This is a genomic window from Sulfitobacter delicatus, assembly GCF_900102535.1.
Lineage (GTDB): Bacteria > Pseudomonadota > Alphaproteobacteria > Rhodobacterales > Rhodobacteraceae > Sulfitobacter > Sulfitobacter delicatus.
The window spans coordinates 1-111,470 of the sequence record NZ_FNBP01000003.1; the positions used below are offsets into that span (position 1 = coordinate 1).

109 protein-coding genes, 2 tRNA genes, 2 rRNA genes and 1 other RNA gene (1 of these 114 running past the window's edge) are annotated in these 111,470 nt (G+C 62.0%); 67 read left to right on the forward strand and 47 right to left on the reverse strand.

The genetic code is table 11. The features are described from left to right. From BLS57_RS06375 to BLS57_RS06400, 6 genes are all read left to right on the forward strand, one after another. Positions 1-421: ribosomal RNA gene (locus tag BLS57_RS06375) — 23S ribosomal RNA — on the forward strand; the annotation flags it as partial. A 179-nt stretch (positions 422-600) separates the two neighbouring features. Further along, positions 601-715 (forward strand): 5S ribosomal RNA (gene rrf / locus BLS57_RS06380). 210 nt (positions 716-925) lie between these two features. Continuing rightward, on the forward strand, positions 926-1,747 hold the full coding sequence (locus tag BLS57_RS06385; protein ID WP_093740394.1) for an SDR family oxidoreductase: 822 nt from the start codon (positions 926-928) through the stop codon (positions 1,745-1,747). A 30-nt stretch (positions 1,748-1,777) separates the two neighbouring features. After that, on the forward strand, positions 1,778-2,770 hold the full coding sequence (locus BLS57_RS06390) for an NAD(P)H-dependent flavin oxidoreductase (protein ID WP_093740396.1): 993 nt from the start codon (positions 1,778-1,780) through the stop codon (positions 2,768-2,770). Beyond that, the gene (locus tag BLS57_RS06395; protein ID WP_093740398.1) at positions 2,767-3,801 is read left to right on the forward strand and encodes a phosphotransferase family protein; all 1,035 of its coding nucleotides are present in this window, start codon (positions 2,767-2,769) and stop codon (positions 3,799-3,801) included. Before BLS57_RS06390 ends, BLS57_RS06395 begins: the two co-directional genes overlap by 4 nt. Positions 3,802-3,883: 82 nt before the next feature. Then, positions 3,884-4,759: an acyl-CoA thioesterase gene (locus tag BLS57_RS06400; RefSeq protein ID WP_093740400.1), complete on the forward strand. Its 876-nt coding sequence runs from the start codon at positions 3,884-3,886 to the stop codon at positions 4,757-4,759. Between the two features lie 148 nt (positions 4,760-4,907). Here BLS57_RS06400 and BLS57_RS06405 read toward each other — a convergent pair whose 3' ends face one another. Together BLS57_RS06405 and BLS57_RS06410 are read right to left on the reverse strand one after the other, a co-directional pair. After that, on the reverse strand, positions 4,908-5,687 hold the full coding sequence (locus BLS57_RS06405; RefSeq protein ID WP_093740402.1) for an SDR family oxidoreductase: 780 nt from the start codon (positions 5,685-5,687) through the stop codon (positions 4,908-4,910). A gap of 1 nt (position 5,688) precedes the next feature. Then, entirely contained in the window at positions 5,689-6,963 is a 1,275-nt protein-coding gene (locus tag BLS57_RS06410) for an acyl-CoA dehydrogenase family protein (RefSeq protein ID WP_425274333.1), read from the reverse strand. Between the two features lie 140 nt (positions 6,964-7,103). Here BLS57_RS06410 and BLS57_RS06415 point away from each other — a divergent pair, with 140 nt between their 5' ends. Then, entirely contained in the window at positions 7,104-7,517 is a 414-nt protein-coding gene (locus BLS57_RS06415; protein ID WP_093740404.1) for a CoA-binding protein, read from the forward strand. On the opposite strand, the gene BLS57_RS06420 is transcribed toward BLS57_RS06415, so the two are convergent. Genes BLS57_RS06420 through hisA form a run of 3 tightly spaced genes read right to left on the reverse strand, consistent with a single transcriptional unit; the run spans position 7,518 to position 9,307 of the window. After that, positions 7,518-7,826, reverse strand: a complete 309-nt coding sequence (locus BLS57_RS06420; protein ID WP_093740406.1) for a phosphoribosyl-ATP diphosphatase — start codon at positions 7,824-7,826, stop codon at positions 7,518-7,520. Next, the gene (gene hisF, locus BLS57_RS06425; RefSeq protein WP_093740408.1) at positions 7,823-8,584 is read right to left on the reverse strand and encodes an imidazole glycerol phosphate synthase subunit HisF; all 762 of its coding nucleotides are present in this window, start codon (positions 8,582-8,584) and stop codon (positions 7,823-7,825) included. The genes BLS57_RS06420 and hisF overlap by 4 nt, the downstream gene beginning before the upstream one ends. Positions 8,585-8,587: 3 nt before the next feature. Then, a complete protein-coding gene (gene hisA, locus BLS57_RS06430) occupies positions 8,588-9,307 on the reverse strand; it encodes a 1-(5-phosphoribosyl)-5-[(5-phosphoribosylamino)methylideneamino]imidazole-4-carboxamide isomerase (RefSeq protein ID WP_093740410.1) in 720 nt (239 codons plus the stop codon). A 129-nt stretch (positions 9,308-9,436) separates the two neighbouring features. Here hisA and BLS57_RS06435 point away from each other — a divergent pair, with 129 nt between their 5' ends. Then, a complete protein-coding gene (locus BLS57_RS06435; protein WP_093740412.1) occupies positions 9,437-9,811 on the forward strand; it encodes a DUF2147 domain-containing protein in 375 nt (124 codons plus the stop codon). A gap of 197 nt (positions 9,812-10,008) precedes the next feature. On the opposite strand, the gene hisH is transcribed toward BLS57_RS06435, so the two are convergent. Continuing rightward, positions 10,009-10,647, reverse strand: coding sequence for an imidazole glycerol phosphate synthase subunit HisH (gene hisH / locus BLS57_RS06440; protein ID WP_093740414.1), 639 nt, complete (start codon positions 10,645-10,647; stop codon positions 10,009-10,011). 4 nt (positions 10,648-10,651) lie between these two features. Then, positions 10,652-11,239 (reverse strand): imidazoleglycerol-phosphate dehydratase HisB, encoded by a 588-nt coding sequence (gene hisB / locus BLS57_RS06445; RefSeq protein WP_093740416.1) that lies wholly within the window; start codon positions 11,237-11,239, stop codon positions 10,652-10,654. Positions 11,240-11,400: 161 nt separating this feature from the next. Here hisB and BLS57_RS06450 point away from each other — a divergent pair, with 161 nt between their 5' ends. Continuing rightward, positions 11,401-11,640 (forward strand): Lrp/AsnC family transcriptional regulator, encoded by a 240-nt coding sequence (locus BLS57_RS06450; RefSeq protein ID WP_007120503.1) that lies wholly within the window; start codon positions 11,401-11,403, stop codon positions 11,638-11,640. Position 11,641: 1 nt separating this feature from the next. After that, positions 11,642-11,989, forward strand: a complete 348-nt coding sequence (locus tag BLS57_RS06455; RefSeq protein ID WP_244153616.1) for a hypothetical protein — start codon at positions 11,642-11,644, stop codon at positions 11,987-11,989. 34 nt (positions 11,990-12,023) lie between these two features. Here BLS57_RS06455 and BLS57_RS06460 read toward each other — a convergent pair whose 3' ends face one another. Then, positions 12,024-13,001 carry a response regulator gene (locus BLS57_RS06460; RefSeq protein ID WP_093740418.1) on the reverse strand — a complete coding sequence of 326 codons (978 nt, stop codon included), beginning with the start codon at positions 12,999-13,001 and terminating at the stop codon, positions 12,024-12,026. Positions 13,002-13,418: 417 nt separating this feature from the next. Here BLS57_RS06460 and comD point away from each other — a divergent pair, with 417 nt between their 5' ends. The 3 genes from comD to BLS57_RS06475 all read left to right on the forward strand — a co-directional run bounded on the left by comD (position 13,419) and on the right by BLS57_RS06475 (position 15,644). Next, on the forward strand, positions 13,419-13,916 hold the full coding sequence (gene comD / locus BLS57_RS06465) for a sulfopyruvate decarboxylase subunit alpha (RefSeq protein WP_093740420.1): 498 nt from the start codon (positions 13,419-13,421) through the stop codon (positions 13,914-13,916). Then, positions 13,916-14,470: a sulfopyruvate decarboxylase subunit beta gene (gene comE / locus BLS57_RS06470; protein WP_093740422.1), complete on the forward strand. Its 555-nt coding sequence runs from the start codon at positions 13,916-13,918 to the stop codon at positions 14,468-14,470. Before comD ends, comE begins: the two co-directional genes overlap by 1 nt. Before the next feature lie 76 nt (positions 14,471-14,546). Next, positions 14,547-15,644: a cupin domain-containing protein gene (locus BLS57_RS06475; RefSeq protein ID WP_093740424.1), complete on the forward strand. Its 1,098-nt coding sequence runs from the start codon at positions 14,547-14,549 to the stop codon at positions 15,642-15,644. Here BLS57_RS06475 and BLS57_RS06480 read toward each other — a convergent pair. Next, a complete protein-coding gene (locus tag BLS57_RS06480; protein WP_093740426.1) occupies positions 15,636-19,037 on the reverse strand; it encodes an indolepyruvate ferredoxin oxidoreductase family protein in 3,402 nt (1,133 codons plus the stop codon). The two genes, BLS57_RS06475 and BLS57_RS06480, sit on opposite strands and share 9 nt — an antisense overlap. A 124-nt stretch (positions 19,038-19,161) precedes the next feature. On the opposite strand from BLS57_RS06480, the gene BLS57_RS06485 reads away from it, so the two are divergent. The 7 genes from BLS57_RS06485 to BLS57_RS06515 all read left to right on the forward strand — a co-directional run bounded on the left by BLS57_RS06485 (position 19,162) and on the right by BLS57_RS06515 (position 25,456). After that, positions 19,162-19,623 (forward strand): Lrp/AsnC family transcriptional regulator, encoded by a 462-nt coding sequence (locus tag BLS57_RS06485; protein ID WP_093740428.1) that lies wholly within the window; start codon positions 19,162-19,164, stop codon positions 19,621-19,623. Between the two features lie 99 nt (positions 19,624-19,722). Continuing rightward, entirely contained in the window at positions 19,723-20,691 is a 969-nt protein-coding gene (locus BLS57_RS06490) for a Bug family tripartite tricarboxylate transporter substrate binding protein (RefSeq protein ID WP_093741176.1), read from the forward strand. Then, complete coding sequence (locus BLS57_RS06495) at positions 20,691-21,128, forward strand: tripartite tricarboxylate transporter TctB family protein (RefSeq protein WP_093740430.1); 438 nt, start codon at positions 20,691-20,693, stop codon at positions 21,126-21,128. Before BLS57_RS06490 ends, BLS57_RS06495 begins: the two co-directional genes overlap by 1 nt. A 3-nt stretch (positions 21,129-21,131) precedes the next feature. After that, a complete protein-coding gene (locus BLS57_RS06500; RefSeq protein ID WP_093740432.1) occupies positions 21,132-22,637 on the forward strand; it encodes a tripartite tricarboxylate transporter permease in 1,506 nt (501 codons plus the stop codon). Between the two features lie 3 nt (positions 22,638-22,640). Next, positions 22,641-23,996, forward strand: coding sequence for an acyclic terpene utilization AtuA family protein (locus BLS57_RS06505; RefSeq protein WP_093740434.1), 1,356 nt, complete (start codon positions 22,641-22,643; stop codon positions 23,994-23,996). Then, positions 23,993-24,292 carry a DUF4387 family protein gene (locus BLS57_RS06510; RefSeq protein WP_093740436.1) on the forward strand — a complete coding sequence of 100 codons (300 nt, stop codon included), beginning with the start codon at positions 23,993-23,995 and terminating at the stop codon, positions 24,290-24,292. The genes BLS57_RS06505 and BLS57_RS06510 overlap by 4 nt, the downstream gene beginning before the upstream one ends. Before the next feature lie 51 nt (positions 24,293-24,343). Then, entirely contained in the window at positions 24,344-25,456 is a 1,113-nt protein-coding gene (locus BLS57_RS06515) for an S-(hydroxymethyl)glutathione dehydrogenase/class III alcohol dehydrogenase (RefSeq protein WP_093741178.1), read from the forward strand. A 66-nt stretch (positions 25,457-25,522) separates the two neighbouring features. Here BLS57_RS06515 and BLS57_RS06520 read toward each other — a convergent pair whose 3' ends face one another. Together BLS57_RS06520 and BLS57_RS06525 are read right to left on the reverse strand one after the other, a co-directional pair. Beyond that, a complete protein-coding gene (locus BLS57_RS06520; protein ID WP_093740438.1) occupies positions 25,523-26,980 on the reverse strand; it encodes a cobyric acid synthase in 1,458 nt (485 codons plus the stop codon). Positions 26,981-27,122: 142 nt separating this feature from the next. Further along, complete coding sequence (locus BLS57_RS06525; protein ID WP_093740440.1) at positions 27,123-27,443, reverse strand: DUF6280 family protein; 321 nt, start codon at positions 27,441-27,443, stop codon at positions 27,123-27,125. Between the two features lie 222 nt (positions 27,444-27,665). On the opposite strand from BLS57_RS06525, the gene efp reads away from it, so the two are divergent. Next, a complete protein-coding gene (gene efp, locus BLS57_RS06530) occupies positions 27,666-28,229 on the forward strand; it encodes an elongation factor P (RefSeq protein WP_093740442.1) in 564 nt (187 codons plus the stop codon). 67 nt (positions 28,230-28,296) lie between these two features. Here the strand turns inward: efp and ygfZ are convergent, their stop codons facing one another. Next, positions 28,297-29,043, reverse strand: coding sequence for a CAF17-like 4Fe-4S cluster assembly/insertion protein YgfZ (gene ygfZ / locus BLS57_RS06535; protein ID WP_093740444.1), 747 nt, complete (start codon positions 29,041-29,043; stop codon positions 28,297-28,299). A gap of 64 nt (positions 29,044-29,107) precedes the next feature. On the opposite strand from ygfZ, the gene BLS57_RS06540 reads away from it, so the two are divergent. Continuing rightward, positions 29,108-29,791: a TIGR04283 family arsenosugar biosynthesis glycosyltransferase gene (locus tag BLS57_RS06540; RefSeq protein WP_093740446.1), complete on the forward strand. Its 684-nt coding sequence runs from the start codon at positions 29,108-29,110 to the stop codon at positions 29,789-29,791. An 80-nt stretch (positions 29,792-29,871) separates the two neighbouring features. On the opposite strand, the gene BLS57_RS06545 is transcribed toward BLS57_RS06540, so the two are convergent. Beyond that, a complete protein-coding gene (locus tag BLS57_RS06545) occupies positions 29,872-31,728 on the reverse strand; it encodes an ABC transporter ATP-binding protein (RefSeq protein WP_093740448.1) in 1,857 nt (618 codons plus the stop codon). Positions 31,729-31,968: 240 nt separating this feature from the next. Between BLS57_RS06545 and BLS57_RS06550 the strand changes: the two genes are divergently transcribed. After that, complete coding sequence (locus tag BLS57_RS06550; RefSeq protein WP_093741181.1) at positions 31,969-33,180, forward strand: pyridoxal-phosphate-dependent aminotransferase family protein; 1,212 nt, start codon at positions 31,969-31,971, stop codon at positions 33,178-33,180. On the opposite strand, the gene BLS57_RS06555 is transcribed toward BLS57_RS06550, so the two are convergent. Then, complete coding sequence (locus BLS57_RS06555) at positions 33,177-34,280, reverse strand: pyridoxal phosphate-dependent aminotransferase (RefSeq protein ID WP_093740450.1); 1,104 nt, start codon at positions 34,278-34,280, stop codon at positions 33,177-33,179. The two genes, BLS57_RS06550 and BLS57_RS06555, sit on opposite strands and share 4 nt — an antisense overlap. Positions 34,281-34,396: 116 nt before the next feature. On the opposite strand from BLS57_RS06555, the gene BLS57_RS06560 reads away from it, so the two are divergent. Beyond that, on the forward strand, positions 34,397-35,188 hold the full coding sequence (locus tag BLS57_RS06560) for a crotonase/enoyl-CoA hydratase family protein (protein WP_093740452.1): 792 nt from the start codon (positions 34,397-34,399) through the stop codon (positions 35,186-35,188). Positions 35,189-35,627: 439 nt separating this feature from the next. On the opposite strand, the gene BLS57_RS06565 is transcribed toward BLS57_RS06560, so the two are convergent. Further along, complete coding sequence (locus tag BLS57_RS06565) at positions 35,628-38,561, reverse strand: valine--tRNA ligase (protein ID WP_093740454.1); 2,934 nt, start codon at positions 38,559-38,561, stop codon at positions 35,628-35,630. A gap of 91 nt (positions 38,562-38,652) precedes the next feature. After that, on the reverse strand, positions 38,653-39,093 hold the full coding sequence (locus tag BLS57_RS06570; protein ID WP_093740456.1) for an Lrp/AsnC family transcriptional regulator: 441 nt from the start codon (positions 39,091-39,093) through the stop codon (positions 38,653-38,655). 102 nt (positions 39,094-39,195) lie between these two features. On the opposite strand from BLS57_RS06570, the gene BLS57_RS06575 reads away from it, so the two are divergent. The 3 genes from BLS57_RS06575 to BLS57_RS06585 all read left to right on the forward strand — a co-directional run bounded on the left by BLS57_RS06575 (position 39,196) and on the right by BLS57_RS06585 (position 43,790). Further along, positions 39,196-40,335: a type III PLP-dependent enzyme gene (locus BLS57_RS06575; protein ID WP_093740458.1), complete on the forward strand. Its 1,140-nt coding sequence runs from the start codon at positions 39,196-39,198 to the stop codon at positions 40,333-40,335. A 91-nt stretch (positions 40,336-40,426) separates the two neighbouring features. Continuing rightward, on the forward strand, positions 40,427-42,724 hold the full coding sequence (locus BLS57_RS06580; protein WP_093740460.1) for a xanthine dehydrogenase family protein molybdopterin-binding subunit: 2,298 nt from the start codon (positions 40,427-40,429) through the stop codon (positions 42,722-42,724). A gap of 16 nt (positions 42,725-42,740) precedes the next feature. Then, the gene (locus BLS57_RS06585) at positions 42,741-43,790 is read left to right on the forward strand and encodes a DUF2235 domain-containing protein (protein ID WP_093740462.1); all 1,050 of its coding nucleotides are present in this window, start codon (positions 42,741-42,743) and stop codon (positions 43,788-43,790) included. Positions 43,791-43,793: 3 nt separating this feature from the next. Here the strand turns inward: BLS57_RS06585 and BLS57_RS06590 are convergent, their stop codons facing one another. The 4 genes from BLS57_RS06590 to putA all read right to left on the reverse strand — a co-directional run bounded on the left by BLS57_RS06590 (position 43,794) and on the right by putA (position 49,589). Next, positions 43,794-44,174 (reverse strand): GFA family protein, encoded by a 381-nt coding sequence (locus BLS57_RS06590; protein WP_093740464.1) that lies wholly within the window; start codon positions 44,172-44,174, stop codon positions 43,794-43,796. Then, a complete protein-coding gene (locus tag BLS57_RS06595) occupies positions 44,171-44,914 on the reverse strand; it encodes a rhomboid family intramembrane serine protease (protein ID WP_093740466.1) in 744 nt (247 codons plus the stop codon). The genes BLS57_RS06590 and BLS57_RS06595 overlap by 4 nt, the downstream gene beginning before the upstream one ends. Positions 44,915-44,995: 81 nt before the next feature. Further along, complete coding sequence (locus BLS57_RS06600) at positions 44,996-46,147, reverse strand: amidohydrolase (RefSeq protein WP_093740468.1); 1,152 nt, start codon at positions 46,145-46,147, stop codon at positions 44,996-44,998. Between the two features lie 25 nt (positions 46,148-46,172). Beyond that, entirely contained in the window at positions 46,173-49,589 is a 3,417-nt protein-coding gene (gene putA / locus BLS57_RS06605) for a bifunctional proline dehydrogenase/L-glutamate gamma-semialdehyde dehydrogenase PutA (protein ID WP_093740470.1), read from the reverse strand. Between the two features lie 108 nt (positions 49,590-49,697). On the opposite strand from putA, the gene BLS57_RS06610 reads away from it, so the two are divergent. From BLS57_RS06610 to BLS57_RS06620, 3 genes are all read left to right on the forward strand, one after another. Further along, positions 49,698-50,174: an Lrp/AsnC family transcriptional regulator gene (locus BLS57_RS06610; RefSeq protein ID WP_093740472.1), complete on the forward strand. Its 477-nt coding sequence runs from the start codon at positions 49,698-49,700 to the stop codon at positions 50,172-50,174. A 65-nt stretch (positions 50,175-50,239) separates the two neighbouring features. Further along, a tRNA-Leu gene (locus tag BLS57_RS06615) sits at positions 50,240-50,326 on the forward strand. 173 nt (positions 50,327-50,499) lie between these two features. Then, positions 50,500-53,076 (forward strand): methyl-accepting chemotaxis protein, encoded by a 2,577-nt coding sequence (locus BLS57_RS06620; RefSeq protein ID WP_093740474.1) that lies wholly within the window; start codon positions 50,500-50,502, stop codon positions 53,074-53,076. Between the two features lie 143 nt (positions 53,077-53,219). Here BLS57_RS06620 and metG read toward each other — a convergent pair whose 3' ends face one another. Together metG and BLS57_RS06630 are read right to left on the reverse strand one after the other, a co-directional pair. Then, a complete protein-coding gene (gene metG / locus BLS57_RS06625; protein ID WP_093740476.1) occupies positions 53,220-54,932 on the reverse strand; it encodes a methionine--tRNA ligase in 1,713 nt (570 codons plus the stop codon). A 72-nt stretch (positions 54,933-55,004) separates the two neighbouring features. Then, positions 55,005-56,228, reverse strand: coding sequence for an MFS transporter (locus BLS57_RS06630; protein WP_093740478.1), 1,224 nt, complete (start codon positions 56,226-56,228; stop codon positions 55,005-55,007). A 155-nt stretch (positions 56,229-56,383) separates the two neighbouring features. Between BLS57_RS06630 and BLS57_RS06635 the strand changes: the two genes are divergently transcribed. Genes BLS57_RS06635 through BLS57_RS06645 form a run of 3 tightly spaced genes read left to right on the forward strand, consistent with a single transcriptional unit; the run spans position 56,384 to position 58,941 of the window. Beyond that, the gene (locus BLS57_RS06635) at positions 56,384-57,427 is read left to right on the forward strand and encodes an aldo/keto reductase (RefSeq protein WP_093740480.1); all 1,044 of its coding nucleotides are present in this window, start codon (positions 56,384-56,386) and stop codon (positions 57,425-57,427) included. 8 nt (positions 57,428-57,435) lie between these two features. Then, positions 57,436-57,972 (forward strand): lipocalin family protein, encoded by a 537-nt coding sequence (locus BLS57_RS06640; protein ID WP_244153617.1) that lies wholly within the window; start codon positions 57,436-57,438, stop codon positions 57,970-57,972. 48 nt (positions 57,973-58,020) lie between these two features. Continuing rightward, on the forward strand, positions 58,021-58,941 hold the full coding sequence (locus BLS57_RS06645) for a DMT family transporter (RefSeq protein ID WP_093740484.1): 921 nt from the start codon (positions 58,021-58,023) through the stop codon (positions 58,939-58,941). On the opposite strand, the gene BLS57_RS06650 is transcribed toward BLS57_RS06645, so the two are convergent. Then, positions 58,938-59,633, reverse strand: coding sequence for an NUDIX hydrolase (locus BLS57_RS06650; protein ID WP_093740486.1), 696 nt, complete (start codon positions 59,631-59,633; stop codon positions 58,938-58,940). The genes BLS57_RS06645 and BLS57_RS06650 overlap by 4 nt on opposite strands. 41 nt (positions 59,634-59,674) lie before the next feature. Beyond that, positions 59,675-60,091 carry a DUF983 domain-containing protein gene (locus BLS57_RS06655; RefSeq protein WP_093740488.1) on the reverse strand — a complete coding sequence of 139 codons (417 nt, stop codon included), beginning with the start codon at positions 60,089-60,091 and terminating at the stop codon, positions 59,675-59,677. A gap of 219 nt (positions 60,092-60,310) precedes the next feature. On the opposite strand from BLS57_RS06655, the gene BLS57_RS06660 reads away from it, so the two are divergent. The 5 genes from BLS57_RS06660 (at position 60,311) to BLS57_RS06680 (ending at position 63,005) form a co-directional block, all read left to right on the forward strand. After that, the gene (locus tag BLS57_RS06660; protein ID WP_093740490.1) at positions 60,311-60,895 is read left to right on the forward strand and encodes an EF-hand domain-containing protein; all 585 of its coding nucleotides are present in this window, start codon (positions 60,311-60,313) and stop codon (positions 60,893-60,895) included. Positions 60,896-60,964: 69 nt separating this feature from the next. After that, positions 60,965-61,564, forward strand: coding sequence for an RNA polymerase sigma factor (locus BLS57_RS06665; protein ID WP_093741183.1), 600 nt, complete (start codon positions 60,965-60,967; stop codon positions 61,562-61,564). Beyond that, positions 61,551-61,904 (forward strand): hypothetical protein, encoded by a 354-nt coding sequence (locus tag BLS57_RS06670; RefSeq protein WP_244153618.1) that lies wholly within the window; start codon positions 61,551-61,553, stop codon positions 61,902-61,904. Before BLS57_RS06665 ends, BLS57_RS06670 begins: the two co-directional genes overlap by 14 nt. A gap of 1 nt (position 61,905) precedes the next feature. Beyond that, positions 61,906-62,412 carry a periplasmic heavy metal sensor gene (locus BLS57_RS06675; RefSeq protein WP_244153619.1) on the forward strand — a complete coding sequence of 169 codons (507 nt, stop codon included), beginning with the start codon at positions 61,906-61,908 and terminating at the stop codon, positions 62,410-62,412. A gap of 98 nt (positions 62,413-62,510) precedes the next feature. Continuing rightward, on the forward strand, positions 62,511-63,005 hold the full coding sequence (locus BLS57_RS06680) for a hypothetical protein (protein WP_093740497.1): 495 nt from the start codon (positions 62,511-62,513) through the stop codon (positions 63,003-63,005). Here BLS57_RS06680 and BLS57_RS06685 read toward each other — a convergent pair. The 3 genes from BLS57_RS06685 to BLS57_RS06695 are packed head-to-tail and all read right to left on the reverse strand — an operon-like array spanning position 63,002 to position 65,516. After that, a complete protein-coding gene (locus BLS57_RS06685) occupies positions 63,002-63,550 on the reverse strand; it encodes a TadE/TadG family type IV pilus assembly protein (protein ID WP_093740499.1) in 549 nt (182 codons plus the stop codon). The two genes, BLS57_RS06680 and BLS57_RS06685, sit on opposite strands and share 4 nt — an antisense overlap. Continuing rightward, entirely contained in the window at positions 63,550-64,089 is a 540-nt protein-coding gene (locus BLS57_RS06690; protein WP_093740501.1) for a TadE/TadG family type IV pilus assembly protein, read from the reverse strand. Before BLS57_RS06690 ends, BLS57_RS06685 begins: the two co-directional genes overlap by 1 nt. Continuing rightward, positions 64,086-65,516 (reverse strand): TadE/TadG family type IV pilus assembly protein, encoded by a 1,431-nt coding sequence (locus BLS57_RS06695; protein WP_093740503.1) that lies wholly within the window; start codon positions 65,514-65,516, stop codon positions 64,086-64,088. Before BLS57_RS06695 ends, BLS57_RS06690 begins: the two co-directional genes overlap by 4 nt. A gap of 351 nt (positions 65,517-65,867) precedes the next feature. Between BLS57_RS06695 and BLS57_RS06700 the strand changes: the two genes are divergently transcribed. The 13 genes from BLS57_RS06700 (at position 65,868) to BLS57_RS06760 (ending at position 80,279) form a co-directional block, all read left to right on the forward strand. Further along, on the forward strand, positions 65,868-67,298 hold the full coding sequence (locus BLS57_RS06700; RefSeq protein ID WP_093740505.1) for a Glu/Leu/Phe/Val family dehydrogenase: 1,431 nt from the start codon (positions 65,868-65,870) through the stop codon (positions 67,296-67,298). Positions 67,299-67,442: 144 nt separating this feature from the next. Beyond that, positions 67,443-68,516, forward strand: a complete 1,074-nt coding sequence (locus tag BLS57_RS06705) for a bifunctional transcriptional activator/DNA repair enzyme AdaA (RefSeq protein WP_093740507.1) — start codon at positions 67,443-67,445, stop codon at positions 68,514-68,516. After that, positions 68,513-69,274 (forward strand): isocitrate lyase/PEP mutase family protein, encoded by a 762-nt coding sequence (locus BLS57_RS06710; protein ID WP_093740509.1) that lies wholly within the window; start codon positions 68,513-68,515, stop codon positions 69,272-69,274. The genes BLS57_RS06705 and BLS57_RS06710 overlap by 4 nt, the downstream gene beginning before the upstream one ends. A 67-nt stretch (positions 69,275-69,341) precedes the next feature. Continuing rightward, entirely contained in the window at positions 69,342-70,595 is a 1,254-nt protein-coding gene (locus tag BLS57_RS06715; protein ID WP_093740511.1) for a sarcosine oxidase subunit beta family protein, read from the forward strand. 12 nt (positions 70,596-70,607) lie between these two features. Further along, positions 70,608-70,880 carry a sarcosine oxidase subunit delta gene (locus tag BLS57_RS06720; protein WP_093740513.1) on the forward strand — a complete coding sequence of 91 codons (273 nt, stop codon included), beginning with the start codon at positions 70,608-70,610 and terminating at the stop codon, positions 70,878-70,880. Then, positions 70,877-73,813: a sarcosine oxidase subunit alpha family protein gene (locus tag BLS57_RS06725; protein ID WP_093740515.1), complete on the forward strand. Its 2,937-nt coding sequence runs from the start codon at positions 70,877-70,879 to the stop codon at positions 73,811-73,813. The genes BLS57_RS06720 and BLS57_RS06725 overlap by 4 nt, the downstream gene beginning before the upstream one ends. Then, on the forward strand, positions 73,806-74,345 hold the full coding sequence (locus BLS57_RS06730) for a sarcosine oxidase subunit gamma (protein ID WP_093740517.1): 540 nt from the start codon (positions 73,806-73,808) through the stop codon (positions 74,343-74,345). The genes BLS57_RS06725 and BLS57_RS06730 overlap by 8 nt, the downstream gene beginning before the upstream one ends. A gap of 51 nt (positions 74,346-74,396) precedes the next feature. Continuing rightward, positions 74,397-74,705, forward strand: a complete 309-nt coding sequence (locus BLS57_RS06735; RefSeq protein ID WP_208597529.1) for a hypothetical protein — start codon at positions 74,397-74,399, stop codon at positions 74,703-74,705. Between the two features lie 112 nt (positions 74,706-74,817). Continuing rightward, positions 74,818-76,809, forward strand: coding sequence for a DNA primase (gene dnaG / locus BLS57_RS06740; protein WP_093740519.1), 1,992 nt, complete (start codon positions 74,818-74,820; stop codon positions 76,807-76,809). A gap of 148 nt (positions 76,810-76,957) precedes the next feature. Then, positions 76,958-78,940 carry an RNA polymerase sigma factor RpoD gene (gene rpoD / locus BLS57_RS06745; RefSeq protein ID WP_093741187.1) on the forward strand — a complete coding sequence of 661 codons (1,983 nt, stop codon included), beginning with the start codon at positions 76,958-76,960 and terminating at the stop codon, positions 78,938-78,940. 106 nt (positions 78,941-79,046) lie between these two features. Next, positions 79,047-79,457: a hypothetical protein gene (locus BLS57_RS06750; protein WP_093740521.1), complete on the forward strand. Its 411-nt coding sequence runs from the start codon at positions 79,047-79,049 to the stop codon at positions 79,455-79,457. Positions 79,458-79,460: 3 nt separating this feature from the next. Then, positions 79,461-79,862, forward strand: a complete 402-nt coding sequence (locus tag BLS57_RS06755; protein WP_093740523.1) for a hypothetical protein — start codon at positions 79,461-79,463, stop codon at positions 79,860-79,862. Beyond that, a complete protein-coding gene (locus tag BLS57_RS06760; RefSeq protein WP_093740525.1) occupies positions 79,863-80,279 on the forward strand; it encodes a secondary thiamine-phosphate synthase enzyme YjbQ in 417 nt (138 codons plus the stop codon). A gap of 18 nt (positions 80,280-80,297) precedes the next feature. On the opposite strand, the gene BLS57_RS06765 is transcribed toward BLS57_RS06760, so the two are convergent. Continuing rightward, the gene (locus tag BLS57_RS06765) at positions 80,298-80,969 is read right to left on the reverse strand and encodes an SDR family oxidoreductase (RefSeq protein ID WP_093740527.1); all 672 of its coding nucleotides are present in this window, start codon (positions 80,967-80,969) and stop codon (positions 80,298-80,300) included. Positions 80,970-81,154: 185 nt separating this feature from the next. Between BLS57_RS06765 and nrdR the strand changes: the two genes are divergently transcribed. Then, the gene (nrdR, locus tag BLS57_RS06770) at positions 81,155-81,622 is read left to right on the forward strand and encodes a transcriptional regulator NrdR (RefSeq protein WP_093740529.1); all 468 of its coding nucleotides are present in this window, start codon (positions 81,155-81,157) and stop codon (positions 81,620-81,622) included. Between the two features lie 8 nt (positions 81,623-81,630). Further along, positions 81,631-82,728: a bifunctional diaminohydroxyphosphoribosylaminopyrimidine deaminase/5-amino-6-(5-phosphoribosylamino)uracil reductase RibD gene (ribD, locus tag BLS57_RS06775; protein WP_093740531.1), complete on the forward strand. Its 1,098-nt coding sequence runs from the start codon at positions 81,631-81,633 to the stop codon at positions 82,726-82,728. On the opposite strand, the gene BLS57_RS06780 is transcribed toward ribD, so the two are convergent. The 3 genes from BLS57_RS06780 to BLS57_RS06790 all read right to left on the reverse strand — a co-directional run bounded on the left by BLS57_RS06780 (position 82,729) and on the right by BLS57_RS06790 (position 87,300). After that, positions 82,729-84,753 carry a capsular polysaccharide biosynthesis protein gene (locus BLS57_RS06780; RefSeq protein ID WP_093740533.1) on the reverse strand — a complete coding sequence of 675 codons (2,025 nt, stop codon included), beginning with the start codon at positions 84,751-84,753 and terminating at the stop codon, positions 82,729-82,731. A 9-nt stretch (positions 84,754-84,762) separates the two neighbouring features. Further along, entirely contained in the window at positions 84,763-85,893 is a 1,131-nt protein-coding gene (locus tag BLS57_RS06785) for a polysaccharide biosynthesis/export family protein (RefSeq protein WP_208597530.1), read from the reverse strand. A gap of 114 nt (positions 85,894-86,007) precedes the next feature. Continuing rightward, the gene (locus BLS57_RS06790; protein WP_093740535.1) at positions 86,008-87,300 is read right to left on the reverse strand and encodes a capsule biosynthesis protein; all 1,293 of its coding nucleotides are present in this window, start codon (positions 87,298-87,300) and stop codon (positions 86,008-86,010) included. 130 nt (positions 87,301-87,430) lie between these two features. On the opposite strand from BLS57_RS06790, the gene BLS57_RS06795 reads away from it, so the two are divergent. The 4 genes from BLS57_RS06795 to nusB all read left to right on the forward strand — a co-directional run bounded on the left by BLS57_RS06795 (position 87,431) and on the right by nusB (position 90,254). Beyond that, complete coding sequence (locus tag BLS57_RS06795; protein ID WP_093740537.1) at positions 87,431-88,018, forward strand: riboflavin synthase; 588 nt, start codon at positions 87,431-87,433, stop codon at positions 88,016-88,018. Between the two features lie 82 nt (positions 88,019-88,100). Further along, complete coding sequence (ribB, locus tag BLS57_RS06800; protein ID WP_093740539.1) at positions 88,101-89,225, forward strand: 3,4-dihydroxy-2-butanone-4-phosphate synthase; 1,125 nt, start codon at positions 88,101-88,103, stop codon at positions 89,223-89,225. Positions 89,226-89,229: 4 nt separating this feature from the next. Beyond that, positions 89,230-89,781, forward strand: a complete 552-nt coding sequence (locus BLS57_RS06805) for a 6,7-dimethyl-8-ribityllumazine synthase (protein WP_093740541.1) — start codon at positions 89,230-89,232, stop codon at positions 89,779-89,781. Beyond that, a complete protein-coding gene (nusB, locus tag BLS57_RS06810) occupies positions 89,778-90,254 on the forward strand; it encodes a transcription antitermination factor NusB (protein WP_093740543.1) in 477 nt (158 codons plus the stop codon). Before BLS57_RS06805 ends, nusB begins: the two co-directional genes overlap by 4 nt. Positions 90,255-90,408: 154 nt before the next feature. Here nusB and ssrS read toward each other — a convergent pair. The 5 genes from ssrS to BLS57_RS06835 form a co-directional block, all read right to left on the reverse strand. Next, positions 90,409-90,563, reverse strand: a non-coding RNA gene (ssrS, locus tag BLS57_RS06815) — 6S RNA. 42 nt (positions 90,564-90,605) lie between these two features. Continuing rightward, the gene (locus BLS57_RS06820; protein WP_093740545.1) at positions 90,606-91,028 is read right to left on the reverse strand and encodes an SRPBCC family protein; all 423 of its coding nucleotides are present in this window, start codon (positions 91,026-91,028) and stop codon (positions 90,606-90,608) included. Then, positions 91,025-91,345, reverse strand: a complete 321-nt coding sequence (locus BLS57_RS06825) for an ArsR/SmtB family transcription factor (RefSeq protein WP_093740547.1) — start codon at positions 91,343-91,345, stop codon at positions 91,025-91,027. Before BLS57_RS06825 ends, BLS57_RS06820 begins: the two co-directional genes overlap by 4 nt. A gap of 90 nt (positions 91,346-91,435) precedes the next feature. Then, positions 91,436-92,209 carry a COG3904 family protein gene (locus BLS57_RS06830; RefSeq protein WP_093740549.1) on the reverse strand — a complete coding sequence of 258 codons (774 nt, stop codon included), beginning with the start codon at positions 92,207-92,209 and terminating at the stop codon, positions 91,436-91,438. Continuing rightward, a complete protein-coding gene (locus tag BLS57_RS06835; RefSeq protein ID WP_093740551.1) occupies positions 92,206-93,528 on the reverse strand; it encodes an AAA family ATPase in 1,323 nt (440 codons plus the stop codon). The genes BLS57_RS06830 and BLS57_RS06835 overlap by 4 nt, the downstream gene beginning before the upstream one ends. A gap of 89 nt (positions 93,529-93,617) precedes the next feature. Between BLS57_RS06835 and BLS57_RS06840 the strand changes: the two genes are divergently transcribed. Continuing rightward, entirely contained in the window at positions 93,618-94,094 is a 477-nt protein-coding gene (locus tag BLS57_RS06840; RefSeq protein WP_425274334.1) for an MmcB family DNA repair protein, read from the forward strand. Here the strand turns inward: BLS57_RS06840 and BLS57_RS06845 are convergent. After that, complete coding sequence (locus tag BLS57_RS06845; protein WP_093740553.1) at positions 94,091-94,279, reverse strand: DUF6324 family protein; 189 nt, start codon at positions 94,277-94,279, stop codon at positions 94,091-94,093. The genes BLS57_RS06840 and BLS57_RS06845 overlap by 4 nt on opposite strands. A gap of 79 nt (positions 94,280-94,358) precedes the next feature. Between BLS57_RS06845 and BLS57_RS06850 the strand changes: the two genes are divergently transcribed. Together BLS57_RS06850 and BLS57_RS06855 are read left to right on the forward strand one after the other, a co-directional pair. Beyond that, positions 94,359-94,841 carry a GNAT family N-acetyltransferase gene (locus BLS57_RS06850; RefSeq protein WP_093740555.1) on the forward strand — a complete coding sequence of 161 codons (483 nt, stop codon included), beginning with the start codon at positions 94,359-94,361 and terminating at the stop codon, positions 94,839-94,841. Positions 94,842-94,906: 65 nt separating this feature from the next. Further along, positions 94,907-94,983, forward strand: a tRNA-His gene (locus BLS57_RS06855). 25 nt (positions 94,984-95,008) lie between these two features. Here BLS57_RS06855 and BLS57_RS06860 read toward each other — a convergent pair. Together BLS57_RS06860 and metF are read right to left on the reverse strand one after the other, a co-directional pair. Continuing rightward, on the reverse strand, positions 95,009-95,491 hold the full coding sequence (locus BLS57_RS06860) for a PaaI family thioesterase (protein WP_093740557.1): 483 nt from the start codon (positions 95,489-95,491) through the stop codon (positions 95,009-95,011). 82 nt (positions 95,492-95,573) lie between these two features. Continuing rightward, positions 95,574-96,440, reverse strand: a complete 867-nt coding sequence (gene metF / locus BLS57_RS06865; RefSeq protein WP_093740559.1) for a methylenetetrahydrofolate reductase [NAD(P)H] — start codon at positions 96,438-96,440, stop codon at positions 95,574-95,576. Positions 96,441-96,534: 94 nt separating this feature from the next. Here metF and BLS57_RS06870 point away from each other — a divergent pair, with 94 nt between their 5' ends. Next, on the forward strand, positions 96,535-97,440 hold the full coding sequence (locus BLS57_RS06870; protein ID WP_093740561.1) for a LysR family transcriptional regulator: 906 nt from the start codon (positions 96,535-96,537) through the stop codon (positions 97,438-97,440). Between the two features lie 222 nt (positions 97,441-97,662). Here BLS57_RS06870 and BLS57_RS06875 read toward each other — a convergent pair whose 3' ends face one another. Continuing rightward, on the reverse strand, positions 97,663-98,703 hold the full coding sequence (locus BLS57_RS06875) for an NADP-dependent oxidoreductase (RefSeq protein WP_093740563.1): 1,041 nt from the start codon (positions 98,701-98,703) through the stop codon (positions 97,663-97,665). Positions 98,704-98,871: 168 nt separating this feature from the next. Between BLS57_RS06875 and BLS57_RS06880 the strand changes: the two genes are divergently transcribed. Then, positions 98,872-99,657, forward strand: coding sequence for an inositol monophosphatase family protein (locus tag BLS57_RS06880; RefSeq protein WP_093740565.1), 786 nt, complete (start codon positions 98,872-98,874; stop codon positions 99,655-99,657). Here the strand turns inward: BLS57_RS06880 and BLS57_RS06885 are convergent, their stop codons facing one another. Then, on the reverse strand, positions 99,658-99,948 hold the full coding sequence (locus tag BLS57_RS06885) for a DUF6476 family protein (protein ID WP_093740567.1): 291 nt from the start codon (positions 99,946-99,948) through the stop codon (positions 99,658-99,660). Here BLS57_RS06885 and BLS57_RS06890 point away from each other — a divergent pair. The 3 genes from BLS57_RS06890 (at position 99,947) to BLS57_RS06900 (ending at position 102,876) form a co-directional block, all read left to right on the forward strand. Further along, a complete protein-coding gene (locus BLS57_RS06890) occupies positions 99,947-100,990 on the forward strand; it encodes an RluA family pseudouridine synthase (RefSeq protein ID WP_093740569.1) in 1,044 nt (347 codons plus the stop codon). The genes BLS57_RS06885 and BLS57_RS06890 overlap by 2 nt on opposite strands. A gap of 173 nt (positions 100,991-101,163) precedes the next feature. Further along, on the forward strand, positions 101,164-102,060 hold the full coding sequence (rpoH, locus tag BLS57_RS06895; RefSeq protein ID WP_093740571.1) for an RNA polymerase sigma factor RpoH: 897 nt from the start codon (positions 101,164-101,166) through the stop codon (positions 102,058-102,060). Between the two features lie 444 nt (positions 102,061-102,504). Further along, positions 102,505-102,876: a hypothetical protein gene (locus tag BLS57_RS06900; protein ID WP_093740573.1), complete on the forward strand. Its 372-nt coding sequence runs from the start codon at positions 102,505-102,507 to the stop codon at positions 102,874-102,876. Between the two features lie 76 nt (positions 102,877-102,952). On the opposite strand, the gene BLS57_RS06905 is transcribed toward BLS57_RS06900, so the two are convergent. Then, positions 102,953-104,131, reverse strand: coding sequence for a dipeptidase (locus tag BLS57_RS06905; protein ID WP_093740575.1), 1,179 nt, complete (start codon positions 104,129-104,131; stop codon positions 102,953-102,955). Positions 104,132-104,246: 115 nt separating this feature from the next. Between BLS57_RS06905 and BLS57_RS06910 the strand changes: the two genes are divergently transcribed. Both BLS57_RS06910 and BLS57_RS06915 read left to right on the forward strand, forming a co-directional pair. Continuing rightward, complete coding sequence (locus BLS57_RS06910; RefSeq protein ID WP_093740577.1) at positions 104,247-104,516, forward strand: DksA/TraR family C4-type zinc finger protein; 270 nt, start codon at positions 104,247-104,249, stop codon at positions 104,514-104,516. A gap of 110 nt (positions 104,517-104,626) precedes the next feature. Beyond that, complete coding sequence (locus tag BLS57_RS06915) at positions 104,627-105,181, forward strand: DsrE family protein (RefSeq protein ID WP_093740579.1); 555 nt, start codon at positions 104,627-104,629, stop codon at positions 105,179-105,181. A gap of 80 nt (positions 105,182-105,261) precedes the next feature. On the opposite strand, the gene BLS57_RS06920 is transcribed toward BLS57_RS06915, so the two are convergent. The 5 genes in view from BLS57_RS06920 to BLS57_RS06940 are tightly spaced (at most 56 nt apart) and all read right to left on the reverse strand, a layout consistent with a single transcriptional unit that may run on beyond the window. Then, positions 105,262-106,623 carry a sensor histidine kinase gene (locus tag BLS57_RS06920; protein WP_093740581.1) on the reverse strand — a complete coding sequence of 454 codons (1,362 nt, stop codon included), beginning with the start codon at positions 106,621-106,623 and terminating at the stop codon, positions 105,262-105,264. Positions 106,624-106,627: 4 nt separating this feature from the next. Beyond that, entirely contained in the window at positions 106,628-107,428 is an 801-nt protein-coding gene (locus BLS57_RS06925; RefSeq protein ID WP_093740583.1) for an alpha/beta fold hydrolase, read from the reverse strand. A 47-nt stretch (positions 107,429-107,475) separates the two neighbouring features. Beyond that, positions 107,476-109,293, reverse strand: a complete 1,818-nt coding sequence (locus BLS57_RS06930; protein ID WP_093740585.1) for a M3 family oligoendopeptidase — start codon at positions 109,291-109,293, stop codon at positions 107,476-107,478. Positions 109,294-109,349: 56 nt separating this feature from the next. Beyond that, on the reverse strand, positions 109,350-110,948 hold the full coding sequence (locus BLS57_RS06935) for an ATP-dependent DNA ligase (RefSeq protein WP_093740587.1): 1,599 nt from the start codon (positions 110,946-110,948) through the stop codon (positions 109,350-109,352). Beyond that, positions 110,945-111,470, reverse strand: partial view of a ligase-associated DNA damage response exonuclease gene (locus BLS57_RS06940; RefSeq protein ID WP_093740589.1) — the 3' portion only. Its footprint extends 479 nt past the window's final position; the window shows 526 of its 1,005 coding nt (coding positions 480-1,005); its start codon lies beyond the right edge, outside the window — the gene reads right to left on this strand; its stop codon occupies positions 110,945-110,947. Before BLS57_RS06940 ends, BLS57_RS06935 begins: the two co-directional genes overlap by 4 nt.

The following is a 111,470-nucleotide window of genomic DNA, read 5'->3' on the forward strand; positions in this document are numbered from 1 at the left end:
CCAAGAGTCCATATCGACGGCAGTGTTTGGCACCTCGATGTCGGCTCATCTCATCCTGGGGCTGGAGCAGGTCCCAAGGGTACGGCTGTTCGCCGTTTAAAGAGGTACGTGAGCTGGGTTTAGAACGTCGTGAGACAGTTCGGTCCCTATCTTCCGTGGGTGTAGGATACTTGAGAGGAGTTGCCCCTAGTACGAGAGGACCGGGGTGAACGATCCACTGGTGGACCAGTTGTTATGCCAATAGCAGTGCTGGGTAGCTATGATCGGACAGGATAACCGCTGAAGGCATCTAAGCGGGAAGCCCCCCTCAAAACAAGGTATCCCTGAGAGCCGAGATAGACCACCTCGTCGATAGGCCAGAGATGTAAGCGTAGTAACACGTTCAGTTGACTGGTACTAATTGCTCGATAGGCTTGATTTGATCCAGTAGAAGCAAGACTTCGACTTATCTATCAAAAGCATACACATACAATCAGTTGTACATGACTTGGAAATAACAACGCTTTGCGCTTCAGTGGTGACGGAGCGGGAACGGGCATCCTTCGGATACCCTGCCTCCCGCCGTCACTCTGCAGAGCGCTTTATCAGGAATTTATTTGGTTTGGTGATCATAGCGCGAGCAAAACACCTGGTCCCATCCCGAACCCAGCCGTTAAGTGCCGTAGCGCCGATGGTACTGCGTCTTAAGACGTGGGAGAGTAGGTCATCGCCAAACCTAATAAGTTCCTGATGTAAAGTATCTCTCGATACGATGACCAATAACAAAACCGCCGCAGCAAATAAGCTGCGGCGGTTTTGCTTTGTGAAACATCTACTTCCTACGCACCGAATGACGTCCGGTCACAGCCGGTGCCCCGAGCCGGTCGCTTGACCTCGCTTATCTGCCTGTCACACTGCGCAAAAGACGCGGGCTGGGAGGCACATCATGGACATCGAAACGCTATTTGGGCTGGAGGGCAAAACCGCCCTGATCACCGGCGGGGCGACAGGAATTGGCCGTATGGCGGCGGAAGCCTTGGTGCGGGCCGGGGCGCGGGTGTTGATTGCCAGCCGCACGGGCGAGGCCTGTGTCGCGGTGGCCGAGGAATTGAACGCGCTCGGGGCCAAAGGCAGCGTCGAGGGTTTTGCTGGGGACGTGGGCAGCGAAGCTGGGGTGGATGCGCTGGTGGCCGAGGTAGAGGCGCGCAGCGATCAGTTGCATATCCTGATGAACAACGCAGGCGTCACATGGGGCGCCCCGCTTGGCGATTTCCCCTTCAAGGCTTGGGACAAGGTCATGGGCGTCAATGTCGCCGGCCTGTTCGATCTGACGCAAAAGCTGCTGCCGCTCCTGCGGGCCGGTGCCACAGCTGATGATCCCGCGCGTGTGGTGAATGTCGGCTCGGTGATGGGCGAGCGTGAGATGGGCGATGGGGCCTATAGCTATGCGGCGTCGAAGGCGGCGGTCATTCATCTAAGCAAGATCCTTGCGAAAGAGCTGGCCGGTGACGCGATCACCGTGAATGCGCTGGCGCCCGGGCCTTTCGTGTCGCGCATGACGGCTTTCGCCACGCAAGATGAGACCACGCGTGCCGCTGTCGGGCAGGATGTGCCGCTCGGACGCGTGGGGCGGGATGAGGATATCGCGGGCTCTATGCTGTTCCTTTGCGGGAAGGGCGGGTCTTATGTCACCGGCGCCGTGATCCCAGTGAGTGGCGGCATCAACGTTATGTCCGGGCCGAATATCTTTGAAAGGGCATTGCCATGACATCCTACACCAAACCTCGCGAGGCCGCCCATGCGTGACGACAGCCATCTGCCCGCCGCATTGCAGGGCCTGCGCTTGCCGCTCGTCGCCTCGCCGATGTTCATCCTCTCGGGGCCGGAATTGGTCATCGCGCAGTGCAAGGCGGGGATCGTCGGCTCTTTCCCGGCGCTGAACGCGCGCGAGGCCGAGGGTGAACCACCGTTGCTTGAGGCCTGGCTGACCCAGATCACCGAGGCGTTGGACAAGCACAATCAGGAGAACCCAGACCGCCCCGCCGCGCCCTTTGCTGTGAACCAGATCGTACACCGCTCGAACAGTCGGTTGGAGCGGGATCTTGAAATTTGCGTGAAGCATAAGGTGCCGATCTGGATCACCTCGCTCGGGGCGCGGGTCGAGGTCAATGAGGCGGCGCATTCCTGTGGCGGTATCGTCTTGCACGACATCATCAACAACCGCTTTGCGCGCAAAGCGATTGAAAAGGGCGCCGACGGGTTGATCGCGGTGGCCGCAGGGGCAGGGGGGCATGCCGGGCCGCAGTCGCCCTTCGCGTTGGTGCGCGAAATCCGTGAGTGGTTCGACGGGCCGCTCTTGCTATCCGGCGCGCTGGCCACGGGCGAGGGGCTTTTGGCAGCGCGGGCAATGGGGGCAGATCTGGGCTATATGGGCTCGGCCTTTATCGCCACGCGTGAGGCCAATGCGGTGGCAAATTACAAGGACATGATCGTGAGCGGGGGGGCGGATGACATCGTGACGTCGTCGCTCTTTACCGGGGTGTCGGGCAATTACCTGCGGCCGTCGATTGAGGCCGCGGGGCTTGATCCTGACGACCTGCCTTCGGCGGATGCGTCGGCGATGAATTTTGGGTCCGGATCGTCTAAGCCCAAGGCGTGGAAAGAGATTTGGGGCGCAGGGCAGGGCATTGGTGCTGTGAAACAGATCACGGGGGCCGCGGAGCTGGTCGACCGGATCGAGGCTGAATACCGCGCTGCGGGCAGGTGGTTGGCGGCGGAGTTCAGGACATGAGCGCAGATACACAGACTCTCGACACGGATGCGGTTGGCGCTTGGTTGGAGGAGAACCTGCCAGGCTTCGCCGGGCCGCTGGAGGTGACGAAGTTTCAGGCAGGTCAGTCCAATCCGACCTTTCTGCTGAAGACGCCCGGCCACAACTACGTGCTCAGGCGCAAACCGCCCGGCGTGCTGCTGAAATCCGCCCATGCGGTGGATCGCGAATTTCGCGTGCAAAAGGCGTTGGCGGGCAGCGAGGTGCCCGTCGCCAAGATGCATCTGCTTTGTGAAGACGAAAGCGTCATTGGCTCAATGTTCTATGTCATGGACCATGTGCCGGGGCGCAACTTCAATGATCCAACCTTACCGGAACTGGAACCTGAAGAGCGCGGCGCGGTAGTTGACGAGATGAACCGCGTTCTCGCTGCACTTCATGACGTGGATATTGATGCCGTTGGCCTCGCGGACTACGGCCCGCCGGGGAATTACTTCGAGCGGCAGGTGGGACGATGGTCGAAACAGTACCGCGCGTCTGAGACGGAGCCGCAGCCTGATATGGACCGGCTGATGCAGCGGTTGGCCGACAATGTCCCAGCCGAGGACGGCCAGCGCACGCTCGTGCATGGCGACTACCGCATCGACAATATGATCTTTGACGCCACCGGGACGCAGTGTCGTGCCGTGCTGGATTGGGAGCTATCGACCATAGGCCACCCTTTCGCTGATCTTGCTGCGGTGATCATGCAGTGGCAGATGCCTGTGGGGGCCGAGGGTCGGGGCCTCGCCGGGGTTGACCGTGGGGCGCACGGTTTGCCGACGGATGCGGAATTCATTGCCGCCTATTGCGCCCGGCGCGGGCTCAGCAGAATCGACAATTTCGGCTACTACCTCGCCTTCTGCTTTTTCCGTATGGCGGCGATTATCCAAGGGGTGCTCAAGCGGGCATTGGATGGCAATGCCTCCAACCCAGAGTATGGCCTGAAATTAGGGCAGTATGTCCCGATTTTTGCGCGTCATGGGTTAGAGGCGCTTGATCGCGACGCATGAGGGCGGGCACCGGCGTTTGCCGCTTGAGCTTTGCCGCGAAAACCTGTTGCTAGGGCCGGAACACGGCCCGAAAGGAAGACCCATGACTGACGCCGCCCGCCAATTGCTTGATCTGTTGGACATCGAACAGCTCGAGGTCGACCTCTTTCGTGGCACCGGTGCGGGGGGCGAGACCACCATGCGCATCTTTGGCGGCCATGTCATCGCGCAGGCGCTGATGGCGGCCTACCGCACGGTGCCGGACCGGGCGTGCCACTCGCTGCACGCCTATTTCATTCGGCCCGGAGACCCGAAAATCCCGGTGATCTATCAGGTCGACCGCGCCCGCGATGGCGGCAGTTTCACCACGCGGCGGGTGGTGGCGATCCAGCACGGCAAGCAGATCCTGAACCTCTCGGCCTCGTTTCAGGTCGAAGAAGAGGGCTTTGACTGGCAGCACGAGATGCCGCAGGTCTCTGGCCCCGACAACTGGCCCGACCGGCCCGAGTTGCGCGCAGCCTTTGCCGAGAAGCTGCCCGAGAAATACCGCAGTGATTTTCTGCGCGAGCGGCCTATTGAAATCCGCGAGGTCGAACCGCGCGATTTCATGACGCCGGAAAAAGAGGGGGACCGCAACTATCTGTGGTTTCGCATGGGCGCCGCGGCGGGCCAGAACCCAGTGATGCAGCATGCGCTTCTGGCCTATGCCTCTGATATGAACCTGCTCGGCTCGTCGCTGCGGCCGCATGGGCTGACATGGTTTCAGGGCAAGGTGATGACCGCGAGCCTTGACCATGCGATGTGGTTTCACGCGCCGATCCGTTTTGATGAATGGCATTTGTACGCTCTGGACGCGCCTTTCACCGGGGGCGCCCGGGGGTTTAACCGTGGGATGATTTACAACCAAAGCGGCGAACTAGTTGCCAGCGTGGCGCAGGAAGGCCTGTTGCGTCCGATCAAACCCAAAGGGGAAAGCTAAGGGCAGCGCCCTCCCTGGGGGGCGATCCGATACTAAGCTTTGATTAAGGCCGTCGCCAAGACCGCTGGCCCAGTGACATAGGCAGGCGGTGCAAAATCGCCCTCCGGGGGGAGGGAGGGCGATGCCCGGTGTGCCACCGGGCGTGTGCTTACTGGCTGTCGTTCGACGTCCCAAACCGCCGGTTCAGCTTGCGCATGCCGCCGATCCAGCGGTCGTAGTCCTGCGCCTTGCCCTGCATATAGTCGCGCACCTGCGGATGCGGCAGGACCAGAAACACCTCATCCCGGATCGCCTGCACACAGGCCTCGGCCACCGGCTCTGGCTCCAGCATCCCATCAATTGCGGCGACATGGTCCTCCAGCCCCCGCATCATCTCTGTTCGCACCGCTTGAGGGCAAAGCACCGAAACCTTGATCCCATCATCGCCATAAGTCATCGCCAGCCATTCCGCGAGGCCCACGGCCGCGTGTTTCGTCACGCCATAAGGCGCGGCGCCGACCTGATTGAGCAGTCCTGCCGCCGAGGCGGTATTGAGCAAATACCCACCCCCCCGCGCTTTCATCAGCGACACCAGATGGCGCGCCGCGCGGACATGGCTCATCACGTTGATCTCCCAGATGCGCTGCCAGTCCGCATCCGGCACCTCGACCCCGCCTTCGACGGAAATCCCGGCGTTGGAGCAGAACAGATCGATCGGCCCGATGTCACGCTCCACATCCGCGATCAGCCCTGCGATCTCAGCCTCGCTTGCCACATCCACCCGGAATGCCGTGCCGCCAACCTCAGCCGCCGTCGCCTCGGCCCCCGCGCCATCGATGTCCACACAGACCAGATGCGCCGGGGCCTCTTGGGCAAAGCGCAACGCCATGGCGCGGCCAATGCCGCTGGCGGCCCCGGTGATGACGATGACGCGGCCTTTGAGTTCCATGTCAGCTGTCGCCCTTGGATCCACGGGTGTTGGACGCCTGAAACGCCTTCACCTCTGCCCGGGCAATCACCTGATGGTGCACCTCGTCTGGCCCATCTGCAAAGCGCAGCGCGCGCTGCCATGTGTACATGCCCGACAGCGGGCTCCACTGGCTCATCCCCGTCGCCCCATGCACCTGCATCGAGGCATCAATGATCTCGCAAGCCTTTTCTGGCACCAGCGCCTTGATCATGCTGACCCAGATCCGCGCCTCCTTGTTGCCCAGCACATCCATCGCCCTAGCGGCCTTCAGTACCATCAGGCGCATCGCTTCAATATCGATCCGCGCCCGGCTGATGGTTTCCATGTTCTTGCCCAGATCGATGATCTTCTTGCCAAAGGCCTCGCGCCCCAAGCCCCGTTCAATCATCAAATCCAAAGCCTTTTCCGCCGAGCCGATGGAACGCATACAGTGGTGAATGCGCCCCGGTCCCAGCCGTACCTGACTGATCTCAAAGCCACGCCCTTCGCCCCAGAGCACGTTTTCACGCGGCACCCGCACATCTGTGAAGCGGATATGCATATGCCCATGCGGCGCGTCGTCATGGCCAAAGACATGCATGGGGCCGAGAATCTCTACCCCCGGCGTGTCCATCGGGACAAGGATCTGGCTCTGCTGGCGGAAAGTCTCAGCCTCGGGCGAGGTTTTCACCATCACAATCATGATCTTACAGCGCGGATCGCCTGCGCCAGAGATATAGAATTTCTCGCCGTTAATCACCCAATCATCCCCGTCCAGCACCGCGCTGGTCGAAATATTGCGCGCATCCGACGAGGCCACATCCGGCTCCGTCATCGCAAAGGCCGAGCGGATTTCACCCGCCAGCAGCGGCTTCAGCCAACGCTCCTTTTGCTCTGGCGTGCCGACGCGTTCCAACACTTCCATATTGCCCGTATCCGGCGCCGAGCAATTCAGCGTCTCGGGGGCCAGCGGGCTCTTGCCCAGTTCGGCGGCGATATAGGCGTAATCGAGGTTCGCAAGGCCCTCGCCGGTCTCGGCATTGGGCAGAAAGAAATTCCACAACCCCGCCTCGCGCGCCTTTTGCTTGGCCCCGTCGAGCAGTTCCAACTGACCCGGCGCATAAGACCAGCGATCAGTGCGGCCTTCGCCCAAACGGTAGAACTCTTCGGTGATCGGATCGACATTCTCGCGGATATGTTTGGTGACGGCGGCCAAAAGCGGCTTGGCCTTCTCCGACATCTCGAGGTTGTTCATGTCCAAAGTCTGATCGCTCATCCTGCTCTCCCGCGCTGATTTGCCCCGAGCCTAGGCAATCGCCGCAGACTTGCCAATCGCGGGCAGGGGGGTGCTGCGCTGTTAACGCAGCGTCACCTTTCGGGCGTTGAAACGGCGAGCAGAGGGCTTAGGTTCAGCCCATGACAGATACATTGATCAAAGACGTTCTAACCCGCACCCGCCGCATCGCGGTGGTCGGTGTCTCCCCCAACCCCGCGCGGCCCAGCCACTATGTCGCCGAATACCTGGCGCAAAAGGGCTATGAGGTCGTGCCGGTGAACCCTGTGCATGCAGGCAAGGAGGTGTTTGGCCATACCATTGTCGCGACATTGGCCGAGATCGACCCGCCGGTGCAGATGGTCGACATCTTCCGCCGATCCGAGGATGTGCCCGCGGTGGTCGACGAGGCACTTGCCGCTTTTCCCAATTTAGAAACCATCTGGATGCAGATGGGCATCACCAATGCCGAAGCCGCCGCCAAGGCCAAAGCGCGCGGCGTGGATGTGATCCAAGACCGCTGCCCCAAGGTCGAAATCCCTCGGCTTATGAGCTGATTATTTGCGTGCGGCCTTTTCGGCGATGCCGGATTTGGCCTGCCGCCGCGCCAGTTCCTCTAGCACATCGCTCAGCGGCACATCGCGTGCTGCGAGCATGACCAAAAGGTGATAGAGCACATCGGCGGCCTCGGCGGTCAACCCGGCGCGGTCATCCTTAACCGCTTCGATGATCGCCTCGACAGCCTCTTCACCAAATTTCTCGGCGCATTTTTCCGGACCCTTGGCCAAGAGCTGCGCGGTCCAACTGCTGCTCGGATCGGCGTCTTTGCGGGCCAGAATGGTGGCGTAGAGATCATCAAGCGTCATGTCAGCCTCATCGGAATGCCAGCCGCGGCCATATGCTGCTTGGCCTCATGCACGGTATATTCGCCAAAGTGAAAGATCGAGGCCGCGAGCACTGCCGAAGCACCGCCTTCGATCACCCCGTCAACCAAATGATCCAGATTGCCGACCCCGCCCGAGGCGATCACCGGGACCGAGACTGCGTCCGAGATCGCGCGGGTCAGGGGCAGGTTGAACCCCTGTTTGGTGCCGTCGCGGTCCATAGAGGTGAGCAGGATTTCCCCCGCGCCCTTCTCGGCCACGGTGCGGGCAAATTCGACCGCATCGATCCCGGTGGGCTTGCGCCCGCCATGGGTGAAGATTTCCCATTTGCCGGGGCTCACGGTCTTGGCGTCAATGGCGCAGACGATGCATTGGCTGCCAAAGTGATCCGCCGCCTCGGCGATCACATCCGGGTTGGCCACGGCGGCAGAGTTAAAGCTCACCTTGTCCGCCCCCGCCAGTAGCAGCGCCCGCACATCTGCGACGGTCCGCACGCCGCCGCCCACGGTGAGCGGGATGTAGCAATGCTCAGCAGTGCGGGTGACCAAATCAAACATGGTGCCGCGGTTTTCATGGGTGGCGTGAATGTCGAGGAAACAAAGCTCATCGGCACCAGCGGCATCATAAGCAATTGCGGCATCCACCGGATCGCCGGCATCGCGCAGGCCAACAAAGTTCACGCCCTTGACGACGCGCCCATCGGCCACGTCCAGACAGGGGATGATGCGGGTCTTCAGCATGGCTCAGCCCTTCAGCATCTGCATCGCGGCGGCCAGATCAATGGCGCCGTCATAAAGCGCCCGCCCCGAGATCGCGCCCTCGATTACCCCGGTGTCGCGCAGCGCGGAGAGGTCTTCCAGCGAGGACACCCCGCCCGAGGCAATCACCGGGATCGACACGGCGCGCGCCAGATCAGCGGTGGCCTCAATGTTCGGTCCGCCCATAGCGCCGTCGCGCATGATGTCGGTATAGATGATCGCCGCCACGCCCGCGTCTTCAAAAGATTTGGCCAAATCGGTCGCCATGACGTCAGTCTCAGTCGCCCAACCCTTGGTTGCCACCCGCCCGTTGCGCGCGTCGATGCCTACAGCCACTTGGCCCGGAAAGGCTTTGGCGGCTTCGCGCACCAGATCAGGGTCTTCCACTGCGACAGTGCCCAAGATCACCCGCGCCAACCCCTTGTCGAGCCAGCTTTCAATCGTCGCCATATCGCGGATGCCGCCGCCCAGCTGCGCAGGCACCTTACAGGCTTTAAGGATTGCCTCTACCGGCGCGGCATTGACCGGGGACCCTGCAAAAGCGCCGTTCAGATCAACCAAATGCAGCCACTCACAGCCTGCCTCGACAAAGCTCAGCGCTTGGGCCGCCGGGTCGTCGTTAAACACCGTGGCGCGGTCCATATCACCATGCACGAGGCGCACGGCCTGACCGTCTTTAAGATCGATAGCGGGATAAAGGATCATGGCCGGGCCCTTGTTTTGTAAGTTGGTTTCCTTTTGCACGTCGCCACGGATTTTGCAACGCGACCCTAGGTCAGTCTTGCCCGAAAGAAAGTGATGGATAACAGTGAGGTCAGATCGGGAGGAGAGATCATGAAACAGTTTATTGCAGCGGCCCTTCTGGGCCTCGGCCTAACCGGCGCGGCCCATGCGGCAGACCCGGCAGTCGGTACTTGGCAAACGCAAGTCGATGACGGCGCCTATGCGCATGTGAAGATGGCCCCCTGCGGCGGCGCGATCTGCGGCACCATCGCGCGGACTTTTAACGACAGCGGCGAGTATAAGTCACCGAACATCGGCAAAACGCTCGTGATCGATATGAAACCGCAGGGCGGAGGCAAATACGCAGGCAAAGTCTGGCGCCCGTCAAACGGTAAGATTTATATCGGTAAGATGGATGTAGCGGGTAATTCGCTGAAGCTCTCGGGCTGCGTTGCTGGCGGACTGATCTGTTCCAAACAGACCTAGGCTCGCGTTAAATAAGAGCGCCTGGCGGAGATTGCAAAAGGCGCGGGGGGAGACCTCCGCGCCTTTCTTATATGCTGTGCCTAGAGCATCCGTTGCGCAGCGGTATTTGTAAAAGGATGAAGTCGAAAAGGACGCGCTCCTTCCCCCCTTCATCCTTTCTTAAATACCGTCCGGCGCTTCAACGGGCGCGCGGCTGGCTAGGGTTTCCAGTTCAGAAAATTTGAGATCAAGCGCAGGCCGGTGGTCTGGCTTTTCTCGGGATGGAATTGCATCCCCAACATCGTGTCACGCCCGATAATCGCAGTCACCTCACCGCCGTAGTCTACATAGGCCAAGCGCTCGGCTGGATCGGCCACAGCCATGTGATAGCTGTGTACGAAATAAGTGTGATCTCCGGTGTGCAAACCGTCAAAGACCGGGTGGTCATGGTCAATTACCAGATCGTTCCAGCCCATATGAGGCACTTTGAGCTTCGGGTCTGAGGGGGTGATCTCGGTCACTTCGCCTTTGATCCAACCCAACCCGGCGGTGTCTTTGTATTCCCGGCCCACGCTGGCCATAAGCTGCATGCCCACGCAGATGCCCAGAAAGGGACGGCCCTTTTCCTCGACCGCTTCGACCATGGCATCGTATAGGCCACCCGCGCCTTTAAGCGCGGCCATACAGGCCGGGAAGGCGCCATCACCGGGCAGCACAAGACGGTCGGCGCGGGCCACGACGTCGGCGTCAGCGGTGACGATGACGTCGCCGGCTCCAGTTTCGCGGGCCATGCGTTCGAACGCTTTATGGGCCGAGTGCAGATTGCCGGATTCGTAGTCGATAATCGCGGTCAGCATCAGGTCACAACGCGCCTTTGGTCGAAGGAATGGCGTCGGCCTTGCGTGGATCGGTCTCGACCGCTTCACGCAGCGCGCGGGCAACGGACTTGAAAGCCGCTTCGGCAATGTGGTGGCTGTTGAACCCGTGCAGTGCGTCGACGTGCAGGGTGATGCCGCCGTGGGTGCTGAGCGCTTGGAAAAACTCGCGCACCAGTTCGGTGTCAAACTTGCCAATACTGCTGGTTGGGAAGTCCACGTTCCAGATCAGGAAAGGCCGCGCCGACAGGTCGAGCGCGCAGCGGACCTGCGCATCGTCCATCGCCAGCAGGCAAGAGCCATAGCGACGGATGCCGCGTTTGTCGCCGAGCGCTTGGGTCAAGGCTTGGCCCAGCGTGATGCCCACATCTTCGACCGTGTGGTGGTCATCGATGTGCAAATCACCTTTAGCGCGCACCTTGATGTCGATCAGCGAGTGGCGCGACAGTTGATCGAGCATGTGGTCGAAGAAGCCGACGCCGGTTTCATTGTCATAGCTGCCGGTGCCGTCGAGATTGATCTCAACCGTGATGTCGGTCTCGGCGGTGGTGCGGGTCAGGGTGCTGCGGCGCATGGGGCGTCTCCGAAGGCAATTGCTGCGCCCTTATAGCAGGGCAGGCCGCCGCGCCAAGCCCAAGCGAGGGGCTGCCGGAAGACCGTGGCGTGCATACATCGGGGATTGCGGGCGCAGGGCCCATATGTCAGCTTGGCCCAAACCCCAAAAAGAGGCGCGACATGACCACCTGCGTATTCATCCAGATCCGCTGCCGTCCCGGCACGACTTACCGTGTGGCCGAAGAGATTGCCCTGCGCGAAATTCATTCCGAGCTCTATTCCACCTCTGGCGAATATGACCTGTTAATGAAGCTTTATATCCCCAAGGGGGAAGATGTCGGCGTTTATATCAACGACAATCTGCTGGATATCGAAGGCATTGAACGTTCGCTGACCACCATGACCTTTAAGGTCTTTTGAGGTGCGCCGCGCTGTGGGCAAGTTCATTTTGGCGGCAGCGCTGACGTTACCGGTTTCAGCTTGGGGGGAACCCCGGACCTATGAAGGTTCGGAGGCCGCAGCCCTGCGTTGCGCCAATACGCTGGCTTTGACGGCGGTGGCGCTTTCGGCGGCGGAACTGATCGGTGAGGCGGAAAAGCAGGTGATGCTGGGCGTGACCGTACGTATCCTCGACCGGCATGTCTCGGGCACATGGCCGCAGAAACGTGCGGCGATGGAAGTCATGCGAGACCGCCGTTCTGTGCCGGACACGTTAGAGGATTACCGCAAGAACGCGGTGCGCTGTCTGGCGCAGTTTCCCATCAACTGAAGCGGTCGGGCGCGGCCTATGCCGCGCCGCGGGCTCAATGTGCGGCGGAAACCGAGGGTTTCTGAAGTGGCGCTGTGTCAGGCTTGGACTTCTGCCGCGTCGTCACACGGCGGATTGCACGGTCAAAGGTCTTGCGTACCCGTTGCGTGCGGCTGGCATTGGGCTGGATCGGCCCGCCAACTGAGAGCGTTACCCGCAATGGGTCACCTTGGTCATCCCGAAGGTCCAGTTCATCCAACTCATGCTGGATCATACCTTCGATCTCGGGCCAGCCGGGCAGGCTGTCTCCTGTCACGATGCATAGAATTGTGCCGCAGCCGTTGTGAGTCATCAGCAGTTGCGGGCAGTCGATCACCTTGGCAATGCTTGTGGCCGCCCCGGCAATCGCACGGGCAAACTCGCTGCTGGTGCAATTGGCATATAGGTCTTCAACTCCTTCAACCCGTGCCGCAAAGACCTGACAGATATCGAGGTGTTGGCGGGACAACTGGCTGAGGTAGTTGCCGAGCGAGAAGGGCAGTACCAGTTGGTCGACGCCATAGATATGAACCGGGTCTTCCAGCGCAAAACCATGCACCCCGGCAATGCCGCTTGTTGGAAGATGGCTAAGGTCAAGCCGCGGTGCCTTTTCGGTATTCTCGAGCATCCGCTCGGCGATATGCACCCGGGTTGCGATGTCCTTCACGTCGAAGGGTTTGGTGACATAGTCATTCGCACCCGCGGCAAAGGCGCGCTCAATGGCCGCCGCGTCAGAGCGCAGGGTCACCATGAGGATGGGCGTGTCGCGATAATCTTTCAGCGCGCGTACTTCGCGGCAGAGGGTGATCCCGTCCATCTCGGGCATTTCGATGTCCAGCAGCAGGCAATCAAAATGCTCTTCGGTTTCGGCCAAAAGGGTCAGGGCGGTGGCGCCGGAGTCCGCGATGGTGAGATGCGGGTAGTCAGCCTCGCGGAAGACGACGGGCAGCAGCTCGCGGATAAAAGGATCGTCATCGACAGCAAGGATTTTCATATGCGGCACCTCTTTCGTGGGGCAGACGGGCAGTCCGGGGCGTGTTTACTTGGTGTTAACATTTACGCGGATAAACCCGGCGAAATTGTGACGTTCGTGCAGCTTTCAAATGCGCTGTTTTCAATTTTCTTACCTTGGTTCCCAACGGTCCTAAAAAAATCCGCTGCAAAGATTTAGGGGCATTTGCCCGTGATATGCTTTGTTAAAGCGCAACAGTTTCATCACCGTCTGCCAAGGATGACGTGAGGTCAATGGGGGGAGGGGACTTCAATTTAGGCGGGAAAGTGCTCTTCCCGTGTCAGCTTTGTACTAACGGCGTTTATGCTTCGCCTCGGAAGGGCCTCTTGCCAAAGAACCTTCGGGTGGCGAAGCTGCCTCTAGTGCGCTGAACCCTGCGTGCATGAGGGAGGACGAGATTTGAGCATTTCGAAACAGATCGTCGCGGATTTCATTGCGAATGACGTGCGCTTTGTCACCACTGTTCCCTGCAAGCAGTTGGGGGGCGTGATCGACGAAGTTGAGGCGCGGCCCGAGATTCACCATGTGCCCGCGAATAAGGAAGACGAGGGCATGGGGCTCTGCGCCGGGGCCTATATGGGTGGCAAACGGTCGGCGATTATCATGCAGAACACGGCGCTGGGCGTGACGATCAATACGCTTGTCACGCTCACGCAGTTCTACCGCATGCCGCTGCCGATGCTGATCTCTTACCGCGGGGAGTTGAAAGAGCCAGTGGCCTGTCAGGTAGAGATGGCGGTGCACACGAAGGCCCTACTGAACCAGCTGAACATCCCGACCTATCACTTCCACCGGCAGGAGGACGGGGCAGAGTTGGATGCGATCCTGAAGTACACATTCATGTGTAACAAGCCGGTTGCGATCCTGACCGATGCGACATTTTGGGGAGGCTACTGATGATCCGTTCCGAGGTTCTGCGCGAAATCGCACCCGTGCTGCGCGAGGCGCTGGTGGTTTGCAACATTGGCCTGCCCAGCCAGGAATTGCACATGATCGACGACCAGCCGAGCAATTTTTATATGCTGGGCACGATGGGTTTGGCGTCTTCGATTGGCTTGGGACTGGCCTTGTCGCAACCCAAGCCGGTCGTGGCGATTGACGGGGATGGCTCGGTACTGACCAATTTCGGCACGTTGCCAACAATCGCCAACAATGTGGCCGATAATTTCGTGCTGCTGATCATCGACAACGGCAGCTATGGCTCAACCGGCGATCAGCCGACCTATGCGGGCAAGAAGACCTCGCTGGCCAAGGTCGCGAGCGCTTGTGGCTGCGAGAATGTGGTGGAGGTTCAGGGGGCAGAGGCCGCCGAAGCGCTGCGAACTGCCTTGGACTCGGGCAAGATGACCGTCTTGGTGGTGAAATGCGAAAGCGGCAATATCAAGGTGCCGGTAATCACCATGGACCCAGTGGTGATCCGAGACCGCTTTATGAAGGCCGTGCGCAGCTAAGCGCCTCTTTGTGCGGTTGACGGCGCGGCACCCTCCCGCTCAAGTAACGCGCGACATGCGTTTGAGGGAGTGGAAGATGCAATTGCCGGAAGATGTCTTGGCCGAGATCCTGTTGCCAACGCAGGAGTTGCGGGCGGATTTGCCGTTTTACACCAAGACTTTAGGTATGCGCCTAGAGACCATCTTTCCCGCTGACGACCCATCGGTTGCCAGCTTTTCCGGCCATGGCATTCGGCTGCGGATTGAGCGCGGTGCCGATGTGGCGCCGGGGCATCTGCGGATACTGACCGATGATCCGGATAGTTTTGCGAATGGCCAGCGACATTTGACTGCGCCCAATGGGACAAAGATTGAAATCGTACCGCGCAGCCCGCAGGTGGATCAACCTGTCACACAGCATGAGTTCGCCGTGCGGCGTCTGGCGGATGAAGCGCCTTGGGTGATCGGTCGCGCAGGCATGCACTACCGCGATCTGATCCCTTCGCGTCTGGGCGGGTCGATCATCGCCAGCCACATCCGCATTCCCGACGGTGGCCCGGTGCCGGATATGGTGCATTATCACACCGTGGGGTTTCAGCTGATCTATTGCTACCGGGGCTGGGTGGACGTGCTCTATGAGGATCAGGGCGATGTGATCCGCCTGCAGGCGGGCGACTGCGTGACCCAGCCGCCGGGCATCCGGCACCGCGTGGTGGAGGCTTCGCCCGCCATCGAAGTGATCGAGATCGGTGTACCAGCGGAACATGTCACCACCATTGACCATGAGATGACCCTGCCCAATGGCCGCGGCGACCCGGCCCGTGAATGGGAGGGGCAGAAATTTGTGCATCATGTGAAAAAGGAGGCCGCGTGGCAGCCATTTCGTATTCCGGGCTTTGTCGCGCGCGATACCGGGATCACGGCGGGCACCAAGGGCGTGGCGGGCATTCAGGTGGTACGCTTTGATGGTGGCACGCCGCCGCCCTCGAAACATGACGCTGACATCCATTTTAGCTTTGTCATGGAAGGCAGCATGGTGCTGAGCGCCGAGGGGCAGGCGGACCGTAAACTGCAAGCAGGTGATGCCTTTGTCATCCCACCCGGCATGGTGGCGCAGTATCGTGACTGCTCGCCCGACCTCGAGTTGCTCGAAGCCGGGCTGCGCGGCGATTTCGCGACGACGCTCTTAGCCTAAACGCGCCGCGACCTCGGCCTGCACCTTCTCGGCGGCGGCCTCTTTCACCGGGCCGTAGCCGCGGATTTCCATCGGGGCGCTGAGCACCGCGAGGGCGTCGTCATGGGGCAGGGCAGTGGCCTCCTGCATGACCTCCTCGTACCAGTCGATCAGTGCCACTTCGAGCTTGCGATCTGCACCGTAGCTGAACGGGTCGGCCCATGTGCCGCGCAGGGGTTTCATCACCGCTAGCAGGTCAAAGGCGCGCCCCATCCAAGGGCCGAACTTGCGCTTGTTGGGACGGCCGCGGCCATCCGTGCCGGTGGGCCATGCGGGCGGGGCGAGGTGGTAGTGGACCTTGTAATCGCCCTCAAAGGTATCCGCGATGCGTTCCTCAAAGCCGCTTTGACGGTGTAGGCGCGCGACCTCGTATTCGTCCTTATAAGCCATCAATTTGAACAGCGATTTCGCCGCAGCGCGCATGAGATCATCCGAGCCCTCGGGCAGCTTGCTTGCCAACGCGTCGAGTTTGGCCTTGTAGCGCTGGGCGTAGGCGGCGTTTTGGTAGTCGGTCAGGAAGTCCATCCGCCGTGCAATCAGCGCCTCGACAGTGTCGTCTGGCGCTGGGGCCGGGGCGAAGTGGGCCTCAATCGCTTGTGGATTGCCCGCCATGACCCGGCCAAAGCCGAAGGCGGCGCGGTTTTTGTCGGGCACGACGCCGTTCAGTTCAATCGCCTGTTCAAGGGCGGTGAGCGAGACCGGCACCAGACCTTTTTGCCATGCAAAGCCCAGCATCATGACATTGGCAAAGACCGCATCGCCCATCAGTTTTTCGGCCATGGCATTGGCGTCGAAGGCCGAGAGGTTCTCAGCCCCCACCGCCTGTGCGATCACCGCTTCGCGGTCGTCGATGCGCAGGTCGGCGTCGCGGTTCAGCACCAGATCACCGGTGGGCATTTCGGCACGGTTCAGCACCATGCGGGTGCCGCGGCGGTAGTGGGCCGAGGCCTTTGGCGCGGAGCTTACGACCATGTCGCAGCCGATCACCGCGTCAGCGCCTGCTTGGTCGATGCGCACTTGGTGCACGTCTTCGGGGCGTTGGGCGAGGCGGACATAGCCGAGCACGGTGCCGAACTTCTGGGCAAAACCGGTGAAGTCGAGCACACTTGAGCCCAACCCTTCGAGATGCGCCGCCATGGTGATCAGCGCGCCCACGGTGACCACGCCGGTGCCGCCGACGCCGGTGACCAGTAGGTTGAAGGGTTGGTCAAGCTTGGGCAACTCGGGCATCGGCAGTTGCGCCGAAAGCCCCGCCACATCCAGCCCCGCGCCCGAGCGTTTGCGGCGGGTGCCGCCTTCGACGGTGACGAAGGAGGGGCAGAAACCGTTGAGGCAGGAGTAGTCTTTGTTGCAGGTCGATTGGTTAATCTGCCGCTTGGTGCCGAACTCGGTTTTCTTGGGCTCGACGCTCAAGCAGTTGGATTCCAAGGAACAATCACCACAGCCCTCGCAGACCAGATCGTTGATCATCACGAATTTCTTCGGGTCGTCCATCAGCCCGCGTTTGCGTTTGCGGCGTTTTTCGGTGGCGCAGGTTTGCTCGTAGATCAGGACGGTGACGCCGGGAATCTCGCGCAGTTCGCGCTGTACGCGGTCGAGGTCGCGGCGGTGGTCGAAGGAGGTTTCAGCCGGGAAATCAGACTTCTGCAACAACTCGGGCCGGTCCGAGACCAGCGCGATCCGCTCGACGCCCTCAGCACGGCAGGCTTGTGCGATGGCAGCAACGGAAACGGGGCCGTCCACCGGCTGCCCGCCGGTCATGGCGACCGCGTCGTTGTAGAGGATTTTATAGGTGATATTGGCCATGGCCGCGACGGCTTGGCGAATGGCGAGCGAGCCGGAGTGGTACCATGTGCCTTCGCCCAAGTTCTGGAAGACGTGTTTGCCGCCGTTGAACAGCGAGGTGGCGATCCAGGGCACACCTTCGCCGCCCATCTGGGCAAAGCCCGCCGTCTCGCGGTCCATCCATGACGCCATGACGTGACAGCCGATGCCGGAATTCGCCTTGGAGCCTTCGGGCAGTTTGGTCGAGGAATTGTGCGGGCAGCCGGAGCAGAAATAGGGGGTGCGGGTGGCGCCTTCGACGTTCAGCAGCATGGGGGGCTGGTCGGTCAGCGCGCGGGCCTTTTCGACGAGGTTTTCGTGGGGAAAGAAAGCATTCAGACGCGCGGCGATGATCGGCACCAGTTTCAGCGGCGACAGCTCGCCCGTCCAAGGCACCAGTTCTTCGAGGTTCTCGTCGTGTTTGCCGACCATGCGCGCAGGCTTGGAGCCGGGCCAGTCGTAAAACGCCTCTTTGAACTGGCTCTCGATGATGCCGCGTTTCTCTTCGATCACAAGCACTTCGCGCTTGCCCTTCACAAAATCCAGCGCGTCGTCCAGCGCCAAGGGCCAGACCATGCCGATCTTGTAAATGTCTATGCCCAAACGGCGGCAGGCGGCCTCGTCCAGCCCCAAAAGCCGCAGCGCCTCCATGGTGTCGAGATGGCCCTTGCCGGTGGTGACGATGCCGAAGGACGCGTCAGGCGTGTCATAGATATGCCGGTCAATCGGGTTGGCGCGCATGAAGGCCTGCACGGCGTCGAGCTTGTGGTGCAGCCGTGTCTCAATCTCGGGCGAAGGCAGGTCGCCCAAGCGCACATGCAGCCCGCCCGCCGGGGCGGTGTAGTCGGGCTGGTTAAACATGCGGTCCGGGGTCAGATCGACCGAAGCGCCGCTTTCCACGGTTTCCGAAATCGCCTTGAAGCCGACCCAAGTGCCCGAGTACCGCGACAGCGCGATGCCGTATTCGCCGAAGGCTTGGTATTCCGCGACCGAAGCCGGGTTCAGCGTCGGCATGAACCACGACATGAACCCCACGTCGGATTGGTGCGGCATGGACGAGGACACACAGCCGTGGTCGTCGCCCGCCACCACTAATACGCCGCCCTTGGGCGCGGAGCCATAGGCGTTGCCGTGTTTCAGCGCGTCGCCGGAACGGTCCACGCCCGGTCCCTTGCCGTACCACATGGAGAAAACGCCCTCGACTTCGCAATGTGGGTCAAGATGCGCCTGCTGCGCGCCTAATACGGCAGTGGCGCCGAGGTCTTCGTTGACGGCGGGTAGGAACTTGACCCCGGCCCCGGCCACACGATCCTTGATGCGCCAATATTCGAGGTCCAGCCCGCCCAACGGCGAGCCACGGTAGCCCGAGACAAAACCGGCGGTGTTCAGCCCGGCATCGCGGTCGCGGCGGGCTTGGTCGAGCATGATCCGCACCAAGGCCTGCGTGCCGGTTAGAAAGACGCGGCCCTCGGTCCGGTCATAGCGGTCGTCGAGCCTATAGGTGGTGAAATCGCGCGGTTGTTCTGTCATGGGGTTCTCCTCAGCCGAAATTATAGCGCATCGGGCGCGAATTATTGCACCCCTTTTGCTGGCGGTTTGAGGGAATGGTGAATATATTTGCCGGAGATTTCGACACTGGCGAAAGAATTTACCGATGAGCGAACTGGATGCGACCGACCTTCATCTGGTCACATTGCTGCAACAGGATTCGCGCCTGCCCAACGCGCAACTGGCCGAAAAGCTGAATATTTCCGCCTCTGCCTGCTGGCGGCGGGTGAAGGCTTTGGAGCAATCGGGCGTGATCAAACGTTACGCTGCGATCGTCGACCCCAAGGCGATGGGGCTGGGGTTCGAGGCCATGGTGCATGTGCATCTGACCCGACATGACGCCTCCGCGCTGGCCAGTTTCATCAGCGCAATCCAGACCCGCAAAGAGGTGACGGAGTGTTTTGCTACCACAGGACAGGCCGATTACCACCTGCGCATCCTGTGCCGCGATATTGAGGCCTATAACGCCTTTCTGGAAAGCTTCCTCTTCCTGCATCCGGCGGTAAATTCGGCGACAACCAACGTGATCCTGCGGCAGATCAAATCAAACGCGCCAATCACGGGCTAGGCCGCGGGCCCGCGCTTAATAACTCTATAGTTGCAACGTGATCCAACGCGGGGCATGGTTTTGTTCTGTTTTGAACAAAAACAAGTCTGGGAGGACACTATGAAATTTCGCCTTATCAAGGCACTGGTTGCCGGTGCCGTACTGACAGCGGGGGCTGGGGGAGCGGCCACTGCAGCCGAATGTATCGCGCCAGCAAACCCCGGCGGCGGCTGGGATTTCACCTGCCGCCAGATTGGCAAAATCATGCATGATATCGGCGTGGTGGATAAGCCCGTGCAGGTAACCAACATGGCCGGCGCGGGCGGCGGGCTTGCGTTCAACCACGTGGTGACCGAGCAGAATGAGAACGAAGACCTGATCGTTGCGGCGTCTTCGGCCACAACCACCCGTCTGGCGCAGAATGCCTATGCCGGGATGACCGCCGATCAGGTGCGTTTCGTGGGCGCTATTGGGGCCGATCCGGGGGTGATCGTCGTCGGCAAAGACAGCGAGATCGACGATCTGGATAAAATGGTCGAAATGATCAAAGCCGACCCGTCGTCGGTGGCCTTTGCGGGCGGCTCAGCCGTGGGCGGCTTTGACCATATGAAGCCCCTGATGATCCTGAAAGAAGCCGGGTTCACCGACATTAAGAAGATCAAATACATCGGCGTCGACGGTGGCGCGGATGCAATCACCCAGACCGTGGGTGGCTTTACCCAAGCCATGACAGGTGACATGTCCGAGGTGGTGGGGTTCCTCAAATCCGGCGATGTGCGGGTGATCGCGGTGCTGACCGACGAGCGCGTGCCGGGCTTTGACGACATCCCGACAGCCAAAGAGCAGGGCTATGACGTAGTCGCGGTGAACTGGCGTGGCCTTTATGTGCCCAAGGGCATCTCGGACGAGGCCTTTAACAACTGGGCCGATAAGCTCCAGCAGGTTGCCGACAGCGAAGAGTGGAAGACCGCGATGGAGGCCAATGGCCTTGCCCCTTTCACCAAAGTGGGCGGCGATTTCCAGTCTTACGTTGACGGTCTGATCGAAGACATCAACGGCATGTCCAAGGAACTGGGGGTCATTCAGTAATGGCCTCTGACCGGATTTTCGGTCTGGTCATGTTGTTTCTCGCGCTGGCCTATATGGCCAGCGCAACTCAGATACAGACCAGTTTCCTTGCCGATCCCGTAGGCCCGCGCGCCTTTCCGCTGCTAGTGGGCGGTGTGGCGGCGCTTTCAAGCCTTGTGATCATGTTGCGCCCTGACCCAGACCCGGATTGGCCTGTCGCGCGCACGTTTTTGTCGCTCGGCCTCGCTGTCGTGGTGCTGGTGGCATACGCCTATGCTCTCAAACCGCTGGGGTTTGTCATTCCCACCGCGATTGCCGCCGGTATTCTGAGCTACCAGATTTCGCCGCGCCCTCTGGCTGCTGCGCTTGCCGGTATCGGTCTTTCGCTGGGGCTTTTCGTTCTGTTCAAATTCGCATTGGGGCTGAGCCTGATTGGCCTGCCCAAGGGGTGGTTCTGAGCTATGGATATTCTGAGCAACCTCGCGATGGGGTTCGGCATCGCACTTTCGCCTTTCACCCTCATGCTCGCCGTGGCGGGCTGTTTTCTGGGCACGATCATCGGCGCTCTGCCGGGGCTGGGGCCGTCCAATGGCGTGGCAATTCTCATCCCGCTGACCTTTACCATGGGGCTGGATGCCACCAGTGCCTTGGTGCTGATGACGGCGGTCTATTATGGCGCGATGTATGGCGGGCGGATTTCGTCGATCCTGCTTAACATCCCCGGTGACGAGCCGGCGCTGATGACCACGCTTGATGGCTACCCCATGGCCAAAGAGGGCCGCGCAGGCGATGCGCTGGTGCTTTCGGGTGTGGCCTCTTTCGTGGGGGCTTTTCTGGCCACCATCGGACTTATGCTCTTGGCGCCGATGCTGGCGCGGGTGGCATTCTATTTCGGTCCGGCAGAGTATTTCGCGCTCTATCTGCTGGCCTTTTGCACGCTGGGCGGCATGGCCTCGAACAATCAGGCCAAGGCGGCACTGGCGTCTTGTATTGGTCTCGCGATTGCGATGATCGGGGTCGACAACAACTCCGGCATGCCGCGTCTGACCTATGGCAATATGCACCTGATGGATGGGGTCGATTTCCTTGTCGCCATCGTCGGGCTCTTTGCCATTGCCGAGGTGTTTTTCTTTATCGAAAGCCACGGCAAGGGCTCGTCCATCGGGGTGAAGCTCGACAAGGTCGGCATCCCTTGGAAGGATATCATGGCGACCAAATGGACCATGCTGCGCGCCTCGGGCGTGGGCTTTGTCGCTGGGATCCTGCCCGGTGCGGGGGCGTCGTTGGGCTCGTTTCTTGCCTATATGTCTGAGAAGTCACTGGCAGGGGATAAGGGCGGCTTTGGCACCGGTGTGCCAAAGGGTGTCGCAGCACCGGAAGCTGGCAACAACGCCGCTGCGGGCGGTGCGCTGGTGCCGATGCTGACGTTGGGGGTGCCCGGCTCTGGCACCACGGCGGTGCTGCTGGCACTGCTGATGACGCTGAACATCACGCCGGGGCCGACGCTCTTCACCGACCGGCCAGAGGTCGTCTGGGGGCTGATCGCCTCGCTGCTGATTGCCAATATCGTGCTCTTGCTGATGAACGTGCCGATGGTGAAGATTTTTGTCAAAATCCTCATGGTGCCTGCATGGGTGCTGCTGCCGGGGGTGACGATGATTTCTTTCGTGGGCATCTATTCCCTGTCGGGCAGCTATTTCGATCTGCTGCTGATGGTGGGCTTTGGCGTGCTGGGCTATGTGCTGCGCAAGCTGGATGTGCCGACGGTGCCGGTGATCCTTGGCATCCTCTTGGGCGGCAATATGGAGAACGCCCTGCGCCGTGCCATGGTGCTGTCGGACGGGGATGCGCTGTTTTTGTGGTCCTCGCCGATCGCCATTGGTCTATGGATATTCGCCATCGCGGGCTTTGTCGCGCCGATGTTCATGCGCGGGTTGCTGAGAAAACCGCAGAGGATTACGGATTGAGCCATGGTGAAAGTCTTGATCCCCTCCGGCGCGCTTGGGTTGAACTACGATGCGCAGGCCCTGCAACGCGGCATAGATGCGCGGCCCGATATTATTGCAATTGACGGCGGCTCGACCGACAGCGGGCCGTCTTATCTGGGGCGCGGCGTGTCGAAATATGCCCGCGCGTCGATCAAGCTGGAATGGGCCGGGTTGATGGCTGCCGCGGCTGAGGCGGGCTGCCCGCTGGTGATCGGCACCGCAGGCACCTGCGGCGCGGACAGTGCGGTGGATTGGATGCTCGACATCACCCGCGAGATTGCCGCCGAGCAGGGCACGCATCCGCGCATCGCTGTGATGCGCTCGGGCCAAGACCCGGCGCAGATCGCGCAGGCCTGGCAAGAGGACCGCATCACCCCGCTGTCCGGCGCGCCTGAGATCGACGCCGCGGGCATCCGCGCCTGCACCAATATCGTGGCGCTCGCGGGGGCCGAGCAGGTTGCGGCGGCGCTGGACACCGGGGCCGATATCATCCTCTGCGGGCGCACCACCGACACGGCGATCATCGCGGCCTTGCCGCTGCAGCACGGCGTGGACGCAGGCGCCGCTTGGCACGCGGCCAAGATCGGCGAATGCGGCGCGCTTTGTGCCAGCAATCCGCAGTCGGGCGTGTTGATGGTGGAATTCGACGAGGCAGGCGGCTTTGTCATCCACCCGCTGGCCGAGGGGGCCCACGCCACGCCCCATACTGTCTCGGCGCATATGCTCTACGAAAACTCCGACCCCTTCATCCTCTATGAGCCAGGCGGGCATCTGGATGTGACGGAGGCCCGCTACCGCGCCTTGGACGCGACCCGCGTGCATGTGTCAGGCGCGCGTTGGGTGCCGTCGGACCGCTATACCGTCAAGCTCGAAGGGGCGCGGGTGGCGGGCTATCAGACTGTGCTGATGGTGCTCTTGCGCGATGCGCGTTATGTGGCCAACGCGCAGGCTTGGGCCGATGACATCACGGCGAAATGTCTGGAAAAAGCGGGCCAGAGGCTTGATGCGCCGCCGGACAGCTATTCGATCGAGTTGCGCTTGATCGGACAGAACGCGAGTTTCGGCGATCTGGAGGCGCGCGAGGCGGCGCCGGTGGAAGTGGGGGTCATGGCCATCGTGACCGCGCAGACCGCCGCATTGGCCGATGAACTGGGCAAGATGCTCAACCCCTATCTGCTGCACCACCCGCTGACCCGCGAGGAGGAACAGCCGACCTTTGCCTTTCCCTTTTCCCCCGCCGAAATGCCGCGCGGAGCGGTCTATGAGTTCGCGCTGCATCATGTGATGACGCTCGACGATCCGATGCAGGCTTTCGCGCTGGAGGTGGTGGAGACATGAGCTCACTTGGTGAAATGGTGCAAAAGGTCCGCTCGAAAAACGCCGGGCCGTTCTGGCTGACCATCGACATTTTCTGCGGCACGGATGCGGCGTTTGAGGATGTCAGGCAACGGCTCGACACCGGCAAAGTTGCGGCGCGGCTGGGGGCCAATAGCCAGGATTTAAAGCGGTTCGATATCGCGTCGCTCAACGTCATCAAGATCAGCCTGCCGCGTCCCACTGTGCAAGGCGCGGTGGATGACCGCGACATGCATGGGGCGTCTTGGGCGGCCTTGATTTCAGAAATGGACATTTGAGCCGCGCGCGCTCCATATAGGCCAAACCAAGCCTTAAAGGAGAGACCCATGATGAAAACCCGTGCCGCCGTGGCCGTTGAAGCCGGCAAACCGCTTGAAATCATGGAGGTGAACCTCGAAGGGCCGAAACGCGGCGAGGTGTTGGTCGAGATCAAGGCGACGGGCCTGTGCCACACCGACGAATTCACCCGTTCGGGCGATGATCCCGAAGGCATCTTCCCTGCGATCCTTGGCCATGAAGGCGCGGGCGTGGTGCTGGAAGTGGGCGAGGGCGTCACGACGCTGGAGCCGGGCGATCATGTGATCCCGCTCTACACGCCCGAGTGCCGAGAGTGTGAGTATTGTCTGAGCGGCAAAACCAACCTCTGCCAGAAAATTCGCGTGACCCAAGGCCAGGGCCTGCTGCCCGACGGCACGACGCGGTTCTCCATGCTCGATGGCACGCCGATCCATCACTACATGGGCTGTTCGACCTTCGCCAATCACACCGTGGTGCCGGAGATCGCGCTGGCCAAGGTGCGCAAGGATGCGCCGTTTGATAAGATTTGCTACATCGGCTGTGGTGTCACCACGGGCATTGGCGCGGTTATTAACACAGCTAAGGTCGAACTTGGCGCGCGCTGTGTGGTCTTTGGCCTGGGCGGTATCGGTCTGAACGTCATTCAAGGTCTGCGCCTTGCAGGGGCGGACCAGATCGTTGGTGTCGATCTGAACGACGATAAGGCCGAAGCGGGCAAGTATTTCGGCATGACCGATTTCGTGAACCCGTCCAAGGTCGACGGCGATCTGGTGGCGCATCTCGTCGAGTTGACCAAGGGCGGCGCTGACTATTCCTTTGACGCCACCGGCAATACCAAGGTGATGCGTGACGCGCTGGAATGCGCCCATAAGGGCTGGGGCGAAAGCATCATCATCGGTGTGGCGCCTGCGGGGGCCGAGATTTCGACGCGGCCGTTCCAACTGGTCACCGGTCGGGTCTGGCGCGGCACGGCCTTTGGCGGGGCCAAGGGGCGGACGGATGTGCCCAAGATCGTCGATTGGTACATGAGTGGTAAAATCGAGATCGATCCGATGATCACGCATAAGCTGACGCTGGACCAGATCAACGAAGGCTTTGATTTGATGCACAAGGGTGAATCGATCCGGGCGGTTGTCGAGTTTTGAATGTGACGCTGGGGGGCTGTCTGCCCCCCAGACCCCCCGAAAGTATTTTTGGCCAAAAAGAGTGGGTCAGAGGGGCGCGGCAAGGTTTAGGAACAGATTGACGTCCAAATAGGCCTCGACATGGTCCGCTAGGGCATCGAGTGTTTCTTCTACGCCGCTTTCGAAATCCAATGATGATGTGACGCCGAACTGTGCAAGATAGGCGCGGCGGAAGGCGTCTGAACTGAAAATCCCATGCATGTAGCAGCCCTGCACCCGACCCGAGGGAGAGGCCGCGCCTTCGGCTTTGCCGTCGAAGCTGAGCCAGGCGCGGGCGCAGTCGGGGCCTGTGGTCTCGCCGATGTGTATTTCGTAGCCGGTGAGGGGGGTGCCGCTGGCGGGGTGTTGGCCGTGTTTCTGTGAGAGGCGTTTCAGTGGAGCCATTGTTGTCTCGACCGCGAGGTGACCAAGACCTGAGACATGCGCGGGCGGGCCTTCTAGGCCCGCAGCATCTGTGATCGTTTGGCCCAGCATCTGGTAGCCGCCGCAGAGGCCAAGAACATGACCTCCGCGTCGGATGTGGGCGGCAAGGTCGATGTCCCAGCCCTCGGCGCGGAAAGCCGCCAGATCGGCGATGGTGGATTTCGAGCCGACCAGCAGCACCAGATCAGCCTCGGCGGGCAGGGGGCTGCCGGGGGAAATCATGCGCAGGTCGACGCCGGGCTCGGCGGCGAGCGGGTCGAGATCATCGAAATTGGCGATACGCGGCAGGCGCGGCACGGCGATGACGCAGCCGGTGCCGCCAGAGCGGGCGCGGGCGGGCAGGTCCATCACGTCTTCGGCAGGCAGGCGGTGGGCTGCGTCGAACCATGGGATCACGCCAAGGCAGGGCCAGCCGGTGCGGGCGGCGATGTCGTCTCTCCCTGCGTCAAACAGGCTGCGGTCGCCGCGGAATTTATTGACGACGAAGCCGCGGATGAGGGCGTTGTCCTCGGGGTCCAGGACCGCCTGTGTGCCAACGATTTGCGCGATCACACCGCCGCGGTCGATGTCGCCCATCAGGATGACTGGCACGCCGGCGGCGCGGGCAAAGCCCATGTTCGCAATGTCACCCGCCCGCAGGTTGGTTTCCGCCGGAGAGCCTGCGCCTTCGATCACGATCAGGTCGCAGCCTTCGGCCAATCGATGAAACGACTGCAGCACGGCGGGCATAAGGCTGGCTTTCTTGCGGCCAAAGTCATGCGCCTCTTGTTGGCCGACAACCTGCCCCTGCACGACAACCTGCGCGCCGGTGTTGCTCTGCGGCTTCAGCAGCACGGGGTTCATGTCAGTATGGGGCGGCACGCCAGCGGCGCGGGCTTGCAGCGCCTGCGCCCGGCCAATTTCACCACCGTCTTCGGTCACCGCGGCGTTGTTCGACATGTTCTGCGGCTTGAAGGGGCGCACGCTGAGGCCCCGGCGGGCGCAGGCGCGGATCAGACCGGCAACGATCATCGACTTGCCGACATTGCTGCCGGTGCCTTGGATCATAATGGCTTTGTTCATGCGCGGTCCGCCTCTAGTTTGGCGCAAACTGGCGCAAATCTCGGGCAGGGGGAAGGGCGGCACGGCCCTTTGCCGCCCCTCACAAGACACAAAAAAACGCAGCCCGAAGGCTGCGTCAATCAGTCCGCGTCGCGGATATGTTTCAGGCGGCTTCGGCCTGAAGCGCGGCATTGCGGCGCTCGGATTCTTCGCGCGACAGGGCGACGGAGGTCCGCACACCTTTGCCGACAAAATCCATCAGACCTTCGACAACCCGCTCGTTGGGGTCGATCCCGGCGCAGCTCAGCACTTCGCGGCCATCCCGCGAGCGGGCCCAGCGGGCGATCTGTTCTGGGCCGTTGCCATATTTCTTGTCGTCGGCAATAGCGTCATCCAAAGCAGCGAGAACCACAGCAGCAAAGAGCTTGCGTGCGCGGTTGCCTTGCTCATTGTTGAAAGCGGTGCCATCAACGAAATCTTTCATCTCGTCGTCCTTTCGATTATTCTTGCTCTTGTCATTCGGGCTTGAGGCTCCTTATGACGGATATCGCGCGATTCGGATACCACTATTTAGCATACCACCCATGCAAAATGCGCATATCTAGTTGTCGCAGCGACGTCCGGATATCGCCTGCTTGCAGGGGACCATCCCTCCCGATATAGAGCCGGACATCTTATCATCAACCTTATGTCGTGGTTTTGTCACATGCCCAAGATTAACGGAAACGAGATCCGCCCCGGAAACGTCCTTGAACACAACGGTGGCCTCTGGGCGGCGGTGAAGGTCGATCACGTGAAGCCTGGCAAGGGCGGTGCCTTTGCACAAGTCGAGATGCGCAACCTGCGCAATGGCTCCAAATTGAACGAACGCTTCCGCTCTGCGGATAAGGTTGAGCGGGTGCGTCTGGAGCAAAAAGATCAACAATTTCTGTATGAAGACGACGGTATGCTGGTCGTGATGGATACCGAGACCTATGAGCAGGTGCAGCTGGACGCCGAGCTTCTGGGCGACACCCGTCCCTTTTTGCAAGACGGCATGATGATCGTTGTGGAGTACCATGAGGCCGAGGCGCTGAACGCCCGCCTGCCGCAGAAAGTGGTCTGCAATATTGCCGAGACCGAGCCGGTAGTAAAAGGCCAGACGGCGGCAAATTCTTTCAAGCCTGCCATCTTGGAAAACGGTGTAAAGATCTCCGTCCCCCCCTTCGTTGGGCAGGACGAAGCGATCGTGGTGAACACCGAAACCATGGAATATGTCGAACGCGCCTGACGCGACGTCATTCTGCGATGCATGGATCAGCCCCGGTTTTGCCGGGGCTTTTTCGTGTTTGGGGGGCTTATTCGCTCGGGCCGGGCCAGGTGACCTCAGCCTCATCGGCCTGCATCGGTCCTTTGGCGCGGTCAAAGCGCAGGTGCGCCAGCGCCTGGCCGCCCGACTGGGTGAAAAGCGTGCCCGCAGGTTTGCCGTCCGCCGTGATCGCCGTGCCGGGGTCCGCAGCGCCAGAGATATCGACCCGCGTCAGCCCTTTGCGCAACTCGGTCTTGTGCTTCATCCGCGCCGTGACCTCTTGGCCGACATAGCAGCCTTTGCGGAAGTCGAGGCCGTTTATCTGGTCCAGACCTGCTTCGAGGATGAATGTATCTGGCGTCAATTCAACACCAGTCTCGGGGATCAGGTGTTTTACCCGCAGCGCGTCCCAGTCCACATCATCGCCGGTTTGCGGGGCCTCGCGATAGGCGCGCCAGCCCATCTCCGGGTGCCGAGGGTCGGCCACAGCATCCTTAGGCGCTTCGCCGAGCCCGCGGTGGAGGTGCAGGTCCGCCTGCTCAATCGTCACCTTGGCCCGCAGCTTATACATCGACAGCCGCTGGGTCAGCATGTCGCCCAAACTCTCATCCACGTCCAACAGCACGGCGTCGCCCTCCGTGATAAGAACGAAATCCGCCATATATTTCCCCTGCGGCGTCAGCAGGGCGGCATAGACCGGGCCTTGGTCCAGCTTGCTCACGTCATTGGTCACGATTCCTTGCAGGAAGTCGCGGGTGTCGGGGCCTGTCAGGCGCAGAATGCGGCGCTTGGTCATGCGGGTATCCTTTGATTGCTGGCCATGACATATAACCTGCCGAAGCCATCCAAAAGGGGCAACCATGCGCGCGCCGATCTCTGTCGTCATTCCTACGCTTGAGGCGGCCAACGCGCTGCCCACCTGTTTGGCCGCATTGGTCGAAGGCCTGCAAGCCGGGCTGATCCGCGAGGTCATCATCAGCGACGGCGGCTCTCAGGACGGCACTCAAGCAATGGCCGAAGGCTGGGGCGCGGAACTGGTCACAGGCACCCCCTCGCGCGGCGGGCAACTCAGGCGCGGCTGTGCCAAGGCACAAGGCGATTGGCTGCTTGTGCTACACGCAGACACTATGCTCGCCCCCGGTTGGACTGACGCGGCCCAAGATCACATGGCGCAGCACAGCACGGCGGCGGGCTGGTTCCACCTGCGCTTCGATCAGGGCGGCATAGCGGCACGCATTGTCGCAGGTTGGGCCAATCTGCGCAGCCGTCTCGGCCTGCCATATGGCGATCAAGGGCTCCTGCTGCCCCGAAAGCTGTACGAATCCGTAAGCGGCTACCCAGATCAGCCGTTAATGGAGGATGTAGCCCTAGCCCACGCGCTCCGAGGGCAACTGCGCCCCCTCGATGCTGTCGCAATCACCAGTGCCGATAAATACCGCCGACAAGGCTGGCTGCGCCGCGGGTCTCGCAATCTCTGGACCCTGATCCGCTACCTACGCGGCACCAGCCCCGAGATCCTGGCCAAAGCCTACCGACGCCCCTGATCCCAACTCTTTTTGGCCAAAAATACTTGGAGGGGGCCCGGGGGAGGAAATCCCCCGGGGGCCAGCCTCAAAACGCCCAGCTACCCAAAGAGCGCCGAACCAAGCCGTTGCAGCAGATTAGGCTGCATCCGCTTTTCATGACGCGCCCGGGCATTCCGAGCACTCATCCCACGCGCATCCGTGACTGTTTTCCCATCGCGGAATTGCAGGCGGTACAGGTCCGCATAGATGCCGCCACGCGCCATCAACTCGTCATGGGTGCCTTCGTCCGTCACCTGACCCCGGTCCATCACCACGATCTTATCCGCGCTGCGAATGGTGGAAAGCCGGTGCGCGATGACAATCGTCGTCCGGCCCTTGGCAAGCCGGTCCAGCGCATCCTGCACGACCTGTTCGGATTGCGCATCAAGCGCACTGGTCGCTTCGTCCAACAGCAAAATGGGCGTATCGCGCAGCAGGGCGCGGGCGATAACCACACGCTGACGCTGCCCACCCGAAAGAGCCGAGCCACGCGGGCCGACGCGGGTGTCCAGCCCCTGTTCCAACTGCGGCAGGAAGTCGGCTACATGGGCATCTTTCAACACTTGTTCGAGGTCCTTGTCCGTGAGGTCCGTGCGCCCCAACACAATGTTTTCGCGCAGGGTTTCGTCAAATAGCAACGCCTCCTGCGTCACGACGGAGAACATGCCACGCAGATCATCCAGTGCCATGGCGTTCGTATCTGTCCCGCCGATCTGCACTTGCCCGGATTGCGGATCAATGAGCCGTGTGAGCAGATTGAAGATCGTCGATTTGCCAGCACCTGAGGCCCCGACCAGTGCCGTGGTCTCCCCCGCCTTGGCGGTCAGGTTCAGCGCATCGAGCACTTTGGCATCGCCATAAGACAGCGACACATCCTTCAACATCACGTCAGGCGGCCCGTCGGGGGCAGCCACCGGCTTGGCCGGGCTGCGCAAGCGCAAGGGCGCGTCGAGCAGTTCCTTGATCCGCTCCAGCGCCGCCGCCGCCATTTGCCACAACCCGCTGATCGCCCCCAAACGGCGCAGCGGCGAGAACATAAAGCCAAGCGCGGTGAAGAAGGTCATGAACTCACCGATGGTCTTGTTGCCCGCGATAATTTCCGAGCCGCCATAGACGATGACGGCCATGAACCCGATGCCCGACATGATGTCGATCATCGCTGGGATCGCAGAGTTGCCAAAGGCGGCGCGGACTTCGGTGCGGATAAAGGTGCGGGTCAGATCGCGGTATTGCCGGGCCTGATAGGCTTCCAGCGCGTTCAGCTTGATCTGAACGATGCCGTGAAAGACTTCATCCAGCCGTGTCGAAAGGCTCGCCCCCAGATCACGTGCCTCGCGCGAACGGGCGCGGACAAAGCGCTGTGCCACGGCGGCGGGCAGGATCATCAGCGGCACCCCGATCATCGCCAAGAGTGCCCAGATCGGATCAATCGCGATGGCCACGCCCATGAGGATCACGAGCCCGACCAAATCACGCCCCGCGCCGGTGATCACCGCACGCCAGACATCGCTGACCGCGTTCACATCCGATTGCACGCGTTGCACCAGAAACCCGGGCGGGTGGCTTTGGTGAAAGGCCCCATCTTGCCGCATCATGCGGTCCAGCAGATCGATCCGCATATCTGCAGCGGTCCGCTGCGCCACGCGGGTCAGCAGCACCTTTTGCACCACCGTCGCCAGCGCCCGCAGGGCAAAGATACCCACCAGCACAAGCCCGACCCAGACCAGCGCGCCGCGGTCGCCGCCGACAAAAACCCGATCAAACATCGGCTCCATCAGCTTGGCCAAAACACCTAGCGTAGAGCCTTCAATGATCATGAAAAACACCGCGACCAACATGATCTTGGTGTGCTTTTTCAGGTAGTCCCGCCAAAGCCAGCGCATTAGCTCGGCAGAGGTGTAGCTTTCATCGTTCATCCAGCTTTGATCCTTTTGGGCAATCGGGTCAGGTGTATTGAAGGCGCGGGCTCAGGGCAAGCAGCGCGCGTACCAGCGGACCACCAACGGTTTGGTAGGGGCAGCAGGAGCACAGCGCGGCGGATCGCGATCTGATTTCCCAAAGTACGCGCAACAACCCGCAGTTGACCGCACCTTTGCGCGGAGTAAGGTAGCGCCGACCGCAGCCTGGTCGCGCAAAGAATGACGGCAGCCAACACCATGACAACGCAAGCTAAACCGGCTCCGGGCCGTTCCTATCTCGCCATTCCCGGTCCCTCGGTCATCCCCGAAGCGGTGCTGAGCGCAATGCACCGTCCCGCGCCCAATATCTACGAAGGTGAACTCGTGGATATGATGCCGGGGCTTGTCGCGGACCTCAAACGCGTGGCCCGCACCAAACACCATGTGGCAATGTATATCAGCAACGGCCACGGGGCGTGGGAAGCGGCGCTGAGCAATGTGCTCGCCCCCGGCGACCGGGTTCTGGTGCTGGCCACGGGCCGCTTTGGCCACGGGTGGGGTGAAATGGCGACGGGGCTAGGGGCCGAGGTAGAGGTGCTGGACTTTGGCCGTTCCGGGACGATCGACCTAGATCAGGTGAACGCCCGTTTGCAGGCAGACTATGCGCATCAGATCAAAGCGGTCATGGCGGTGCATGTGGACACGTCCTCCTCCGTCCGCAATGACATCGCGGCATTGCGCGATGTGTTGAAGGCGCAGGATCACCCTGCGCTTTTGATGGCTGATTGCATTGCCTCTCTGGGCTGTGAACGGTTCGAGATGGACGATTGGGGTGTCGACGTCATGGTGACCGGTTCGCAAAAAGGTCTGATGGTGCCGCCGGGCATGGCTTTCGTCTTTTTCAACGACCGGGCCGAGGAGGTGCGCGAGCGCTTGCCCCGCGTCAGCCGCTATTGGGACTGGCGTACCCGCGCCCATGCGACGGAGTTCTATCAGTATCACGGCGGCACCGCCCCGACGCACCACCTTTACGGCCTGCGCACTGCGCTGGACATGATCCATGAAGAGGGGATCGAGCAGGTTTGGCGTCGGCACACGACCTTGGCGCGCGCGGTCTGGGCCGCCTGCGAAGCGTGGGAGGCCGAAGGGTCTTTGCGATTGAATATCGAAGACCGGGATTTGCGCAGCCATGCCGTCACAGCGTTGCGCCTGCAATCGCCTCATGCGACGGAGTTGCGCAATTGGGTGCAGGAAAACCTCGGGCTGACGCTAGGCATCGGCCTTGGCATGGCCGCACCGGGAGAGCCTGCGTGGCACGGGTTTTTCCGCCTGGGTCACATGGGCCACGTCAACGGCCATATGATCATGGGGATGCTCGGCGGGATCGAGGCCGGGCTGTCCGCGCTCAAGATCGACCACGGCCCCGGCGCGCTTGAGGCCGCAGCGCGGGTGATTGGCGGCGAGGGCTAGGCCCCGCGCGCCGCTTTGAGCGCTTCGGGCAGGGCCGCAGCGAAGAGGTCGAGGTCTTCTGGCCTGCCGCAGCTCACCCGGATGCAGCGGTTTTGCGGCGCGGCGAAGGGCATACGGACAAAGATGCCCCGCGCCACCAGCGCATCGAGCACCGCTTTGGCAAAGGTGCCGTCTTGGCCGCAGTCGATGGCGACGAAATTCGCGGCAGAAGGCAGGACGGTCAGACCGCTTTCCCCGGCGATCTGTGCAATGCGGTCGCGGGCGTCAGCGATCTTGGTCTGAACCTGTGTGAGGTAGTCTTGGTCCCGCACCGCCGCCAAAGCGCCCGCCTGCGCCGCGCGGTTCAGGCCGAAGTGATTGCGCACTTTGTGGAAGGCCGTGATCAACTCAGGCGCCGCAATCGCATAGCCGATCCGCGCGCCCGCCAGCCCGTAGGCTTTGGAGAAGGTGCGCATACGGATCACGCGGGGATCATTGGCGGAAAGCGCGGGCGCGGTGCCTTCGGGGGCGCATTCAATATAGGCTTCGTCCAGCAGCAGGAGGCTGTTCTGAGGCAGGTCATCCAGTGCACGTTCCAGCGCCGCGCCGTCGTGCCAGGTGCCCATCGGGTTGTCGGGGTTGGCGAGGTAGACAATTTTTGCATCCACCTCTGCCGCCTTGGCGAAGAGGGCCGAGGGGTCTTCGCGGTCATCGCGGTAGGGCACTTTGTGCAGCACCCCGCCAAAGCCTGTGACGTGGTAGTTGAAGGTCGGGTAGGCACCTTCTGAGGTCACCACCGCATCGCCTTCGCCCACCAGCAGCCGGACGAGATAGCCCAGCAGCCCGTCGATGCCTTCGCCGACGATGATGTTTTCGGGGGCGATGCCATGCAGGTCGGCGAGGGCGGTACGCAATTCGATGCTTTCAGAGTCGCCGTATTTCCAGTGCTCGGTCTCGGCCATCGCCGCCATGGCGCGGGGGGAGGGGCCAAAGATGTTCTCATTGGCCCCAAGCCGCGCTTTGAAGGCGCGGCCAAGGCTGCGCTCCTGTGCTTCGGGTCCGACAAAGGGGACATTGGCGGGCAGGCTTTGAGCGAGCGGGGTGAGGCGTGCATGTGTCATGGGGCAGGTTTAGGGGCCGTGTCGCGGCAGAGCAAGGGCTGCGTGCTGCCGCGACGTTTTGCTGGCGCGGCGCGGCGATCTGCGGTGAACTGCGCCAAACAGTCAGGAGAAGTGCCATGCCCCGCGTCGAAGTTCGGATCGAAGACCATATCGCCCATGTGACCCTCACCCGCGCCGACAAGATGAACGCGGTGGATGACAAGATGATCGAGGCGATCATCGCGGCGGGGCAGGAGGTCGCGGCCTCGGATGCGCGGGTTGTTGTGCTCTCGGGCGAGGGCAAAGGGTTTTGCGCGGGCATCGATATTGGCGGTCTGTCGGGGATGCTGGGGCAGGACGTCGAGGCGTTGATCATGCCGCGGACCCATGGGGAGGGGACGACGAACAAGTGGCAAGAGGTGTCGATGGTTTGGCACCGTTTGGAGGTCCCGGTGATCGCGGCGCTGCATGGGGTGGTTTACGGGGCCGGGATGCAATTGGCGCTGGGCGCGGATATCCGCATCGCCGCGCCGGATACCAAGCTGGCGGTGATGGAGATGAAATGGGGCATCGTGCCGGATATGGGCGGCATGGTGCTGTTGCCGCGTCTGGTGCGCTCGGATGTGCTGCGGCGGTTGACCTATACGGCGGCGCCGATCAATGCGGCTCAGGCGGAACGCTGGGGGCTGGTGACGGAATTGGCGGATGATCCGCAGGCGGCGGCGTTGGAACTGGCGCGGGTGATTGCGGGCAAGGGGCCGAACGCGATGCGGGCGGCGAAGCGGTTGATCGGGTTTGCGGAGGCGGGGGCAACGGAGGCGGAAGTGCTGGAGGCTGAATCGCGCGAGCAGACGGCGTTGTTGGGTAAGCCCGAGCAGATGGAAGTGATCGCGGCGGAGTTTGGCAAGCGGCCTGCGGTGTTTAAGTAGGCTGGATGGCGCGGCGATTGTGCCAAGCGAGATCGCCCGGAATCAAGGCCGAAGGCCGCCGGGCAGCGCCAGACTGCCCGGACGGGCCGGCGCTTCTGCTATTGAAGCGCTGTCCTGCGAACCGTTCGTATGCGCGGCAGAGATAAACTGCCCAACTGTGACGTGGGAAGCGTCACCCCGCGGTCTGACACCGCCTGGCTTGCGCATCGTCAGCGTTACTCGCACCAGCCCGGAATCAAGGCCGTAAGGCCGCCGGGCAGCGCCAGACCGGCCCTTGGGCTGGCGCTTTTGCAGTCGGAGTGCTGTCCTGTAGGCCGCTCATATGCGCAGCAGAGATAAACTGCCCAATTGATAGCGGGTGAGCGCCATCCCCCGGTCTGGCGCTGCCCGGCTAGCGTGTCGTGTTTGGTGTGGCAGCTAAATCGCCGCGCCTTTCACCTCACCCCAATTCAGCCAGCCGGTCCAACGCTGCCTGCAACTGATCCGCCTCTTCCTGACGCGCATCCAGATTGGCCTGCGCTTCGGCCACAACCTCTTCCGGTGCCGATGCCGCGAACTTGGGGTTATTCAAGCGCCCTTTCAGCCCGCCGATCTCCTTGCCCAGCTTGTCGAGCGACTTTTGCAGACGTGCCTTCTCAGCATCGATGTCGATCAACCCAGCCAGCGGCAGACCAAAGCTCGCCCCCGGCGCGGCGATGGACACCGTCCCTTTGGGGAAGCTCTCGGTCCGCTCGAGGCTCTCGACCCGCGCAAGACGCTTGATCATCACCTCATTGCGATCCCACGCACCCTGCGCGGCGTCGTCCATCTCGGTCACCAGCATCGGCACCTTCATGCCCGCAGGGACATGCATCTGCTGGCGCGCGGAACGGATGCTCTCGATCAAACCGATCACCCAGTTCAACTCGCGGTCGGCTTCGGCATCCAGCAGATCGGCGGTCGTATAAGTTGGCCAATCGGTCAGGGCGAGCAACTGGTCGCGCTTGGTTGTGGTTTGCCACAGCTCTTCGGTGATGAAGGGCATGATCGGATGCAGCAGCACCAGACATTGCTCAAGCACCCAAGCCATAGTGGCGCGGGTCTCAGCCGCCTCAGGCGCGTCGTCCTGCAAGAGCGGCTTGGACAGTTCCACATACCAGTCGCAGACCTTGCCCCAGACAAAAGCGTAAAGCGCGTTGGCGGCGTCGTTGAAGCGGAAGTTGCCGAGCGCCGCGTCCACCTCCTCGCGGATGCGGGCGGTCTCGCCGACGATCCATTTGTTCAGCGTGGCTTCGGGCTTGGGCATAGCGGCGGGCATGCTGTCGAAGACGTTGTTCATCTCGGCAAAGCGGTGGGCGTTCCACAGCTTGGTGCCGAAATTACGATAGCCTGCAATGCGTTGCGTGCTGAGTTTGAGGTCACGCCCCATCGCCGCCATGGAGGTCAGCGTGAATCGCACAGCATCCGCGCCAAAATCGTCGATCAGCTCCAGCGGGTCGAGCACATTGCCCAAGCTTTTCGACATCTTCTTGCCCTTCTCATCGCGCACCAGCGCGTGGACATAGACGGTGTCGAAGGGTTTTTGATCGACCACGGCATATTGCATCATCATCATCCGGGCGACCCAGAAGAAAATGATGTCAAAGCCGGTGACCAGCACGGAAGTGGGGAAGTATTTTTCCAGCTCCGCCGTCTGCTCGGGCCAGCCCAGCGTGCCGATGGGCCAAAGGCCGGAGGAGAACCATGTGTCGAGGACATCGGGGTCGCGGCGCAGGGTCTTGCCGGGGGCCATGGCCTGCGCCTCGGCCTCGGTCGGCGCGCAGTATTCATTGCCTTCGTCGTCGAACCACACCGGGATCTGATGCCCCCACCACAGTTGGCGCGAGATGCACCAAGGCTCGATGTTCTCCAGCCAGTGGAAATAGACCTTGCGGTCCTGCTCGGGCAGGATGGTGACTTCGCCGGAACGCACGGCATCAATGGCGGGCTGCACGATCTTGTCGGTGGCGACAAACCATTGGTCTGTCAGCATCGGCTCGATCACCACTTTGGAGCGGTCGCCGAAGGGCTGCATAATTTTTTTGGCCTCGACCAGCGGCACAAGGTTCTCTTCCTCGGTGCGCATCTCGCCACCCTCTGCGGGCTCGACGGGGGCTTTCTTGGCAACGCGGCCAAGACGCGGATCGGTGGCTTCGGTCATCACCGCAAGGCCCTCGGCGGTCACGTCCTCGACCACGCGCTTGCGGGCTTCGAACCGGTCGAGGCCGCGGTAGGCGTCGGGCACCAAGTTGATCTCGGTCGCGTCTTCGGGGGCGGGCTCGGAGCCCTCGGCGATGGCCTGCGCGCGGGCGGCGGCTTGGTCGTAGGGCAGGCCGTCAGCGCGCATCTGGCCTTGGGTATCCATCAGCGCGTAAAGCGGGATGCCGTTGCGCTTGGCGACGCCGTAGTCATTGAAGTCATGCGCGCCGGTAATCTTCACGGCACCGGAGCCGAAATTCTTGTCCGGGTATTCATCGGTGATGATCGGAATGAGGCGGCGCTGCTCTTTCGGGCCAACGGGAATTTCGCAAAGTTTTCCAACGATTGAAGCGTAACGCTCATCCGATGGATGAACTGCCACCGCGCCGTCGCCGAGCATGGTTTCGGGCCGGGTGGTGGCGATGGAGATATAGTCGCGGGTCTCTTCAAAGAGCGTGTTCCCGTCTTCGTCCTTCTCCACATAGGTATAGGTCGCACCGCCCGCGAGGGGGTATTTGAAGTGCCACATATGGCCGTCGACTTCGGTGCTTTCGACTTCGAGGTCCGAGATCGCGGTTTCGAAATGCGGGTCCCAGTTGACCAGCCGCTTGCCGCGGTAGATCAGACCTTTGTTGTACATATCCACGAAGACCTTGATGACGGCGTCGTGGAAATTGCCCTCTTCACCCTCGGGCGCACCGGGCGCGCCGGACATGGTGAAAGCGTTGCGCGACCAGTCGCAGGAGGCGCCCAAACGGCGCAGCTGGTCGATGATCGTGCCGCCGGATTTCTGCTTTTGCTCCCAGACCTTGGCGGTAAAGGCCTCGCGGCCCAATTCGCGGCGGCCGGGCTGGCCCGTGGCAGCCAATTCACGCTCCACCACCATCTGCGTGGCGATGCCCGCGTGGTCTTGGCCGGGCTGCCAGAGGGTGTCGAACCCCTGCATCCGGTGCCAGCGCACCAGAATGTCCTGCAATGTGTTGTTAAAGGCGTGGCCCATGTGCAGCGAGCCGGTGACATTCGGCGGCGGGATCATCACCGAGAAATGCTCATCCCGTTGTGCGTTTGCGCCGGCCTTGAACGCGCCTTTGGTTTCCCAATCGGCGTAGATGCGGCTTTCGGCCTCAGCGGCGTTGAAGGTCTTTTCGAGTGCCATGGTCAATGATCCCTTTTGTTGCGCCCCGTTTAGCGGGCTGGCGCGGCGAGGGAAAGACCTATGGCAAAGCGGATTTGGGGCGGGGAGGGGCTTAGCCGCGCCGGTCGATCTTTGTGCTGAGGTGGATCAGGCTTTCGCTGCCTTTGACGCCGCGTGTCTCGCCGATGCGATCAAGAGTTTCGTCCAGCTCATGCGTGGTCTGCGCGGCGATCTGTACCAGCAGGTCAAAGCGGCCCGAGGTGGTGTGCACGACCTGCACGCCGGGCAAGCTGCGCAGACGGGCGAGGACGGCTGGGCCGGCGCGTAGTTCGATATTTACGAGCGCCGTGGCATGGAGGGGGGCGCAGGCGGCTTCGCCGAGGCGCAGGGTGTAGCCCGCGATGGCGCCGCTGCGCTCCAACCGCTCCAATCGCGCTTGTACCGTGGTCCGGGCGAGGCCGAGTTTGCGGGCGAGATCGGCGATGGGTTGGCGGGCATTCCCTTGGAGGGCCGCAATCAAAGCGCGATCTGTGTCGTCTATTTGTGGTGTCATGTCGTCATTGTGCCCAAAGTTTCCGTCATATTAGGCGGTCTGCCACGATGAATCGACCGAAATTCGTGATTCACTGGAGGGAATTAATAATGTGAGGTTCCGATGCAGCATACCGCCCCTTTGTCCGACATGCCCGCCGCCTTTTTGGCGAAACATAGCCCAGACGCGCCGGTGCTCTTTCTCGCACCCTCGGTCCTTCAAGCCACGGCGCGGCGGTTTCAGGCGGATTTCGACGGGCTGGTGACATATGCGGTGAAAGCCAATGACCGAGCCGAGGTGCTTTCGAACCTTGTCGCGGCAGGGATCACGACCTTCGATGTGGCCTCCCCCGCAGAGGTGGCGGCAGTGCGGGCGGTCTGTCCGCAGGCAGTGCTGCATTACAACAATCCGGTACGCTCGGAAGCAGAGGTGGCTGCTGGGATCGCGGCGGGGGTGGCAAGCTGGTCGGTGGATGACCCCTCAGAACTGGCAAAACTGGCTGACGTGCCGCGCAGCGCAGAGGTGGCGGTGCGTTTCGCGCTACCGGTTAAGGGCGCGGCCTATGATTTCGGCTCGAAATTTGGTGCAGCACCGGAGTTGGCGGCTGAACTGCTGCGCAAAGTCGTCGAGATGGGCTTTACCCCCTCGCTCTGTTTCCACCCCGGCACGCAATGCAATGATCCGCAGGCCTGGGCGCAATATGTGCGTGCGGCGGCGGGCATTTTGCGAGCGGCGAATGTCTCGATTGAACGCATGAACATCGGCGGTGGCTTTGCTGTGGATCGCGGATTTGATGCGCCGGATCACCGGGCGGTTTTCGCTGCGGTAAATGTCGCTTTGGCTGAGAGCTTTGGCGACGATGCCCCGACACTGCTTTGCGAGCCGGGCCGTGCGATGGTGGCGGATGCCGGGGTTTTGGCCACACGGATCAAGGGCATGCGCGCTGAGGGGCGCACAGTCTTCTTGAACGACGGGATTTATGGCGGGCTGCCAGACCTGCGCGACATGGGGCTTTCCGGCCTCGTGGATGTCGTCGGGCCGGATGGCGCGCTGCGCCGAGGCACGGCCACCCCGCGCATCGTCTTTGGCCCAACCTGCGATTCGCTTGACCGGCTGCCGGACGGGCTGCCACTCCCCGAAGACGCGCAGACCGGTGACTACCTCTTGTTCGGCGGCATGGGCGCTTATTCAATCGCTATGTCGACAGCCTTTAACGGTTACGGATTGGGCCGGGTCGAACTGGTCTCTGGGCTCGGCACCTAAACTTCCAGCGCTGCCGGGCGCGCCTCTGGACACCACCGGTGCGCCCGCTACTGTTGACCTGAAGCAGGACAGGCAGTGAAGGCAGCGCAAGATGGAGAAGTTCGGAAAGAGTCAGCCGGTCAAACGGGTGGAGGATCACCGTTTTTTGACCGGGCATGGCCGTTATGTGGATGACATCGCGCCGCAAAATGCACTGCATGGTTTCTTCTTTCGCGCCCCCGTGGCGCATGGGGTGATCACCGAACTGGACGTGGGTGACGCCCGCGACGCGGAAGGCGTGCAGGCGGTGCTGACCTGCGCTGACCTCGAAGCGGCGGGCATCGACATCGCCTTGCCGCATACGGTGGTCGAGAACCGCGATGGCAGTAAAGCTGCGGCCCCGCTGCGGCCCATTCTGGCCAAAGACCGCGTGCGCTATGTAGGGGAGCCGGTGGCGCTGATCGTTGCCGAGACGTTGCAGCAGGCCCGGGATGCGGCCGAACTGATCCAATTCGACGCCGACGACCTGCCCGCAAAAATGGACATCGCCCCCGGCGGCGAAACCCTGCACCCCGAAGCGCCGGACAACCGCGCCTTTGACTGGGGCATGGGCGATGAGGCCGCGGTTGAGGCAGCCTTTGCCAAGGCGGCGCATCGCGTGAAGCTGGAGGTCGGCGACAATCGCATCATCGTCAATTCGATGGAGCCGCGGGGCTGCTATGCGGAATGGGCTGAGGGCCGTTTGCATGTGGCGCTGGGCGGGCAGGGCGTTTGGGCGCATAAGGGCTTTTTCGTCAAAGCCTTTGGGCTGGCGGAGGACAACGTGCGCGTGACCAACCCTGATGTCGGCGGCGGTTTCGGCATGAAGGCGATGACCTATCCGGAGTATTTCTGCGTCGCTCAAGCCGCACGGGCGCTGGGCCGTCCGGTGCGCTGGATATCAGAGCGCACAGAAGCGATGCTGACCGACAATGGCGGGCGCGATCTGGTGTCTTGGGCCGAGTTCGCCTTTGACGAAAACCACAAGATCACCGCCTACCGCGTCGACACCCGCTGCAACCTTGGGGCCTATAACAGTCAGTTCGGCCAGCCGATCCAGTCGCAACTGTTCTCAAAGGTCTTGATGGGCGTCTATGACGTGCAGGACACCTATCTGTATGTCGAAGGCTATTACACCAACACCGTCCAGGTCGACGCTTACCGCGGTGCCGGGCGGCCCGAGGCGATCTATGTGCTGGAGCGTCTGATGGACCGCGCGGCGCGGGAGTTGGGGATTGATCCGTGGGAGTTGCGGCGGATCAATTTCATTAAGCCGGATCAGTTTCCCTATACGACTGCGACAGGTGAACTCTATGACGTCGGCGATTTTTCCCGGCTTTTGACCCGCGCGGGGCAAGAAGCCGATCGCGCAGGTTTTACCGCACGGCGCGACGCGGACGCCAAGCGTGGCCTGCTGCGCGGACAGGGGCTGTGTTACTATATCGAAAGCATTTTGGGTGACCCTGCAGAGGGCGCCAAGGTGGTTTTCGAGGAGGATGGCAGCGTGACGATCTATGTCGGCACCCAGAGCAACGGGCAGGGCCATGAGACGGTCTATGCCCAGTTCTTGGCCGACCAGACCGGCATTCCGGCCGAGCGGATCTTTGTGGTGCAGGGCGACAGTGACCTGATCAAGAAGGGCGGCGGCACCGGGGGGTCACGCTCTGTTACCACGCAGAACAATGCGACGCTGGCGACGGTGGCAAAGATCACCGAAGTCTTCATTGATTTCTTGGCCGAAGAGATCGGCGTTGATGCTGCCGAGATCAGCTTTGACGACGAACGCTTCCGCGCCGAAGGCTCGAACCTGACGCCGACCATGCTTGAGGTGGCCGAGATGGCCCGTGCCAAGGGACGCAGCGATCTGCTGAGCCACCATGAACGCGCCAGCCTGCCGGGGCGCAGCTATCCCAATGGCGCGCATGTGGCCGAGGTGGTGATTGACCCCGAGACCGGGGTGGTGACGTTGGACCGCTATACGGTGGTGGATGATTTTGGCAATCTGATCAATCCGATGCTGGCCGAAGGTCAGGTGCATGGCGGCGTGGCCCAAGGCATTGGCCAAGCGGTGCAGGAGCAGGTGGTCTATGACGAGGACGGTCAACTTCTGACCGCGACCTTCATGGATTACGCCATGCCGCGGGCGGCGGACTTGCCGATGATTTCTTTCACCTCCGAGCCGGTGCCCTCAACGGCCAACCCGATGGGGATGAAGGGCTGCGGCGAGGCGGGGACCGTGGGCGCGCTCGCAGCGGTATCGAATGCGGTGCAGGATGCGCTGTGGGATCATGGCGTGCGGCAGGCGGATATGCCCTTCACGCCGCACCGGGTTTGGGAGATGCTGCAAGGTGACGCAATCGCAGCGGAGTGAAAGTCTGTTTAGACGCATGTTCGGGCGGCTCTGGCGGCGGCCCCCGACGGATTTCGGTCCGCGCCGGGGGGCTGTTACTCATGTGATTATCCTTGATGGCACAATGTCATCACTGGCACCGGGGGAGGAGACCAACGCGGGCCTCGCCTACGGCCTCTGCCGCGAAATGGGCAGCGCGCTGTCGATCTATTATGAGCCCGGTTTGCAATGGCGCGATTGGCGCAGCGCGCGGGACGTGATCATGGGGCGCGGAATTAACCGTCAGATCCGCCGTGCCTATGGCTATCTCGCCTCGCGCTACCGGCCCGGGGACCGGATTTTCCTGATGGGCTATTCGCGGGGGGCTTATGCTGTGCGCTCGCTTGCGGGGGTGATCGACCGGGTCGGCCTGCTTCGGGCTGAGGCTGCGACCGAACGCAACATCCGCGACGTGTACCGTCATTACGAGGCCCAAACACTTAGCGACGCGGGGCGCGCCTTTGCCGCTGCAAACTGCCACGCCGAGGTTGAGATCGAAGCGATTGGCGCCTGGGACACGGTGAAATCATTGGGCATCAACGCGCCGCTGCTCTGGCGGCTATCGCACCCGCGCCATGCATTCCACAACCACGACCTGAGCATGATCGTGAAAAACGGCTTTCAGGCTCTGGCCTTAAACGAAAACCGCGTCGCCTATGGCCCGGTGATGTGGACCACGCCCGAAGGCTATGAGGGGCGGTTGGAGCAGGTCTGGTTCACCGGCACCCACGGGGATATCGGCGGGCAACTCAGCGGCCATGACGCCGCGCGGCCTTTGTCCAACATTCCTTTCGTCTGGCTGATGTCGCGGATGCAAGAAAGCGGGCTGCCGCTGCCGCTTGGCTGGGCGCACCGCTTCCCGCAAGACCCGACCGCGCCGTCGATTGGCCAGTGGCGGGGGCATGGCAGAATCCTCATGTCGCGCCGCCGCCGGGTGGTGGGGGCGGACCCGTCGGAACGGGTCCACGAAAGTGTGGCGACCCGCGCCGCCGAAGCCGCGCGCCCCGGGTTGCTGGCGCGGGTGCAGGGCGCGATTTCGAGTTCGTGAAACTCAGTCGCGATCCGAGGGGTGATTGATCCCATCGGTATAGGGCAGCGGCTCCAACTCCCACGGGTGGACACCTTCGAGCGCGCCAAGGTTCACGCCGCATTCTTCGGGGTTCGAGCGCCGCTGGTGATGGGTGTAAATCCCGCAGGTTTTGCAAAAGTAATGCTGCGCCGTGTGGGTGCCCCATGTGTAGCGCGTCAGGTTCTCGGCCCCTTGCAGTACGGTGACCTTGCTGGCGATGGCCGTCACCGTCGCAGCAGCACGGCGGCGGCAGAAGGAGCAGGTGCAGCGTGAGGCCGAGGCCAAGCCGCGGGGCAAGTGCGCTTCGATCACCACCGCCCCACAGTGGCAGGAGGCGCGGCGGGTTTCAGAGGTTTCGGTCATTTGCGTCTCACTTTCGGAATGCGGCTTTGCATCGGCTCATATGTCGCTTCGGCATGGGGCGGGTGGCCATGGGTGCGCGACCAAAAGGCAAAGCCACCCCGGCGCAGCCAGACGGGCAGAGTTAGCACCAGCCCGGCAATAAAGCCCCCCGCATGCGCCCAATAGGCGACCCCGCCCGTGCCCGGTGTGGCCCCGATGCCGCCGATGAATTGCATGGCAAACCACAGGCCCAAGACGATCCAAGCCGGGATGACAAAGATGCGGAAAAAGATGATGAAGATTAGGAGGATGTCGACCTTGGCACGCGGAAACAGCAGCAGGTAGCCACCCATGACCCCGGCGATCGCGCCGGACGCGCCGACCATCGGCACCCAAGAGAGAGGTTCGGTGATGACCTGCCCAAGCCCCGCCGCCACGCCACAGGCGAGGTAGAAGAGCAGATAGGGGATATGGCCCATCTCATCTTCGACATTGTCGCCAAAAATCCATAAAAACAGCATGTTGCCTGCCAGATGCATCCAGCCGCCATGCAGGAACATCGAGGTCAGCAGCCCCGCATAGCCTTCGCCCGCGCTCAGCCGCGCAGGCAGCAGCGCGTAATTATAGTAGAAATTCCCAAGCGCCTGTTCATCCGCCATCAGCCCCGCGTAGGACAGAAACACCCCAATGTTCAGCGCCATCAGCGCATAGGTGACATAGGGCGTGCGGCCCGAGGGGTTGTGATCGCGGATCGGGAACATGCCGGCCACCTTTTGCCAAGTCCTGCGCCCGGTCAAGCGGCGCGGTTGCGTCCGTCTTAGCTGCGCTTGGGGCGGCTTATGTCAAGCCGCACCAAGCAAATCCCGCGCGATCCGCTCGAAAATGCCCGCCCCGATGGGGATGAGGTCATCGGGGAAGTCATAGTCCGGGTTGTGCAGCGCGGCGTAGTCTTTGCCCGGCCCGAGGCAGAGCATCGCCGCTTTCGCGCCATGGCCGAAAATGCCGAAATCCTCAGAGGCGCGCATCGGCACGCCTTCATCACCGTGCGACACGCCCAAGGCCTCCATCGCGGCGCGGGCGACCTCATAAGCGTCGGGGGCGTTGATCGAGGCTGCGAAATGGTCGAAGATTTCGAGGCTGTGCTTCAGCCCATGCGCGGCAGCGACGTCATCCACAAGGGTGCGCAACTCCGCTTCGATCTCCGCCAGCCCTGCGTCGTGGGTGCTGCGCAGGGTGGTATAGATCACCGCCTCGCCGGGGGCGATGCCAAAGGTCGGCTCGCCAATACGGGTATGGGTGAGGGTGACCAGCCGGAAGCGCTCATCGAGCGGACCACCCACCCCAAGCGCGTCGATCGCCGGGAGCAGTTGCGCCACCGCCAGCGCGGGCGAGGTGCCGTCTTCGGGGTCAGCCGCATGGGCGGTCTTGCCCGTGAGCGTGATCGCCATGCCCTGTGACGCGCAGTTGATCAGGCCGGGACCAGAGGAGACTTGGCCAAAGGGCTGTCCCGGTTCCACATGGATGGCAAAGGCCCAATCGGCGGCAATCTCGTCATAGGCCGGGTCGGCCACGACGGCTTTCGCCCCGCTGCCGTCTTCCTCCGCCGGTTGGAACATCAGCACGACGCGCCCCTTGGCGACCGGGCGGCGCGAGATCATCCGGCCAAGGGCCAGCAGCATGGTCATATGGCCGTCATGGCCGCAGACATGGCTTTTGCCGGAAACTTTGGAGGCCCATGGGATGTCGTGTTCCTCTGGGATCGGCAGTCCGTCCAGCTCGGCGCGGAACAGGACTGTGGGGCCGGGGGTGCCACTGTCGAAGACCGCCGCGACGCCATGGCCGCCGAGGCCCGTCAGGATGCGGGTCGGGGCGAGGGTTTTGAGTTCCGCCGCGATGGTGCGGGCGGTCTCGGCCTCCTCGCCCGAGACTTCGGGGTATTGGTGAAGCGCCCGGCGAAAAGCCGTTAGCTCTTCTATATCGCTGTTCGTCAGCATGGCGCTTCCCCTTAGTCTGACCGCTCTAGGCCATCATCCCCAAGAGCTGTGCATTGCCGCCAGAAGCCGTGGTGTCAACACAGACATGGCGTTCGGCACGGACGCGCGCCGTGTCGGGCAGCCCGCGCAGCAGCGGGATGATTGCGCCGTCGCGCTTGGCCAAGGCCATGTCGATGTCCCGCGCCGTGGCGTCATCGCCCCACCAGAGCAGACCGCCATAGGCCGGGCCGGTGGTCAGCAAGTCAGGGTCGATCCGTCCCGTGGCCTCCACTGCGACACCGCCCAAGGCACGCACGGCTTTGGCTTGTGCAGCAGCCGTCTCGGCCCCCGGACCCATGCATAAAAGCGCAGGCCGCGGCAGGGTTGAGAGGCGGTTGCTCTCGCCAGTGGGGCCGGGCAGGGTCTGGGTTTCCAGCACGCCGGGTTGATGTGCGGGCAGGGCGGGGAGTTGGCTCTGCTCGCTGTCCCATGTGCCTGCGCAGTCCTGATGATCCGGCGCGCTGAAGCGGGGCAGATAGTTTGGCCCGCCCGCCTTGGGGCCGGTGCCGGAAAGGCCTTCGCCGCCAAAGGGTTGGCTGCCGACAATCGCGCCGATCTGGTTGCGGTTGACGTAGATATTGCCCGCCTCAATGCGTTCCGAGACATGCTGCACCCGGTCATCGATGCGGGTGTGCAGGCCGAAGGTCAGGCCATAGCCGGTGGCATTGATCGCATCGATCACGGCGTCCAACTCATGGCTTTTGAAGGTCGCCACATGCAGCACCGGGCCGAAGATCTCGCGCTGCATATCGGCGATGCTGTTCACCCGCAGGATCGCAGGGCCGACAAAGGTGCCGCCTTTTGGGGCTTTCAGGTCGGCAATGACGCGGCCCTCGGCGCGGGCGGTCTCGATGTGCTCGATGATGCCTTCGCGGGCCTGAGCGTCGATCACCGGGCCGACATCGGTGGACAGGTGCCACGGGTCGCCCATCTTCAACGCTTGCATGGCCCCGGTCAGCATGCGGATCAGGTCTTCGGCGATGTCTTCCTGCACATAGAGGCAGCGCACGGCCGAGCAGCGCTGGCCTGCCGATTGAAAGGCGCTTTCGACAATCGCCTGCACGGCTTGCTCGGGCAGCGCCGTGCTGTCCACGATCATTGCGTTCAGTCCGCCGGTTTCAGCGATCAGCGGGGTGCCGGGGGCGCAGTATTCGGCCATGGCGGCGCGGATGCGCAGGGCGGTGGCGGTGGAGCCGGTGAAGGCGACACCATTAATCCGCGCATCCGAGGTCAGGGCCGCGCCGACCTTGCCGCCGCCGGGCAGCAGTTGCAGGGCGGAGCGTGGCACGCCCGCTTCATGCAGGACGTCGACGGCGAGTTTCGCGATCAGCGGGGTTTGCTCTGCCGGTTTGGCCAGCACCGCATTGCCCGCCGCCAGTGCTGCCGTGACCTGCCCGCAGAAGATCGCCAGCGGGAAGTTCCACGGTGAGATGCAGGTGAAGATGCCCGCAGGCGGGGTGTTGGTCGCTTGGCCCGCGTAGTAGCGCAGGAAATCCACCGCCTCGCGCAGTTCGGCCACGCAGTCGGGCAGTCCCTTGCCAGCTTCGCGGGCGAGGATGGCAAAGATTTCGCCGTAGCGCTCCTCAAGCATGTCGGCGGCGCGCAGAAGCGTGGCGCGGCGGGTGTTCAGCGAGGCGTCCCAAAGGGCGGCATTGTCGAGCGCGGTGGCCACATCGGCCTCCGACGCAGGCCGTACTGTGCCGGGGGAGGTGCCGCCTGTGGGGTTGGTGACCGCCTCCGCAGCCTCGGGCGCGCTGGGGCCTGCGAGGATCGGGGCGGCGTCCCATGTCGCCTCGGCATAAGGCGCGCGGGCCTCTTCGATGGCGGCGAGAGTGGGGCTGTGTGCCAGGTCAAAGCCTTTGGCATTGGCGCGCTGTGGCTGGAACACCTCAGGCCCGCGCGGAATGGTCGGGATGCTGTCTTGCAACTGGTCGAAAGGATCGGCAGCCACGACTTCGGGCGGGACGTCTTCGTCAACGATTTGGTTCACAAAGCTGGAGTTGGCCCCGTTCTCCAACAGACGCCGCACCAGATAGGCCAGCAGATCGCGGTGCGCGCCGACGGGGGCGTAGATGCGGCAACGGGTGCCGTGTTTTTGCATTACGATATCATGCAGGGTCTCCCCCATGCCGTGCAGGCGCTGGAACTCATAGGCTTCGGGGTCATCGGCCATATGCAGCACAGCAGCGACGGTATGGGCGTTATGGGTGGCGAACTGCGGATAGATCCGGTCGGTCATGTTCAGCAGTTTGCGGGCATTGGCGATATAGCTCACGTCGGTGGCGGCTTTGCGGGTGAAGACCGGGAAACCGTCGATGCCTTCGACCTGCGCCTGTTTGATTTCGGTGTCCCAATAGGCGCCCTTGACCAGACGCACCATGATGCGGCGGTCGTGGCGCTCTGCCATGTCATAAAGCGTGTCGATCACAATGCCTGCGCGGGGGCCGTAGGCCTGCACGACCACGCCAAACCCGTCCCAGCCCGCCAGTGCAGGTTCAGCCATCACGGTGTCGATGACCTCGAGCGAGAGCGCCAGACGGTCGGCTTCCTCGGCGTCGATGTTAAGCCCCATGCCCGCCGATTTCGCCAAGAGCGCCAAGGCGCGCAGGCGCGGCACCAGATCGCGCATCACGCCGGCTTCTTGGGCCAGTTCATAGCGCGGATGCAGGGCCGAAAGCTTGACCGAGATGCCGGGGTTTTTGCGGGTGTCGTCATGGGTGCAGGCATCGGCAATGGCCGAGATCGCGCGGGAATAGCTCAGGTGATAGCGTTTGGCGTCGGCCTCGGTCCGGGCCGCTTCGCCGAGCATGTCGTAGCTATAGGTGAAGCCCTTTTTCTCCATGCCGCGGGCACGTTTCATTGCGGCTTGAATGTCTTCGCCCAGCACAAATTGTCGCCCCATCTCGCGCATGGCGCGGCTCACGGCGGTGCGGATCACCGGCTCGCCCAGACGTTTGATCGCCGCACGCAGGTGGCGCACGGGGCCGGGTCGGTCATCGTCGAGCACGCGGCCTGTCAGCATCAGCGCCCAGGTCGAGGCATTGACGAGGCTCGAGGTCGAATGGCCCATGTGGCGGCCCCAGTCCGAGGGGGCGATCTTGTCTTCGATCAGCGCGTCGATGGTCTCGGCGTCCGGCACGCGCAAGAGCGCCTCGGCCAGACACATCAGCGCCACGCCTTCTTCGGTGCTGAGCCCGTATTCGGCGAGGAACACCTCCATCATTCCGGGGGCGGAGGTGCCGCGGATGTCCCGCACGAGTTCCGCCGCATCCGCGCTGATCTGGGTACGGTCCTCCTTCGTCAAATCGGCAGTCTCGATCAGCTCGGCCAGCAGCGGGTCCGGGTCAGCATAGGTGCGGGCATCGATTGTGTGACGCAGGGCGGGGGCGTGATCGAGAGACATGGGCAGACTCCAGTTGATGTTTTGTCTATACTATAGCATGTTCGTCGGGAGGATCGACTGAAGATGGCGTCGGACACAGGCGTTCAGACTGAATTTTAGGACAAACAGATGGCAAACGAACTTTCTGATCTGGACCGGTTTGACCGCGCGATTCTGTCGGTCTTGGCAGAGGATGGACGGATCAGCATAACGGACCTCGCGCGCCGCATCGGCCTGTCAAAATCGCCTACGCAGGCACGGCTTAGACGGCTTGAGGAAAGCGGCGTAATCCTCGGCTACCGCGCTCTGCTGGACCCGATCCGGTTGGGCTTGGACCACGTGGCCTTTGTCGAAGTTCGGCTAAACGATACCCGCGAGGCTGCGCTGCGCGCATTTAACCAAGCCGTCGCGAAAGTGCCCGAGATTGAGCAAGCCCATATGATCGCAAGCCATTTCGACTATCTGCTCAAGGTTCGCACCCGCAATATGTCGGAGTACCGGAAGTTTTTGGGGGAGACGATTTCCTCTCTGCCGCATGTCGCCAACACCTCCACCTATGTGGCGATGGAGGCGGTCAAGGAAACCATGCTGGCTGAAACGACCTAAGTGAGACGCGGCTAAGGTGATCGGCCATTTACACCGCCCGCGCGATGCTTATTGTGCGCCACGATGCGGGCGTGATGGAATGGTAGACATACCAGACTTAAAATCTGTTGGGGCGTAGCCCCGTGTGGGTTCGAGTCCCACCGCCCGCACCATTTTTCTAAGCGTTTTCGACCATTCATTCGCGCCGCATTTTCTTGACGCAGCGCGTCAAGTAGCTCCCTCCCTCTTCCGCCTTCACCCCCGCGTTAATCGGGTTGTAAGACATGATGCTTTAGGTCTCCCCGAGATTGCCCCTGCGGGGGCGCTGGAACGTCGAGGGACCGCAATGGCGCAGACAAAGACCGAAACCGGGCGGATCAATCCGTTTCAAAGCCTGTTTTTCAAAACCACCTTCATGGTGGCGATTTGCGTCATCGTTGTTGTCACCATTGTCGAGGTGATGAACTACCTTGAACAACGTCAGCAAATGCACCGGCAAATCACGAACCGCGCGGAAGAGGTCACCCGGTTGCTCGCCATGCAGACCGGCGGGTCGATCAAGTTCGGAAATGTGGATGCGGTGGACCAGATTGTCGGCGGGGTGATGCAGGCTGCGGGGCGGGATGCTTTGGGGGCGATGGTCACGACGCGCGACGGGGCGCCGATGTTTGTGACACCGGGGGCAGGGCTTGATCAGACTGCGGCGCAGGCCCTTTCGCAGCAGGCTTTGGTGAGCGGGGCGGTGGCCGTCGACGCGCGCGGCATGTCCGTGGCCTTGCCGGTGACTTTCGGCGGAGAAGGGGCGGTGGTTGGCGCGGTTGTGACCGGCTGGACCGATGAGTTCAGGGCGGCGACCTTGATCACGGAAAAGCTCAAGACTTCGCTTACAGCGCTCGGCGTACTGGTGGTCGCGCTGATCCTGACCGGCTATTACCTGTTGCGGCGCATGACCCGCCCGATGTTGCGGCTGCGCAATGCGATGACCCGTATTTCCGAAGGCAGGTACGACACGCGCATCGCCCATACCGACCGACGCGATGAGATCGGGCAGATGGCCCAGCGGCTTGACGAATTCCGCGGCTCGCTCGCCGAAGCCAGCGCAGTGGCAGTGGAATCCGCCTTTCGGGGCGCGGCATTTGTAGGCTCTTCGGCCTCAATGATGATGGTGGATGAGGCGGGCAAGGTGATATTCGTCAACCCAGCCTGTCAGTCGCTGCTATCAAGCCTGATGCCGGACCTTGCGGCGAACTGGCCTGGTATCAGCAGCGAAGACTTGATCGGCGCGGATCTTCATGGTTTTGCAGGGTTGGAGGGCGAGATATCCGACCTTTCGGCTGACAGCAGAGCCGAGACCACGGCGCGTGTCGGGGACCGTGTGGTCAGCATTAAGATCAACCAAGCCTGTGGCGCTGAGGGGAATGTCATCGGGGCGGTCGTCGAATGGGCCGACCGGACCGAAGCGCAGCGCAATGCAGTGCTGATCAACACCATCGACAGCAACCAAATTCGGGTGGAGTTTGATGAGACCGGACAAGTCCGTGAGGCGAATGACATGGCCTGTGGCGTAACGCATGGGCTAGGCGATTGTCTGGATGGCCAGCAGATCGGCGACGTATTCGGGGCCAATCTGGTCGACAACCAACCGATTGAGACGGTGCTGCGCAACGTACGGGGGGGCGAGCCGGTCCATGGCCGCTTCGAGATGCATCCTGGGGAAGAGACAGCACGGATCATTGAGGGCAGTTTCACGCCGGTCACTGGCCCGGATGATGCGGTGCAGAGCATCCTGTTTCTCGGTGCCGATGTGACAGAGGCCGATGCGCGGATGCGGGCGGCAGAGGCCGAGCGTAGCCGGGTGGCCGTCGAGCAAAAAGACGTCGTCGAAGCGCTCGGCGTGGCCCTGACAGACCTTGCGGGTGGGGACTTGCACAGCGACATTAACCATGGCTTTCCCCCTGCCTATGAAAAGCTACGCTCGGATTTCAACGCCACCGTGCGCTCCTTGCGCGAAGCGATTGGTGCGGTGATGCAGAACGCAGATTCGATCCGCAGCGAGACGACAGAGATTACATCTGCCGCTGATGACCTCTCGCGCCGGACCGAGAAACAGGCCGCCACGCTGGAGGAAACCGCCGCCGCGCTGGATGAGTTGACGGCCTCAGTTCGCTCGGCCGCCGCTGGCGCCGATGACGCCAGCAATATGTCGGCAGAGGCCCAGAAGAACGCTGAGCAGGGCGGCGAAGTCGCGCGGCGTGCTGTGGATGCAATGGACGGGATCAAGACGTCGTCCCAGGAAATCTCAAAGATCACCAGCGTGATTGATGACATCGCCTTTCAAACCAATTTGCTGGCGCTTAACGCTGGCGTCGAAGCTGCCCGCGCAGGCGAAGCGGGACGCGGTTTTGCCGTGGTGGCCACCGAGGTGCGAGCCTTGGCACAGCGCTCCTCCGACGCGGCGCGGGAGATTAATGCGTTGATTTCTTCCTCGGGCGATCAGGTGCAGCAGGGGGTCGATCTGGTGGACCGCACCGGTGCCGCGCTCTCGGCCATCGTGACATCAGTTTCCGAGATTTCGGACCGCGTTTCGGCTATCGCTGCTTCGGCGCGCGAGCAGTCCAGCGGTTTGGCCGAAATTAACAGCGCCGTGACCGAGTTGGACCATGTGACACAGCAAAATGCCGCCATGTTCGAAGAAACCACTGCTGCCAGCCATGCACTCACCGGGGAGGCCGATGCGCTCGCCCATGCGGTGGCGCGCTTCCGGCTGACTGAGGCAGGTACGCCGCCCGCTGCCAATATCGCGCCACCTCCGCTGCAGGTCGCGCCCCCCGCGCCGCGTCCTGTGGTGGCTGCCGTGACGCTCGGAAATACGGCGCTCGCGAGCGCGACAGAGGCTGAGAATGACGGTTGGGAGGAATTTTAATTAGCGGGCTGTTTGGGCGCGGCTAGTTTAGGCATCGGCCACCGCGCTAACCCATCAGACAGAGCGTAGCGGAAACAAAGGGCGGCCCCCTCTTCCGAGGGGCCGCCCGTTCTATGCTTTGGTCGCGCTCGTTATGCGCCTTGTCAGTCCCGTTTGCCTGCGAAACGTTCGGCCCATTCTTCGCGACTTTCATCGGTAATTTTGGCAAAGAGCACCTCAGGCACTTCGAAGGCATGACCGGGTGCGAGCTTGCCGAGAGCCGCTGGCACATCATCGGGCCAAGGCATATCCGCGACCTTCATCGCGTCGAGCATCGATGCTGCCGCCGTGGGGATGAACGGCGCCGAGAGCACCGCGTAGAGCGGGATCAGGTTCAACGCCAGACGGACTTGTGCCGCGGCTTTGTCGGGATCTGTCTTGAAGGTGGTCCAAGGCGCTTGGGCCTGCAGGTATTCGTTGCCCGCAGCCCAGATGCCGCGCAATTCGGCGGCGGATTTGCGCACTTCCATCGCGTCCATCAGCGCCTCATAGCGCGCCACACGGGCGGTGATGTCCGCGATCAGCGCCTTTTCCGCCTCGCCATATTCGCCCGCTTCCGGCACGGCTTCGCCAAATTTGGAGCGGCAGAATTTGGTGATCCGGCTGATGAAATTGCCCAGCACATCGGCGAGGTCTTTGTTCACCGAGGCTTGGAAGTTTTCCCATGTGAATTCAGCGTCAGAGGTCTCTGGCGCATGGCTCAGGAGCCACCAGCGCCAGTAGTCCGCAGGCAGGATTTCCAGCGCCTGATCCATGAAGACACCGCGCCCGCGCGAGGTGCTGAATTGGCCCCCGTCATAGGTCAGGTAGTTGAAGGACTTGATGTAATCGACAAGCTTCCACGGCTCACCCGAACCTTTGATCGTCGCCGGAAAACTGAGCGTGTGGAAGGGCACGTTGTCCTTGCCCATAAACTGGGTATAGCGCACATCATCCGCGCCTTTGTCGGTGCGCCACCAGCTTTCCCAATCGCTGCCTTTGCCCGCATCGACCCATTCCTGCGCGCAGGCGATATATTCAATCGGCGCGTCGAACCAGACGTAGAAGACCTTGCCCTCCATGCCCGGCCAATCTTGATCGCCGCGCTTCACCGGCACGCCCCAGCTGAGGTCGCGGGTGATGCCACGGTCTTGCAAACCGTCGCCGTCATGCAACCATTTCTTGGCGATGGAAGTGGTCAGCACGGGCCAGTCGGTCTTGGTGGTGATCCACTCGTCCAACTCGTCCTTCAGCTTGCTCTGGCGCAGGAACAGATGTTTGGTCTCGCGCATCTCCAAATCGGTCGCGCCCGAGATGGTGGAGCGCGGGTTAATCAGGTCTTCGGGGTCAAGCTGCTTGGTGCAGTTGTCGCATTGGTCGCCGCGCGCATCCTCGAACCCGCAGTTGGGGCAGGTGCCTTCGACATAGCGATCGGGCAGAAAGCGGCCATCGGTGGGCGAGTAAATCTGGCGTTGCGAGACTTCCTCGATCAAGCCCTGATCCGCCAGCGCACCCGCGAAATGCTGGGTCAGCTTGCGGTTTTGCGGGCTGGAGGAGCGACCGAAGTGGTCAAAGCTCAGGCCAAAGCCCTCGGCAATGCGGGCCTGCGTTTCATACATTTCGGCGCAATATTCCTCGACCGGCTTGCCCGCCTTGGCAGCAGCAAGTTCGGCAGGGGTGCCGTGTTCGTCCGTGGCGCAGAGGAACAGCACCTCTTGCCCACGCCCCCGCAGGTAGCGCGCATAGAGGTCGGCAGGCAGCTGGCTGCCCACGAGGTTCCCGAGGTGTTTGATCCCGTTGATATAGGGGATTGCGGAGGTGATGAGGTGGCGTGTCATATCTATATTCCCGTGCTTGCCGCAGCCTTAGCGCAAGGGCCGCGGTGTTGCCAGCAAAAGACGGACCTGAGCCTATTCGCGGTCCCGCGCCCGGCCCAGCAGCCGCCCGATGAGGAAGGTGGTGCGTGGGGCATAGACGTAGGGCGTGCGCTCGGTCCGGGTTGGGCGGGCGCGCATCCGGGCGAGGCCAAAGAGCACCAGCCCCCCATGCGCCACCGCGATCATCGCGAAGAGCGCCGCTGCGCCGAAGGCTTCGATCAACACCGAGGCTAGATAAGGCGCGCCAATGGCGCCCACGGCAAAGAAGAACATCAGCGCTGCGGAGAGTTCGACACGTTCGTCCGAACTGGCAAAGTCATGGGCATGCGCTGCAGAAACGGAGTAGATCGGGAAGGTCGTCGCACCGAAGAGCCCGGCCGAGAGCATGATGCCCGCCGTCCCGTAGCCTGCGCCCATGACGGTGACAGCGCAGCCGCCCATCGCCGCCACGGACAGCCAGATCAGCACCCAGCGGCGGTCGTATTTATCGGCGAGCAACCCCATCGGATATTGCGCCAACGCGCCGCCCAGCACGAAGGCGGCGAGGAACCATGCGATCTGCGTCGCGGTCAGCCCGACTTCTTCGCCGTAGATCGGCCCAACCATCCGGAAAGACGCGCTTGAGACCGCCGCCACCACGACGCCTGCGGCCGCAAGGGGGGAACGGTCGAAGGCCAGCCGGGGGCGCAAGCGTGGCTGGCTTGGGGTTTCGGGTGGGACGACTTTCGTCAGGGTCAGCGGCAGCAGCGCCGCGCAGCAGCCGATGGCGAGAAGATTGTAAGAAACGTAAGACGCAGGCGCTAAGACCCCGATGAGCAACTGTGCCGCCAGCGAGCCGCTCATGTCGACCACACGGTAGACCCCCATGGTGCGGCCCCTTGTTTCGTTGGTGACTTTGGCCTGCATCCAAGCCTCGATCACCGTATAGCACCCCGCGACGCACATGCCCGACGCGACCCGCATGAGCGCCCAAGCGTAAGGGTTCACAACCATCATATGCGCCATGAGGCCAATCGCACCAGCGGCAGTGAAGGCGGCAAAGGCGCGGCTGTGACCGACGCTGCCCATCAGGCGCGGTGCCCACCAGCAGCCGATGAAAAACCCAAAGAAATGCGCCGAGCCGAGCAGGCCGATCTCTTGCCGCGAGAAGTCGAGTTGCAGGCCGGACAGCACGTCGAGCGGCCCTACACCTCCTGTAGAGAGTTGCAGCAGGATGACCGAGAAAAACAGGGCGGCGAAGGAAATGAGCAGGCGCATGGGGGCACATTGGTCCGATTGCTGGGCGAACGGAAGTGTGAATGCATGGGATTTGCGCTTTTGCACAGGGCGGGCAGAGCGCGGTTAGGAAATGCCCTTGCGAAGGCGCGGCAGGCGGCTAGGTTGCCAGCAAATCACAAGTAAGGATCCCCGGCATGAAGATGAAGAAACTTGGCAGCAGCGATATCGAGGTTTCGCATTTCTGTCTGGGCTCGATGACATGGGGCACCCAGAACACCGCCGAAGAGGGCCACGCCCAGATCGACCGTGCGCTGGAGGCCGGGATCAACTTTATCGACACCGCCGAGATGTACCCAGTGAACCCAGTGAGTGCCGAAACCGTGGGCCGGACCGAAGAGATCATCGGCCAGTGGTTCGCCCGCGACAAACGCCGTGACGAGGTAGTGTTGGCCAGCAAACATTCCGGCGAGGGGATGCAGCATGCGCGGGACGGGGCGCCGATTTCGTCCGACACGATCCCCGACGCAATTGAAGGCTCGCTGAAGCGGCTGCAGACGGACTACATCGACCTTTATCAGTTCCACTGGCCCAACCGCGGCAGCTATATGTTCCGCAAGAACTGGGGCTTCGATCCTTCGAGCCAGAACCGGGCTGAGACCATCGCGCACATGGAGGACGCGCTGGGCGCGTTGCAGCGCGAGGTCGAGCGGGGCACGATCCGCGCTTTTGGGCTGAGCAACGAAAGCGCTTGGGGGCTGACGCAATGGGCTGCTGTGGCTGAGCGTACAGGTGGGCCGCGTCCGATCTCGGTGCAGAATGAATACTCGCTGATGTGCCGTCTGGCCGATACCGATGTGTCCGAGACTTGCGTGAATGAGCAGATCGACATGCTGGCGTTCTCGCCTCTCGCTGCTGGGTTGCTGACCGGGAAATATCAGGGCGGCAAGGTGCCCGAAGGCTCGCGCCTGTCGATCAACGAGGACCTTGGCGGCCGCGTCACACCGCGGGCCTTTGAGGCGGTGGCGGCTTATCTTGAGGTGGCCCAGAAGCATGGGCTCGACCCGGTCCAGATGGCCCTCGCATGGTGCGACACGCGGCCCTTCATGGGGTCGGTGATCTTTGGCGCAACCAGCCTTGAGCAGTTGGAGGTCGCCTTGGGCGGGGCCGAACTGACGCTGAGCGATGAGGTTCTGTCTGATCTCGACGCGGCGCATAAAGCGCATCCGATGCCATATTGATGGGCGGCTTGCGACTTCAAAAGGGCCGCCAAGCGGTTGCCGTGCTCTTGCTAGGCGCGCTGGCCGCTTGCAACAGTGCGCCGCCGCCACAGCAAGAGGGGTTTCGTGATCCCGACGCCCTGATTGGCGCGACCAGCCGGTATGATTCTGCGCGCTTTGCGGGGGATTGGCAGGTCCGTGCGGCCTTTCCGGGCGATGGGGACTTGCGGGCGGTAAGTTTCGCGCCGCAGGGGCCGAGTTTTATCGAACATCGACAGTCCTGCGATGCAGCGGGTCTTTGCGAAGACCGACGCGATCTGTGGTCCGCGACCGAACAGGGGCCGGGGCGTTATGCGTTGCGGGCTGCCGTTGGCGGGGCGGAACGCGCGCTTTGGGTGCTGTGGGTCGATGAGGGGTTTCGCACCGCCGTAATCGGCGCGCCAGATGGGCGCTATGGCTGGATCCTTGACCGACAGGCCACCGGCGGCGCAGACCGCATCGCGGCGGCGCAGGAGATTTTGGACTTTAACGGCTATGACGTAGGCGCGCTGCAATTCCGGCGCTGAGGGGCTAAGACGCTGGCCTCGCTGCAGGACTTCGGCCTATAGGCTGTTATGGACAGATTTTTTGTGCCCGATCTTTGGATCCTCGTCACCCTTGCCGCCGCCGTGTTTCAGACTGGGCGCTTCATGCTGCAGAAGCATTTGGCGACCGAGACGCTCTCGGCGGGCGGGGCGACCTTTTCGCGGTTCCTGTACTCCGCGCCCTTCGTGGCGTTGCTGCTGCCGATTTACTTAAGCCTTAGTGGGCAAACACTGCCGCCACTGGAACCGGGCTTTTGGCTCTATGGGCTTCTGGGCGGCACGGCACAGATCATGGCGACGGTCTGTGTGGTGCTGTTGTTCAAACAGCGCAATTTTGCGGTGGGCATTACGTTCAAGAAAACCGAAGTGATCCAGACCGTGCTGATGGGCTGGATCGTGTTGGGCGAGGGGGTCTCGGCCTTGGGCTTTGCCGCCATCGCACTTGGGGTGGCGGGGCTGCTGCTCCTGTCTGGCGGGGCCGAGGCCAAGGGGTTGCGCTTGGCCGACCTGCGCAACCGCGCGGCGGGGCTGGGGATTGCCTCGGGGTTTCTGTTTTCGATCTCTGCCGTTTGCTACCGCGGTGCCTCGCTCGCCGTGGCCTCGGACGATCCGCTGCTGCGCGCAGGGGTGACGCTGGCGGCGGTGGTGTTGATGCAGACGCTCATCATGGCCGTCTGGTTGCGCCTGCGCGAGCCGGGGCAGATGCGCCGGGTTTGGGCGGCGCGGCGGGTGGCGGTGTGGATCGGGCTGACGTCAATGGGCGGGTCGCTGTGCTGGTTTATCGCCTTCACCTTGCAGAATGCGGCTTATGTGAAGGCGCTCGGGCAGGTGGAACTGATCCTCAGCATCGCGGCCTCGACCCTGTTCTTCCGCGAGCGGATATCGAGCCGCGAATGGTCTGGCATGGCGGTGCTTGCGGCCTCGATCCTGATGCTGGTGCTGGTGACCTAGCCGGTCATCGGACGGCCATGCAGGCGCAGAAACAGGCTTTCTTCGTCGTTGTTCTTAAAGAACGGGACAGAGGCAGGCGGATTGGTATCACGCGCACGGGCGGCGACTTCGGCCAGCACGACTTCGGTGATGAAGGGCATGTCAAAGGACCGCGCCCGGCTTAGCGGCACCCATTGCAGGTGCGAGAGCTCATCACAGGCCGCGCCAAAATCATCGGGATCGCTGGCGAGGTCTTCGGCGTCCACCAGAAAGAACCGCGCGTCGAAACGGCGGGGCCGGCCCGGCGGCGTGAGGGCGCGAAAGACGAATTGCAGGGCCGAGGCGTCGGGGACGTGCCCGGTGGCGGCAAAGGTTTCCCAATCGGGCGGCACATCGCCCTCCCACGCGCCCTTGCGGCCCAGTACGAGCCCGGTTTCCTCCCACAGCTCCCGCACGGCGGCGACGGCGATGGCATGGGCAAGCGCCGGGTCGGCGTCGTCGCAAAGCCTGCCGTGGCACAGTTCATTGACCGGGGCAGCCAGTGGCACCTGCGCATCATCCGCGTCAACAGCGCCACCGGGAAAGACGAATTTATTGGGCATGAATGCCGCCTTGGCCCCGCGCTGCCCCATCAGGATATGCGGCGTCACATGGCGGTCGCGCAGTACGATCACTGTGGCGGCGTTACGAACTTTGGTCTTGTCGATACTCATGCGGCTATGCTCCGGCGGTCAGGGGCCGAAGGGCAGGCCAGTCAGGTGGCGTTGCCGAAGCCGCCCATCTTCTTGGCCCATTGAAAGCCGATCATGGCTCCCTTCAGTCTGGGCAGAAGGTAGAGGGACAGCGCCGTACAGCCAACCGCAAAAATCGTGAACAGGGTCAGAGGTTCGGGCCGCCAGACGACAAAGGCGATATGCAGCCCCGGTGCCAGCAGGTGGCCGACCAAAAGGATGGTCAGATACGCAGGACCGTCATCGGCGCGGTGATGATGAAACTCTTGCCGACAAACGGCGCAGTCATCATTCACCTTAAGATAGCCATGCAACAGATGCCCACCCCCGCAGGAGGGGCATTTACCGCGCCAGCCACGCAACATCGCTGGCAGACGGGGGCGGTCGTCAACCTCGGTCGTATCTGCGGTATCGGGAGAGATTTGCTGAGTCTGAGACATGGGGCGATCCTCTGGTTGGCTTCTAAATGGCGCTTGCGCAGCTAAAAGAAAAGCCCTGTGGCCCCCGTTGCGGCGCCATGTCGCGCAAAGAGGAAGGGGCGAAAACTTTTTGAAAGAATTTTCAGATTTGAGCGACGGAACTCTGCGCAGCCCACGTTTGACCCTGTGATCGCGGCGCAAAAGCGTGAGACGATTGTTAAAAAAACGTGGAGTATCACTATGACCATCCGTACAAATATGAAGATCGCCGCTTTGACAGGTTTGCTGGCGTTCGGTGCCGTGGCAGCCACGGCGCAGCAAGGCGATGGCAATGGGCTTTTCCAGCGCCTCGACACCGACAGCAACGGTGAGATCACACAGGCAGAAATGCAGGCCCATGCTGAAGCGCGCTTTGCCAAGGTCGACGCCGATGGCGACGGTTTTGTGACCGGAGATGAGCTTAAGGCCGCAGGCGATACCCGCCGCGCCGAACGTGCCGCCAAGATGCTGGAACGCCTTGACGCAGACGGCAACGGCAGCCTCGACGCCTCTGAGCTTGAAGGCAAAGGCGGCAAGCGCCACGGCAAAGACGGCAAAGGTGACAAAAAGGCCCGCAAGGGTGGCGAGAAAATGATCGAGCGCATGGACGCCAATGACGACGGCAAACTGTCGCTGGAAGAAATGACAGCGCGTCATGACCCGGCCAAGATGTTCGAGAAGCTGGACAAAGACGGCAATGGCAGCATCAGCGCCGAGGAGTTCAAGGACGCCCGCCACCACGGCAAACGTCACGGCAAAGGCCATGACAAGCCTGCGCGCGATTGATCCAAGACCGGATTGACCAAAGACCGGGCGCGCTTGACTTGGCGCGCCCGGGCCTTAGCCATACACGGGATGCAGATTTTGTCCGACGACCAGCGCGATGCGGATGCCGAGTTGTTGCAACGTTACGCCAACGGGGATGCCACCGCCGCGCGGTTGTTGACCACCCGTCTGGCGCCGCGTCTGCTCGGCCATGCCCTGCGGGTTCTGGGCGACCGGGCCGAGGCCGAGGATGTGGCGCAGGAGGCAATGTTGCGTCTTTGGCGGCAAGCCCCCGACTGGCGCAGTGGCGAGGCGAAGGTCTCGACATGGCTCTACCGGGTGGTGGCGAACCTCTGCACCGACCGTCTACGGCGGCGCAATTCCGGGGCGGTGCCGGGCGGGCTGGACGCGGTGGCCGAACCTGCCGATCCGACGCCGGGGGCGGCAGAGAAGATGCAGCAAGCTGCGCGGGCGGATGCTTTGCAAAAGGCATTGGAGAGCTTGCCCGACCGACAGCGGCAGGCGGTGGTGCTGCGCCATATCGACGGGCTGACCAACCCCGAGATTGCAGAGATTCTCGACGTGGGCGTCGAGGCGGTGGAGAGCCTGACCGCACGGGGCAAACGGGCATTGGCAGCGCAGCTATCGGGGCAGCGGGACGCATTGGGGTATGAAGATGACGGATTTTGATCAAGACGGGCTGGAAGATTTCTTTGCCGCGGCGCGGGCAACCCCGCCGCCGATGCCTGCTGACTTGCAAGCGCGTATCCTCGCGGATGCCGCTGCCCATATGCCAGCCGCTCGGCCCGCGTGGCACCGGGTGCTTTGGCAGTTGCTGGGCGGCTCGGCGGGGGTCGGCGGCTTGGTGACGGCGGCGGTGGTAGGGGTCTGGATCGGGGTCGCGCCGCCTGCGAACTTGCCGGATCTTGCCGGGCAAGTTGTGGCCGGGCAAATGGGCGGCACGGCTGAGAGTGAGGCCGAGACAGAGCTGCTGACCAGCGTCTATGGTTGGGACATGGAGGAAAGCTGACGTGACACGCAACGAAACCCCGCGCCAAAGGCGCATTCTCAGGTGGGCACTTGGCTTGTCACTGGCGTTGAACCTGCTGGTGCTCAGCGCCATCGGCGGCGCGCTCTGGCGGCATGGTGGACCAGGGCAGCGGGACAATCTGCCCGGGCTGCGCAGCTATGCCACGCCCTATGTGCAGGCTTTGCCCCAAGATGTCCGCCGCGATCTGCACCGCGAAATGCGCGCAGGACGCCAAGGGCCGCATCTGGACCGCGAAGCGCGGCGCGCGCATTACGAGCAGATGCTGGCGGCGTTGCGGGCAGAGCCTTTCGATCCAGCAGCTGCGCAAGCGGTTCTGACCACACAAAGCGACGCGGTCGCCAGCGTGCAGGCTGCGGCCCATGCCGCTTGGCTGGCGCAAGTGGATGCGATGTCTGCTGACGAGCGCGGAGCCTATGCCGATGCGCTGGAGACCCATCTGAAGGACAAGTCAGAGGGCCGCGGCAAGCGGTCGCGCAAAGAGCCGTAAGCCGCGCCGGGCTTGCCCTTGGCCTGACGGCGGGCTAGGGCAAAAGCCATATGACAGGGCAGGGCCGCGCAAGCCCGCCCGCCAAAAGGACGCCGCTCATGCAAGACCATCCCGCCGACGCCCCTGACATACTGGCCACGGCCAAACCCTCTCTCGGACGTCGGGTGATCGGGCTTGTGGCTCTCGTGGGGCTCGGGCTGATGCTGCTTCAGGCCGCGGTGACGCAGCCGCTTGATACAGGCTGGCAGATTGCGCTCATCCTCGTCGGTCTCGCCTTTATCGCTGTGGCTGAGGTGATGCGCCGGGCCACTGGCAGCGGGATCGAACTGACCGAAGAAGTGCTGCGCGATGCGGATGGAACGGTGATCCTGCGGCTGGACGATATCGAACGCATTGATCAGGGCTATTTCGCGATGAAGCCTTCGAATGGCTTCCTGCTCAAGGCGCGCCAACGTCAACCGCGGGGCTGGCGTTTGGGACTGTGGTGGCGGCTTGGCCGACGTGTGGGTGTGGGCGGCATGACCCCGGCGCGCGAGACCAAGCTCATCGCCGAGATCATCACCGCCCGTTTGATCGACCGTCAGGCCGCTTAGCTGTCAGACCAACTGGTCCGAGGCGCGTAGCGCGGGCGGGTGAATGCGAAGTTGTGGATTTCGCGCTGCTCCAGACCGGTTTTAAACTTCGGCTCGAAATCCAGCCAGGTCTCAACCAATGTCACACGTTCGTTGTTGGGCATGACGGGCAGTTTGTGATGCCAATTGCGCACATCGCCACTGTTAAGGGGACTGATCCAGCCGCGCACCTGAGACCAATCGGTATAGTAGCGGTTTTCGTCAGCGTCGAACCAGATCGAGGTCACGCGGATCGCCGTTTCGCCCGTTCCCCGCGTCATATACTCAAACAATTCCTGCATGCCGCGCAGATAGTCGGGATCAATCGCCTGTGTCTCGCGCGAGATGGCGTCACCGATCGTATATGTTGCCGTCTGGTTGAGGTTGTACATCCGGTAGGTGTCAAAGATGGAGTACATCGACAAATAGGCCCAGAAGATCAGCGGCATCATGATCATCGTCTCAAGCGCGATGGTGCCATCTTCACGGCGTAGAAAACCTTTGAGTGCACTGAGAATAGGGCGCATCAGTTCGGCTCCTGTACAAAGGCTGCAGTTGAAACCATCGACGCACGGCCCGCCCCGTCCTTCCTTAGCGCATAGCCAAGGCCGGTGGTCGGAAACAGCGGTTCGAAGCCGACGCAGGCGCGCAGCAGCATCAGCTGGTGTTCAACGCCGAGGTTCCAGCCCCGCACGGGCTTTGGATCTTCGGAGGTGTCCACACAGTCACTGGATTGACCGAAGGACGCGAAATTGCGCGGGTCGACGTTGATCATCTCGAGCCGCAACGTGGTGTCGCAGTCTTTGATGAACCCGGAGGTCTCGCAGATCATGTCTTTGATCTGCGGGTGGGTCATCGGGGTATTGGTGTTCAGCCGGATATAGCGCACCGTCATATCGAGACCGCGGTCGAGATACATATGGCGCATGGCATAGAAGCTCATTTCGACCGACATGATCAGCGCGGCAAAGAGCAACGGCACCATGATGACGAATTCCATGAGCAAAGCAGATCCGTCTTCGCCACCGCGAAACCGACGCCAGGCTTTGATTGCAGCATGTATCATTGGGTCAACCTCAGCTGGTTGATCTGTCGGGCGATTGCTTCAAAGGCGTCGACGATCTCTACGCCCTCGACCCGAAAGAAGTGGCTGTCGGAAGAGGCACAATCTTTCATTACCGAAGCACCATGCTCCTCGACTTCAAAACCGATGGACCAGATCACGATGCCTTTTTCCTTGGCAGCGTCGCAAATGTTGCTCAGCAGGTTGTCGGCCTGGGAGGGGGTGTATTTGGTCCAATACCATCTCCACTGTTCGCTTGAGCGCACGTTCTGGTTTAGCCACCAGTAGAAGGGGTAGTCGCTCCAGTGGCGGTAGTGGTCCAGGTTTGCGTAAACCTGACGGTTGATCCGGCGGGTTGTGACGTTCACACCATCGGTCATCAGGATCACGGTCTTAAGCGTATCGATGTCACTGTAGGCCGCAGGGCGGGACTGGAACGCTGCGTCGCCGCCGATGGCTTGATTGATCGGGCGGAAGGCAGGGTCAAGCAAAGCTACGCCCCATTTCATGCCAAGGTGGATAGCTGTGTTCGCGCGGGGCGAGAAGCTGCTAATCTGATTTTTGAGCTCAGTGGCATTCTGGGAAAAGGCTTTGACCTCTTCGTACTCCTGCTTAGGGCAGCCGGGATTGTCGATGTTGTTGTAGCGCCCTGTGTTTTTGCGATGTCTGCCGTTCCAATAGTAGCCCGCTTCGAAGTGCTGCATATGCTCGTACTGCTCTACCTGACTGATAGCGACATCGTCGAAATCGCTATCCTCAAAGTCCACGCAGTAGGAAAAATTATGCAACTCGGTGATATTCAATTCGTCGAAGATATCGGCGCCAACATTGACCTGCGCAGTATAGGGCACAACCGAGATTGAGATCAGGTCTGCGTTTTCAGGCTTCAGCACCGTATCGACAAAGATCGCGCCTGCATCGTGCAGGTTGTCCATCTTGCTGTTCTCGCGCATGGAACCCGAGATATCGAGCACCATAGAGATTTCGACCTTGTTGACCTTTTCTTCGGCAGTGGACTTGGCCGGGACATAAAGCGAGTCCTGTCCAAGGCTGTCCATAAAGAGGGTTGGAAGCCGCCGCGAAGCGTCAACTGTCACCCGGCGATAATTCAGCCCTTCCTCTACATTCACCGTAGAGACATATTCGGCCATGCCCGCTTTGTTGAAGTAGTCTCGCGCAACGGCTTCGGGGTCGAGTGTCTGGTCGAGGTCTGCTGCGGCAAGCACCGCGCGGTCCGCCACCGCCTGCACTTTTGAGCGTTCGCGTTCATGGCGCATAAGATCCACGCCCATCCCACCGAGAAAGACCATGATCAGGATCATGAAGACCGCAAATACCGTCACCAGCCCGTCTTCTTCTCGGGCAAATCGGTGCAGCATGACAGCGGCAGGGCGCTGCGGCGGAGTCTTTATGCGAATATCATCTGTCATAATCGTCGACCTTTCTGGCTTGGCACGCGGATCGGGCCAAAGCGAACGGGGCGGATTTCGCCTCGTGACATTTGTCGCGGGGGAAAGTGTCTAGAATTGGGCGCAAGCGGGGCGATTCAGGGGGCTATTGTTGCGTTTGATTGCGCAATCCTTGTGGAAACGTCGCATGGTTGCCCTAGCGTAAGTAATCGCGCCCTTTCTGGCGTTTCGACAGGAAAAGAAACTTTGTTGAATTAACGATTAAATAGGTCGCACCTTGCATAGAGGCGTCCTAGGGTGCCGCGGCATGCCGTGCGCTGCAGGTGAGTCGTGCCATAGAACACCGCGACTCGTAAGAAGGAGGAAAGACCGATGAATCCAGCAAATGAGCCGAGTTTCCGCGACAGTGTGGACCTGATGTTCAACCGCGCGGTGGCGCTGATGGATTTGCCGCCTGGCCTCGAAGAGAAAATCCGCGTCTGTAACGCGACCTACACCGTGCGCTTTGGCGTGCGCTTGCGTGGGCGCATCCATACCTTCACCGGCTACCGGTCGGTGCACTCCGAGCATATGGAGCCCGTGAAGGGCGGCATCCGCTATGCGATGGCCGTGAACCAGAACGAGGTAGAGGCGCTTGCGGCGCTGATGACCTATAAATGCGCATTGGTCGAAGCACCCTTTGGCGGTTCCAAGGGCGGGCTCTGTATTGATCCGCGCGAGTATGACGAGCACGAGCTTGAATTGATCACCCGCCGCTTTGCCTATGAGCTGATCAAGCGCGACATGATCAACCCTGCGCAAAACGTGCCTGCGCCCGACATGGGCACCGGTGAGCGTGAGATGGCCTGGATCGCCGACCAGTACAAACGCATGAACACCACCGACATTAACGGTGTTGCCTGTGTCACCGGCAAGCCGATCAACGCGGGCGGCATTCAGGGCCGGACCGAAGCGACGGGTCGGGGTGTGCAATACGGGCTGCGCGCCTTCTTCCGCGATCCCGAGGGGATGAAGAAGGCAGGCCTGAGCGGTTCGCTCGAAGGCAAGCGTGTCATCGTGCAGGGTCTCGGCAACGTGGGCTACCACGCCGCCAAGTTCCTCAGCGAACAGGACGGCTGCAAGATCACGGCAATCATCGAACGGGATGGCGCGCTGCATGACGAAGATGGCCTCAATGTCGAAGCCGTGCATCAGTGGATCACCAAACACGGCACGATCACCGGCTACCCTGACACTCATTGCGAGGCAGATGGCGCCAAGCTGCTGGAAGCGGAATGCGACATTCTGATCCCCGCGGCGTTGGAAGGGGTCATCAACCTGAGCAATGCGTCCGAGATCAAGGCACCGCTAATCATTGAGGCTGCGAACGGTCCGGTGACCGCCGGAGCCGATGAGGTGCTGCGCAAGAAGGGCACGGTGATCGTGCCCGATATGTATGCCAACGCGGGCGGTGTGACGGTGTCCTACTTCGAGTGGGTTAAGAACCTCAGCCACATCCGCTTTGGCCGCATGCAGCGCCGCGCCGAGGAAGCGCGTCACCAGTTGGTGGTCGACGAGTTGGAGCGGCTGTCCTCGGACAAGGGGCTCGGATGGACCCTCAGCCCGAACTTCAAAGAGCAATACCTGCGCGGCGCTGGGGAGTTGGAGCTGGTACGCTCTGGCCTCGATGACACGATGAGCACGGCCTATGAAGCCATGGCGCAGGTTTGGCACGGGCGTGAGGACGTCGATGACCTGCGCACGGCCGCCTATCTCGTGTCGATCGAAAAGGTCGCCGCGAGTTACCGCGCCAAAGGTCTGTAAGAACGAGAGGGCGGGGGCGAATGTCTCCCGCCTTTCTTATCGTCGGTCGGGTGAAGACGCGGCTAACGACGCGCCCTTCGAAAAACTTTGAATAGATGCCCGAAGTCAGGCGGACAGAGCGGCCTTGGCGCGATATCAAAGGGCATGATGTTTGATCTGCCTGATGAAAACCACCTGTACCAAGCCCTGCTCGCGCGGGACGCCAATTTCGACGGACGCGCCTATGTGGGGGTGACGTCGACAGGTGTGTTTTGCCGTCTGACCTGCCCGGCGCGCAAACCGAAGCGCGAGAACTGTCGTTTCTATCAGAGTATCGCTGATTGTATCGCGGCAGGTTACCGCCCCTGCAAACGCTGCCATCCTTTGGCCCCCGCGGCTGAGGGCGACCCTATGATCGGCAAACTGCTGGGTGCTCTGCAAGCCGATCCCGCGCGGCGCTGGAGCGAGGCCGATGTCTCAGGAGCCGGGTTCGACCCCTCGACTGTAAGACGTGTGTTCAAGCGGCAATACGGGGTGACTTTTCTAGAAATGGCACGACAGGCGCGACTGCGCACCGGGGCGGCGGTCTTGCCCAGCGGAGGGCGTGTCATCGATGCGCAGCTTGAGGCAGGCTACGAGTCGCCCGCCGCCTTCCGCGCCGCCTTTGGCCGTCTGCTCGGGATGCCGCCGGGTCAGTTTGCCAGCAAGGATGCCTTGCTGCGGGCGGATTGGATCGACACGAAGATGGGCGTGATGATCGCGGTCAGCGACGCCCGCGCCCTCCATTTGCTGGAGTTCGCAGAGCGTCGCGCGCTGCCGGGTGAGCTAAAGCGTCTGCATGACCATGCAAAGGGCCGCTTGGGCTTTGGCCGCTTTGCGCCCACCGATCAGATCGAAGCCGAATTGCAGGCATTCTTTGACGGACGCAGCGCGCAGTTTGATACGGCATTGGCGCCCCTCGGCACGCCCTTCACCAGAGAAGTCTGGCGCGCCCTGCGCGACATTCCTGCTGGGGAGACCCGCAGCTATTCCGAGATCGCCCGCGCCATGGGCCGCCCCGAGGCGACCCGCGCCGTGGCCCGGGCCAATGGTGCGAACCCGATCGCTATCGTCATTCCGTGTCACCGGGTTCTGGGCGCAGATGGGTCGCTCACAGGCTACGGCGGCGGCTTGTGGCGCAAACAGGCGCTGATTGAATTGGAGCGGGGCTTTGCCGCGCAGAGGGAGAAGGCAGGATGACGCAGCAAGATCGGGAGCAGCAGTTTGCAGCGCTGCACAAGAAGGGCGCGCCATTGGTGCTCTACAACATTTGGGACGCAGGTTCGGCGCATGCCGTGGCCGCCGCGGGAGCCAAGGCAATTGCGACGGGCTCATGGTCCGTGGCGGCGGCACAGGGCTATGACGACGGACAGGCTTTGCCGCTGGAGGCGCTGTTGCGCGTGGCGGGGGAGATTGTGCGCGCGGTCGATCTGCCGGTCAGCATTGATTTCGAAGGTGGCTATGCTGTCTCGCGCGAAAATTTGCGCGAGAACATTCGTGCGTTGGTCGGTACTGGGGCGGTCGGGCTGAACTTTGAAGATCAGGTTGTCGGTGGCGAGGGTCTGCATAATATTGATCTTCAAACACGGCGGGTCGAGGCGATCCGCAATGCGGCCGAGGCGGAGGGCGTGGCACTCTTCGTCAATGCGCGCACTGACCTGTTCTTGCAAAATCCTTCTGAGGCGCATGCCGACCACATAAACGCAGCCATCCGCCGAGGTCGGGCCTATGCCGAAGCCGGGGCCAGCGGCTTCTTTGTGCCGGGCCTGACCGACCCCACGCTGATCGCAAGGATTTGCAAATCGGTGGACTTGCCGGTCAACGTAATGAAATCACCCGCGGCGCCAGAAACCTCCGAACTCGCCGCCTGTGGTGTGGCGCGGATCAGCCATGGGCCGTTCCCTTACCGCGCAGCAATGGCGCAACTTGAGGCATCTGTCCGCGAGGCGCTGCAATAACCCTTCTTGGCGATTGATACTTCCGCGAAGACTTGGTTCAGTGGCCCGGTCTGAGGGGAGAACCAAGATGCGCTTTTCAGGATTGCGGGTGTTGCGCGAAGGGTTGACCGGCAATCGTGGCTGGACACCGCATTGGCGCGATCCGGAACCTAAGCCTGAGTATGACGCGGTAATCATCGGCGGTGGCGGCCATGGGCTGAGCACCGCCTATTACCTCGCCAAGAACCACGGCATGACCAATATCGCGGTGCTGGAGAAAGGTTATCTCGGTGGCGGCAATGTGGGGCGGAACACGACCGTGGTGCGGGGCAATTATTTCATGCCGGGCAATTCGGAGTTCTACAGCCATTCGCTCAAGCTTTGGGAGGGGCTGTCGCAGGAGTTGAACTATAACGTCATGTTCAGCCAGCGCGGGGTGATCATGCTCTACCATTCCGACGCGCAGCGTGATGCAGCGGCCCGGCGCGGTAATGCGATGATCAATCAAGGCGATGACGCAGAGCTGCTAGACCGCAACGCCCTGCGCAAACTGCTGCCTTACCTCGATTACGACAACGGACGCTTTCCCGTCCATGGCGGGCTGTTGCATCGGCGCGGTGGCACCGCAAGGCACGACGCAGTGGCATGGGGCTATGCGCGCGGCGCGGACCAGCGCGGGGTCGATCTGATTCAGCAATGCGAGGTCACTGGCATCGACATCGAAAACGGCGCGGTGCGTGGGGTGCAGACCACGCGCGGGCCGATCCGGGCCAAGAAGGTGGCGATCGTCACGGCGGGGCGCTCGGGGCAGGTGGCGGCCATGGCCGGGATGCGCCTGCCGATTGAGAGCCATGTCTTGCAGGCCTTTGTCACCGAGGGGCTGAAGCCGGTGATCGACCATGTGGTCAGCTTTGGCATGGGCCATTTCTATATCAGCCAGTCCGACAAGGGCGGGTTGGTCTTTGGCGGCGATCTGGATTTCTACGCCTCTTACGCACAGCGCGGCAATCTGCCGATGATGGAGCACGTGATGGAGGCGGGCATGACCCTGATGCCGATGCTCGGCAAGGCCCGCGTATTGCGCTCTTGGGGCGGCATCATGGACATGACCCCCGACGGCAGCCCGATCATCGACAAGACGGCGACGGAGGGTTTGTTCATCGATTGCGGCTGGTGCTACGGCGGCTTCAAGGCGGTGCCGGCCTCAGGCTTTGCGCTGGCGCATCTGATGGCGACGGGGCAGCACCACGAGACTGCGGCGGGCTTCCGGCTCGACCGGTTTCGCAGCGGCGAAGGTCTGATGGACGAAGAGGCCACCGGGTCTCAGCATAACTTGCATTGAGAGAGGGCGACCATGCGGATTGAATGCCCCATTTGCGGCAGCCGGGACCGGCGGGAGTTTTATTATCAGGGCGCGGCGGTGGCTTTGGACCGCCCTGCGCCTGACGCGGGTGACGCGGTCTGGGACGTCTATCTGCATCTGCGTGACAACCCGGCAGGAGAGACGCGGGACCTGTGGCAGCATGAGGGTGGCTGTGGCGCTTGGCTGGTGGTGACCCGCGATACGGTGACCCATGCGATCAGTGCCGTGGAACTGGCGTCAGACGTGAAAAGGGCCATGGCATGAGGATTGCAGGGCGCGGCATGATCGACCGGAGAAAGCCGGTGAGCTTCACCTTTGACGGGCGGCGCTATAGCGGGTTTGCAGGCGATACCGTGGCCTCAGCGCTGCTGGCCAACGGGCAGCGGCTGATGGGACGGTCGTTTAAGTATCACCGGCCCCGCGGCGTGCTGACGGCGGGGAGTGAGGAGCCGAATGCGCTGGTCACCACCGGGGTGGGGCCCGCGTCGGAGCCCAATGTCCGCGCCACCACGCAGGAGATTTACGAGGGGCTGGCGGTGCGCAGTCAGAACGCTTGGCCGAGCCTCGATTTCGATGTGATGGCGGTGAATGATCTGGCGTCGCCTTACCTTGGGGCGGGCTTTTACTACAAGACCTTCATGTGGCCGCGCCGTTTTTGGGAACGGGTCTATGAGCCGGTGATCCGGCGCGCTGCCGGGTTGGGGGCGCTCAGCGGTCAGCCCAATGCGGATGCCTATGAGAAAGCCTATGCCTTTTGCGATCTGCTGGTGATTGGCGCAGGTCCTACGGGGCTGATGGCGGCTTTGGCGGCGGGGCGCGCGGGGGCGGATGTGATCCTCGCGGATGAGGATGCGGTGATGGGCGGGCGGCTCAATGCCGAGAGTGAGATCGTGGAGGGCCAGCCGGGGCAGGCTTGGGCCGCAGAGGTAGTGGCGGAACTGGCGGCGATGGACAATGTGCGCCTGATGCCGCGCACCACGGTCACCGGAGCTTATGACGGCGGCATGTTCGGCGCTTTGGAGCGGGTGAACCAGCACCGCGCGCGGCGGGGCACGGGCGCGCCGCTGGAGTGTTTCTGGCGCATCGCGGCGAAACAATCGATCCTCGCGGCAGGGGCTTTAGAACGCCCGGTGGCCTTTGCCAATAACGACCGGCCCGGCATCATGATGGCGGGGGCGGTCCGGGTTTATCTGAACCGCTGGGGGGTGGCGCCGGGCAAGCAGGTGGCGGTCTTTGGGAATAACGACGACGCGCATCGCACCGCGCGCGAGCTTGCGGCGGCGGGGGTGCATGTGGCGGCGCTGATTGACTGCCGCGAGGGGGTGCGCGTTCAGGGCGCGGCCTATCCGGTGCTCAGCGGGGCGCAGGTTTGTAATGCCTCGGGCCGCAAGGAGTTGGAGGCGGTGACGATCCGCACCGCCAGTGGCGAGCATAAGATACAGGCCGATTGTCTGGCGATCTCGGGCGGTTGGAACCCCTCGGTGCATCTGACCTGTCATCTGAACGGGCGGCCGACGTGGAACGCGGATATTCAGGCCTTTGTGCCGACCCCCGGCGCGGTGCCGGGGATGCGGGCGGCGGGGGCGTGTAATGGGGTGTTTTCTACGCGAGGCTGCTTTGTTGCAGGGCTTGAGGCCGCTACGGCGGCGCTGGAGGCCTTGGGCCGCAAGCCGGTCGCGATTAATTTTCCGGAGGCCGAGGACGCGGCCTACAAGCTCGAACCGCTCTGGGCGGTGGCGGGCAAAGGGCGGGCGTGGCTCGATTTCCAGAACGATGTCTGCGTTAAGGATGTGGCGCAGGCGGCAGCCGAGAACTTTCGCTCGGTCGAACATATGAAGCGCTACACAACCCAAGGCATGGCGCCGGATCAGGGCAAGAATTCCAACGTGACGGCGCTGGCGGTGTTGGCCGACGCCACCGGACGCGGCATTGCAGAGACCGGCACCACCACCTTCCGCCCACCCTACACGCCGGTGTCGATTGCGGCTATGGGCGCGGGCGGGCAGGGTAAGGGCTTTGCGCCTGAGCGTTTCACCACTAGCCATGCGGCGAGCCTTGCGATGAAGGCGCCGATGGTCGAGGCGGGGCTGTGGTACCGCCCCAGCTATTTCCCGCGCGGGCAGGAGCGGCACTGGCGGCAGTCCTGTGACCGGGAGGTCGGTTTTGTTCGGAACGCGGTGGGCATCTGCGATGTCTCGACCCTGGGTAAGATCGACATTCAGGGGCCGGATGCGGCCAAGCTGCTTGATCTGGTTTATGTGAATACCTTCAGCAGCTTGAAGGTCGGCAAGGTCCGCTATGGGCTGATGCTGCGCGAGGACGGGTTCGTTATGGATGACGGCACCTGCGCGCGGCTGGGCGATCAGCACTACCTGATGACAACGACGACGGGTGCGGCGGGGCAGGTGATGCGGCATCTGGAGTTTGTCACTCAATGTCTGCACCCAGAGTGGCAGGTGCATGTCATTTCGGTCACCGATCACTGGGCGCAGTTTGCCGTGGCGGGGCCGAAGTCGCGCGACTTGTTGAACGGGCTGCTCGACGCGCCGATTGATAACGCGTCCTTCCCCTTCATGGCCTGCGGCGCGGTGCAACTGGGCGGGGTCGAGGCGCGGCTGTTCCGCATCTCCTTTTCAGGTGAACATGCCTATGAGATCGCCGTGCCCGCACGCTATGGGGCGGCGCTGTTCGATCTGCTGGTGGCCCGGGCCGAGGCAATGGGTGGCGGGGCCTACGGCATGGAGGCGCTGAATGTGCTGCGGCTGGAAAAGGGCCATCTGACCCACGCCGAGATCGACGGGCGTGCCACGGCGGGGGATGTGGGCATGGAGGCCATGGTGTCGGACGCCAAGGACTGTATCGGCAAGACCATGTCCGAACGCCCCGGCCTGCGCGACCCCAAGCGCGGGCAATTGGTCGGGCTGCGGCCCGTGGGCGCGGTCAAGCAACTGACGGCGGGGGCGTTTTTGTTCGCGCCGGGGGATGAGGCGATCCGCGAGAATGCCCAAGGCCATACGAGTTCGGTCGGGTTTTCGCCCGACATTGGCACATTTATCGGGTTGGGGTTCGTCACGCGGGGCCGCCAGCGGCATGGCGAGCGGCTGCGCATGGTGGATCACCTGCGCGAGATCGAAGCCGAAGTGGAGATCTGCGCCCCGGTCTTTGTCGACCCGGAAGGAGGGCGTGCCCGTGGCTGAGTTGAAAGCACAAAACCCCTTTGCCGACCTGCTGCCCTTGAAGATCGGTGGCGTCTCGGTGGACGCACGTGATCTGGGGCATCTGACAGTGCTCGGCGATCTCGGGAACCGCGCAGCGCTGGCCGAGGCGCTGGAGCAGGCGCATGGGCTGGCGCTTCCCGAACCTTTGCGCAGCACTGAAAACGGTGCGACGCGCTGCATCTGGCTTGGCAGCAGCGAGGTCTTGCTGATTGGCACGCCCCCCGATGCTGCTTTGACAAAAGTGGCGGCGGTGGTCGATGTCTCGGACGGTTGGGCGGCGGTGCAGCTTTCGGGCGTTGGGGCCGAGGACGTGCTGGCGCGGCTGGTGCCGGTGGACGTGCGGACGTCGGTGTTTGAGCGCGGTCATACCCTGCGCAGCCAGTTGCGCGAGATGCCCGTCTCGATCACCCGCAATGAGGGCGGCTTTCTCCTGCTGGTGCCGCGCTCGGTGGCTGCCACGATGGTGCAAGAATTGCGCCGCGCTATGGAAGCGGTGGCATCGCGGCGCTAGGTTGCCCATCGGGGGCCCGAATCCCCGTTTGGTAACCAACGGAGTAAGGATATGAACAAATCGATTTTCGCCGCTTTGGCCGCGATGAGCATGGCGGTCTCGGGCCCGGCGCTGGCAGCGTCCAAAAAAGAGACAAGCTGCACCCATCAAGCCGCCGTTGTGGCCGCCGTGCAGCAGGCGCGGCTGGACCGGGTGAAGGAACGTCAGGTGTCCGCGACGGTGCAGGCCAAGGCGACTTGGCCCGAGGATTTCAACACCGCGATCCCGCTGGTGACGCCTTGGGTCTACCAGATGAAAATGCGCGACGTGAAAAAGAACGATCTTGCCGCCGCGTGGAAGGAAATGTGCCTCGCGCAGTGACCCGTGAAGGCATGGAAGCGGGCGCACCAGCGGCCCGCTTCAACGCGCGTTTTGACGCCTGCTCGGCGCGGGCCTACTGGACTCTGATGGCCCGCGCCCGGTATATGAAGGCATGAGCCTGCCCCCCGGATTTTTAGAAGAACTGCGTGACCGCGCCAGCCTGTCTCAGGTGGTGGGGCGCAAGGTCATTTGGGACACCCGCAAGTCCAATCAGGGCAAGGGCGACATGTGGGCGCCGTGCCCTTTTCACCAGGAAAAATCCGCCAGCTTTCACGTCGATGACCGCAAAGGGTTCTATTACTGCTTTGGCTGCCACGCCAAAGGCGACGCGATCTCTTTCGTGCGCGAGACGGAGAATGTGAGCTTTATGGAGGCGGTGGAGATCATCGCCCGTGAGGTTGGCATGCCCGTCCCCAAGCAAGACCCACGCGCGCAGGCCAAGGCCGATAAGCGCACGCAACTGGCCGAGGTGATGGAACAGGCGGTGCAGTGGTTCCGCCTGCAACTGCGCACCGGGGCGGCGGGGGCGGCACGCGAATACCTGACCAAACGCGGCCTGTCTGAGCAGGCGCAGGCACATTGGGAGATCGGCTTTGCCCCCGACAGTTGGCAAGGGCTCTGGGATGCGCTTAAGGGCAAAGGGGTGGCGGATGAGCTGATCCTTGGCGCGGGGTTGGCCAAGCCGTCCTCCAAGGGCGGGCGGCCCTATGACACCTTTCGCGGGCGCATCATGTTCCCGATCCGGGATGCGCGGGGCCGGGCGATTGCCTTTGGCGGCCGTGCGATGGACCCGGAGGATAAGGCGAAATACCTCAATTCGCCTGAGACCGAACTTTTTGACAAGGGCCGCAGCCTCTACAACGTAAAAGACGCCCGTGCCGCTGCGGGGCGGGGGCAGCCGCTGATCGTGGCCGAAGGCTATATGGACGTGATCGCTCTGCATGGGGCCGGATTCGAGGGCGCCGTGGCGCCGCTTGGCACAGCGATCACCGAGAACCAGTTGCAGATGCTTTGGCGCATCGCGCCTGAACCGATCATCACGCTGGACGGAGACGTCGCCGGACAACGCGCCGCGCTGCGCCTCATTGATCTGGCCCTGCCGCTGTTAGAAGCGGGCCAAAGCCTGCGTTTCGCGGTGATGCCCGAAGGCCAAGACCCAGACGACCTGCTGCGCGCCCAAGGAGCCGGGGCCTTGCAAAAGCTGCTCGACAGCGCCCTGCCGATGGTTCGGCTGCTCTGGCAGCGCGAGACGGAGGGCAAGGTCTTTGACAGCCCCGAACGCAAGGCCGCGCTTGATAAGTCCCTGCGTGAAAAGATCAAACTGATCCGCGACCCGTCGATCCGCAGCCACTACGGACAAGAGATCAAAGATCTCCGTTGGGAACTGTTCCGCCCGCAAAAGCCGCGTGCCGAGTTTCGCCCCGTGGGAGGCAGGGGGCCGAGCAAAGGCGGTAAAGGTGGCAAGCCTGCTTGGGGCGGTCCGCAGGCCCCGCTGGCCAGCACCAAGGCTTCGGCGCTGGTTGCGATGGGGGACGATCAGGTGGGCATCTACCTGCGCGAAGCGGTGATCCTTGTGGCCCTGTGCAACTGCCCGACGTTGGTTGAAACCTTTGAGACGGGGCTGGAGGCCATGCCCTGCGCGGACCCCGATCACGCCCAGTTGCGCGATCTGCTGCTGCGCTATGGCCATGCCGGGGCAGAGGTCTTGAACGAGCAGATTTCCTATTCTCTCGGCTGGGAGGCTCTTGAAAACATGAAGGCGCAACGCCACGTTGCGATCACCCCCTGCATCCGCAAACCCGGCGACGTGGACATGACCCGCATGACCGTGGCCGAGGAACTGGCCAAGCTGGATGCCGCGCGGGGGCTGAATGAAGAGATCGCCGAGGCGGTCGAAGACTTGAGTGGCCCTGCGGATGAAGGTGTGACATGGCGGCTCAGCGAAGCCGCCCGCGCCGCCGATATGGCCAGCCGAAGCACCCAAGAAGAAAGCGGTGAGTTTGACCTCGGCGACAATGGCATGACGATGAGCCGAGAAGAACGCAGCGCCCTCGACGCGCTGCTGGGGACGATTAGATACGATAAGTCGAAAGGTCGCGAATGAAGCATCGAAATGAGCCTCTGCGTGTCCTTTTGGCCCGACTTGATGAAAATGCAGGGTATCGGGTTTAAGAATCACCCGGAACCCCGCATGATTCGGGAAACCGAATCACCTGCGGATGATTCGCGCTAACGCGCTGGAGGAGCATGAGATGGCTGCCAAAGATACGAACGACGACGCAAAGAGCAACGATTCCGAGGCCGGCCACTCGCTCGACATGAGCCAAGCCGCCGTGAAAAAGATGATCGGTGAGGCCCGCGAGAAGGGCTATATCACCTACGATCAGCTCAACACGGTGCTGCCGCCCGATCAGGTTAGCTCGGAACAGATCGAAGATGTGATGTCGATGCTGTCCGAAATGGGCATCAACATCATTGAGGACGAAGAGGCCGAAGAAGAAGAGAACAAAGGCTCGACCGAGGTTGCAACCACCGAGTCCAACCGCGATGTGGCACTGTCCTCTGGCACCTCCGAGAAGCTTGACCGCACCGATGACCCGGTCCGCATGTACCTGCGCGAGATGGGTTCGGTTGAACTGCTGAGCCGCGAGGGCGAGATCGCCATCGCCAAGCGCATCGAGGCGGGCCGGAACACGATGATCGCGGGGCTTTGCGAAAGCCCGCTGACCTTCCAAGCGATCACCATCTGGCGTGACGAACTTCTGTCCGAAGACATTCTGCTGCGCGACGTGATCGACCTCGAGGCGACATTCGGCACCCAGATGGGCGATGAGGAGGAGACCACACCTGTGGTTGCGCCGACCGCCGGGACCGAGACCAAAAGCGAAGAGAGCAAAACCGAGCTTGATGCCGACGGCAATCCGATCTCGACCGATGATGATGACGATGAGGACGAACAGGCCAACATGAGCCTTGCGGCCATGGAGGCGGCGCTGAAGCCTCAGGTGCTGGAAGCGCTCGACATCATCGCGGATGATTACGAAAAGCTTAGCGCGATGCAGGACAGCCGGATTTCGGCAACGCTGAACGAAGACGGGTCCTTCACCAAGGATCAAGAGGCGATGTACCAAAAGCTGCGGTCTGAGATCGTGCTCTTGGTCAATGAGTTGCACCTGCACAACAACCGTATCGAAGCCCTGATCGACCAGCTTTACGGCATCAACCGCCGCATCATGCAGATCGACAGCGCGATGGTGAAGCTTGCTGACCAAGCGCGCATCAACCGCAAGGAATTCGTCGACAACTATCGTGGTTATGAGCTTGATCCCAACTGGATGGAGCGGATGGCCGAGAAGTCCGGTCGCGGCTGGCAGATGTTCATCGAGCGCTCCAGCGACAAAGTCGAAGAACTGCGTGCCGATATGGCGCAGGTTGGTCAGTATGTTGGTCTGGATATCTCTGAATTCCGCCGCATCGTGCAGCAGGTTCAGAAGGGCGAAAAAGAAGCCCGTCAGGCCAAGAAAGAGATGGTCGAAGCGAACCTGCGCCTCGTGATTTCCATCGCCAAGAAGTACACGAACCGCGGGTTGCAATTCCTTGATCTTATTCAGGAAGGCAACATCGGCTTGATGAAGGCCGTAGACAAGTTCGAATACCGCCGCGGCTACAAATTCAGCACTTACGCGACATGGTGGATCCGTCAGGCAATCACCCGCTCGATCGCCGACCAAGCGCGCACCATCCGTATCCCGGTGCATATGATCGAGACGATTAACAAGCTGGTCCGCACTGGCCGCCAGATGCTGCACGAGATTGGCCGCGAGCCGACGCCCGAGGAACTGGCCGAGAAGCTGCAAATGCCGCTCGAAAAGGTCCGCAAGGTGATGAAGATCGCCAAAGAGCCGATCTCCCTCGAGACGCCGATTGGCGATGAGGAAGACAGCCAGCTGGGCGATTTCATCGAGGACAAGAACGCCGTTCTGCCGCTGGATTCCGCCATTCAGGAGAACCTGAAGGAAACTACGACCCGCGTGCTCTCCTCGCTCACCCCGCGTGAGGAGCGTGTCCTGCGGATGCGTTTCGGCATCGGCATGAACACCGACCATACGCTCGAAGAAGTTGGTCAGCAGTTCAGCGTGACCCGCGAACGTATCCGTCAGATCGAAGCCAAAGCGCTGCGCAAGCTCAAGCACCCGAGCCGCTCGCGCAAGCTACGCAGCTTCCTGGATCAATAAGACATAGCGCGGCTCTTCGGAGCCGCGCTATTCACTTGGGCTGACGCGTCTTTGACCTCGCCCCCGCCTGCGTTACATCCTCAGTATCCCTGTGAAAGGATATCCGATGCGCCGCTCTTTCATTCTGCTGACCTGTTTGCTGCTACCACTCCAAGCAGCCGCCCAAGCCTATCGCGCTGAAAACTGGCTGCTGGTCGTACCGCTTAACACCCATGACTTCGAAGTCATCGAAGACCGAGGCGAAGGCGCGCGGGGCATCTGGTGTGCAGCGGGCGAATTCGCACAGACTATGTTGGGCCTGCCGCGGGGCGAGCGGCTCTACGTCAAGACCCCGCGGGGGCCATCGGTTAGCGGTGTCGGACGCAGCGGCGTTGTTTTTACCACCGATCCAAGCCGGGTGAAGGCCGATCTGGGGAAGTCCTATTCCGTCACCGTCACGCGGGCCGGTGAAAACCTGCCCAGCCATCACGCGCGGCAGTTTTGCCGCGACCGTTTGATCGAATTAGAGGATCTCTGAGATATGAAACGCAATCTATGTCACAGCCTAATGGCGCTTGCCCTTATGGCCGCTCCGGCGATGGGGCAGAGCCTGCACCCTCAACACGATTTGCAGATCACCCCGGTTACAGACGGATTTCTAGTTGAGAATGACGGTGAGAACGGCGCGCGTGGGATGTGGTGTGCTGCGGGCGTACATGCCAAAGCAAGTGGGGCAGGCGCGCCCCAACAGCGCATCTATGTTGCGGAAGCCCGCACGCCCGGTCTTGGGCAGCGCGATCCAGTGAAATTCACGCTCGATCCCAGCGGTCTGACTCCGCAGTCTGTTCTCCTGATCGGTGCGTCGTTCCGACAGGCGGGCACGTCGATGTCGGTCCAACATGCGCTGAGCCTTTGTCATGCACTGCGCGGCAACGGGCGTTGAATGCAGACCTGCTTTTCGATCACGACCCGGGGCCAAGCGCTCTATGAGTTCACCGATGACGTCGCTGTATGGCTTGCGGGGCAGGGCGACGGGTTGCTGACCCTATTGGTGCGCCATACCTCCGCTTCATTGCTAATACAGGAAAACGCCGACCCTGACGTCCAGCGCGACCTCCGCGCCTATTTCGCCCGACTGGTGCCGCCCGCCGATGATCCGCAGATGTCTTACCTCACGCATGTGATGGAAGGGCCAGACGACATGCCCGCCCATATCAAAGCGGCTATGCTGCCCGTGAGCCTCAGCATCCCGGTAGCGCAAGGTCGGATGCTGCTCGGCACATGGCAGGGCATCTATCTGTTTGAGCACCGCGACGCCCCGCATCAGAGGCAGGTCGCGGCGCATTTCCGGCCCGACTGAGCGCCAGGCAAGCGGGGTTTATCCCGTCGGCATCAGATGGATCTCGCGCACGGCGGCACGGGCGGGGGATTCAAGCGCATGCATCACCGCCGCAGCAACATCTTCGGGTTGGAGCTTATCGGGCTTGGCCTCGTCAAAGAATTCCGTGTCGACCATCCCCGGAGAGACCACCATGCAGCGCCCGCCCCATTCGGCCATCTCATCGGCTAAGTTTCCCGCAAAACCGTGGATAAACCACTTCGTCGCGCCATAGATTGATCCTTGGATATGCACCCGCCCGGCGGCGGACCCGGTGACGACATATTGCCCGGTGGTCTTGCGCAGATGTGGCATGGCGGCATGGGCGGTGTAGAGCGCACCCATGATATTGAGGTCGACCATCGCTTTCCAATCCTGCGGATCGCCCTTTTCGGTGCCTGCGGGACTGGTGCCACGCCCGGCGTTGGCGAAGGCCGCGTCAACCTGACCGAAGTGTTGGGCAAGCTTGTCCAGCGCCTGTTTCTGCGCGTCATAGTCGGTGGCGTCGCCCACCAGCACCAGCGCCTGATCGCCGATCTCGGCAGCGAGGTCTTTCAGCTTGTCTTCGCTGCGTGCGAAAAGGCCGACGTTCCAGCCTGCTTTGGCGGCTGCGCGGGCGGTGGCGGCGCCGATCCCGCTGGAGGCGCCGGTGATGAAAAGTGTCTTGGTCATGGGATGCTCCGTTATACGTTCCAAGGTTTAACGCGAGCGGACATCGTTGGGTCCATGACACATATTTGAACGCAACATCTAGCTGTGGAAATCTTCTCTACCCAAAACCTCGCGGCTCCCCTATAAGTCTTGGCAAGAGGGCTGCGGGCCCCACAAGTGAGGCAGGATGAGAAGGGGGACGGCCCATGCGCTGCCCGTTTTGCGGAAATATCGACACCCAAGTGAAAGACAGCCGCCCGGCCGAGGACCATGTCTCAATCCGGCGCCGACGGTTCTGTCCTGCCTGTGGTGGCCGCTTCACAACCTATGAACGCGTGCAACTGCGTGATCTGGTGGTGATCAAATCCTCCGGCAAGCGCGAAGACTTTGACCGCGACAAGCTGGAACGCTCGATCCGTATCTCCATGCAGAAACGTCCGATCGATCCCGAGCGCATCGACCAGATGATTTCCGGCATCGTGCGGCGTTTGGAAAGCATGGGCGAAACCGACATCAGCTCCAAACATATCGGCGAGATCGTGATGGAGGCGCTGGCCCGGATCGACACTGTGGCCTATGTGCGTTTTGCGAGCGTTTACAAGAACTTCCAAGCCGCAGATGATTTCGACAAATTCGTGCAGGAACTGCGGCCCGACGCGCTGCCCGAAGGGTGAGCGGACGCGTGGATGACGCGCGCTTCATGGCGTTGGCGCTGTCTTTGGGGCGGCGCGGGCAGGGCAATGTCTGGCCCAACCCGGCGGTGGGCTGTGTTATCACGCAAGGCACGCGTATCGTTGGCCGGGGCTGGACTCAGCCCGGCGGGCGGCCCCACGCGGAGCCTCAGGCGCTAGCGCAGGCGGGCGCGGCGGCGAAGGGGGCCACGGTCTATGTCACACTGGAACCCTGCTCACATCACGGCAAAACACCCCCCTGCGCGCAGGCGCTGATTGACGCGGGCGTGGCGCGGGTGGTGATCGCCACGCAGGACGATGATGCGCGGGTGAACGGGCGCGGCATTGCGATGTTGCAGGCGGCGGGGATCGACGTTGCGGTCGGCGTCTGCGAGGCCAAGGCCCGCGCCGATCATGCGGGGTTTTTCTGCCGTACCGATCTGGGCCGGCCCATGTTGACGCTGAAGCTGGCGACTTCTTTTGACGGACGCATCGCCACCGGGACGGGCGAGAGCCAATGGATCACCGACGCCCCGGCGCGGCGGCTGACCCATGCAATGCGCAGCCGCCATGATGCGGTGATGGTGGGCGCTGGCACGGCGCGCAAGGACGACCCAAGCCTCACGGTGCGGGGGCTTGGCGTGGCCCATCAACCTGCCCGCGTTGTGGTCTCGCGCAGGTTGGATCTGCCGCTGATGGGGCAGTTGGCGCGGACGGCCTCTGATATTCCTTTGATCCTCTGCCATGGCAGCGACGCTGACCCATCGCTGGTGCGCACATGGTCCGACCTTGGCGCGACATTGCTGCCCTGTGCGGCGCGTGGCGCGCAGTTGGACCCGGTGGACGTGCTACGGCAGTTAGCCGCCCATGGGCTGACGCGTATTTTTTGCGAGGGCGGTAGCGCTTTGGCGGCATCGCTGATTGAGGCTGATCTAGTCGACCGTCTGGTGGGGTTCACCGCCGGTCTGGTCATCGGCGCCGAAGGGCTGCCGGGGATCGGGGCGCTTGGTCTGTCGCGTTTGGCCGAAGCACCGCGTTTCGCTTTGCAGTCGAGCCAGCGCATCGGGCCGGACTTGCTGCATGTCTGGCGCCGCAACGCCGATCTTTGATCACCGCCGCCAGAGGTGGCTTTGGCTGGCAAAGACGCCTTGAAGTTTCGACAGCAGCCGATTGCCCAGACCCGCGCGGGGCAGGGTGCCATTAGCAAGCCGTTCGACAACCACTTCGACGGGGCAAGGCAGGCCAGTGACCGGATCGCGGTAGCGCGGGTAGTCAATCAGCGCGCCATGCAACAGCCCCTCCAGCGTCACCTGCGCTCGGCGGCGGGGCGGGACGTCGCCCCGGTCTTCGGTCAGCCCCCAGCCCGCATAGAAGGGCGCGCCGAGGGTCACCACAGGCACGCCGCGCAGCAGCGCTTCAAAGCCGAGCAGGGATGTCATCGTCCAGACCGCATCGACCTCGCCAAGCAGTGCCATCGGGTCGGCGTGGCTGAGCACCATGTCGGCGTCCTGCGCCTCCGTCGCGCCGCGGCGGAGGCCCGCTTCGACATCGGGGTGCGGCTTGTAGAGGATCACGGCGTCAGGGTTGGCAGCGCGGGCGGCAGAGAGGAGTGCTGCGTTGGTTTGCACCTGATCGGTCCCGGTGAGGATCGAGGCGTCGTCTTCGACCTGTCCCGGCACAAGAATGCGGCGGCCGGGCGGGAGATCAGGGGCCGCGCCGCCGAGGTTGTATTTGCTGAGCCCCGCGCCGGTAAGCGCTTCGATCAGCGACTGGGCGCGGGTCTGTTGGTCGGGGCGCAGATCGGCGCGTTTCTCGATCCATTTTTCAAGTCGGCTTGGCACTTGGGGGTCATAGTAGATGCCCAGATCATCGCAAACCAGCGACAGCGGCGGCACCAGTGCTGCCCCCAGCCCCCGCGAGCGCAGGAACCCGTCTTCGACCCGCAGCGCGCCGCTTGGTCCGCTGTCTGACTTGCTGGCCCAGACCATCGCCCGCCGGGGCGCATTTGGCATCTCGGGCGTGCCTTTGCGAAAGCGGATCGGGGTGGGCTGGCCAAAGAACTGTTGCAACGGGCGGCGTTTCCACAGGCGCATGCCCCAAGCGTCCCAGCCCGCATGATCCTCGCGCCAAGCGCGGGCCTGCGCAGCGAGGGTGGTGAGGGCGGCCTCCAACTCACAAAGCTGGTCGCGGTAGGGGTCGTACCATGTCGGGTAGAGGATCATCGCGGCGGCGAAAAGCTGGGCGCGGGTCAGCACACGTTGGCGGCGTTGGACGGGGAATTCATCCGTCGTCAGCCCCCATCCGGCGTAGAAGGGCTGGCCAAAAACGCGGGGTTTGTGGCCTGCAAAGATCGCCTCAAAGCCCATTTGCGACGACACGGTATAGACGCCCACGGCCCCTTCAAAGAGCGCCCAAGGGCTGACCGGATCGCTGAGCAGAGTGATGCGGTCATTGGCGTCTTCGGGTCCGAAATGGCCGCTGCGAAAGCCTTGCGCGGTTTCGGGGTGGGTTTTTATAATGACCCGCGCGCCGGGGTGTTCTTCTTGGGCAAAGACCAGCATTTCGAGAAACCGCCCGCGGTCGGCTTTGGAGGCGGTGACCGAGGCATCATTGCGGGTTTGGTCGATCACCAGCACATAGCCGGGGGCGGGGGGCGGGGTGGTTGCGTCGAAGCCCGCATATTTCGTCAGATGATACTCGGCCAGCCGCGCCATGCCGCCGCGGGCGCGGTTCAAAAGGGCGGTGTCATCCAGAGGGTGCTCGGTCAGCAGCACTTCAAGGTCAGAGGGCTGGGTGGGGTCAAAGTGCGCGCCGCGGCTGTCGATCAAAAGGCCCAAGGGCGGCTCTCCGGCGCGGCCCGGATGCAGCGAGCGCAGCCAAGCGTCCTCGACCCGGATCACTGGCACCTCGCGTTTCGCCGCCACGGCCAGCCCGCGGTGCGCGGTGGGTGAATTGCCCCAGACCGCCACGGCATCATCAGGGCCGGGCAGGCCAAGGCGCAGGTCGTGGCCAGCCAGCTTCAGAATGCGCCGCAGCCGGGGCTGCGTCAGAAACCCGCCGTTATATACGAAAAGCCGCTGGCGCCTTTCGGGGCCAGCGGCGGGGTATTGATATGGGTCAGCTTCGAATGCCACCGCGGTGGTTCATTCGGTCAAGGAGGTGATGCTGTCCGCCGAGCCTGCGGTGCCGGTGATGGCCGAAATTACTTTGCTCCACTGGGTGAAGGGGGCTTCGGTTACATAGATTGTGTCGCCGTCGCGGATCACAAAGTCGCGGGCCATGAACATGCCGTTGGGCTTGGTCAGGTCGGTAACATAGACCATCCGCTGCGCGCCGGTCAGGTCATTCCGCCCCAAGACCTGCTCGGCCACTTCTTCGGGCTCATTACGGAACACAAAAACGCCGGTCGGATCAGCGGAGATCGGGCTCAGACCGCCGACCTGCGCGATGCCTTCGAGCAGCGACAGGTTCTGCGATGCAAATGGCACCTGCGCCTGTCCGCCGGTCGCGCCAAGGGCGGTGAAAGAGCGGGTGTCTTCCTCAACCAAGATGCGGTCGCCGGGGCGCAGCGCGATGTCGAGCTCAGGGTGGTCATAGAGGTCCTGGAACCAGATCTTGCCACGCTGGCCGCCACGGATGACGGTGACTTGCGCGATTTCCGGTACGATGGTCACACCGCCCGCACGGGCCAGCATGGCGGCGAGGGTGCGTGTGGGGCGCTCGATCGGATAGACGCCCTGCGCGCCGATGGAGCCGATCAGGGAAACGGTGGAGCCGTCACCTGCCGCACGGCGAACCTCGACCTGCGGGTCAGGCGTTTGCTCGCCCAGCTTGGTGGTGATGATCCGACGGATTGCTTCGGGCGTATTGCCTGCAGCACGGATGCGACCGGCGTAGGGGATAAAGATGAACCCGGCGCCGTCGACCTGCACTTCTTCGAGCATCGTGGCGGGAGCGCCCTCGACACCCAAGAGAGGGTCGTCGACGTTCTCATAGACGGTAATACCTAGGATATCGCCGGGCTGGATTGTGTCAGAGCCGACGCGGCCTGCGTTCTTGAAACTATCAGAAAAGCCGAGCGCGGGTGCCACGGCGGTGGCGCGGGTCACGCGGTCATTCACGGAAACGACAAAGGCATCGCCCTCGCGTTGCACGGAGCCTGCGTAGATCTGCCGTTTGTTAGGACCGACCTGCGGCAATCCGCAGGATGACACGACGGCCAAAGCCGCCAGAACTGCGATGGGACGTGCCCACCGGATGGATACGGATTTCACTGCCCGGTCTCCTCGACCTGATTATTCTGCCTCGAAATCGCCAATTATCATGACGTATTATTTCGCAACCTAGCGCAGGTTTTGGAAAAAAGCTACAGGGGCGAACGGGTTAACTCAGGTGACGACGCGCAACTGTTGCCGAGGGGCCGCGGTACCTTGCTCCAGCGCGTCATAGGGATCGTCCTCCGCCAGCATCATATCGACCACTTGGCGCAGCAATTGGCGACGCCCGCGTGCGGCGTAGAAACCGCCGGGAACCTGTGAGGTTTCAAGCAGATAGCGGCGGTAGTCTTTGTAAGCGCGGTTGTCGGGACGGCTGGCGGCGGCGAAGAACTCCGGCAGCGGTTGTTCTGAGACGAATTCCGGTTGCGAATATACCGCACTGCCAAAGACTTTGAGCGGGATGCCGCGCCAGAGCACCTGCTGGCCGGCAGTGGAGTTCACCGTCACCGCGCTGCGGGTGTCGTTCAGAAGCTGCGCCAGCTTGCCGCCGCGCACGAAATGCACGCGGTCTGAGATACCATGTTCGCGCGCCAAGCGCCGCACGTCGCGGCGGACAGGCACGCGGCCATCCTCCAGCGGGTGCGCCTTGATGACGAGGTGGTGGTGCTGGGGGGCGCCTGCGGCAAAGCCTTCGATCACCAGTTCAAGGAAATCGGCCATCGTGTCGAAGGGCGAATGCGATTGAAAAGCGGAGTCGTGTTCCAGTTGCAGCAGCGCCAGGTGATACGGAAAGCCGCCTAGCCGGATACGCAACGTCGCACGCAGCCGGTCGAGCGCCAGTACGGGCATTAGCAGCAGACGCTTGAGGTAGAGGCGGAACTCCTTAGTCACCGGGATGCTGCGGTGTGAGGTGAAGTTACGGTAGTCGCCGTTTCGGAACATCACGAACCAATGGTAAAGCGCGCCATAAAAGATGTGATGCCGCATATCGCCCCAATGGCCGGGGGGCAGGGGCGCTTCCATGTCCGAGCGCGCTAAAGCGGCCTGCATCTGCGGAATGGTCATCTCCATCAGCCGCGAATTGCCGTTGGAGCCGCCGCGTTCATAGGTCACCCAATAGGGCCGCATGTAGCCTTCCTCAAAGACATGCACGGTGATGCCGCGGCGCTTGGCCTCCGCCACCGCTTCGGCGTGGATCGGGCGGGTGTCGCCGTAAATTACGATGTCGGTGATTTTCTTCTCCATCAGCAACCCATTAAAGGTCGCAGGCCAGTCGGCGACCGTGCCGCGATAGGGAATGTAGGAGGCCGGATGGAACCAAAACGCCCGGTCGCCCGCATTGAACCCCACGCGCCAAACCTCAGCGCCCGCGCGGCGCAGCATCTTGCCCAGACTGTTAAAGAAGGGCCCATGTGGCCCCTGTAGAAACAGGAAGGTTCTGGTTTGGGCGTCAGTCGCGGTCATGCTCATCCTTTACTGTCGTATTACAATCGTTAACCACCATATAATCTGGGCGACAATGTGACGTGACCCGCTCTTGCCTGTGGCGGACGCCGGGTTTACCACTGCGCCGAACCAGTAAAGGAGCCTTCCCATGTTCACCGGCATCATCACCGACGTTGGCACAGTGACCAAGCTGGAGCAGGAAGGCGACCTGCGCGCACGTATTCAGACGGGCTATGACACCAGCGGCATTGATATGGGCGCTTCGATCGCGAGCGACGGGGTTTGCCTGACGGTCGTAGGGCTGGGTGACGATTGGTACGAGGTGCAGATCAGCGCTGAAACTGTGGCCAGGACCAATCTGGGCCAGCATTGGGCCGAAGGGCGGCGGGTGAACCTTGAGCGGGCGCTGAAGGTCGGCGACGAGTTGGGCGGGCATATCGTCTCGGGCCATGTCGATGGCGTGGCTGAGATCATCGACATGCAAGACGAGGGCGACAGCACCCGCGTAACCCTGCGTGCGCCCGAAAGTCTGGCGCGTTTCATCGCGCAAAAGGGCTCGGTGGCGCTGAATGGCACTTCGCTGACGGTGAATGACGTCAATGGCTGTGACTTTGGCATCAACTTCATCCCGCATACCAAGGAAGTGACCACTTGGGGCGATGCACGTGTCGGCGATGCGGTGAACCTCGAGATCGACACACTGGCGCGCTATGTGGCGCGGCTGAACGAGATGTAATCGCACGTGCCGTCGCGGCGTGGCTCTGGCCAAGCGGCGCTGGCCAAGCTATGAGCCGGGCAACAGTTAGATGGGACAGCCGATGCAATTTGACACACCCGGACCGGTCGAGACAGGGCTGAGCGACGCCATTTCGCCGATCGAAGAGATCATCGAAGAGGCCCGCGCAGGCCGCATGTATATCCTTGTGGACCATGAAGACCGCGAGAACGAAGGCGATCTGGTGATCCCGGCGCAGTTTGCGGATGCGGCTGCGATCAACTTCATGGCGACCCATGGGCGCGGGTTGATCTGTCTGCCGATGACCTCGGCGCGGATCGATCATCTGGGCCTGCCGATGATGGCGGTGAACAATTCCTCGCGCCATGAGACGGCCTTTACCGTCAGCATCGAGGCCCGCGAAGGTGTGAGCACCGGCATTTCGGCGGCGGACCGCGCCTTGACCGTGGCGGTGGCAATCTCTGAGCAAGCCGGTTCGGCCGATATTGCCACGCCGGGCCATGTCTTCCCGCTGCGCGCGCGCGATGGTGGCGTGCTGGTACGGGCCGGGCATACTGAAGCCTCGGTCGATATTTCCCGGCTGGCGGGGCTGCATCCTTCGGGCGTGATCTGTGAGATCATGAAAGACGACGGCGAAATGGCGCGTCTGCCTGATCTGGTGGAGTTTGCCGCCGAGCACGGGCTGAAGATCGGCACCATCAGCGACCTCATCACCTACCGCCACAAGCATGACAACCTGCTCAGCGAGCGCGACAGCCGCACCGTGACCTCGGCCTATGGCGGCGACTGGCAGATGCGGGTCTTCTCGGATGAGATCACCGGCACCGACCATGTGGTGCTGACCAAGGGCGACATTTCGACGCCCGAGCCGGTGCTTATCCGTACCCATGCGATCAATGCGCTCGAAGACATCTTGGGCCTTGGCCCCAGCCCCGCGGATGAGTTGCCCCGCGCGATGCAGATCATCGCCGAAGAGGGCCGGGGCGCTGTGGTGCTGTTCCGCGACCCTTACCCGCGTCTGCGGCTGGATGCCGAAGACGACGACCGCCCGCGCACCATCAAGCGCACGGGCCTTGGCGCGCAGATCCTGTCGTCCATGGGCCTGCATGAGTTGGTCCTGCTGACCGACAATCCCGACACGCGCTATCTGGGCCTTGATGCCTATGCGCTGGAAATTGTGGGCACCCGGCCCATCACCACGGAGTAACCCCATGGCCTCTGCCGAAGAACACACCATCCTGCCGCGCCCGGACTTTGATGAGCCGGTGAAGCTGCTGATCGTTGTCTCGCCTTACTATTCGGACATCGCAAACGGCCTGCTGACTGGCGCCAAGGCCGAGATCGAGGCGGCAGGTGGCAGCTATGAGGTCGTCGAGATGCCCGGCGCGCTGGAGATTCCCACCGCCATCGGCATCTCCGACCGGCACAGCAATTTCGATGGCTATGTCGCCCTCGGCTGCGTGATCCGCGGCGAGACCACGCATTACGAGACGGTCTGCAACGACAGCAGCCGTGCCTTGCAACTGCTTGGCCTGCAAGGGCTTTGCATCGGCAACGGCATCCTGACGGTCGAGAACAAGAAACAAGCCGAGGTCCGGGCCGACCCCGAGGGGCAAAACAAAGGTGGCGGCGCGGCGGCTGCGGCCTTGCATCTTATCGCGCTCGCTCGTAAATGGGGCCGCCAGAGCAAGGGCATCGGGTTCAAGCCATTCGGGCAGGACACTTTGATGGCCGGCGACACGGACGGATCAAACATCGCATGACCAGCAACGCGCTTTCGGGCAATCAGAAACGTAAGATGAAGTCGGCCTCGCGGCTCTATGCCGTGCAGGCGCTGTTCCAGATGGAGCATTCCGCGCTGACGGTGGATGTGGTGCGCCACGAATTCATCGACCACCGTTTTGGCGCCGTCTATGAGGGCGATGAGATGCAAGAGGGCGATGTCGATCACTTTTCGCGCGTGCTCGAAGAAGCGGTGAACTATCAGGCCCCGATCGACCAGATGGCCAACCGCGCCATTGTCGCCAAATGGGCCATCGCCCGGATCGACCCGACCTTGCGCGCATTGTTCCGTGCTGCGGGCGCCGAATTCCGCCACGAGGAAACCCCGCCGCGTGTTGTCATCAAAGAATATGTCGACGTAGCCCATGCGTTCTTTCCAGACGGGCGCGAGCCGGGCTTTGTGAACGCGGTGCTCGACCATATGGCCCGTGAGGCGCGCCCAGAAGCCTTTTGATCGAGCGACCTGCTTAGGTCACGAAATGCGCGCGGTCCCATGACATGGGCCGCGCTTTTTTGTTGTTAGTGTAAAGTCGAAGTGACCCGGTCGCGCATTTAAGCACCTGCCCTGACAGGCAGCGAAACTGATCGTAAAATGGCTGGGGGAAGTGACGGGAACCACACCTGCCGTTGCTGTTTTATATTCCCGAGGACCTGTATGTACAGGTGGGCGCCAGGTAACCGAACCAGGGCTCGGACAGAGCCAACTCCCTCGGATTTGCTTAAGGCCACTGGAATGTAACGTTCACGTGCAGGGCAGAACCCGTCGACCCCCGATGTAGGGGCCAAGGGGGTCTGCGGCAAGAGGTCAGTCGGTGTTTTCGTGCAGCGCATCGCGCAATTGTCCCAAGTGGCTGTCCCAGCCTTTGTCGAGCGCCAGTGTCAGGCCAAAGGCGGCTTCGCCCGCGGGCAGGCCTTCGTGCTCCAGCGACAAGCGGGTGCCGCCCGGGACGGCGTCCAATGTCCATTTCACCACACTCTCAGCGCCGTTCATCGGTTTAATGGTAAAGCTGTATTCTAGATACGCTGGCGCCTGCGCCTTGCGCACCTCGCCCCAGACCAGCCGGTCGCCGCTGTCATTGCCGTAAAGCGCCAGTTCTTCGCCTTCCTGCAGCGCGGCTTTGGGGGCGTGGAACCATTTACCGATCTTGTCGGGCTGGGTCAGATAGGCCCAGACGTCCTCGCGGCTGGCTTGCAGAAAGATGGTTTTGCGCAGGGTGTTGTCAGTCATGTTTTGTCCTTTTCGATAGCGGTTTTCAGGGCGTCGAGGCGGGCGTCCCAGAAGCTGTCGAAATATTCGATCCAGCTGAGGACGGGGGCAAAGCCTTGGGGGTTAATGCGGTTGACCTTCTCGCGGCCGCGGGCGCTGACGCTGATCAGTCCGCCCTCGCTGAGCACAGTCAGGTGCTTTTTCACGGCGGCGCGTGTCATGTCGAAATGGCCCGCAACTTCGGCGATGGTCAGGTCGTCGTGGCGCAGCAGTTTGAGGATCTCGCGCCGCGTGGGGTCGGCGAGGGCGCGGAAGCAGGGTTGAGAGAGATCGGTCATGCGGCGGCCTATGCGATACCTTTTGGTATCACAATTAATAGATACCAAATGGTATCATGTCAAGTCTCCGGTGATATGGCGCGCGGGTGTCTATTCCTCTGGAATAAAACCGTAGCGACGCAACTCATCGGGTAGCAGCACATAAATTTCATCCGGCGGTGTGACCAGCGCGTGCTGCATCACCAATGGGTCGATCCCCATCTCGTCCAGATAGCGCATGACCGCACCCTGGCCGCGCTGGATGTCCTCCACGGCGACAAAGGCGGGCAGGATCGTGCTTTGGCCAAAGTAGTGCTGATGCACCCCGACCGAGCCGCTGTCCGGCACGTCACGGCTTGCCCCGCCGACGAGCAGATAGGGGCAGGCCGAGTAGCAGATGTCACCCTCGCGCAGCGCGGTGTTCAGCCCTTCGCGGCGCAGGTAGCGGCCCAGTTCGAGCGCGTCCTGCACCGAACCGCCGGGAGAGTTCAAATAGACCTGCTCTGGTGCTGGCTCCAAATCGGCGAGTTGCTTCACGATACGCTCAGCGTCGCCAGCGTCGATGGTGCCTTCGAGCAAGGCCGCACGACCTCCGGACACTGGCGTCAGGATCAATCGGTCGGGCAGGGCGGTGTCAGGCATCGGCTGTCCGGAGTTCGGCGCGCGGTCAGGTCGAAAGCGGCGGGTCTGGTCGCCGGGACGAATGGGTTCGGTCAATTCCGGTGCCTTGGGGCCGAAGGCGGGCAGACGCAGCCCTTCGCCAAGATCGCCCCAAAAGAGCAGAACGGCGAGGCCAAGCTGAAAGATCAGCACGCCCATCAGTACGCGGCCCACCACGGGTTTTCGCGGCGCTGCGTCTGCCTCGGAGGGGGCGCTGTCGCTCATGTGCTTTTGATCGGGGTAACTTGGCCCGGTGCGTCGTCGTGCGGGGTGGGGGTGTCTTGAACCGTTGGTGCTGGGCGGACGTGGGCGGGGCTGTCTTGCATGGCCGCGTCCACGTCGCGCACGGCGGCAAGGGCGGCGCGCAGTTCAGCAAGGGTCAGCGTGTCTTCGACGGCAGCCCCCTCGCGCCCTGAGCGGATCGCGCCTTGGGTGATGGCGAGGATCAACACCAACACGGCAGGCAGCAGATCAATAGCGATGGCGCCGGCCCAAGAGGGCACGAAGTTGCGCGCATAGAGGATAACCGCGTCTGCGCTAGAGATCGGCGTGTAGGTGCTGTCGGCAGCGGGGGGCATGGCTTGAACGTCCTGTGCCGCACGTTCCAGCGTTGCGGCGCGTTGGGCCAGCACTTCAAGGACGGAGTTAATTGTCGCCCCCTGCGCGCCGCGCTGTTCGGGACTGCTGCCGTCCAACTCAGGAAGAACAACGGATGCGGCCAAATCCTGTGCGGCTCGTTCAACCAAAGGCGCTACTGAGAGTTGGCGAAGGCGGGTGATCAACCCCGCCAGCCGCACCGCCTGCTCCGAAAACTCGACCGAGCGGGCCTCGACCGGGCCGGGTTCGACCGTCAGCGCGCGCATCCGGCTCAGGATTTGGTTCCCCTCGGCGAAGGCGTCATTCACCAGCGGTGTCTGCGTCGCGATCTGCGCCTCTAGCCCCGAGAGTTCCGCCGCTTTTTGCCGCAGCACGCGAAAGACCGCACCACGGCCAGCGAGACCAGAGAGACTCCCGGCGGCTTCCTGTTCGCTCAGGTCTTCGAAGCTCTGGCGCACACGGGCGACATCGCGTTCTAAGCCTTGGGCAGACAGCGCAATCTCATGGGTGCGCTCCAAGGCGCCCTGATAGTCCTGCACAGTCTCGGCCAGATGCTGCTCTACCGCGGCAGAGCCCGCCAGCGCGGCGGCGTTCAGCCAGCTCGACATGGCGATAATGGCGAGCGAGCCGAGCCCCATGGCCCCCAGAAGCCCCATCCGGGCGCGGGCGGTGCGGACGGCGGGGAAAAGACGCAGAAGGTAGGACCAGAAGACGAAGATCCCGACCGAGACCGCCACCGAATAGGCAATCGCAGCGAAGGCCGACATGGCGCCATTGTCATCCAGCAGGGATGAAACGCCAAGATAGGTATAGATGCCCGAGGCCACCGCCAGCACGCCAAGTGCTGTGCCGGAGAATGTGTCGAGCCATGTCAGATGCCCCTCCAACTCACGCGCATAGCGCACACCACGCGCCTGCGTTTCACTCATCGGTTCGCGTGTCGTCATGGGGTCCCCTCGCTGTACTCGCCTCAAGATAGGGGGCGGCGGAGGAATTACCAAACTTTCCGCGTGGGCCTCTTGTCAATGTTCACTAAATGTTCATATTTGTCGCCATGATGGAAACCGACATACGAAGCTTCCAGCCCGGCCAACTTCTGGCGCGGGGAGTGATGCGGCACCTCGCGGACCTAGGGTTCGCCTGTGTGGAGGAGCTTGTTCCCGCGCGGGGGCTGCGCGTGGACGTGATGGCACTTGGGCCTAAGGGCGAGGTTTGGATTGTCGAATGCAAATCCTGTCGCGCCGATTTTATGGGTGACGCAAAATGGGAGGGCTATTTGGAATGGGCTGACCGCTTCTTTTGGGCGGTCGATAGTGATTTCCCCGTCGAGCTGCTGCCAGAAGAAAGCGGGTTGATCATCGGGGATGCCTATGGGGCGGAGACGATCCGCATGGGCACCGAGACCAAACTCGCGCCAGCGCGGCGCAAGGTGATGATCCAGAAATTTGCCACCCATGCGGCACGGCGCTTGCATCGCTTGCGCGACCCGGACATGGCGCCCAGCTGGTCTTAGCGGCCTACTTTGGCTGCGCGGCCAGCGGCGGCCATGATCTCTTCGGCAATCTCGCGGGCTTCATCTGGGGTGAAATCCATCGGGATTTCCACGCCGTCGCCTTCGACGAACAGACGGACCATGCCCTTGTCGGTAGGCCCGATTTGCAGGTTTGCTTCGATGTCGCGTTCGGTGTCGATGCCCATGGCTGTCTCCAATTTGATGGGCGCTATCGCTAGCGCGGGCCGGGTTGAAAGGCAAGCGGACTTGCGGCTAGGCTGGGCCATGAACCCGATCACCATACGCAGATTTACCGCCGAAGACCGCGACTGGCTGGTGACGCAGCACCGCGACCTCTATGCCCGCGACGAAGGGTTTGACGAAAGCTTTGGCGTGCTGGTGGGGCAGATCGTCGATGATTTCCTCGCCCAACATGATCCGACGCGCGAAGCGGGTTGGATCGCTCAGCGCGGGGAGGAACGCTTAGGGTCGATCTTTTGCGTCAGCTTGGACTCGAGTCGTGCAAAGCTGCGGTTGTTTCTTTTGACGCCCGAGGCGCGGGGGCAGGGGCTCGGGTGGCGCATGCTTGAGACCTGCATGGGGTTTGCCCGCGACTGCGGCTACAGCGGCATGCAGCTTTGGACCCACGAATCCCACCGGGCCGCCGGCGCGCTCTATGCTCGGAACGGCTGGATCCTGACCGACAGTCGCCCCGTTGTCTCTTTTGGCAGGGATAATGTGGAGCAGACTTGGGAAATTCTTTTGTAAAGCTGCAATCCTTCGCGGGTTGAGGTCTTGCAATCTCTCTCTGGCGGCGCTAAATCCGCCCCAGTGCCGCCTTAGCTCAGTTGGTTAGAGCGCTTGATTGTGGATCAAGAGGTCCCTGGTTCGAGACCAGGAGGTGGTACCATCCCTCCCCCATTCGCAGGTGTCGCTTAGGTGATCTTCATCACGATGCAGGTTGTGGAGCCTGTGGCATAGAGCTTGCCGTCCTCGACGCCGCGAATTTCGCCATGCGCCACACCGGTTGAGCGGCCCACATGATCGGTCACGCCGATGCAGTCTATTTCCATGCCCAGAGGCAGGCCGCGCAGAATGTTAATCTTGTATTCTAAGGTGGTGTAGACCGAGCCACGGGGCACTTTGGTCATCACAGCGCAAGCCATCGCGGAATCGAGCAGCGTGCCGTACCAGCCGCCGTGTACCGTGCCCATCGGGTTGGTCATGGCAAAGCTGGGTGCACCGCGAAACACCACGCGGCCTTCTTCGACAGCATGCAGCGCGTAGCCCATGGTCTGGCCGATAGGCGGGCCGGGGTTGGTGCCGTCGAGAATCGCCTGCATGAACTCCAGGCCCGAAAGTTTCAGGGCGTCAGATTGAGACAAAAGATCAGCAGGGCTTTGGGCGACGCGGGGCATGTGGTTCTCCGGGCAAATTGATTGCCGCGAAGGATACGCCCGCATAGGGCAGGGGCAAGCCCCCGCCCATCGGTCGCATTATTTACGCAACGTCGGAGAGGCCAACCTGCGGGGTCACGCCAATCGCACGGCAGACATCGCGGGTCAGCTCGGCGCGGTTCAGCGTGTAGAAGTGGAGCGCGTCAACGCCTTCGTCGATCAACTCGCTGCACAGTTCGGTGCACAGGGCCTGAGCAAGCAAATCGTGGCGGTCATCGCGGATCGCGGCTTCATAGGCTTGATCGACCCACGTGGGGATCGGCGTGCCGCATTTCGTCGCGAACTTGCGCGCCGAGGTCCAGTTGACCACCGGCAGGATGCCCGGCGTGATCGGCTTGTCGATGCCCGCTTTGACACAGGCGTCACGGAAGCGCAGGAAGGTTTCGGGCTCAAAGAAGAACTGCGTCAGCGCCTCATCTGCGCCCGCGTCGAACTTGCGTTTGAGCCAGTCGATATTGGCCTGTTGGTCCGCCGCTTCGGGGTGCGGATCGGGGTAGGCGCCGACGCGGATGGTGAATTTTCCGGTCTTGGCCAGCGCTTCGATCAGCTCGCAACTGTTGGCAAAGCCTTCGGGGTGGGGCTCGAACTTATCGGTGCCTGCCTGAGGGTCGCCGCGCAGGGCGACGATGTCTTTGATACCCGCTTCGGCGAATTTTTCGGCCACTTCGAGCGTTTCAGCCCGGCTTGCGCCAACGCAGGTCAGGTGGCCCGCGACGGGTAGGCCGGAGGTGCGGTGCAAAACGTGCGCCGAATCTTGCGTCAAGTCGCGCGTGGTACCGCCAGCGCCGTAGGTGACAGAGAAAAAGCGCGGGGCCAGCGGGGCCAACGCCTGCGCTGCGTCCCACAGTTTAAACGCCGCGCCGACAGTGCGGGGCGGGAAGACTTCGAAGGAGACGGCAGGCGTGGTCATCGGAAAATCCTTTTGGCGGTTTGAAGCCTTGTCTCACATCTGGCGTTGTGAGACAAACTCATAACATTCATCTTGAACATGAGTAATGCCTCACATGCACATTGAGTTCCGTCATCTGCGCACAATCAAGGCCATTCACGAAGCGGGTGGCTTGGCCCGTGCGGCGGAGCAGATGAATATCACGCAGTCGGCTTTGAGTCACCAAGTGAAGGGGTTGGAGGATCAGGCGGGGGTTGAACTGTTTGTGCGGCGCTCGAAACCGCTGAAGCTGTCGCCTGCCGGACAGCGGTTGCTGAAACTGGCGCAGCAGGTCTTGCCGCAGGTCGAAGCCTTGCAGGACGAGTTCTCGGGCCTGCGCGCAGGCAGCACGGGGCGGATGCATATTGCGATCGAGTGTCACGCCTGTTTTGAGTGGCTTTTCCCGGTGTTGGAGCAGTTCCGGCGGCATTGGCCGGACGTGGATGTCGATATCCGCCCCGGTTTGGCCTTTGACGCCTTGCCCGCGTTACTGCGCGAAGAGGTGGATCTCGTGGTGTCGTCGGACCCCGAAGAACTGCCGGGTGTCGAGTTTGTCGAACTATTTGATTACAATCCGGTTTTTGTGGCGTCGCAGAGCCATCCCTTGGCGGAGAAGCCTTTCATTGAGGCGGCGGATTTCCGGGGGGAGACGCTGATCACTTACCCTGTAGAGCGCTCGCGGTTGGATGTGTTTAGCCAGTTGTTGATCCCGGCAAAGGTGGAGCCTGCTGCGATCCGGCAGGTGGAGCTGACGGCGGTGATTTTGCTGCTGGTGGCGTCGAATAGGGGGGTCTCGGTGCTGCCCGATTGGGTGGTGCGGGAGGTGAAATATTCGTCGGATTATGTGACGCGGCCGCTGACCGAGAAGGGGATCACACGGCGGCTTTATGCGGCGGTGCGCAAAGATGATTTGGGCAAGCCGTTTATGGAGGAGTTGTTGAAACTGGCCGGGCAGGAGGCGCGGAAGCTGCAGCGGGCCTAAGCGGAGCAGAGAGGGCCAGCGCCTGCCCGTGGGTGGGCGATCTAACCGTTGGTTCATGCCGCTTTATGGTTCAGCCATGATGTGCGTTCACGGAGTAGCGCCCAGCCTCTCTAAATCGCCTACCCGGGGGACGGGCAGGCGATGGCCCGGCGCCTGCGGCTTGATTCCGGGCCGGGTGGTTGAACGCGCCGTCCCTTAAGGCGGAACGACGCATTCCAAAGATTACTTCACCTTAACGATAGCCTTCCCGGTATTCCCCCCGGTCAGCATCTCGATAAACGCCTGTGGCGCATTCTCCAGTCCTTCGGTGATGTCTTCTTTCACCTTTACGCGGCCATCGGCCACCATCGGGGCCACTTCGCCCAGAAACTGCGGCAGCTTGTTCCAGTGGTTAGAGATGATAAAGCCCCGCACCGTGAGGAAGTTCACCAAAATCGTCCGCCACAGGCGCGGCGCGGTTAGGCCAGCACCCTCGGCATTAGCCCCCAGACCGCCCGCGTTATACCAAGCGATCATACCACAAAGCGGGATGCGCCCATGCGGGTTCATCAGCGGCAGCACGGCATCCAGAACCTTGCCGCCGACGTTCTCGTAATAGATGTCGATCCCGTTGGGTGCGGCCTCTTTCAACGCGGCGCGCAGCGATTTGGCGTCGTCAAAAGCGCGGTGGTCAAGGCAGACGTCAAAGCCAAACTCACGCGTGGCGATCTCGCATTTCTCGGACCCGCCAGCGATCCCAACAGTGCGCAGCCCCTTGGCCTTGGCCAATTGCCCCACGACCGAGCCAACAGGCCCGGTGGCCGCGGCAACAACCAGTGTTTCGCCTTCTTTCGGTTGGCCGATTTCGTTCAGACCGTACCAGCCGGTCAGGCCCGGCATCCCCAACACGCCAAGCGAGGCCGTGATCGGCACGGCATCCGCATCAACCTTCTGGCACTGTTTGGCATGGGCCACGCCGTGGGTTGCCCAGCCAAAGGAGCCAAATGCGAAATCACCGACGGCAAAGCTCGGATCGTTTGAGGCAATAACCTTGCCAACGCTGCCGCCTTCCATCAGACCGCCGATCGGCACTGGCTGAGCATAGGATTTGGCGTCATCCATCCGGCCCCGCATATAGGGGTCAAGCGACATGTAATGCACTTCGACCAGTATCTCACCATCGCCCGGTGTCGGCATCTCAACAGTCTCAAGGCGGAAGTTCTCAGGCGTCGGCGCACCGTCGGGACGGCTGGCGAGGACGATTCTTTGCATCTGGTCGGACATGGGCTTTCCTTTGCGCTTACTTGCTATGGTTACAAGTTGCCCGCTGACGCGCCGAAAACAACCCTGCACGCAGCGTAACGTCTCCCCTCAGGCGATCAGGTCTGCCCCCTTGGCAATTGCGCGCGTGCGCCCTATACGTCCCGCCTTATCCATCAAAGGGCGCGAACAATGGTCGGCAGTGCGAATCTCAACATCATGATCAAAGCAGCACGCAAAGCGGGGCGTGCACTGGTCAAGGATTTCCGCGAGGTCGAGAACCTTCAGGTCTCGGTCAAAGGCGCGGGCGATTTCGTGACCAAGGCCGACATTGGCGCTGAGAAGATCCTCAAGGACGAGTTGATGGGCGCACGTCCGACTTACGGCTGGTTGGCCGAAGAGGGCGGCGAAGACGAGGGCCAAGACCCAACGCGCCGTTGGATCGTCGATCCGCTCGATGGCACCACCAACTTCCTGCACGGTCTGCCGCATTGGGCAGTCTCCATCGCGCTGGAGCATAAGGGCGAGATCGTCGCCGGTGTGGTCTTTGACCCCGCCAAGGACGAGATGTTCTTTGCCGAAAAAGGCACTGGTGCTTGGATGAACGAAGGCCGCTTGCGCGTGTCGGGCCGTCACCGGATGATCGAGTCGATCTTCGCCACGGGCCTGCCCTTCGGTGGCCGGGCCGACCTGCCCGAAACGCTCAAAGACCTGGGCCGCCTCTTGCCCGTATGCGCCGGTGTGCGCCGCTGGGGGGCGGCTTCGCTTGATCTCGCTTACGTCGCCTCGGGCCGTTACGATGGTTTCTGGGAGCGTCGTTTGAAGCCGTGGGACGTGGCCGCGGGCATGTTGATCGTCAAAGAGGCCGGTGGACTTGTTGAGGCGATCCGTCCGGAGCGGAACATCCTCCAGCACGGCGAGATCATTTGCTCGAACGAGCCGATCTATTCGACCTTCGCCAAAACGATCCGCGGCTGATTATTCGATCGCAATCGTCTGGCGCAGGGCGCCGGTCAGTTGGTCAAAGATCAGGATTTCATTCGCATCCGTCACCACCGCATACCAGCCGCGCCCTTGTGTAAACGCTTGGGCGCTGCTGCCATCGGGCAGGGTGACGCTGCGCGGCAGGCTCGGCCCTTGATCGCTGAGACGCGTGACAAGCACGAAGATCAGCACTAGAACCCCGCCAATCATCACGACGGTCAAGACCGTCACCATCCGTCGCAGAAACCGCAGGTTTGCCGGTTCATCAGGGTTGTCCGTATCCATGTCTCACCGCCGCATCGATTTCATTCTGGGCGATACCCCGCCCGCCCGTCTTGATAAGGCGCTGGCGCGCGATGTGCCAGAGGAAGCGAACCTGTCGCGCACCCGTTTGGGGCGCTTGATCGAGCAGGGCGCGGTGACGGTGGATGGCGCGGTGGTGCAAGACCCGCGTGCCAAGGTGGCCGAAGGGCAGGTGGTGCAGATCGAGGTCGAAGAGGCCGCCGAGAGCCATATCCTGCCCGAAGACATCCCGCTGTCGGTGGTGTTTGAGGATGATGACCTCATCGTGATCGACAAGCCTGCGGGCATGGTGGTGCACCCCGCGCCCGGCTCGCCTTCGGGCACGCTGGTTAACGCCTTGTTAGCACATTGTGGTGATGATCTGTCAGGCGTCGGCGGGATGAAGCGGCCCGGAATCGTGCACCGGATTGATAAGGACACGACCGGCTTGCTGGTCGTCGCCAAGTCTGACGCCGCGCATCATGGGCTGGCGGCACAGTTTGAGAAACATACGGTTGAGCGCTATTACCAGACGCTCGTTTATGGCGTGCCGGACGCCAACGATCCGCGTCTGCGGGGCGTTAAGGGTGCGTCTTTCGAGGCGGGGAACATCCTGCGCATGACCACGCAACTGGCGCGTCACAAGACGGATCGCCAGCGGCAGGCTGTGCTTTTTCAAGGGGGACGCCATGCCGTGACCCGCGCCCGCACCGTCGAGCGGTTTGGCACGCCGCCCGTTGTGGCATTGATGGAATGCTGGCTCGAGACCGGGCGCACGCATCAAATTCGCGTGCATATGGCCCACGCGGGCCATGGCCTCGTTGGCGACGCGACCTATGGCGGGCGGCGCAAGCTGGCCAAGACGGCTTTGCCCGAAGCCACCGCCGACGCGATCCGTGCCTTCCCGCGCCAAGCGCTCCATGCTGCCGTTCTTGGGTTCGAACATCCGGTAACCGGGGAAAACCTGCGGTTTGAAGCACCTTTGCCGCCCGATATGGCGGAATTGCTGAGCCTGCTGCGCAATGGACCGCTTGCTGCGGAATAAGGCCGCCGCCACGGGGAACTTGCCCGTCGGGGGGTACGTTTTGTTCACACACGTTGTGCAATGATGAACAGAAGCCAAGGCGCTTCGACCTTGAAAGCACAGACGGGGCCGCCCATATTGCATGTTAAGCGCAATAACATAGGCCCCGAGTTAATTGGGGAAAGGGACATGACATGGCTAATTATGCAAATCTGCCCGCACCAACACCCGAAGGCGGGCTGAACCGTTACATGCAAGAAATCCGCAAGTTCCCGCTGTTGGAGCCTGAGGAAGAATATATGCTGGCGAAACGCTGGGTTGAGGAACAAGACACCGAAGCAGCTCACAAGATGGTGACCTCGCACCTCCGCCTCGCGGCGAAGATCGCGATGGGCTACCGCGGCTACGGTCTGCCGCAATCCGAGGTGATCTCCGAAGCGAACGTTGGTCTGATGCAGGCTGTGAAGCGTTTTGATCCGGAAAAGGGTTTCCGCTTGGCCACCTATGCGATGTGGTGGATCAGGGCGTCGATCCAGGAATATATTCTGCGCTCTTGGTCGCTGGTCAAACTGGGCACGACTTCTGGTCAGAAGAAGCTGTTCTTTAACCTGCGCAAGGCTAAGAACAAGATCGGCGCCTTGGAAGAAGGCGACCTGCGGCCTGAGAACGTAAAAGAGATCGCAACCCAGCTTGGCGTGACTGAGGCAGAGGTCGTCTCAATGAACCGCCGGATGTCGGGCGGCGATGCGTCATTGAATGCGACCGTCGGCTCCGAAGGCGAGGGGACGATGCAATGGCAAGATTGGCTCGAAGACGAAGATGCTGATCAGGCCGGTGACTACGCCGAACGCGACGAGTTGGAGACCCGGCGCGAGATGCTGGCGGAAGCTTTGGAAGTGTTGAATGACCGCGAGAAGGACATTCTCACGCAGCGCCGCTTGTCGGATGAAACGGTTACACTCGAAGATCTATCCACCCAATATGACGTAAGTCGCGAGCGCATTCGTCAGATTGAGGTTCGGGCCTTTGAGAAGTTGCAAAAGCGTATGCGCGAACTGGCAAAAGAAAAGGGCATGGCGGCGGCGAGCTAATCGCGAACCGCCGCTGTGCTAGGAACCCTCGCTCCCATGAGCGGGGGTTTTTCTTTTTTCCGGTATATGAGGGGCCGCTATTCTACGCGGTACTTTCGTCACCGGTCGCCTAGCTCTCAACAAATGCGCGGCCCGCGTTGCTGCTAGTGTCTCGAATCATCCACGAGGGATGGGCGTTTAAGCCCTGTTTTCCAAAAACAGCCGAGACTGAACCTCAAAAAACTTGGCTTCGAAAGCGCAAAATAGTGTGATTTTGGCCATGTTACCCAACGTTAACCCGCGTAAAGTTTCATCGCCACATTTCCTGCAAGTTGTCGCCCCATTCCCGCCACAATTCACCAACAAAACGTTTGTACAGGTTGGGCAGCGCGATGAACGCAGAGCGTCATTAAAGGTCCATAAGGCAAGGTAAAAGCGAAATTTCCGAACGGACGAGGTTCCTAAATGTTCAAGCGCCTAGAAGTCATCGACAGTTCCACCTTCACCCGCGGGGAGGTCATCCGCAGACGTCGTCTGTACGACCCGGTCTATCTGACCTTCGCCCCCGAAAGCCGCCCCGTTGGCTATGAAATCCTACGCGCCAATATCACCAAGGCGCGCTACTGCCGGGACTTCGGTCGCATTGAGGCCTGCGTCGCGGTGACCTATGCGCATCACCCTTCGGTGCCGCCGCGCACTGCTTTTCTGCTGACCAGCGTTCCCCTGCGCCGCAAAGGCCAGCCGCAGGACCTGCGGATGCGTCTGATCCAGACCGCTGTCAGCCTTTCCGTCCGGATGGATCAACAAGAACGGGAGGCCGCGCTTAAAGCCGCCTGATCGGCTTCCTTACTGCCCATACTGCCAAAGACCGACTGGCCGCGCTCTATCTGGGCGCGGCCCTTTTTATAAGACGTTACCCCTTCAGCCTCGCGCGCAGTACCCGCAACATATTCTCGCCCATGACCTTGCGAATATCAGCCTCGCTCAGGCCCGCGTCCAAGAGAGCATGGGTCAAGGCAGGCATCTCCGAAGTGTCAAAGGCCGTCGCGACCGAGCCGTCAAAGTCGGAGCCCAGCGATACATGGTCGACCCCAACCACTTCGATCGCCTTGAGGATCATCTTGGCGATGCCTTCAGGGCGAATGTCACCGCAAGCGACTTCGTCCCAATAGCCCATGCCGATCACGCCGCCCGTAGCGGCGATGTCCTGCATCAGGTCGTCGGGGAAATTGCGTTTCACATCACAATGCGCCCGCACGCCCGTATGGCTCACCACAAGTGGAATATCCGTCATCTCCAGCACATCACGTGCCACCTGCGGGCTGGAATGGGCAAGGTCGAGCACCATGCCGCGGTTTGCGACTTCACTCACAACCGCACGCCCGAAATCGGTCAAACCTTGATCACCTTCGCCATGCAATGAGCCGCCCAGTGCATTGTCAAAGAAATGGTGCAGCCCGATCACCCGGTGGCCCGCGGCTTCGATCAGGTCGAGGTTGGCCAGATCCTCTTCGAGCGGATGGGCGCCTTCGATGCCAAGGATGCCGCCGACAACCTCTTTGCCCGCCGCGCGATCCGCGACAAGCGCTTCGAGATCGCTGCGGCTCTTGATGATCCGAAAGGTGTCGGGCAGAGCGGCTTCAACCCGGTGCAGTTTCTCGGCCTGATAGAGCGCGCGTTCCAGCAGGCTGTTCCAGGTGCGTATGGGCCAAAGCTGACCGATGGCGAGGGCAGTGATATTGTCAAACGCCTCCGCTGAATTGCTGTCGTAGTTCTGGCCCGCGGGGGATTTCGTCACGGCGGTAAAGACCTGCAACGCGACGCCGCCCTCAATCAGCCGCGGGATATCGACCTGCCCGTAATCGCCACGTTCCGCAAGGTCTCGGTTCCACAGCAGAGGGTCAGCATGCCAATCGCCGACGATCATCTGCACATGTAAGGCGCGGGCATCATCGGACACCGGATAGGGTTCATGCATGGCGACTGCATTGCGGCTCTTTTCGACATAGGCAGGGGCGAAGGCAAAGAACCCGAACACGCCCAGCACGATAACGGTCAGCAGCCCGGCCATGATGATCTTGATAATACGCATGTTAAACCCATTTCTTAGAATACGGGCAGCTTAGACACAGGCCTGCTTTCTACAAAGCATGACGTGGCGCCCGATGGGCCGGTTAGGGCTGCAGAAGAGATAGAGGAGAGCGCAAATGGCTGGCGGTTGGGCCCGTGACGGGGCGGTAAGTGAGCAGATCGAAGCCTCGATCTCAGACGAATTGGCAAGGCTCAAAGCGCGCCGCGCCCCGGTGGGGGAAAGCCGGACCCATTGCGCCGAATGCGAAGAGCCAATCCCCGAGGCAAGGCGCGTCGCACTGCCCGGCGTCAAGCTTTGCATCGACTGCGTGCGCGAGCGCGATGGTCGACAGCAGATGCGTGGCGGGATCAATCGCCGCGGGTCGAAGGACAGCCAGCTGAAGTAGTCGGGAATGTAAGCTGAGAGCCTCGTCACGGCGCGCAATATCTATTGCTTGCGCGTAGTCACAGCGCTAGCCTTTGATTTACATGCAAATGGAACAAAGGCAGGAAATTGATGAAAAACTCCGTTCGAACTTCTCTGGTCGCACTGATGACAGTGGCAACGATAGGCATCGCTGGTCCGAGCATCGCAGGGCCAGAGGACAAATCTGCTTTTGATCCGGTCCAATACGAGGCCCAGAATGTTGTCTATGATTGGAACTATCCAACGCCAGAAACGGGCCTGCGTGCTTTAGGGTTTGTGCGTAATCACATTAAAGCGATGCAGGAGTTTGGCGATCTGGAAAACTCGAATATCGTGATCGTCGCTCACGGCAATGACTTGCATGCCTTCTCGCGGCTCAATAGCGAAGCCTACCCAGACGCGTACGCGCAGTTGAAAGAACTTACTGATTTGGGAGTAGAGATTCACGTTTGCCGCAACGCTGCCCGTGGCCGCGGTTACGCGCCAGAAGACTTCTATGATATCATCAAGGTGGTTCCGGCAGCGGTGATCGATATCGCGAAATACGGCAATCTTGGCTACAGTTACATGTATCCCGAATTGTTCCCCCGCATGACCCGCGAGGATATTATTGCCAAACATCCTGAAGTAACGATGGACGAATAGTCCCGCGAGGCGCAGCGTGAACAAGGCGCTGCGCCTCACTTATCTTACGGTCTTAAGGAAGACCAACTGATGTAGGTACGTCATACCTGCCTGTAGGGGGTCTCAAGGGTATAAGTCAGCCCCGTCGGCGCGAAGTCGAGGTTGGCGGTGCCGCCGAGTTCCGAGGCCACCAGGCGCTTTACCAGCTTGGAGCCAAAGCCCACGTTGCGGGTTTTCTCTTCTAATGGCGGACCGCCGCTTTCTTCCCAGACCAACCGAAAACGCTGGTTTTCGCTTTCCCCCATAAGGGTCCAATGCAACCGCACGCGACCCGCGTCGCTTGTCAGCGCGCCGTATTTCATCGCATTGGTCATGAGTTCAAAAAGGGCCAGCGCCAACATCGCCACGCTCTCGGGGGAGAAGACGACGTCCGGCCCTTCGAGATCGAACTGGGTTTCTACGCCAGAATCCTCCGCCGTCAGCTTGGCAACCTCGCGAATGCTGGTGCTGCGCCATTTGTTTGACACCAGAAGATCATGCGCCTTGGCCATGGACTGCAGCCGGGCCATGAAACGGTCGGTTTCTTCAGCCGACGCATCCGAGCGGAATGTTTGCCGTGCGATGCCCGAGACCACGGCAAGGTTGTTTTTGACCCGGTGGTTCAGCTCTTGCAATGTGATCTTGAGCTGACGATCCGTTTGCACTCGTTGGGTGATATCGCGCATCAGCAGGGAAAAATCCGGTTCGGGGATCCGCACGCCGGGTTCTGTGATCGGGGTCAGCGATATTGACAGATGTTTGCCGTCCGGTGTTTCCGCGTCAAAGAACTCTGGCGCCGCGCCGTCGAGCGCTTGGGGCAGCACATCGGCCAGCCAGTCCGCCTCGCCCAGCAGGGGGACCAACTCGGTCACCGGACGCCCGGTCGCGGTGCTGGCGTCAAAGCCGAACATCGCTGCTGCACGCGGGTTGAAGTTCTTGGCCCGCCCTGAGGAATCGATGCGGAAGATCGCCACTTGGGCCGAGCGGATTACCGCGGCCAGTTCTTCGGCATCATCGCGGGCGCGCCGCAAGTCGGCTTCATACATCGCCCGCTCGGTCGCGTCGAAAATATTGAAAACGATCCGAGCCTTAGGGCCATCGTCCGCCGGATGGCGGCTGGCGTTCAGCAGGATCGGGAAGCGGTCTTCGCCCTTGGGCGCCAAACGGCAGAGGATCTCACGGGCAAAGCCCTGTAGCAGGATCATCGGCATGATATGCGTGTCGAAAAACACCCGCCCCGGCACATCGAGAAGATGCGACAAGCGCTGGCCGACAAGGTCGTCAGGCGGGCAACCGGCCCAGTCTGCGAAGCGGCTGTTGCAATAGGTGATTTTAGCATTGTGGTCGGTCACCACAAAACCACTGTCGGCCCGGTCGATCAGTAGCTGTGCATCTTCCGCAGCGAGAATAGGGGGCGGCGCCAAGGGCTCAGTCGCTCTCGCTAAGGTAACGTTTGATTTCGCGGATGGTTTTTTGCGGCGCGGTCATATGCGGGCAATGGCCCACTGCTTCGACCACCCGCAAGGTCGCGCCGGTCATCGTGCCATACATCCAGTCGCCCACCGCCACGGGGGCAACGGCGTCGTCGTCGCATTGCAAGATGAGCGTGGGCGTCGTGATCCGTTCCATATCCGCGCGGCGGTCGGACAGGAATGTGACCCGGCCAAAGTGACGCGCGATGTCGGGGTTGGTGCGGCAAAAGCTCTGGGTCAGCATGCGCGAGGCATCGCCTTCGGCAGGCTCGCCCGCGATCGTGGGGGCCAATTGTTCGGCCCAGCCGAGGTAGTTCTCTTGCATGAAGTCGATGACCTGCAAAAGATCGTCCTTCTCGAACCCGCCGTTGTATTCCCCGTCATTCAAAAAACAGGGCGAGGGGGAGACCATGATCACCCGTTCAAAGCGGCCCGGGTTGTCAGCAGCCGCGATCCCCGCCGTAATGGCAGAGACCGAGTGACCGACAACAATGGGTTTTTCCAACTCCAACGCATCGCAAATCTCCACCAGATCTTGCGCATGGGCCGAAAGGTCGCTGTAGCGCTCGAAATCATAGGCGGAGAGATCGGATTGCCCGGCCCCGGTCAGGTCAAAAAGTACCACGCGGTAGTCGTCTTCAAAAGCCGGAGCCACGAAGCGCCACATGGTTTGGTCACAGCCAAAACCGTGGGCAAAGACAATCGCCTTCTGCCCCGTTCCCGAAACCTTTACATTATTTCGTTCTAGCACAGACATTGCGACCAATCCCCCGGATGATTTGTGCCGACCATGTCAGTTTAGCGTTATTCCATTGCCTCTAACTCGTCAATCATGCCGGAGATCATGCTCAGCCCCTTATCCCAGAACGCGGGGTCCGAGGCATCGAGCCCGAAGGGGGCCAGAAGTTCTTTGTGGTGCTTCGAGCCGCCCGCTTTCAGCATTTCGAAATACTTGTCCTCAAAGCCTTCTTCGCCCTCGGCATAGACCGCATAGAGCGCATTCACCAAACCGTCGCCAAAGGCATAGGCGTAGACGTAGAAGGGCGAGTGGACGAAATGGGGGATATAGGCCCAGAAGGTCTCGTAGCCGTCCATATACTCAAACGCAGGTCCAAGGCTCTCGGCTTGAACGCTCATCCAAAGCGCGTTGATGTCGTCGGGCGTCAACTCGCCGCCTTTGCGGGCGTCGTGGAGTTTGCACTCGAAGTCATAGAACGCGATCTGGCGCACGACCGTGTTGATCATGTCCTCAACCTTGCCCGCCAGCAGCACCTTGCGCTCGGCCTGGGTCTTGGCCTTGTCGAGCATCTTGCGGAAGGTGAGCATCTCGCCAAAGACCGAAGCCGTCTCGGCCAAGGTCAGCGGGGTCGAGGACAGCATCTCGCCCTGCTCGGCGGCCAGCACTTGGTGCACGCCGTGGCCCAACTCATGCGCCAGCGTCATCACGTCACGCGGTTTTCCGAGGTAGTTCAGCATCACATAGGGGTGGACGTTGGTCACGGTCGGATGCGCAAAGGCGCCCGGAGCCTTGCCCGGTTTCACGCCCGCGTCGATCCAGCCCTTGGTGAAGAACGGCTTCGCCAACTCGCCCATGCGCGGATCAAAGGCGGTATAGGCCTCCATCACGGTCTCTTCGGCCTGCGCCCAATCGACGACCTTGGGGTCTTCCATCGGCAGCGGCGCGTTGCGGTCCCAGACCTGCATCACGTCAAGGCCGAGCCATTTGCGCTTCAACTCGTAGTAGCGGTGGCTGAGCTTCGGGTAGGCCTCGACCACCGCGTTGCGCAGGGCTTCGACGACTTCCGGCTCGACGTGGTTGGAAAGGTGCCGCCCGGTCTGCGGCGTCTCCATCCCGCGCCAGCGGTCCATGACCTCTTTCTCTTTCACCTGCGTGTTGTGTACGCGGGCAAAGGTGCGGATGTTCGCGCCCAAAACCTCGGCCAATTCGCGCGCGCCTGCTTCACGCTTAGCGCGGTCGGGGTCGGTAAGCAGGTTCAGTGTGCCTTCGATGTTGAGCGTCTCGCCATCGACCTCAAACTCCAGCCCTGCGATGGTTTCGTCAAACATCCGCTCCCAAGCATCACCCACAACACCGAGATCGTGGAGGAACTTCTCCATCTCATCGGACAGTTGATAGGGTTTCATCGACCGGATGCGGTCGAACACAGGCTTGTAGCGCGCCAGATCGGGGTCTTGGTTCAACAGATCGGCGAGGTGATCGTCCGGCAGTTTGTTCAGTTCCAGCGTGAAAAACACCAGCGGCGTGGTGTAATCGGTGATCTTTTCCTGCATGTCGGACATGAACTTGGCCCGGCCAGAGTCCGTCGTCAGCTGGTAATAGCGCAGCCCTGCAAAGGACATGATGCGCCCCGCGACTTCATTGATCTTTTCATTGCGCAGCACACAGTCGAGCAGACCCTTGGCGTCCAGCGCTGCCAGCTTGCCTTCGTAGTCAGTTGCAAAGCTCGCGCAGGCCTCCTCCAACCAATCCAGATCGCGCTTCAGTTCCGCCGCATCTTCGCTGGTGTAGAGATCGCTCAAGTCCCATTCCGGCAGGTTGCCAAGGTCTTTGCCCCCGGCACTGGCATTGGCGTCGCGAAGCGGGAAGGGAAGCTGAAACATCGGTGTACCTCTTTTGCGTTTCGTCACATCTATGCGTCCCGGCGGGCAGGGACAAGCTACCCGTAGATGCGCAGCATTTCTTTCAGGTCATCCAGCGTGTTTGCCTCCTGCAACGGCTTGTCCTTGCGCCAGCGCAGCATGCGCGGAAAGCGCAGGGCCACACCGGATTTATGGCGCGGGCTGGGCTGGATGCCCTCGAAGGCGATCTCGAAAACATGATGCGGGGTCACCTGCCGGACCGGGCCAAATCGTTGCAGCGTGTTCTTGCGCACCCAAGCGGTGATGGAGCGGAACTCGGCGTCCGTGAGGCCGGAGTAGGCCTTGGTGAAGGGCACCAGATCATTGCCGTTCCAGACCGCAAAGGTGAAATCGGTGAAAAGGTTGGCGCGGCGGCCCGAGCCCGATTGCGCATAGATCATCACCGCGTCGATGGTCAGCGGGTCGAGCTTCCATTTCCACCAGTCGCCCTTTTTGCGGCCCGAGAGATACGGGCTGTCGGCGCGTTTCAGCATTAGCCCTTCGGCCTGCGCCTCGCGTGCGGTTTCGCGCAGCGCGGCCAGTTCGGACCAATCGGTGAACCGGTGCTGCGGCGACAGGCGGATCGGCGCGTCTGCGGGCAGGTCTGCGCTGGCTTCTTCCAGCAGGGCGCGGCGCTCGGCGAAGGGGCGGTGGCGGATGTCTTCGCCCTGCCATTCAAGCATGTCATAGGCGTGCAGGATCACGGGCGCTTCGGCGAGCAGCTTTTTCGGCACGGTCTTGCGGCCAATGCGGGCTTGCAGCGCGTTGAAGGACGAGGGGAAATCGGCTCCCGGTTGCCAGACCAGCAGTTCCCCATCAAGCACCGTGCCAGGGGGCATATGGTCCGCTGCGCGGGCGAGTTCGGGGAAACGGTCGGTCATCAGTTCCTCGCCACGTGACCAGACGAAGTAATCGCCATCGCGCAGGATCAACTGGCCCCGGATGCCGTCCCATTTCCACTCCGCGCGCCATTCGGTCGGATCGCCCAAGGCCTCCGGCCCGTCCTCTAGTGCATAGGCGAGGTAGAAGGGGTAGGGGCGCGAGGCGTCGGCGCTGGCGTCTTCGGCCTCGATCAGGCTGTGCCATGTCACGTCGTCGGGGTGCCAATTGCCCATGAGGCGATGCGCCATTTCGGGTTCTGGCTTGCCGGTGGCGCGGGACAGGGCGCGGGTCATGAGTTTCTGGCTGATGCCGATGCGAAAGCCGCCGGTGATGAGTTTGTTGAACAAGAACCGCTCAGTGCCGCCAAGCTGTTGCCAAGCCGAAAGGACAAAGGATTTGCGCGCCGCGTCGTCTTCCTCCTTCAACCCGCGCAGGGCGTTGATCCATGAGGTGAGCGTGCCGGTGTCGTCGCTGTCGACCGGGGGCAGGACCAGCGCGATTGTCTCGGCCAAGTCACCGACGATGGCGTAGCTGTCCTCGAAAAGCCAAAGCGGCACGCCGGAGGCTTCGGAAGCCCATTCCCGCAGTTTGGTCGTGGTCACGGCGCGTTTTGGGCGGCGGCCTGAGAAGAGAGCGACGGTCCAAAGGCGGTCGGTCTCCTCGGCCGTGGTGAAATACTCGGCCAAGGACGCGATCTTGATCGTGGTTTTGGTGGTCTGGTCGACGGCGTTAAAGAGGGCGGCAAAATCTTTCATTCGCTGTCGCCTCCGTCACTGTCGAACTGGGTCGGCACGACCTGTGCGTTCCAGCCTTGATCGTTAAGGTATCGCGTGAAGATATCCGTGTAACCATGCGTGACATATATGTTTTCTGCGCCCGTCTCGCGGATCGCCCAGAGCAGCCCATCCCAGTCCGCATGGTCGGAAATGACAAACCCCCGGTCCCCCGCACGCCGCCTGCGCACTCCGCGCAGGGCCATCCAGCCCGAGGCAAAGGCACTCTCCTGCGCGCCAAAGCGGCGCGCCCATTGGCTGCCGAGCGCGGAGGGCGGGGCCAGCACCAGCGCGCCGGGGTGGTCTTTGGGGTTGAGTTCAGGCGTGACCAGTGTGGTATCGGGCAGGGTGATGCCTTGGCCGCGCAGCACGGCATTGGTGTTTTCCACCGCCGTATGGGTCAAGATCGGCCCGACCTCGGGGGCGAGCATTGACAGCAGACGTTGCGCCTTGCCCAGTGAGTATGCCCCAAGGAAAGCCGTCTTGCCCTCGGCGGCGCATCTG

Bases quoted from the DNA above. Each gene is read 5' to 3' on its own strand.
- rpoH (WP_093740571.1), top strand. From the start codon at position 101,164: ATGGCTAATTATGCAAATCTGCCCGCACCAACACCCGAAGGCGGGCTG.
- BLS57_RS06860 (WP_093740557.1), bottom strand. From the start codon at position 95,491: ATGCCCCGCGTCGCCCAAAGCCCTGCTGATCTTTTGTCTCAATCTGAC.
- BLS57_RS06670 (WP_244153618.1), top strand. From the start codon at position 61,551: ATGACGGATTTTGATCAAGACGGGCTGGAAGATTTCTTTGCCGCGGCG.
- BLS57_RS06595 (WP_093740466.1), bottom strand. From the start codon at position 44,914: ATGTTCCCGATCCGCGATCACAACCCCTCGGGCCGCACGCCCTATGTC.
- BLS57_RS06850 (WP_093740555.1), top strand. From the start codon at position 94,359: ATGAACCCGATCACCATACGCAGATTTACCGCCGAAGACCGCGACTGG.
- BLS57_RS06765 (WP_093740527.1), bottom strand. From the start codon at position 80,969: ATGACCAAGACACTTTTCATCACCGGCGCCTCCAGCGGGATCGGCGCC.
- BLS57_RS06475 (WP_093740424.1), top strand. From the start codon at position 14,547: ATGCAATTGCCGGAAGATGTCTTGGCCGAGATCCTGTTGCCAACGCAG.
- BLS57_RS06490 (WP_093741176.1), top strand. From the start codon at position 19,723: ATGAAATTTCGCCTTATCAAGGCACTGGTTGCCGGTGCCGTACTGACA.
- BLS57_RS06480 (WP_093740426.1), bottom strand. From the start codon at position 19,037: ATGACAGAACAACCGCGCGATTTCACCACCTATAGGCTCGACGACCGC.
- BLS57_RS06415 (WP_093740404.1), top strand. From the start codon at position 7,104: ATGACAGATACATTGATCAAAGACGTTCTAACCCGCACCCGCCGCATC.
- BLS57_RS06385 (WP_093740394.1), top strand. From the start codon at position 926: ATGGACATCGAAACGCTATTTGGGCTGGAGGGCAAAACCGCCCTGATC.
- rpoD (WP_093741187.1), top strand. From the start codon at position 76,958: ATGGCTGCCAAAGATACGAACGACGACGCAAAGAGCAACGATTCCGAG.
- metF (WP_093740559.1), bottom strand. From the start codon at position 96,440: ATGACCACGCCTGCCGTCTCCTTCGAAGTCTTCCCGCCCCGCACTGTC.
- BLS57_RS06825 (WP_093740547.1), bottom strand. From the start codon at position 91,345: ATGACCGATCTCTCTCAACCCTGCTTCCGCGCCCTCGCCGACCCCACG.
- BLS57_RS06880 (WP_093740565.1), top strand. From the start codon at position 98,872: ATGGTCGGCAGTGCGAATCTCAACATCATGATCAAAGCAGCACGCAAA.
- BLS57_RS06405 (WP_093740402.1), bottom strand. From the start codon at position 5,687: ATGGAACTCAAAGGCCGCGTCATCGTCATCACCGGGGCCGCCAGCGGC.
- BLS57_RS06400 (WP_093740400.1), top strand. From the start codon at position 3,884: ATGACTGACGCCGCCCGCCAATTGCTTGATCTGTTGGACATCGAACAG.
- BLS57_RS06630 (WP_093740478.1), bottom strand. From the start codon at position 56,228: ATGCGCCTGCTCATTTCCTTCGCCGCCCTGTTTTTCTCGGTCATCCTG.
- BLS57_RS06635 (WP_093740480.1), top strand. From the start codon at position 56,384: ATGAAGATGAAGAAACTTGGCAGCAGCGATATCGAGGTTTCGCATTTC.
- BLS57_RS06665 (WP_093741183.1), top strand. From the start codon at position 60,965: ATGCAGATTTTGTCCGACGACCAGCGCGATGCGGATGCCGAGTTGTTG.
- BLS57_RS06610 (WP_093740472.1), top strand. From the start codon at position 49,698: ATGGCAAACGAACTTTCTGATCTGGACCGGTTTGACCGCGCGATTCTG.
- BLS57_RS06720 (WP_093740513.1), top strand. From the start codon at position 70,608: ATGCGGATTGAATGCCCCATTTGCGGCAGCCGGGACCGGCGGGAGTTT.
- efp (WP_093740442.1), top strand. From the start codon at position 27,666: ATGCCCAAGATTAACGGAAACGAGATCCGCCCCGGAAACGTCCTTGAA.
- BLS57_RS06525 (WP_093740440.1), bottom strand. From the start codon at position 27,443: ATGAAAGATTTCGTTGATGGCACCGCTTTCAACAATGAGCAAGGCAAC.
- BLS57_RS06600 (WP_093740468.1), bottom strand. From the start codon at position 46,147: ATGCTGACGAACAGCGATATAGAAGAGCTAACGGCTTTTCGCCGGGCG.
- hisA (WP_093740410.1), bottom strand. From the start codon at position 9,307: ATGATCCTTTATCCCGCTATCGATCTTAAAGACGGTCAGGCCGTGCGC.
- BLS57_RS06695 (WP_093740503.1), bottom strand. From the start codon at position 65,516: ATGACAGATGATATTCGCATAAAGACTCCGCCGCAGCGCCCTGCCGCT.
- BLS57_RS06650 (WP_093740486.1), bottom strand. From the start codon at position 59,633: ATGAGTATCGACAAGACCAAAGTTCGTAACGCCGCCACAGTGATCGTA.
- BLS57_RS06580 (WP_093740460.1), top strand. From the start codon at position 40,427: ATGGAGAAGTTCGGAAAGAGTCAGCCGGTCAAACGGGTGGAGGATCAC.
- BLS57_RS06410 (WP_425274333.1), bottom strand. From the start codon at position 6,963: ATGAGCGATCAGACTTTGGACATGAACAACCTCGAGATGTCGGAGAAG.
- hisF (WP_093740408.1), bottom strand. From the start codon at position 8,584: ATGCTGAAGACCCGCATCATCCCCTGTCTGGACGTGGCCGATGGGCGC.
- BLS57_RS06560 (WP_093740452.1), top strand. From the start codon at position 34,397: ATGCCCCGCGTCGAAGTTCGGATCGAAGACCATATCGCCCATGTGACC.
- BLS57_RS06570 (WP_093740456.1), bottom strand. From the start codon at position 39,093: ATGACACCACAAATAGACGACACAGATCGCGCTTTGATTGCGGCCCTC.
- BLS57_RS06890 (WP_093740569.1), top strand. From the start codon at position 99,947: ATGTCTCACCGCCGCATCGATTTCATTCTGGGCGATACCCCGCCCGCC.
- BLS57_RS06735 (WP_208597529.1), top strand. From the start codon at position 74,397: ATGAACAAATCGATTTTCGCCGCTTTGGCCGCGATGAGCATGGCGGTC.
- BLS57_RS06870 (WP_093740561.1), top strand. From the start codon at position 96,535: ATGCACATTGAGTTCCGTCATCTGCGCACAATCAAGGCCATTCACGAA.
- BLS57_RS06435 (WP_093740412.1), top strand. From the start codon at position 9,437: ATGAAACAGTTTATTGCAGCGGCCCTTCTGGGCCTCGGCCTAACCGGC.
- BLS57_RS06495 (WP_093740430.1), top strand. From the start codon at position 20,691: ATGGCCTCTGACCGGATTTTCGGTCTGGTCATGTTGTTTCTCGCGCTG.
- BLS57_RS06505 (WP_093740434.1), top strand. From the start codon at position 22,641: ATGGTGAAAGTCTTGATCCCCTCCGGCGCGCTTGGGTTGAACTACGAT.
- BLS57_RS06795 (WP_093740537.1), top strand. From the start codon at position 87,431: ATGTTCACCGGCATCATCACCGACGTTGGCACAGTGACCAAGCTGGAG.
- BLS57_RS06395 (WP_093740398.1), top strand. From the start codon at position 2,767: ATGAGCGCAGATACACAGACTCTCGACACGGATGCGGTTGGCGCTTGG.
- BLS57_RS06485 (WP_093740428.1), top strand. From the start codon at position 19,162: ATGAGCGAACTGGATGCGACCGACCTTCATCTGGTCACATTGCTGCAA.
- BLS57_RS06590 (WP_093740464.1), bottom strand. From the start codon at position 44,174: ATGACCGAAACCTCTGAAACCCGCCGCGCCTCCTGCCACTGTGGGGCG.
- BLS57_RS06875 (WP_093740563.1), bottom strand. From the start codon at position 98,703: ATGTCCGACCAGATGCAAAGAATCGTCCTCGCCAGCCGTCCCGACGGT.
- BLS57_RS06805 (WP_093740541.1), top strand. From the start codon at position 89,230: ATGGCCTCTGCCGAAGAACACACCATCCTGCCGCGCCCGGACTTTGAT.
- BLS57_RS06790 (WP_093740535.1), bottom strand. From the start codon at position 87,300: ATGACCGCGACTGACGCCCAAACCAGAACCTTCCTGTTTCTACAGGGG.
- BLS57_RS06930 (WP_093740585.1), bottom strand. From the start codon at position 109,293: ATGTTTCAGCTTCCCTTCCCGCTTCGCGACGCCAATGCCAGTGCCGGG.
- dnaG (WP_093740519.1), top strand. From the start codon at position 74,818: ATGAGCCTGCCCCCCGGATTTTTAGAAGAACTGCGTGACCGCGCCAGC.
- BLS57_RS06390 (WP_093740396.1), top strand. From the start codon at position 1,778: ATGCGTGACGACAGCCATCTGCCCGCCGCATTGCAGGGCCTGCGCTTG.
- BLS57_RS06510 (WP_093740436.1), top strand. From the start codon at position 23,993: ATGAGCTCACTTGGTGAAATGGTGCAAAAGGTCCGCTCGAAAAACGCC.
- BLS57_RS06755 (WP_093740523.1), top strand. From the start codon at position 79,461: ATGAAACGCAATCTATGTCACAGCCTAATGGCGCTTGCCCTTATGGCC.
- BLS57_RS06710 (WP_093740509.1), top strand. From the start codon at position 68,513: ATGACGCAGCAAGATCGGGAGCAGCAGTTTGCAGCGCTGCACAAGAAG.
- ygfZ (WP_093740444.1), bottom strand. From the start codon at position 29,043: ATGACCAAGCGCCGCATTCTGCGCCTGACAGGCCCCGACACCCGCGAC.
- BLS57_RS06550 (WP_093741181.1), top strand. From the start codon at position 31,969: ATGACAACGCAAGCTAAACCGGCTCCGGGCCGTTCCTATCTCGCCATT.
- BLS57_RS06715 (WP_093740511.1), top strand. From the start codon at position 69,342: ATGCGCTTTTCAGGATTGCGGGTGTTGCGCGAAGGGTTGACCGGCAAT.
- BLS57_RS06680 (WP_093740497.1), top strand. From the start codon at position 62,511: ATGCAAGACCATCCCGCCGACGCCCCTGACATACTGGCCACGGCCAAA.
- hisH (WP_093740414.1), bottom strand. From the start codon at position 10,647: ATGCTGACCGCGATTATCGACTACGAATCCGGCAATCTGCACTCGGCC.
- BLS57_RS06705 (WP_093740507.1), top strand. From the start codon at position 67,443: ATGATGTTTGATCTGCCTGATGAAAACCACCTGTACCAAGCCCTGCTC.
- BLS57_RS06585 (WP_093740462.1), top strand. From the start codon at position 42,741: ATGTTCGGGCGGCTCTGGCGGCGGCCCCCGACGGATTTCGGTCCGCGC.
- nusB (WP_093740543.1), top strand. From the start codon at position 89,778: ATGACCAGCAACGCGCTTTCGGGCAATCAGAAACGTAAGATGAAGTCG.
- BLS57_RS06925 (WP_093740583.1), bottom strand. From the start codon at position 107,428: ATGTCTGTGCTAGAACGAAATAATGTAAAGGTTTCGGGAACGGGGCAG.
- BLS57_RS06905 (WP_093740575.1), bottom strand. From the start codon at position 104,131: ATGCGTATTATCAAGATCATCATGGCCGGGCTGCTGACCGTTATCGTG.
- BLS57_RS06575 (WP_093740458.1), top strand. From the start codon at position 39,196: ATGCAGCATACCGCCCCTTTGTCCGACATGCCCGCCGCCTTTTTGGCG.
- BLS57_RS06835 (WP_093740551.1), bottom strand. From the start codon at position 93,528: ATGACGACACGCGAACCGATGAGTGAAACGCAGGCGCGTGGTGTGCGC.
- BLS57_RS06515 (WP_093741178.1), top strand. From the start codon at position 24,344: ATGAAAACCCGTGCCGCCGTGGCCGTTGAAGCCGGCAAACCGCTTGAA.
- BLS57_RS06460 (WP_093740418.1), bottom strand. From the start codon at position 13,001: ATGAAAATCCTTGCTGTCGATGACGATCCTTTTATCCGCGAGCTGCTG.
- BLS57_RS06500 (WP_093740432.1), top strand. From the start codon at position 21,132: ATGGATATTCTGAGCAACCTCGCGATGGGGTTCGGCATCGCACTTTCG.
- BLS57_RS06690 (WP_093740501.1), bottom strand. From the start codon at position 64,089: ATGATACATGCTGCAATCAAAGCCTGGCGTCGGTTTCGCGGTGGCGAA.
- BLS57_RS06840 (WP_425274334.1), top strand. From the start codon at position 93,618: ATGTTCATATTTGTCGCCATGATGGAAACCGACATACGAAGCTTCCAG.
- BLS57_RS06565 (WP_093740454.1), bottom strand. From the start codon at position 38,561: ATGGCACTCGAAAAGACCTTCAACGCCGCTGAGGCCGAAAGCCGCATC.
- BLS57_RS06540 (WP_093740446.1), top strand. From the start codon at position 29,108: ATGCGCGCGCCGATCTCTGTCGTCATTCCTACGCTTGAGGCGGCCAAC.
- BLS57_RS06685 (WP_093740499.1), bottom strand. From the start codon at position 63,550: ATGCGCCCTATTCTCAGTGCACTCAAAGGTTTTCTACGCCGTGAAGAT.
- BLS57_RS06520 (WP_093740438.1), bottom strand. From the start codon at position 26,980: ATGAACAAAGCCATTATGATCCAAGGCACCGGCAGCAATGTCGGCAAG.
- BLS57_RS06885 (WP_093740567.1), bottom strand. From the start codon at position 99,948: ATGGATACGGACAACCCTGATGAACCGGCAAACCTGCGGTTTCTGCGA.
- BLS57_RS06545 (WP_093740448.1), bottom strand. From the start codon at position 31,728: ATGAACGATGAAAGCTACACCTCTGCCGAGCTAATGCGCTGGCTTTGG.
- BLS57_RS06700 (WP_093740505.1), top strand. From the start codon at position 65,868: ATGAATCCAGCAAATGAGCCGAGTTTCCGCGACAGTGTGGACCTGATG.
- BLS57_RS06420 (WP_093740406.1), bottom strand. From the start codon at position 7,826: ATGACGCTTGATGATCTCTACGCCACCATTCTGGCCCGCAAAGACGCC.
- nrdR (WP_093740529.1), top strand. From the start codon at position 81,155: ATGCGCTGCCCGTTTTGCGGAAATATCGACACCCAAGTGAAAGACAGC.
- BLS57_RS06620 (WP_093740474.1), top strand. From the start codon at position 50,500: ATGGCGCAGACAAAGACCGAAACCGGGCGGATCAATCCGTTTCAAAGC.
- BLS57_RS06820 (WP_093740545.1), bottom strand. From the start codon at position 91,028: ATGACTGACAACACCCTGCGCAAAACCATCTTTCTGCAAGCCAGCCGC.
- BLS57_RS06555 (WP_093740450.1), bottom strand. From the start codon at position 34,280: ATGACACATGCACGCCTCACCCCGCTCGCTCAAAGCCTGCCCGCCAAT.
- BLS57_RS06830 (WP_093740549.1), bottom strand. From the start codon at position 92,209: ATGAGCGACAGCGCCCCCTCCGAGGCAGACGCAGCGCCGCGAAAACCC.
- BLS57_RS06935 (WP_093740587.1), bottom strand. From the start codon at position 110,948: ATGAAAGATTTTGCCGCCCTCTTTAACGCCGTCGACCAGACCACCAAA.
- BLS57_RS06845 (WP_093740553.1), bottom strand. From the start codon at position 94,279: ATGGGCATCGACACCGAACGCGACATCGAAGCAAACCTGCAAATCGGG.
- BLS57_RS06645 (WP_093740484.1), top strand. From the start codon at position 58,021: ATGGACAGATTTTTTGTGCCCGATCTTTGGATCCTCGTCACCCTTGCC.
- metG (WP_093740476.1), bottom strand. From the start codon at position 54,932: ATGACACGCCACCTCATCACCTCCGCAATCCCCTATATCAACGGGATC.
- ribB (WP_093740539.1), top strand. From the start codon at position 88,101: ATGCAATTTGACACACCCGGACCGGTCGAGACAGGGCTGAGCGACGCC.
- BLS57_RS06760 (WP_093740525.1), top strand. From the start codon at position 79,863: ATGCAGACCTGCTTTTCGATCACGACCCGGGGCCAAGCGCTCTATGAG.
- putA (WP_093740470.1), bottom strand. From the start codon at position 49,589: ATGTCTCTCGATCACGCCCCCGCCCTGCGTCACACAATCGATGCCCGC.
- comE (WP_093740422.1), top strand. From the start codon at position 13,916: ATGATCCGTTCCGAGGTTCTGCGCGAAATCGCACCCGTGCTGCGCGAG.
- BLS57_RS06725 (WP_093740515.1), top strand. From the start codon at position 70,877: ATGAGGATTGCAGGGCGCGGCATGATCGACCGGAGAAAGCCGGTGAGC.
- BLS57_RS06450 (WP_007120503.1), top strand. From the start codon at position 11,401: ATGACCACCTGCGTATTCATCCAGATCCGCTGCCGTCCCGGCACGACT.
- BLS57_RS06915 (WP_093740579.1), top strand. From the start codon at position 104,627: ATGAAAAACTCCGTTCGAACTTCTCTGGTCGCACTGATGACAGTGGCA.
- BLS57_RS06655 (WP_093740488.1), bottom strand. From the start codon at position 60,091: ATGTCTCAGACTCAGCAAATCTCTCCCGATACCGCAGATACGACCGAG.
- BLS57_RS06750 (WP_093740521.1), top strand. From the start codon at position 79,047: ATGCGCCGCTCTTTCATTCTGCTGACCTGTTTGCTGCTACCACTCCAA.
- hisB (WP_093740416.1), bottom strand. From the start codon at position 11,239: ATGCGCCGCAGCACCCTGACCCGCACCACCGCCGAGACCGACATCACG.
- BLS57_RS06910 (WP_093740577.1), top strand. From the start codon at position 104,247: ATGGCTGGCGGTTGGGCCCGTGACGGGGCGGTAAGTGAGCAGATCGAA.
- BLS57_RS06900 (WP_093740573.1), top strand. From the start codon at position 102,505: ATGTTCAAGCGCCTAGAAGTCATCGACAGTTCCACCTTCACCCGCGGG.
- BLS57_RS06660 (WP_093740490.1), top strand. From the start codon at position 60,311: ATGACCATCCGTACAAATATGAAGATCGCCGCTTTGACAGGTTTGCTG.